Below are 107,945 nucleotides of genomic sequence, written 5' to 3' on the forward strand. Positions count from 1 at the left end.
GTCACGTGGTGTATTCAATTCAAAGCTGCCGGCGGTGCTTTTCATGGTTTTGGCAGAGCTGCCGTTCTTGCGATTAGGGGCTTCATCTTGCTCAAGGTGCTGCTCTAACTCGGCCTGCATCGCTGCTTCGGTCAGTTGTTTAATTAACGGCGTTAAGATACCGTCTTTACCAGACAAACCTTTGCCATCACGTAATGCCTGAATGGCTGCTTGTATATCGAAAGTTGGGTTGGTCATGTGTCATCTCGTTTTCGCTTAGTTTAATGAAATGACACAGAATTTTGAACACTACCTCGGATAACGGTAAAAAGTACCGCTATGATTGACATCAAACAGATGTGACTAAGCTAATGCAACCACTGCCATCATTAACATTCGTAACGAACATTATTAGACCAGCGGCTTTGCGTCCTGACCTTTCGGTACAGTTTGCCTTTTAATTGTCTTAGCTTGAAACGAGAACGCTACTGCATTAACGCAAGCTGAACGGACAGCAAGATATACAAATAATTACAAATTCACAAGTTGTTTTTTAGCCAATTTCGCAACAAGCTTTACAAATCAAGTATTAAGTAATGATAATTTTTGCGGGAGGAGGAAAAGCAGAGAAACGGGGGAGGAGTTGCTTTACAACAGAACAGTGGCGCAGCAAGTTGCACCACTGCAGGCAGTTACTTGATACAGCGAGCTACAGCATTATTGGGGAAATACTCATGATCCCTCTGACAACTCATGACCCGTCTTGTTATTTTTTAAAGTGAAATCAAGAGTTACTGTACTCATAGCATCTGAACCTGTGGGGCATATAGCTGCACGGCTAAACAATCTCTCTGCATTTCTGGAAAATACTCTTTCAGGAGTACTGACGATTTCAACAAACTCTTTATGAAAACCTGCACCATCAAATACTTGAGTAACTACCACCTTCCCCTCAATCCCATCACGGGCAGCCTGAACAGGATATCTTGACATCCTGGGGAGGTATAAGAATTTTTCTGGAGCAATTGCCAATTGCTGACACAAGTCCAGTGCCAAAGGCACATACAATCCCTTTTTATGTAACCATAGCGCACTGTCCAGCCAAAGAGCTGATGCTTTTAGCTCCAGAACAACTGCTTTGTGGAAACCTTCTTCATCCATTTCGGCTCTAAACTCACGCATACATACTTGGTACGCATCCTCTAATAATTCACTTCTTTTTGTCTGCCATGACAGCTCCGTTAAGCCAAACTTACAGTCGGCGATATAACTTTCATAATTTTTTCTTTCCTGCTCTTGTTGCATAGCACTGAGCTGCTTGTAGTATTTTTCTACAGTATTGCCATCTTTTTTATCGTGAACTTTCTGGGATTTATCCGCTGCACAAGCTGAAAGTCCTGCCAATAACACCACAAGACACAACCGCGATTTTAATTGATCCATAGAACTCATCCAAAACAAGGTGACATTAAAATATTTTATAAAAAATATCGGACTTCCGCGCCAATGACCACGGCAAGAAAATACTGACAAGTTCACTATGGCTAGTGGAAATTAGTCGGTTTTATATCTCGCTTATTTTAAGCCGGACTCTTTTCGGTATGTCACCAGAGAAAATGCCACTTTTAGTTTCTGTGATTATACATTCTAAGCGATATGTTTTTCCGGACTTAGCCTGCAGAGCTTGCTCGGAAATTGCTCTAACGCTATCAGTACCGCAACGGAACACAACAATATATTTTCCAGGCTCTAAATAAATATCTTTCATTATCGGTTTCAAACCGCCGGTAAGCTTTTTGTCACCAACAATAATATTCTTCTTCATGTCGGACACACTCAAAATGCTGGCAAATACAGGGCCTTCACCTGGTATGTTATGGCTCTCTATTTTAGCCAGCTTGCTATGCGCTATCTGGCTGGGGTTATAAGTGGTCACCAATGTGCTACATGCGTTCACTAAAGATAAAATAGCTACCAGGAAAATAATTTTCATATCAACGCCGCTCATCAAAAACCACCACACACCAAAAATTATATTCACTTGTTACTTTTTCACCATAAAAACAACTATTTATATTTTTTCATATCTGCCGAAATAACTTTAAATGTCATCTCCCACTCCCGTTTTGCAACTTCCGCCAACTTATCCCGGGTCTTAATAAAAGCATCGCAATCTTTCCCTGCCACCAAGCTCATCAGTTTTAAACCATGAGTCATACGCTCAGCATACAACTTGCTCAACTCAGGCCTCGACAGCAATCCGACACTATAGTTAAGCAACTGATCTTCAGTCATTTTTGCCGCTTTCTTTAGTTCAGCTAGCATTGGCTTAAGTTTATCCTGACCTTGTGCATCTAATGCCGTCATTTCGGCTAACTGCTCCATAACGTAACCTTCTCCTTTTTCTGCCTTACACAGTTCCAAACCATGAGCAGAAAATGCCAATAACGTTAAAAAAAAGCTCAATAATATCCGCATTCCTTCACCCTACCTACAAAGAACAAATAAAAGTTATTTTTTAATTTTCAATGGATTATATATAAAACTATTTATTTTTTTGCAAAATCATCATCTGAAAGACCTTCAGCATCATTCTCCTATAATCCTGTCTAATTTTTGTTCTTGCAACCTCATGACCAACAATTTTTTGAAGGAGTTTACCCAGCAGATCATTAACCTGACTATCATCCGAGTTCACCTTGGATAGCTCAGTGAGCAGAGTAACAAAATCAGAGTCAAACTCCGCTATTATTTCATCATATTCCGCTAACAGGTTTGCAGTATCTTTACCAGCCATAACATCTTTACTTTTCAGTATTTCAGGGTTTAGTACTCCGCTGGATAGCTGCAGCAAAAAATGCATGCCTACCATCGTATCAACTTCCTTTCTGGCCTTTGTCTTTAGATCTAAATAAGTCACTAAAGCAGCCTTATATTCTTTATTAGCGAGCTGAGCTGCATTGCCAAAATGGCTTTGCGAAATGGCCAATAATGTTTGATACAGATGCTGCATTAGTAAGCTGAAGTGATACTGCGCCGAAATTGTATTGTTATACTGCGAATACTCATTGACTTCGAAAGCATATGTCATCCCCAAAACATTTAATTGAGGATACATCATTTCTTTAAAACGGGAATAACGCTCATCATCTGACAAATAATTCCTGTCTCCAGGCATTAAAAAATCTTCAGAGGAAATATTATCAATAAACGATATTAAAGCATTACTGCATACAGCAATACCATTCTCCATTTCCAGCATAAAATCTTCAGAACTGTTTAACGCAACATCAGGTCTTTCCAATTTATGCGTTGTCAGCTTCTCTGCACGCTCTCTGATAGTTTGTAGTTGATCATGGATATTATTGCTGTTCTCTGACACTGCCAGCTTTATGTCGCCGGGCGCGTTTTTATTAAGCTTTAATAACTCTATGCCGGTGTAACTGAACAAGTACATACACTGTGTCCGTATCTTGACCGCATAATTTAAAATAGACGAAGCGGTAGCTACAGGCAGAAAGGCTTTTCCAGCTAAAGGCTGCGCTGCAGGTACTGCTGTATTTTGGTTATCCGGTGCACGGGTATCATTTGCCGCACAGCCTGCAATAGCGGAAATCAGCAGGGCAAAAATAAACTTGCCGGACATTGCCTTTACGCGATCAATAAGGTAACAAAGCATTACCATGCTCCTCAGAAACATATAGCAGACATAGGCGACAACCGCATAGCCGGCTGTCGCTGAATGTAATGCTTACAATTTGCGAACAAACTTACCAGCGAATTCCCGCACTTTGTAGGTGTATGCATTGTCGGCAAGGTCAGTTAGAACTGCTTTGTATTTAGCATTGCCGGAACTCCCCAGTACCCTGCAACTCCAGGCGTGGAAGTCAGAATAGCCGGCGTAGCGGTTACGTTGCACCTTGGCTTCACGTTGCAGAATGTCACTTAGTTCATCCAGCAATCGCTCATTATTGAGCTGTTGCTTATAAATAACTTTTACTGCGTCAAGCCGCAACGAACTGTCGCTGCTATTCAACATATTTAGCAGTTGGTTAGTTTGCCAATCCAGTTCAGGATACATGGTTGAAATATCATGGATTACGCTGGCCTGCTCTGAACGAACAGTCATAGTCTCAAGGTACTTTCTAACATAGTCTTGCAACTTTTTCGGTGCGTCGCCGGTTACTACCGTATCCAGCGTTGGGCGGTAGCGCTCTAAACCGGAATAGGCCAGTGCTTTGGTCGCCCAAGTCATTTCCTCTACATCCGTAGCGGCGGTGTTTTGGTAACCTGCCAATACTCTGGCATTAATAACGTCATATACAGCAGTACTGTTATTCCATTCAGAGATCAGTTGCTTATATAAATCAATACGCTTAGCCGCATTACCTTCTGTCAACGATAACAGATAACTTTGCACCAGTTCTTCGGGCAGATATTGCTCTGAGGCTAAACCCGCTGGTTTAGCTTTGGTTAATACCTCTTTTTTGGTATACAGCCGATTCTGCTTTATCTGTTCAGCGGACATGCCAGCAGTTATTGCAGCAAACGCATTCTTGTCGTATTGCATCGTGCTAATCAGCCGCTTGATCAAGCTGTTGGCAATGGCTTGCGCGGTTTTATGTTCAAGTTCTATATTGTGAGTGGTAAGGCCGTTAAATATGTCTGCAAGTGCCATACCGCCACTAACTTTACTGCGGATAACCACATCACCTAAGTAGCTGTTTTCATGCAAGGCTATTATCGGAGACACCATTTTCTCAACAGGAAACGGGGTGGCGTCACCGACAAAGCGACGGGAATAATCAACAAAGATATCCAAATCAACTACGTTGATATCATCCTCTGCTGCAAGCAGGTTTTGCTCTGCCAACTGGCTGATAAAATGCTTTCTGATTATTGTTTCAAGCTGCTCACGGCTAAGGTAGTTACCTTTAAACTTCGCTACTGACTGAACTAAATCAGCTTCAAAATGACGCACTGCATACTTAATTTCAATGTCACTGTGCGGATAGCTTTGTACCGGAGGCTTACTTTGTCCGGGAGATTTGCTCTGAGCGCATGCGCTAAGCAGTATTATGCTTGAGCAAACCAGCAAGATCTGTTTTATATATTGAGTCATATGTTTTACACCATTGCTAACCGCAATTCCTATATCCTGCAATAGCCGGACGGCAACAGTTATAGCTGCCGATAAGTAAGGAAAAACTACATAGAAAGTGCTGGCCGGGTGGCGTAAAAAGCTACACTGGTTACTTCGGCATATGCGACTAAGCTAATGCAACCACTGCCGTCATTAACATTCGTACGAACATTATTAGACCAGTAGCTTTGCGTCCTGCCCTTTCGGTGCAGTTTGCCCTTTAATTGTCTTAGCTTGTGAGTTGCGATTAAAAATGAACCCAAGCTGAACAGGTGCACGATATACAAATCTTTACAAATTCACAAGCTGTTTTTTAGCCAGTTTTGCAACAAGCTTTACAAATCAAACGTTAAGTAATGATGGCTTTTCCAACAGAGCAAGCAGTAAAAACGCAGAGCGCGGAAAACAAAAAACCGCAGCCTGTTACAGCTGCGGTTTTTGTGGTGTTTGGTGTGAGCCAGCCGTTAAGCCGGGTTCTGTGCTCTGTTGCCAGAGTGACAATCATTCCTCTAGGACTTAAGTCGCCTTAAGCCTCAAGCAATCTACCCGCCCCCAACGCGGGCCGCGCCAAAGGGGGCCTATTTGATCTTGCTCCGGGTGGAGTTTACCGTGCCACGAACTGTTGCCAGCCGCGCGGTGCGCTCTTACCGCACCCTTTCACCCTTACCTGATCCCACTTGCGTGGGCCATCGGCGGTTTGCTCTCTGTTGCACTGGTCGTAGGCTCACGCCCCCCAGGCGTTACCTGGCACCCTGCCCTGTGGAGCCCGGACTTTCCTCCCCCTGCTTGCGCAGGCAGCGATTGTCTTGGCCAACTCACGGCGCGATTATACCGGTTTTATCCGGTTTCACCAGACAATTGCAGTGCCACTTTATACAAAGCGTTTTTCTTACCGCCATGGATTTGTGCCGTTAACGCAGCGGCCTTTTTCAGTGGCAGCTCGGTTAGTAACAGTTTAAGGGTGCTTAGTTCAGCATCGCTTACTTCACTTTCGGCTTTGGGTGTGGGCGCTATCATCAGTACCATTTCGCCCTGGCAGCGCTGTGGATCGGCTTCGAGCCAGGCGGCGATCTGTGCCGCTGTGCCATATTCCAGATGCTCAAAGGTTTTGGTCAGCTCTTTGGCCAGTACTAACTCGCGCTCAGGTCCGAAGACCACAACCACATCCTGTAGCGTGTCTTTAATGCGCCGCGCGGTGTCATAACAAATAATAGTGCCGACACCGGCCGGAATATCTGCCAGCTGGTTTTGCCGCTGCTGGCTTTTCGGCATTAAAAAGCCGATAAAATGGAATTTGTCGGTCGGCAAGCCAGCTGCGCACAAGGCGGTAATTAGCGCACAGGGGCCGGGAATAGGGATTACCCGCACACCGGCGTCGCGGCACTGGCGCACTAAACTGTAGCCGGGGTCGCTTATCAGCGGCGTGCCGGCATCTGATACCAGCGCTACATGCTCACCGGCCAAACACTTTTGAATAATACCGGCGGCACGTTGTTTTTCGTTGTGATCATGCAATGCCAGAGTTTTGGCATTGATACCAAGATGTGACAGCAGGCGCCCGGTGTGGCGCGTATCTTCGGCGGCTATCCAGTCGGCCTGCTTTAAGGTATCAATAGCACGCTGGCTGATATCGTCCAGATTGCCTATCGGGGTCGCCACTACATATAAAAAACCGTTATCTTTTGCCATTTGATGATTAATGTACGCTATTTAATTGAGCTTAACCGGCAGTCTCAGTAAGATAAGACCATTGTTTCGCTATGGTACTGTGCATTGTGACTTCCAGCAAATTAAAGCCTTTGTTATTTCTCTGCGCCGCAGGCGTGATAAGCAGTTGCGCGCAAAGCCCGCAACAGCGCCAGACAGACACCCCGCTACGCAGTGAAACTGTGGCCGAAGGCGAGGTTAAAACCGGTGTTGCTGCCCGCCAGTTATACCAGTTAGCGGCGAATTATCAGGCCGAGCCGCAACATTATCATTTGCTTAAAGCGGCGCGTCAGGCGCTGATTGAGCAGGATTATCTGCTGGCGCTGGCCATCTGTGAAAACCTGAAACAAAGCCCTTTTGTGCAGATCCGTCAGCAAAACCTGCTGCCTCTGCTACAGGCTTATATTGCTACCGGTCAACATGCAAACCTGAGCAACTTGCTGGAAAAAACCGAGATAAAAGACGTTGCCCGTACTGATCAGGCCGACTTTCTCTGGTTAACTGCCAGCTATCACAGTGAGCAACGCCGCTATCTGGCCGCCAGCCGCAGCTTATTGCAACTGGAACAATACGGCGATGTCAGCACCCACTACCCGCAATACAATGATTTACTCTGGCGTAACCTTAGTGCACTTAGCGACAGCCAGTTGGAAAGCCTGCGCGTAAATGCCCGGCAAAATACCCTGGCCTGGCTTAGCCTGGCTCAGTTAAGCCGCCGCCATATTGGCAGCCCGGCGGCATTGCAACAGGCATTTGCCGACTGGCAGCGACGCTACAGTAGTATGCCGCCGTTACAGCAGCTACCTGAAGCCGTGCAGCAACTGTTTAGCCTGCAACCGTTTCAGCCGGCAAAAATTGCCGTGTTATTGCCATTGCAAGGTCAGTTCCGCCAGCATGCTCAGGCCATTCAGTACGGCATACTGGCCGCTGCCAGCGCCAATAAGGCTGAGTTAGTGTTTATCGACAGCCAGCAATCAGCCAGTGCCCTGCGTGAGCAAATCAGCGCACTGCAGGCCGAGTTTGTTATCGGGCCTTTGTTAAAAGAACAGGTCGACACCATCAGCAATGAAGCCGACTGGCCCTGGCCAACGCTGTTCTTAAATACGCACGACGCAGCGAAAACCAACGCCAAAGATAAATTTTATTTTGCCCTTAGCATGGAAGATGAGGCCACGCAGGTAGCCGAACTGTTCCAGCAAAAAAACTATCGCCGCCCGGTGGTGATCAGTGCTGCTAATAACGTCGCGGTGCGAATGCAGCAGCACTTTAGCCGCCAGTGGCAGCAACTGGGCCACCAACCGGCTGAAAGCTACCAGTTTAATAGCAAAGAGGATCTGGAAGCACTGATCGCCCGTTTACTGGAAACGGATCGCAGCCGCGAACGCTTAAAACAAATTAATAGCCTGGTGCCGCAAAAACTGGAAACCGAGCCACACAGCCGGTTAGATATCGATGCCATTTATCTGATTGCCGATCCGGTGCAAACCCAGTTGTTTAAACCCTTTGTTGATGTGTCTGTCAGCCCGACAGCACCACGGCTACCTATTTATGCCAGCTCACGCAGCCATAGCACCAGCCTTAGCAGCACAGATTTACGCGATTTAAACGGCCTGACCTTTACCGAAATGCCCTGGATGCTGGGCGAGCAAAGTTCAGTCGAGTTGCGAGCGCAATACCAGCAATTATTTAAAGAACAGGATGAAACACTGCAGCGTTTGTTTGCCATGGGGTATGATGCATTTAAGCTGGTGGGCAGCCTGCGCCAGCAACAACAATTACCGTCTGCCGTGTTTCCCGGCCTTACCGGACAATTGCGGCTTAATGCTGATGGCAGCATAGTACGCCAGTTAAGCTGGGCCAGTTATCGCAACAGCCGGTTATCTTCGGTTCAGGAACCCTGATTAGCTTATGAATAAACTGGGCCAGCTGTATGAGCAACTTGCTCTGGCATATCTGCAGCGCCAGGGATTACAGCTGGTACAGCAAAATTATCAGTGCAAAGCCGGTGAAATAGATTTAGTTATGCGCGATAGCACCACACTGGTATTTGTTGAAGTAAAATACCGCGCCAGCAGTGCTTTTGGCGGTGCCATCGCCGCCGTTACTGCAGCCAAACAGCAAAAACTGCTGCGCGCCAGCCGCTGGTATTTACAGCAACACAAATTAAGCGATACCGCATGCAGGCTTGATGTGTTGGCCATTGAAGGCCAGCCGCCATATCAGTATCAATGGATAAAAAATGCGATTACGCAGTAGTACAACAAGCAGGATAACCTGATGCAAGAGCATATTCGCCAGCTGTTTAGCGAAAATATTCAAACCATGATAGCCACTGGCGAAAGCCTGGCCGGCCCGCTGGAAAATGCCGCCTGTGTTATTGTTAATAACCTGATTAGCGGCGGCAAAGTCATTTGCTGTGGCGAAGGCGCCACCAGTGCGTTGGCAAACCACTTTGCCCAGCTATTGCTGGACCAGTTTGAAACCGAACGCCCGACACTACCCGCACTGGCGTTATTGCCACACAACCATAGCCTGCAGCATTGCCATCAGCAGGATTACCTGGCGCGGCAAATCAAGGCACTGGGGCAAAGTAACGATGTACTGCTGGTTATTTCGCTTACCGGTGCAGAACCAAGTTTAATAAAAGCCGTCGAAGCAGCATTAACCAACGACATGAAAGTGATAGCGCTGACGGTAGATACCAGTGGCGAACTGTCGGGTTTGCTGAATCAACAAGATGTTGAGCTGAAAGTACCGGTACACCGGCCAGCACGCATTTTTGAATGCTATACCTTTTTACTGCACAGTCTGTGCGAACTGATAGATATGACGTTGTTCCCACAACAAGGAGATTTATGAATACGCTAAAGTTAGTCTGTGCCTGTACCCTACTGGCGTTATTACAAGGTTGTGCCGCGGCTGTGGTTGCCGGCGGCGCCTCAGCAGTTACATCGGCCAACGACAGACGCACGCTGGGTGCGCAAATTGATGACAAAAACGTGGTGCTAAAAGCCAAGCGTGCGCTGTCTGATGACGCCACCACTGCTGAGGGCAGCAATATTAACGTAACCAGTTATAACGGTGTATTACTGCTTACCGGCCAAACCCGCAACGAAGCCATACGCCAGCAAGCACAGGCACTGGTTGGCAAAATTGATGGCGTGCGCGATGTGCAAAACCAGATCCGCCTGGGTAACAACACTGCCATGACCACCCGCACCCGCGACAGCTGGATTTCCACCAAAGTAAAAACCCAGTTGCTGGCAGATGAACAGGTAAGTGGCCTGAATATCAAAGTGGTAACAGAAAACGCAGAGGTGTTTTTAATGGGTTTAGTTACCGAGCAGGAAGCCGCCAAAGCGGTGGATATTGCCCGTCATGTTGAAGGCGTATCGCGCGTAGTGCGCGCTTTTGAAATCCGCCAGAACTAAACAGGTTAAGCAGAATAACCTGTTTGTTTAAATGCCCGAGCTTGCAACTGCAAGCTCGGGCATTTTATTTAGCATTCCTGCAGCGCTTTTAGCACCTTAGAATGGAACTCGCGGTGCTTCATAACCAGCATTACCACAACTGACGCCACCATAAACAGTATCGGGTCGATAAACCAGGTTAACGCCGATAATGAAAAATAGATCGAACGCAAACCGTAGTTAAACGAGTGGCCGGCCTGATCGATTAATTTAGCGGCCCGGTTGGCATATAACTGCTGATCTTCGACCGTCATCTCACGGCCATCAGGAGCCGCCCCTACCAACACACCACAAAAACCATACTGGCGTAATGACCAGGTAAACTGGAAAAAAGCAAACACAAAAATAAATGCCAGCAACAACAGTTTCAGTTGTACCGCGCTTTCGCTGTAGCTGGCCCAGGGCACCAGATTAGACAGCATCAGGCTCAGCTTTTCTGCTGACGCCATCGCCGTCAGCAAACCCGCCAGTATCAGTAAGGTGCTGGAAGCAAAAAAGGTGACATTACGCTCCAATGTGGAAATAAGCCCGACATCTGCCATTTTGTTGTCGCGCAGCAACATCTTTTGCATCCAGTCGTTGCGTTTGCGCCGCAGTTCAAACGACAGGCATGACACCACCTTAGCGCGGCGTTTGGCAAATAACGTATAGCCAACCCACAGGCAAAAAAACCAGACAACGGCAATTAAATCAATGCTACCGGCCATCAATGTACTCCTATTTCAGCTATCTCCAGCTTACGCTATTTTAGTTTTGCCTGCAGCCGGCGCTGGCGGTTAAATTGCCAGGCATCGGCGGTGTACAACAGTAAGGCCAACCAAATTAAACCAAAAGTTACAAAGCGCTCAGCCGCAAAAGGCTCGTGATACAGCCAGACACCAAACACAAACATAAAGCTTGGGCCTATGTACTGGAAAAAGCCCATAGTCGACAGCTGTAAACGCCGGGCAGCGGCGATAAAACACAGTAGCGGCACGGTGGTAACCAGGCCTGCCGCTATCAGATAACCATTTAGCTGCCAGCTGTTAGTTAATAAATTTGCCGCACTGCTGTCGGCAAACTGCCACCAGTACCATAGCGCCAACGGTAACAATAACAAAGACTCATAAAACAAGCCGGTAATCGCATCTACCGCCAGCTTTTTGCGCATCAAACCATAAATAGCAAAAGAGCCGGCCAGTGTCAGCGCTATCCACGGCAGTGAGCCAAAGGTGATCAGCTGGATCAGCACACCGCTGGTGGCAAGCGCTACCGCCGTCCATTGCATTTTTCGCAGCCGCTCGCCTAAAAACAACATTCCCAGCAACACATTAAGCAGCGGGTTAATGTAGTAACCCAGGCTGGCATCCAGCATATGATGATTATTTACCGACCAAATAAACAAGCCCCAGTTGCCGCCAAGCAACAAAGCCGACAGCAGCAACCAGCCAAGCATTTTAGGCTGACGCAAAATAGCCAGTACTTTGTCGCCCTGGCGCAACGCCAGCACGATCAATGACAGCAGCACAAAGGACCAGACAATACGGTGCAGCAGAATTTCTGTTGCCGGAATAAAATCAATCTGTTTGAAATACAGCGGGGCGACACCCCATAAACTGTAAGCACTGGCGGCGAAGATGCCCCCCAGTTTTTGTTCGCGACTTAACGACATGCAGGCAGGCTCCGGTAAATGAGGCGCTATTATACGCCCAAATAAGCCCGCCCAGCAGCTCACTTAACGGCAAAAATCAGTCAGCTAACTAAAGTACTGGCACCGATAAGCTGAATTTGTTGTTTCTGAGCACCGCTTTTGCCATTAGAATGGCGGCTTATTTTCGTTACCCGATGGTATTAAGTGATAGACGCTCTGCTGCCCCTGTTAAAACAAGCCTTTGGTTACAGTGAATTCCGTGATGGTCAGTTGGATGTGATCCAGGCTGCGCTGCAGGGACAGGACAGCTTTGTGCTGATGCCAACCGGCGGGGGTAAATCGTTGTGTTATCAGTTGCCGGCATTATTGCTGCCACAGATCACGTTAGTGGTATCCCCGCTGATGTCACTGATGAAAGATCAGGTTGACTCACTTCAAGCCAACGGTATTGCCGCTGAATTTATTAACAGCAGCCAAAGCCGTGAAGAAATACTGCAGGTATTTGCCCGGCTGCGCCGTGGCGAACTCAAGCTGCTGTACGTGGCCCCCGAGCGCCTGTTACAACCGCAATTTCTCGATCGGCTGCAGGATTTGGGTGTCAGCCTGTTTGCCATTGATGAAGCCCACTGTATTTCACAGTGGGGCCATGATTTCAGGCCAGACTATATGGCGCTGGCCCTGCTAAAGCAGCGTTTCCCGACGGTACCGGTAATGGCATTAACCGCCACTGCCGACGGCGCAACACGGCAGGATATTCTGCAACAGCTGAACCTGCAGCAACCCTTAGTGCATTTGGGCAGCTTCGACCGGCCCAACATCCGCTATACCGTACAGGAGAAATTTCGCCCGGTAGAGCAGCTGGTCAGCTACCTGCAACAGCAAGACGGTGCCAGCGGCATAGTGTATTGCGGCTCAAGACGTAAAGTAGATGAGCTTACCGAACAGCTAAAACAGCGCGGTTTTAACGCTGCAGCTTACCACGCCGGCCTTAGCAGCGACGAGCGCAATAACGTGCAGGATGCCTTTAAGCGTGACGACTATCAGCTTATTGTCGCCACTGTCGCTTTTGGCATGGGGGTAAATAAATCGAATATCCGTTACGTGGTGCACTTTGAGCTACCCCGCACCATTGAAGCCTATTACCAGGAAACCGGCCGGGCCGGGCGCGATGGTGTAGCGGCAGAAGCCATGTTGTTATTTGATCCGGCCGATATAGGCCGGATGAAACGCTGGCTGGACGCCGAAGAAAACGCGCAGCGCGCTGAAGTTAGCTGGCAACGTTTTTTAGCCATGGCCGCCTTTGCCGAAGCCCAAACCTGTCGCCGTCTGGTGTTGCTGAACTACTTTGGTGAAGCCCGGCAAACCCGCTGCGGCAACTGCGACATTTGCCTGCAGCCCCCCCAACAATTTAACGGCATTGAACTGGCACAAAAAGCCCTGTCATGTGTTTACCGTGTCGGCCAGAGTTTTGGTATGCATCATGTTATTGATGTACTGCGTGGTGGCCAGAGCCAAAAAGTGCTTGAACTGGGCCACGACAAGCTATCAACCTGGGGTATTGGCAAAGAGTTAAGCCATGATTACTGGCTGAGCATTTTGCGTCAGCTTATTCACTTTGGCTTGCTGCAGCAGGATATTACTGCTCATTCGGTGTTAAAACTACAACCGGCAGCCCGCCCGGTGCTGCGTGGCGAAACCGAACTGTCGCTGGCCGTGCCCAGGCTGCAAAGTGTAAAACGCGAACCAGAGCGCCTGAGCAAACAGCAATATGACCGGGCCTTATTTGCCCGGCTTAAAACACTGCGTAAAAATATTGCCCAGCGCGATGATGTACCACCTTTTGTAGTATTCAGTGATGCCAGCTTAATTGAGATGTGCCAGCAACTGCCAACAGACAACCGTAGCCTGCTGGCAATATCAGGCGTTGGCCAGACAAAGCTGGCCCGGTACGGTGCTGACTTTATTGATGAGATCAGTGATTATCTGGCAGCAGATAATCAGCCACCGCCCGGTAAGCTGGCAAAATAAGCGGCGATATTAGCCACATCAGCATCGGTTAAACCGGATGCCATGGGTGACATGATCGGGTTTTTCCGCTCACCATCGCGATAAGCCTTGATTGAGCTTTCCAGATATTTTACTTTTTGCCCGGCCAGGTTAGGGTAGTCAGGAATAATCGAAATGCCATTCGCGCCGTGGCAAGCCGCGCACACTGCGGCTTTGGCCTTACCGGCAGCAATGTCAGCCGCACTGGCAGAGCCTGCCAGCAACAAAAGCCCGCACATTAGTATCAGTGGTTTCATAATGTCTCCGTGTTGTTGTTTTCTTATCTAGTTATAACCTAAGTTGCTGTCTGCTCAAACCGGATAAAGCGCCCGTTGTCTGATCCGTATCAAAACAACAGCTAACAATGTTTTTTGCTGACACCATAGCACGCCATATGTTACTGTTCACAGCTCATTTCGTTAACATTTCAACCTGCTGCGGAGAAAGCTGTCAGTGAGAACAGGCACTTACTGCTTATTGCTATTGATCTGGCTGTTTACCCTGCCTGCCCATGCATTTCATGCTGAAGTTAACATGCTACACAGCCCGCTGCCAGAACAGCAGCGCCTGCAGCAGGTTTATTTTCAGGTTACACCGTCGCAACTGGGCCTGGACGATATTTTAGCAGACCCGGAAAAGCAGCATGCGTTTAGCTTACTTGCGCCCTCGCAGCAGGTTTTGTTTGCCGAACATCAGGTAGTATGGCTATTTGCCCGCCTGCAGAACAACAGCCACCTGAAACGACAAGTCGTGCTGGAATATGATTTTCCGATGGCTGATAAAATTGAAATCTACCAGCGCAACAGACAAACGCAAGACGTCCGCCTGCTTAGCCGCTCGGGTAATGATTACCCGTACACAGAGCGTGCTTTACCCTATCGTAGTTACGCTGTCAGCCTGAACCTTGCTGCACACGAGCAAACCGATATTTTTATACGCGTACAAGACGCCGCGTTAGTACCCAGTGACTTATTGTTATGGCGCTATAACAGCTTTATTGCTTACTCGCAAAAGGCAGCTATTCTGGATGGCCTGTTGCAAGGCGTGTTATTGCTACTGGCATTTTATAATCTGGTGCAATTTTTCCGTTTAAAAGCTAAAAACTATCTGTATTACAGCGCCTTTTTTGTCAGCTTCGCTCTGGTTATTGCCGTACTTAACGGTATGGCTTTTGCGATGCTATGGCCAGGCCACCCGGAAGTAAATCAGGCTATTTTATATATCAGCGTCGGTACCGCACTATTGTGCCTGAACTTATTTATTCACCACGCTTTACAGCATTTATATACCCCCTTGTGGCGCAGGCTTAGCCACGCCAGTAGTTTTGCCGCTATGTTGCTGTTGTTCAGCCCGCTATATGCTTCTGGCCAGTTGCGGCTGTTGCTGTTGTTTCTGGCACTGGGCTGGGTACTTGGCAGCAATATTATACTGGCCGTCCGCTTCACGCTGGCAGGCCAACCACAAGCCCGCGCTTTTGTCTGGGCCTGTGTCTTTACGCTGTGCAGTGCCTTGTTACTGACACTAAGCCAGGCCGGATATCTGAACACCGGTTTTGACTGGCTCTACCTGCTGCAATTATTAATGCTGTTCAGCCTGGCATTAACCAGCTTTGGTTTGCAAAAAATACCGCGCCAGAGTGACGCAAACAGCTTAAGTATTAGCCAGTTACAACAGTACCATGATATTTTTCATAATGCCGTTGAGGGTATGTTTACCACCACTTTGGATGGCAAACTGTTAAACGCCAACACCGCCTTGCTGAATATTCTGGGTTACAACACTCTGGATGAACTAAAACAAGCTGTGAGTGGCAGCGGCATGGCACGTTTTTATGCCGACCCGGCCGAGCGGCAAATGCTGGTGCGCCAGTTAGAGCTTGGCAACAACAAAAGCTTTGAAATTCAGGGGTTACGCGCCGACCACAGCCGGTTCTGGGCGTTGATGTCGGCCCGGCTGGCGCGCTCAGTAAATGATCGCGATGCTTTTGTACATGGCTCTGTTATTGATATTACCGAACAGAAACTGGCTCATGAACAACTGGCCTATCTGGCGAACCACGACAGCCTTACTGCACTGTATAACCGTTTTTACTTTGAACAGCAGTTGCAGGCACTGTGTCAGCAAGGCGGCGCTACGGCCGGCTGTATGCTGTATATTGATATTGATCAGTTTAAGCTTATCAATAACAACTGCAGCCATAGTGCCGGAAATGCTTTACTAAAACAGCTTAGCGAAGTGTTTAAACGTACACTTGGCCACAATGGCCCGCTGGCCCGGCTCGACAGCGACGAGTTTGGTGTCTTGCTAACCGGCAAAAATGCCAATGAAGCCTTTGCTCTGGCCTACCGTTTACTGGACGCCGTAAAAGAATTCCGTTTTATCTGGCAAGACAGCATTTACCCCATCAGTGTCAGTATTGGTATCGCTGAAATCAGCGGCAATAATATTGTCGCCGATGATGTTATTAAGCAGGCCGATGCCGCCTGCAGCATTGCCAAAGATAAAGGCCGCAACCGTATTCAGCTGTTTGACAGCAACGATCTGGAAACCCAGCGCCATCAGGCAGAGATGCAATGGGTTGCGCAACTGCGTGATGCCATCACACAAGACCGTTTTGTCCTGTATCAGCAGCCCATTCAGGCATTAAAACAGCAAAGCAGTGGCCTGCACTATGAAGTACTATTGCGCCTGCATGGTGAAGACAATACCCTGATTGGACCCGGCAGCTTCCTGAGCTCTGCAGAACGTTTTGGTTTGATGCCACAAATCGACCTGTGGGTTATTCGCCATTATTTCCGCTGGTTGCAGCAGAACCCGCAGCATCTGCAACAACTTGAGCTGTGCTGTATTAATTTGTCTGGCAGCTCGCTGGTCGACAGTGGTTTTAAAGAGCAGGTACAGCAACTATTTACTGACTATCAGATCCCCTATCAGCGTATCTGTTTTGAGATCACTGAAAGCGTGGCCATTGTGAACTTACAAAACACGCTGAGCTTTATTCAGTTCTTTCGTGGCCAGGGCTGCCTGTTTGCGCTGGACGATTTTGGCAGTGGCTTTTCATCTTACAGTTATCTGAAGCACTTTCCGGCCGATTTTATAAAAATTGACGGTCACTTTGTGCGTGACTTGCTGGACGATCAATACGATAAAGCCATAGTAAAATCTATCCACGAGGTTGCCAAAGCCGTGGGTATGCGAACTATTGCCGAATATGTTGAAACCGAAGCTGTGCGCGACGCCCTGCAACTGCTGGGGGTAGATTATGTGCAAGGCTACGCCATAGCGCGGCCAATGCCGTTACTGGCGTTATCTGTTTAAAGCTAACTATATTTTACCGCGCCTATTGCTGACAGATTGAACAACTCAGTACAATGGCGCTGCAACATTTCGTTGCTCCTTAACAGGCAAACCCAAATTAATAATTATTTCGTTCGGAGTCTTTATGCAACGGCTGCGTGAATTATCGCGTCGTGTTGAGGCTGTGTATGGCGAAATAGCGGAAACATTTTCAGCGTACCAACAACAGCGTGGCTTAAACTGTCGCTCTGGCTGTGGTGAATGCTGTTTGCAACCGACGATAGAAGCGACGGTGCTGGAAATGATACCGCTGGCATTACACTTGTTTGATCAAGGTAAAGCAGAACAAACACTGACACAACTCGAAGAGTTAACAGAGCCTCAGGGCTGTTTTTTTTATCAGAAGCAGTCATTTGATGGCAAACAGGGCCAGTGCAGCGTATACCAGCAGCGCCCGAGTATTTGCCGCTTGTTTGGCGCCGCAGGTTATCGCGATAAACAGGGTAAAACCTCTTTGTCGGTGTGCAAGGTCATTAAAACTGACCGGCCGGTTCCGTATCAGGACACACTGATAGCACTGGAATCTGATCCGCCACCAATGATGATCATGGCCAAAGAGCAGGTAAACGAGCTGGATTATGAATTGGGTAAGCAACATTTACCCATTAACGATGCCTTGCAACAGGCACTTGAAAGAGTGTTATTTAAAGCCTGGTATAGCGGCATGAACGACGATCAGCAAATTGCCTGATGCCGCGGTTTAACAGCAGCCAGATTTGGCTGCTGTCCCCTTTAAGCTGTTAACTCCAGCCTTCGAGCACGACTTTCCCAATAGCAGTACCGCTTTCCAGCAGTTGATGCGCACTACGCAAATTAGCCGCATTTATACTACCCAGGGTTTGCTTTAGCGTGGTTTTTATCTGACCTTGCTGAATAAGCCGCGCTAAATCGGTTAACAGCTGATGCTGCGCGTTCATATCCGGCGTGCCGAACATGGCACGGGTAAACATAAACTCCCAGTGCAGCGAAATACTTTTTTGCTTCAGCGGCATAATATCAAGGCCGCCAACCGGATCGTCTATCAGCGCCAGCTTGCCCTGCGGTGCCAGTAACTGCACCAGCTCAGCATAATGCTGGTCGGTGTGGGTTAAACTGGCAACATGGCTTACGCAGCTTAAATCCAGCGCTTTTAGCTGTGGCAGCAACGGCTGGCTGTGATCCAGCACATAATGGGCACCCAACTCCGTTACCCATTGTTTGGTTTCAGGCCTTGATGCCGTAGCAATAATTGTTGCTGTGGTTAACTGCCGGGCCAGTTGTACCAGCACTGAGCCTACGCCACCGGCTGCGCCCGTTATCAGCAACACCGGGCGTGGATGCTTTAAACTGGGCTGCTGAATTTCCAGCCGGTCAAACAACAGCTCCCAGGCGGTAATAGCGGTTAATGGCAAAGCCGCTGCTTCGGCGTAGCTTAAGTTCTCGGGCATTACTGCAGCCAGGCGTTCATCAACCAGTTGCAGCTCGCTGTTGCTGCCAGGGCGGGTAAGTGAACCGGCATAAAACACTTTGTCGCCCACTTTAAATAAACTGACGTCTTCACCTACTGCGACCACTTCTCCGGCTGCGTCCCAACCCAGCACTTTATATTGGCCGGCTTCAGGCTGAACCCGTTTTCTGATTTTAGTATCCACCGGGTTAACGGATATTGCGTGCACCCGCACCAGAATATCCTGCCCGCTGGCTACCGGATCTGCTAGCTCAATATCAACCAGGGCTTGTGGATCGGTTGCCGCTAGTGACTGCTGATAACCTACTGCTTTCATTTTTATTCTCCAAGTTTTGCTGCCTACCTTAATCTGCCAGTTGGTAGCGATCAATTTTTTTTAGTAACCCCTGCCGGGATAACCCCAGTTGGCGTGCGGCCTGGCTTTTGTTACCGTTACATTGCTCAAGCGCTTGTTTAATCATGCGTATTTCTAATTGTTGCACGGCCTGGTCTAACAATTGTAGACCCGCTTCTGTTACCGCTTGTGTAGTGCCCGCACTACCGGCTTCGGGGTGTAGTAAGCTGATATCGGCCATACTAATTACTCCGCCCTGAGCCACAGCAGCGACGCTTTCCAGCGTGTTTTTCAGCTCACGGATATTACCCGGCCAGTCGCGTTGTAAAAACCAGCTTAGGGCAGTACTGTCCAGCTTCAAACGCTGCCCCTGTTGCTGTGATAACTGTTCAAGAAAAAACTGCAGTAACAGCGGTATATCCTGGCTGCGGCTGCTAAGTGCTACCGTTTCCAGCGTAATGCCTTTAATACGGTAATATAAATCTTCACGAAACAGCCCTTTTTGTACCAGTTGTGGCAAATTAGCATTGGTGGCAGAAATAAGCCGCAAATCAATTTTCTGCTGCTCACGGCCGCCAACCGGGAAAAAGGTGCCTTCCTGCAATACCCGTAACAGCTTAACCTGCATCGGTAATGGCATTTCGCCAATTTCGTCGAGAAACAAGGTGCCACCATCGGCCAGTTTCAGCAACCCCGGCCGGTCTTTATCGGCCCCGGTAAAAGCGCCTTTAACATAGCCAAACAACTCGCTTTCGAGCAAATCAGCCGGAATAGCGCCGCAATGCACTGACACAAAGGCTTGCTCTGCGCGCCGGCTTAGCTCATGCAATGCGCGTGATACCACCTCTTTGCCGGTACCGGATGGCCCGGTTACCAGCACCCGTACATCGGTAGGGGCAATACGCTGGATCAGCGTGCGCATAGCTTCCATCGCCGGTGATACACCAATTAAGCGCTGCACTGCTGTGCTGGCCTGACGCTGCTGCTTTAGCTGGCTAAGCTCTTGCTCCAATTGATGCTTACCCAGCGCGCGTTTTATTACCACGGCCAGTAAATCCGGATCGACCGGCTTGGCAATAAAATCCCAGGCGCCTAACGCTATAGCATCCAGCGCCAGTTGCCGCTCGGCATGGCCGGTTAAAATAATTACCGGCCTTGAAATAAGCTCTGGCAGGGCCTGTAGCGTATGTTGCGGGTTAAATTCGGGCGGTAATGATAAATCCAGCAAAATCAGATCAGCATCAAATTGCTGCAGTTGCTGGCGAGCCACGGTTAAATCTGCCGCCGTCACCACCTGATAACCACTGTTTTGCAGCCAGCTTTGCGCCAGTTGGCGAAACGCCGGTTCATCGTCGATCAGTAAAATACGGCCTTTATTCATCTGCTGTGTCTTCTGTATTTAAGTTAAAGCGTAATTCAAAGCTAACCGGCCAGCCCAGATCGGTGCGGTGGTTAACCTCACCACCATGTGCCTGCATAATACGCCGCACTATGGCCAGCCCCAGGCCACTGCCACCAGCCCGTTTGCTGACAAACGGCTGAAACAGGCTGCTGTGTTGCTCACTGGCAATAGCCGGGCCGTTATTATGGACATACAGTAGCAATTGCGTGTCCTGTTGCTGCGCCTGCAGCTTAATAATGGCACCACTCTGATTACGGCAAAATGCCAGCGCATTATCCAGCAGGTTTACGATAACCTGCTGCAAGCGGTATACGTCAGCGGTGATCAACAGTTGTTCATCTACATCCAACTGGCAGCTTACCCCTTGCCAGTTATGTTGCTGTATCAGGCTTTGCAGCAGGGCATTAAGCGGTACAGTGGTTAATTGCAACTGCAACTGGCCGGAGTAACTCAGTAAATCGGCTATCAGGCGGTCGGCGCGTTTTAACTGTTGCTGAATATGCTGGCGGGTATCGTCAGCGGTACTTGCTGCTGCCATAGCAATAATATTCAACGGGTTTCGTAGTTCATGCGCCATTGCGGCCGACAATGCGCCAAGCTCAACCAGATGCTGTTGATCCAGCCGTTTACGCTCAGCTTCGGCCAGTTTTAAAGATTGCTCCAGAATACGGCAACTGCTTAGCAATAAGGCAGCAAACACCTCGCCTTGCAGCCGGTAGCCCGGCGTCACATCATCCCAGCCTTTAAGCTCATAATGCCAGCCCTCGGCCCCGCGCTGGCAGTGAATTTGCAGCTGTGCCGCCACTGCCTGAGTTTGTGGCAAATGCACGGCCACCCGCATACGTAACTGTTGCGATAACAATTTACTGCCAAGGGCTGCCAGCTCACTCCAGCTTTCAGTTTGCTGTAACTGTAAACGCCAGCGCTCCAGCAAGGCTTCATTTAAGGTAACGCCGGGGTATATTAACCGCCTGGCCAGCGCGGCTACCGGCTGATAACAGGCTGCAGACAATAACAGCAACAAAGCTGAATATAACCAAAGCTGTAATGCCGGAACCGCCGACAATGCCTGCATACCAAACTGCCCCAGCATGGCACTGACCAGTGCCATCAGTGCCAGCACCACCAACAACATGCAAAACCACAACAACGCTTTATTGGCAAAGGCATTAATGGCCAGCACCTGATACCGCACCACACCATACACCAGTAACAGCAGGTAGCTGGGTAGTAACAACATCGGATACGGATACCAGGTCAGGCCAAGTGACGGAAAAATAAAACTGGTAGCCAGCAACAAGCCCCAGCCGCCGGCAATAAACATGGCACCAATAGAACGCCTGCGGTTACCAGAATGATGCCGCCAGCCATACAGCAGCACGCCATGGGCGGCAATACCTAATAGCACGGTATAAACCAAATTTAGCCAGCCCAGCCCCTGAAAAGCAAAAAAGGCACTAAAGCCGGTAGTAACAATGATTTTGCCGCCATTAAACAGCCAGCTTAGGGCAATTAGCAGACAAGTGAAGCCATAGAGTAAAGGGATCTGCCGTTGTAGCACCTTTAGCCGTGACGACAATGGCCGGCCAGCCGCAACAAACTGCAACGCAAAGTGTAAAAAGCACATTGGCATCAGCGGGTTTGCCAGTACCAATGCAATACCCAGTTGTGGCCACTGATGCAAAATGGCGATATGCCCGGCGCACCACAGCGCCATCATAGCGGCAAAACCGGCTAATGCCGGCATACCTGGCTGGCGTTGCCCCTGCCAGAGTAACCAGCCAGCCAGCAACACCGCACAGATACTGGTTAACAGCATGCTTATTTCAAATACTAAATACAGTGGCACTGTAAACCTCGTTTACATTAACCTGGTTCGCAAAGCGTAAACCTTGTTTACACATCAAGCAAGAAAAATATAAAAATTGATATAAATCATAAACTAATAAGTATACCCACAAAGTGGTAAGCATCTTGCAAATCTGGCTATATCTAAACTGAACAGATTTCGCATTAAGAGAGTAAGTTATGAATAGTAGTTTATTAATCACTGAAGTTCTGGCTTTAAGCCTGATGGTGGCAGTAGCTTTAGCGCCTGCTTTATACCGCTATTTACAGCAACGGAGACGCTGATATGGAACTGGATGCTGCGCTGCTATCCCGTCTGCAGTTTGCTTTTACTGTTAGTTTTCATATTATTTTTCCGTCTATTACCATCGGCCTGGCAACACTGATTGCTATTTGGGAAGGCTTATGGCTGAAAACCGGCAACCCAGTCTATTTGCAACTGGCTAAATTCTGGATCAAACCCTTTGCCATTACCTTTGGTATGGGGGTGGTGTCGGGCATAGTGCTGTCATACGAATTTGGCACTAACTTTTCTGAGTTTTCCCGCATTACCGGTGCAGTACTGGGGCCATTAATGGCCTATGAAGTGCTGACGGCGTTTTTCCTTGAAGCCGGCTTTCTCGGCATTATGCTGTTTGGCTGGCAACGTGTCGGGCCTAAGCTGCATTTTATGGCTACTGTGGTAGTAGCGGTAGGTACCTGGATTTCAGCTTTCTGGATTATTGCCGCCAACTCCTGGATGCACACGCCGGCCGGGCACATTATTGTTGATGGTGTGTTTCAGGTAGAGAGCTGGTGGCAGGTGATCTTTAACCCGTCAATGCCATACCGCTTTACTCACATGTTACTGGCAGCCTTTATTACCGGCACTTTTGTGGTGTTAGCCACCAGCGCCTGGCAACTGCGGCACAGCGAGCATAAAAACATGGCGCGCAAAGGCTTGTCGATGACACTGTGGCTAGCACTGATTTTAACGCCACTGCAGGCTTATGTCGGCGACTTGCACGGCCTGAATGTAAAAGAACATCAGCCGGTTAAACTGGCCGCGATGGAAGGGATTTGGGCCGAACGCGAAGCCGGTGCGCCACTGCTGTTATTTGCCATTCCCGACAGAGCGGCCGAAAAAAATCATTTTGAAATTGGTATTCCCAAACTCGCCAGCCTGATTTTAACCCACGACCCTGACGGTGAACTGATGGGCTTAAAGGCCGTACCGGCCGACGAGCGGCCTAATGTTGCCGTAGTGTTTTTCTCGTTCCGCGTAATGGTGGGTATTGGCGTACTGATGATTTTAATCGCGCTTACCGGTGCTTTTTTACGCTGGCGCGGCAGCTTATACCAAAGCCGCTGGTTTTTAACCGCCTGCAGCTATCTGGCACCCAGCGGTATTATTGCCGTACTGGCAGGCTGGTATGTGGTAGAAGTAGGCCGCCAGCCCTGGCTGGTGCATGGCCTGGTTCGCACCATTGATGTGGTATCGCCCCTGCCGGCCGAACGGGTGCTGTTTTCACTCACCTTGTTTGTGCTGACATACAGCCTGCTGTTTGGCGTTTATCTGTACTTTATGCGCAAGCTTATCCGCAAAGGGCCGCCGCCAATGGAAAAACTGTCGCAGCAGCTGATTGGTGTTAAAGCGTCGGGCTATGCCGTAGCACTGGCCAAACAAATAAAACCGGAACAGGAGTAACACTAATGGAACTGCAAATAGGTCTACCGTTGTTTTACTTCTTGCTGCTGGGTTTTGCCATTTTAATGTACGTGCTGCTGGATGGCTTCGACTTGGGCATTGGCATTTTGTACCCCTGGTTTAACACTGATGCCGAACACGACCATTTAATGCGTTCTATTTCGCATGTTTGGGATGGCAACGAAACCTGGCTGGTGTTTGGTGGTGTGATCCTGTTTGGCGCTTTTCCGCTGGCGTATGCCAGTATTGCGTCGTTATTGTACCTGCCGATTATGCTGATGCTGATTGGCCTGATCTTTCGCGGAGTCGCGTTTGAATACCGCTTTAAATCCCATACCTCTAAAGTATGGTGGAACCGGGCTTTTGCTATAGGTTCCAGCCTGGCAGCGTTTTGTCAGGGCCTGATGCTGGGTGTGTTAGTGCAAGGTGTTGATGCCGACAGCATAGCCTCGTCCAGCCTGCAGTGGTTAACGCCGTTTAGCCTGTTTACCGGTTTAGCCGTTATGGCAGGCTATGCTTTGCTGGGCTGTACTTACCTGACGATGAAAAGCAGGGGTGAAATTCAGCAAAAAGCAGCCCGCTATGGCCAACGCTTGCTGCTATTCGTTATGCTGGCAATGTTGTTAGTGAGTTTATTTACGCTGTACCAGCAACCGGAAATCCGCGAGCGCTGGTTTGGCGGCGCCCACAGCCTGATACTGATGTTATTGCCGCTGCTGGCAATACTGGCAGCCCGGCTGTTATTCCGTGATTTGGGCCGGGTGCAGCGCCAGTTTGCTGCAGAGGCTGATATTAGCATCCGCCACGAAAGCCGCCCGTTCTGGCTGGCGGCCAGTTTGTTTTTGCTGGCGTTTGCCGGTTTGGTTGCCGGGTTATTCCCTTATTTACTGCCGCACCAAATCAGCTTTTATACCGCGGCGGCACCTGACAGCAGCCTGAGCTTTATGCTACCGGGCGTACTGATCTTTTTACCGCTGATCCTGGCATACACCCTGTGGGGTTATCATATCTTTCGCGGTAAGGTCGAAGACTACGAGGAGGGTTACTAATGGTAAAACTATCACTGCCAAACGGACGGCCATTGCCGAAAATAGTCTGGTTTATCCTGCTGTATCTGGTGGGTTTAGGTAGCCTGACCTTAGTTGCCCTGTTGCTGAAAAGCCTGCTATCCGGGCTGTAAACGCCACTGTGTCGTGCAAAAATAGTCGTTAATCGCAATTTGCGGCTATTTTTGCAGCGCCCCCTTGCGCCGGTTAACACAAGCGCTCATTATCAAATGACATCGTGTTACTTTAAAACGATGTATTAAGTGAATGAGGGTGTATGCGCTGGCTAAGTAGTTTTGCCTTACTGTTGTATCTAAGTTTATTGTGCACGCCGCAAGCCTTTGCTGTGCATGATCAGCGCTTGTCGCCGCTGGCAGATACGCAGTTTCATGCCCTTACGCCATCTGTTTCACATCACACGGTAACGACAGAACAAGACAGTACTGACGAACCACAACCCGTGCTGCCGCTGTCTGCCGGGGTTACCAGTTTAGCTTTTTCCAGCACAGTTTATGCTGTGCGCAGTGTATTTAATAAAGCACCTTTCTTAGTTTCACTGCAGGCCCGCGCCCCGCCGGTTTTCTCCTCACATTAAGTTTCAACCAGAACAGCAGCGCTGTTCATACTTAAAGTATTTTTTAGCCGGTATGGCCTCTGCGTGCCGGTATGTGAGGAACACCATGAAAACATTAGCATTATATTCTGTTGAAGCCATTGATCATTTAGTACAACCTACTGATTTCGATGGTATGACCTTAAACTCACCGGCACTGACGGTGGTAACCGATTTTAAACACAGCCAACCTAATGTTGTGGCGGCATCGACCACAGCACGTGAAGCGCTGGACATGATGCAGCAAGAGCAAACCAAACTTAAGCTGGTAGTAGATCACGACGCCGAACTGGTGGGGTTACTACACCTTGACCAGTTGTCAGATCAGTCAATTATGCGCCGCATTGCCTTTGGCGACAGCCGCGATGACATTACTGTAGCGGATTTAATGCGCCCGCGTGAGCGTATTAAAGCGCTGGCATATCAGCAATTGCAGCACTGCAGCATTGCTGATGTGGTTAATACGCTGCAATCGAGCGGTGAGCAACACTGTGTGGTCATTGACCGTGAATCACACCAGATCCGCGGTGTAATAAGCGCGCAGGATATTGCCCGGCGTTTGCGCATGCAGCTGCATATTCAGCAAGCACCCACCTTTTTGCACATCTTCGACAGCTTATCTGCATAAAACTATAACGGCTGGCCTTAGTGCCAGCCGTTGGCTTTTTCTTTGTTATATTCCCGCAGCATAATGGCTATGCCGCTTAAAACCCGCGCTTTGCCGCTGTGGGGTTTGTACTTCTGTATGGATCAGGTTAGGTTTAAACAAAAATAAACTTAAACTGCACTATCCGGGAGCATTATGCGTACATTTACCCGCTCAGCGTTGGTGATCACCACCAGCTTATTACTGAGCAGCCCTGCCTTACTGGCTGAAGAACCTGTTGCCGCCTCTGGCGCGACTAGCGCCAATACCACTGCCAGCAGCCGTTATTTTGAAGCCGAAGATATTTTTGCGCTGGAATATGCCGCCGATGTGCAAATATCGCCTGGTGGCAGCAAAATTGTCTATGTGCGTGCCAGCAACGATATTATGACCGACAGTACGCGCAACAGCCTGTGGTTGCTGGATGTTAAAACCGGCCAGCAATCGCCGCTGTTTGCCGACCAGTTTAATTACAGCCAGCCGCGCTGGTCTGCCGACGGTAAACAGCTGGCATTTATTTCTGATCTCAGCGGCTCGCGGCAAATTCACCTGCACTGGCTGGCAGAGAATAAAACCGCACAGTTATCTAAATTACTGCAAAGCCCGTCTAATCTGGTTTGGTCACCGGATGGCAAACAACTGGCTTTTACCATGAATGTGGACGCCCGTGAGGCCGCCGTAAAGCAAAGTGTAAAGCGGGTTAAAAAACCTAACGGTGCGAAATGGTCTGAACCTGCGGTAGTGCTGGACCGGGTACGTTACCAGGCCGATGGCCAGGGCTTTTTAAAGCCACAGTTCCGGCAAATATTTATTCTGCCGGCCAGTGGTGGCACTGAGCGTCAGCTAACTCAGGGCGACTTTAATTACGGCAGCGATTTAAGCTTTACGCCGGATAGCAAAGCACTGGTGTTTTCTGCCAACCTCGACCCGGAATGGGAATACCAGCCGCGCGACAGCAATTTATACCAGCTGGATTTAGCCACTGAGCAGTTAACTGCCCTTACTACGATGCCCGGCAGTGAATCATCACCGGTGTTTTCACCCGACGGTAAACAACTGGCATTTTTATGGCAAAACAACGCTCTGGTGCCTTATAGCAACAGCAAGCTGAAAATTTTAAACCTTAGCTCAAACAACATCAGCGACATTGCCGCAGACTTTGATCGCAGCATTGACCAACCAGCCTGGCTGAACAATTCCAGCTTTGTGGTGCAATACGATGATCGCGGTCAGCGCAAGCTGGCCACCCTGAGCAGCAGCGGTAAAATTACCGAGCTTACTGCCAGTTTAGGTGGTGTATCACAGCCGCAACCTTATTTAAGTGGCTCATACTCGGTGGCCAATAATGGCACCATCGCATATACCCATGGCACCAGCCAGCGCCCAAGTGAGGTTGCCGTACTACAAAAAGGCAAAACTACCGTACTTACTGCACTGAACGAAGATTTGCTCGGCCATAAGAAGCTGGCACAGGTACATGAAATTACTTATAAATCGTCTTTTGATGGTGAAGAAATACAAGGCTGGTATATGACACCACCGGATTTCGACCCGGCGAAAAAATACCCGCTGCTGCTTGAAATTCACGGCGGTCCGCACTTAGCCTACGGCGCCCAGTGGAGCGCAGAAATGCAGCGTTATGCCAAAGAAGGTTATGTGGTGTTTTATGACAACCACCGCGGTAGCTCATCTTACGGCGAACGTTTTGCCATGTTGCTGCACAATAAATACAGCTCACCGGAAGACTATGCCGACCACGACAGCGGCGTAAATGCGATGCTGGCACTGGGCTTTATTGATGAAAACAACCTGTTTATCGGCGGCGGCTCGGCCGGTGGTATAGCTACCGCTTATGCCATAGGCCTGACCGACCGCTACAAAGCGGCGGCAGTAGTAAAGCCGATTATTAACTGGTTAAGTAAAGTACTGACCGGCGACACTTATACCTATCAGACCTTTCACCAGTTCCCCGGCGTGCCATGGGAAAATGTCGAGCACTACTGGCAGCGCTCGCCGCTAAGCCTGGTGGGTAATGTAAAAACCCCGACTATTCTGATCACCGGCGAAGCAGACCGGCGCACGCCTATCTCGGAATCGGAGCAGTTTTATCAGGCGCTGAAACTACGCCGGGTTGATACCACGCTGGTGCGGGTACCGGGCTCACCACACGGTATTTCTAACCGCCCCAGCCGGATGATTGAAAAAGTAGAGTATATGCTGGCCTGGTTTGAAAAATACCGCACGCCGTCAAATTAACTGACCGGCTGCTGCAAATAACCTTAGCAGAACCGGCTTGCCTTAAACTAACCGTTGCAGGCCAGGATGCTGACAAATTCGCCGGGAGCGAATTTGAACAGCTTTGCTGGTCCAACGGATAAACTTCAAGGATGAAGTTTATAATCGAGCGCCCAGGGATGGGTTTACGGCGTGTTAGTGTGGGCAACCGGTTCAGGCTCAAGCCCCAAAGTGCTTTTATATTGTGAATTTGCGGCCTGCATGCTAGTTTGCCGCCTGTTGTATTTGCCGGAGTGTCTGTGATGGTGGCCAAGCTTGTTATTTTTAGTATCCGCTCGCTTATTTCCCTGCTGCTGGGCGTAGCGCATGTATATTTTGTGATTTTGTGCTTTGGTTTTATCGCCACTATAAACCCGTTACAACTGTGGATCATGGACTCCGATACCTTACGCGGCTCAGCCCTGTTATGGCTTTCCATTATGGATTTAGTGCTACACCTGCTGCTGGCTATTCCGGTTACCATCGCCCTGCTGTATCTGCAAACCCAGCTACGCCGTTACCATTTATGCCTGGTTGCCATACCCATGCTGGGTTTTGGTTTATATAGTTTGTGGCAGCTGTTTAGCCAGCGACACGAGCTTAGCCTGACCTACCTCAGCTATATCAATACCTTGCTGCCGGCTTTGGCTTTACTGCTGATTGGCTTTTTGGCGCTAAAACACTTTGGCCATATCAAACCTGCAGCCGCGTCCTTGCGGCTGTAACAGTTGCGGTTTTAACACTCTAAGACAGTAAAAAATAACGGTCTAATATCGCCAGCGTATCGCGGATATACCCCATGCGCTGGCCAATATCGGCGCTATGTGGCCGGATACCAATTTTTGCCCCCAGCACCGGCAAGCCTGCGGCATCGTTGCACGCTGCCAGACAACTGTGCATGGCCTGTTCTGTCATCCAGCTACCGGGTTCACCCTTTACTACCAGATCGCTGTTGCGCGGCGGTTGATGGCTATCGCGCCAGGCGCCGTATTCGCTATCCTGATCCGATACCCCAGAGAACATCAGCCCGCTTAGCACACCTGCAGCCTGTGCGGCCTGAATATGCTCAACAGCACCTGCAACCCTGCGCGTTTCAAATACCGAGCGGCCCCAGTTAATCACCATACCCAATTGCTGTTCTTTGCTTAAAGCTGCATTTAACTGCGTGATAACATCCAGCTCATCACTTAGTGCTAAAAAGCCTTTTGACGGTGTCTGGCTATCAATATAAGCATCGCAATGTTCAATCACAATACGGGCACCATGCCAGTTCCAGCTGAGCATAGTTTGCAACGATGCCAGCAGCGACGTTTTGGAAGACGCCGCTTTATGCCGTGCCGGTGCGGTTTGAATTTGAATTGCTGTTACCGCCTGGCGCCCCAAATGCGTGTTTAGTTTGCCAATCGCTGCACAGGCTTGTTGTATAAACGCCAGCGCTGCCTGGCGCCCGGCTTCATCATCAGAAGCAATACCAAACATTGGGTTTTGCCCCAGTGCATTCATAATGCCGGGAATACAGGTAAACACGTAATTCCACTTTGGATCGATATTGGCCAGAAACCAGTTGTCATCGTGCTGATGCAAAACGCCCCAAAACGGATGCTCCAGGCCTTTTATATTCGGCAGCGCTTTTAACTCGTTGTAATAAGCAGTTTCCAGTATTGGATCCCAACCACTATGGTTGGGGGAAGCGGCGTAAGCGCCCAGATAATATTTCATTGTGGTATGTATCCTTTTTTAACGCTTAATCATCAGGAGAATTAAGCGTAAACACCAGATGCTTGCGCATATCTTTTAGCACTATGCCCTTTTTCAGCAGCAAACCGCTTAAACGCCTCTGCCACGCCAGCAACTGCGGCTGCGCCGCCTCAAGCTGAGCTTGCTCAGTAAGCTGCAACCGCACCAGTAGCGATACCGGAAAAGCTTCATATTCCAGGCTAAACCAGCACTGCACCGCGCCGGGGAGTTCCACCAGCGCTTGCTGCTCTAACTTTGTCACCGCATCGAGCACCGCGGCCTGTTGTTTTTGTTGTACTACAGAGAGTTTTTTCATATTGATATTTACCTTAACAATACTGCCCTGCCACCCAACCAGACGCCCAGGCCCACTGAAAGTTATAGCCACCGAGCCAACCGGTTACGTCGACCACTTCGCCGATAAAATACAAACCTGGCTGATTTTTCGCTTCCATGGTTTTTGAGGATAAATAATCGGTATCGACACCGCCGATGGTGACTTCTGCGGTGCGGTAGCCTTCGGTGCCGTTGGGTTTAAACACATAAGCATGCAGGCTGTCGGCAAGTTGTTTAATACTTTTCGGGTTTAACGCTTTCAGCGGCTGGTTAGTAAAAACTTTTAGCTCCAGTAGTTTTTCTACCAGCCGTTTTGGTAGCAATTTAGCCAGTGCGGTTTTTACTTCCTGCTCCGGGTGCGCTTGCTGTTGCGCCGATAAAAACTCTGCCACATCAGTTTGCGGTGCCATATTCACTATTACTTCATCACCCGGTTGCCAGTAGCTGGAAATTTGCAGTATGGCTGGCCCGCTTAAACCGCGGTGGGTAAACAGCATATCTTCCGGGAATACGGTGCCATTCACTTCAGCCGTGACCGGCAAGGATACCCCGCTGATTTCTTCAAACACCGCTTTGTCGGCCGGTTGCCAGGTTAATGGCACTAAGGCGGCGCGCAGCGGCAGCACTTTTAAACCAAACTGCTCAGCCAGCTGAAAACCAAAAGCGGTAGCGCCTAAATTCGGCAGGCTTAAACCACCGCTGGCCACTACTAAACTGTGACACTGGCGGCTAAGCTCTGCTGTAGTGACAGTGTATTGGCCATCAGCAAAGCTGACGCCGGTAATAGTTTGCTGCAGGGCAATTTGCACATTGGCGGCTTTGGCCTCGCTTAGCAGCATATCAACAATATCTTTAGCGCTATCATCACAAAACAGCTGGCCAAGCGTTTTCTCATGGTAGGCAATAGCATGCTTTTGCACCAGGGCGATAAAATCCCACTGCGTATAGCGACTGAGAGCCGATTTACAGAAGTGTTTGTTTTGCGAAAGGAAGTTCTCCGGCCCGGCATACATATTAGTAAAATTACAGCGGCCGCCGCCCGACATCAGGATCTTACGGCCCACCCGTTTACCATTATCTAATAGCAGCACTCTGCGGCCGCGTTTACCGGCTTCAATGGCGCACATTAAGCCAGCTGCACCAGCCCCTATTATTATTACATCCCACTGCTGCATTAATTTTTACTCTGTATGACTAAAGGCGTGGCTGCCGCCAACTGCTGCTGATAGCCTTGTTGCAGGCTTTGCCAATCGGCCTCTTGCCAGTTAAATACCACCAGTTTGCCCTTTTCTTTATTAAAGGAGCGTAAAAGACGCGCTAAATTTTGCTCCGTCCACTCCCCTGGGCTGCGGCGACTGCATTTATCAAAATCAATCAGCCACACTTTACCGGCAGCATCGAGCATAATATTGCGGCAGTTAAGATCCGAGTGATACACCCCAAGTTGATGCATTTGCGCAATAGCCGCACCAATGGCTTGCCACTCGCTTGGGGTAATAGCGCGCTGCTGTAATATTGCCGCTAAATCTTTGCTGTCAGGAATAAGCTCAATCAGTAAATCGGCGCGATAAATCAGGCCACTACGCTGATAACTGGCAGCAACCGGGCGCGGTACGGCTAAACCTTGCGCGCGCATCCAGCTTAATAATTGGTATTCCTGCATCGCACGGCTTTGCGCCACTGGCTGTAGCCAAAATTGATCGTGCAGCACTTTGCCCACTAAACCGCCACGATAATAGTGCCTTAGCACCAGCTTATGCTCGCCATGCTGTACAAAATACGCGGTATTGCGGCCGGTAGAGCTACCGATAACCGCTTGTTGCTGTTGCCACCATGTGCTTTGAAAGTACTGGGGGCGAATGTCGCTGAAAAGCGCTGGATCAAACCAGTAATGTGTACCGTTTTGTTGGATTTGCTGATAATCGGTATGTTGCCGCTTTGCAGCAGCGGTTGAAATATCATCTGTAGACATGCGACTTCCTATTAAAAGTGAATCTATTGCAGCTAGAGTGCGTGCTGTAGCGCCCTGCTGCTGTAAGAAAAATTGCTGAGCGCGTTGCCCTTGCGCCGCGCGGGCACTCGCATCGGCCAATAACATTTGGCTATTGTTTAACAATGCCTGATTGTCGGCAACCAGCGCTACCGCATGCTGTAGCTGTAATTGCCGGTAGGCGTCTTTAAAATTAAAAATATGTGGCCCGCTTTGCACGGCTTTGGCAAAGCAAATCGCTTCCAGCGGATTATGGCCGCCCCGTTCAATTAAGCTGCCACCAATAAACACCAAATCAGCCAATTGATACCAGGCCAATAGCTCGCCCATCGAATCCCCAAGCGCAATATCGGCCGTAATAGGTGATACGGGTGCAGTAGGCATAGCCGATACGCTGCTGCGCCGCCACAGACTGAAACCGGCTTGCTGCACCAGCTCGGCTACTTTGGCAAAGCGCTCAGGATGGCGCGGTACCAACAAGAGTAATAATTGCGGAAACTGCTGTTTTAATTCTGGATACAGAGCCAGTAATTGTTCATCTTCACCGGCGTGTGTACTGGCAGCTACCCATAATAAGCGCGCGGCAAAGGCAGGGCGAAACTGGCTGAGTAAATCCTGGGTATTAGCCGGAATGGCCAGCTCGAACTTAAGGTTGCCACTTACCGCTAATTGCCCCTGATAACCCAATGCCTGAAAGCGCTGGCTGCTGGCCCGGTCTTGCGTTAATAACAAACTGATATTACGCAGTAACACTTTACTTAATACCGAAAAGCGTCGGTAACCTTTGGCAGAGCGTGCCGATAAACGGGCATTGACTACCGCAACTGGCACGCCTTGCTTGGCACAAGAATTAAGTAGGTTAGGCCACAATTCCGTTTCCAGGATCACTAACAATGCTGGCTGCAGTGTCTTTAAAAAGCGCCGTACCGCACCGGGGTAATCCAGCGGTAAATAACAATGTTGTACGCTGCTGCCAAAGCGACTGGCGATAGTGGCAGAGCCGGTTGGCGTAGTACATGTTACCGTTATCGTTTTTGCAGGGTACTGCTGCTGTAGTTGTTTAATCAGCGGGGTTGCGGCAATCACCTCGCCTACCGATACCGTATGTACCACTATGCCACCGGGTTTTAGCTGCTTCGCTATTAAGCCAAAAGCAAAACGCTCTGCCAAGCGCTGCCGGTAGGCCGGGTCTTTACGCGAGCGCCAGAGGAAGTAACTCAACACTAAAGGGCTGCTGAGGTAAAGTAGCAGCTGATATAAAAACAAAGTAAGGGCTGGCGCTAACATACGCCTTATCCGAATGAAGCCGGCTGAACTAATTGTAAAAACAGCTTCTCATAGTTCTGATTCATTCTCTCCCGGCTAAATTCAGTTAATGCCCGCTGCCGTCCCGCATCGGCTATAGGTTGCAATTCATGTATTTGCGCTAAGCTCTTTCTTATTACCGCAGCCAAGGCTGCCACATCATTTTCAGCCACCAAAAATCCATCCTGCCCGTCATTCAGCACTTCCTGGATACCGGGTACTTTAGTACCGATAGCTATACAGCCAGCAGCCATCCCCTCTAATAGTGCCAATGGCATACCTTCATAGTGTGAACTTAACACTGCCAACTGGTTTTGCTGCAGCAATTCCGGCACATTACGTACCACACCTAAAAAGTGCACCTGTCCTGTGATCCCTAATTGTTCAGCCAGCTTCTCCAGTGGTTTGCGATGCAAGGACTTGCCGCCACCAGCCAGGTACAGCTTAGGCAACAATCCTTCGGTTTTTAATAGTGCCAGCGCTTTAAATAAAGTGCCATGGTCTTTTTGCTTGGAGAAACGGGACACCATGACAATATCCGGTGCCCGCGTCAGCAAAGGCGGCACAGTACCAAGGAAAGGCATGGTATTAATACCATTTGATATAGCATAAGTACGCTGTGCAGGCATCCCCTGCGCCAGCAACACCGAGCGCACACCTTCGGAACAACCGACTATAGCTGCAGTTCTTTTACTTAACCAACGCGATTGTGCCAGCCGCCAGCTATTGTAGCGTTCACGGGTATTGTGCTCTACGTGTACCAACTTTGGCACCTTAGCCAGCAAACCGGCATAGCGTCCCCATAAGTGTTCACTAAAACCATGCGCTACCAATATATCTGGCTGATATTGCTTACACAGCTTAATTAACGCCCAAATAGTGGCGACTTTGCTCCAGCCAGGCACTACTGCCAACGGAATCCCCTGTTGCTGTAACTCTGCAATCCGCGCCGGATCGCCACGGCGTTTACGTCGTAGCACTAAAAGCGGACTAACATGCTCTGATGCCAGTGCAGCACGCACCAGAGAAATTGCCACTTGGGTTGCACCACCAGAAAAGCCACCGGTAACAAAGTGTAAAACTTTAATTTTAGCGTGCCCTTCCGGCATAAAACCTCCACTACAGAAAAAGCTTGCTGCTACAAATAAAAATCCCCGCCATCAGCAGCAGGGAATTCGCTTTACCAGCAGCCATATTATCGCTTTACACTCAGGCCGTTACTAACGCCATAATTCTTTGACCCACTGTACCGGCATAACCCGGCGATACCATTTACCACTGATACCTGCAATAGCATCCGGTGGGTTTGGTTTACCATGGAAAGCTACGATTTTAGCCCCTTGAGGAATTGTTGCCGGTTTAAACCAGCACATAATAGCACCTGGTAAACAATGCCGTTTAAAGCTGACACACCAGCCTTCAGGCCAGTATTGCAGTTTGCCTTGCTTTGCCAGGTTTTGCGTCACAAACTCCTGCTCGTTTCGTACCTTGGCCAGCTCACGCTCTTTATGGTTTTTCAACAGCTCAATCAGGTCGCTATGGGCGCCGATATCATAACGATAGACGGAAGTATTGCCGGTATCGTCCGATTTATCCCATTCTTTGATTACATAAAACTCACCTTGAGGCTCAAAGAAACAGTCGATATTATCAACAATTACCACATCCAGATCGATAAACAACGTAGGGCCGAACAAATCATATAACGGGTTTGCAAAACTGGTCACTTTCAGCCAGCCGTGACCGAATGACCACGGATGCCGTTCATCAAAATCTTTAAAACCTACGGCGGGAATATCCTTAACTTCAATATCTGCATTAATACCGCTGGCATCATCGGTTAAACAGACAAAACGAAACGGTAATGTCAGATTACGGCTAACCATCGAATGCAGCTTGTTGACATACTCAGGGCCATATTTCTTGCCCCATTTAATACATAACACATTTACTGTTGTCATAGAATCCTCTGTTTTGGCAACAAGCTCTAACACCGATTTACAACCACTTTCCTGCTCAAATGGCAATATATCGTAATAACCGGCAATAATACCTGTTCATGTTTCACTTCGCACAAAAAATTTCTGCGTTAGGTTTTGTTAAACAACCTTGTTATCTTCCGGTAGCGCCTGCAAATAGCGTCCAGCAATGCTTGCCTTACGATATATTCCCCATTTCAGATAACTTTCTAACTTTGTTCGCTCACCACCCCGCAGTTTGATCAAGGCAGGTCTGTCATCTTTTTCGGTAAACAGCAAGCGCATATAAAGCCTCTTACGCCGCCAGTTAGAAGTTACCTGCAATGCGTAGGCGCTATCTTCCGCTTTTAACAGCGCCAGACGATAGGTAGTGGCAGCGCGTTCTAATACGTCCTGTGCGGCAATATGGATAGTGTGATAATAAGGATCTGAGATAGCCTGGCGCAGCCCTTCAAAACGTCCTTGCACTGATAACGCCTGAATATAATCGGCGGTATCACCCTCGATAACTTCACACCTAAATAATGCCAGCCAATCCGCAACAAAGCGACTTTGTGCAGGAGCAGCTAAAAACCAGCTATCAACTACTGGCCTGTGGACATTTGTGGTATAACGTTCCAGATAATAACCAACAAACTCAGTATTTTGTTCAGCCCGGATTCGCTCAACCCAATCCAGTGAAGCAGTAAGAATAATAGACGCATCCAACCAAATGCCACCATAGCGGTTTAATAGCTCCAAACGGATCCAATCTGTTTGTTTGGCTACATTTAAGCGCGTTAACTTGTCAGGTACAGGCCGAATATAATCAGTTATATTATCGGCATTTAGCACGTGGATATGATAATCCGGATTTAAAGCCTGCCAACCCGCAATGCAACGCTTTACTACTTCAGGTTGCTCTGCACTGTGCCAGTACGTCCAGATGGTTTTAGGTATTGCTGCTGAGGTCTGCAGCGGTTCAGCCGCCATTGTCAGTAGCTGAAGATGCGGTTCTGGCAAGTGCAAACGTCGGCTTTGCTGATACACCCAGTACAATAACAGCGTGACCACAATCAGAACAACAGTAAACAATAAAGACCACACGCTGCGTTTTTTCCTTTAATCAGATTACGAAACAACATAAAGCAAGGCCAGCAACAGCATGCGTGACCTTGAATGGCAACTATTACAACGCCGCTAAAACCACTTCAGCTTTACTGACTTCAAAGGTTTTTGGTGCTTCTACATTTAGCAGTGTTACCACGCCGTTTTCAACGATCATGGCATAGCGCTGTGAGCGTACACCACCAAAGTCACCGGTTTCCATGGTCAGGCCAATAGCTTTATGAAAAGCGGCACCACCGTCGGCTAAAAACACAATTTCTTCGGCGTTCTGGCTTTTTGCCCAGGCACTCATTACAAAAGCATCGTTTACTGCGGTGCAAACAATAGTATCAACGCCTTTGGCTTTGATCTGGTCGGCCAGCGTAATATAACCCGGTAAGTGTGCTGCAGAGCAGGTAGGTGTAAAAGCACCTGGCACAGCAAACAGTACCACTTTTTTATTGGCAAAAATCTGGCTGGTGGTTGGGTTCATTACACCTTCTTTGGTCAGTTGCGAAAAACTCACCTCAGGTAACTTGTCGCCGGTTTTAATCATGTTAATTCCCCTGTTTAATTTATCTGTTGTCAAAAGTATCACTAAATTGCTGCATTAATATACACATCAAAACGGTTATTTTTACCGGTGACAGACATTGCAGGCGCCTTTTGCGCTAAAAAATCAGCATAACCGGGCCGTTTTACCACCACACGTTTTTGCGCCAGCTTAAGTGCTGGTGCCAGTAAGGCATCAGCATCGGTATCGCTACCCACTACATCATGAAAAGCGCGCATTTCTTTTTTAACCAGCGCGGTTTTATCCCGCGGTGGAAACATCGGGTCCAGATACACCACATCAACAGCACCATGCTGTTGCAGCGCCTCCAGCGCGCTGCTATGCAGTAGCTGCATACGCTCGCCCAACCAGTTAAGGTCAGCTGTAGCCGCAGCCCGGCGCAAACCATCAAACAGTAAAGCTGCCACGGCCGGGTTACGCTCAACCAGAGTGACCTTAGCGCCCAGGCTGGCCAGTACAAAGGCATCACGGCCCAGGCCAGCAGTAGCATCTAATACGGTGAGATCGCGCTTTTTATTCAGCCCGCAAGCTTTGGCAATCGCCTCACCTTTGCCACCGCCATGCAAGCGCCGGTAACTGGCAGCACCACTGGCAAAGTCGACCAGGATATCACCTTGTTTGGGTAACTCACTGTGGCGTAACACCAGCGCATTATCCTGCCAGGCCAGATGCCAGCCACTGGCTTTAGTGGCTAAGGTTAAACCAAACTGCTGACAGAGGCTGGCAGCATAGTCTGCATTAAGCTCAGGGCTGTGTAGTAAATTCAGCGGCATTATTGCTGCATTCCAACAATATTCTCGCCAACACTTAACGCAATAATCTGGCTGATGTGCGCCAGGCTACGGCCTGATTGCTTATGCCAAAGATTAAACTGCTGCTGGATCTGATTTAAACTGCGTTTGCTGTTTATACCGCCATCAAATATGTTGGTTGCCCGCAGGTAAGCTTCAACATCAGTGCTTAAAATAAAGGTATCTTTACCAATAGCCCGCAACGCATAAGGCCCGGTATTACCGCCAAGGCGGGCGCCATGCTGCTTAAGGTAAGCCCATAAACCGATAATATCGGATGTTGGCCAGTCAGCAATAAAACGGCCGAAGCTGCCATGTTTGCGGGCAATATCATCAATCATCATGGCATTGTGGCGGATGGTAAATACTTTGCCAGCGTTGCGGATAATACGTTCATCACGGGCTTTGGCTTCAAGCATTTCATCGCTCATCAGCAGCATTTTTTCGATATTAAAATCGAAAAACACTTCACAAAAGCCCGGCCACTTTTGCCGCACCACGCGCCAGACAAAACCAGACTGAAACACTTTTTTGGTTAGCTCGCCCAGCAGCAGGTTATCTGGTATAGCGGCAATATCAGCATTGCTGGCACTTTGCCCCAGCAATGCTTCAAGTGCTGCAGCGCCGCCTTTACGCTCGCAGGCGCGCTGATAGATACGGTCAAAAGGTTCTGCGGTCGTCAAAATTGTACTCATCTTCAGTGAAAAAATAAGGCAACACGGGAATGGTTGCCTTTATGCTTATATTGTAACCGTTACTGCTGGTTAATAGGCTGAGGTTTCGCCGCCCTCTTTTAGCGTACAAACGCCGTTTTGCAGCACTACAGCTGGTTTTGGCACGACAGCGCAGTCAGACATAAGGCCAATGCGCTCGTTCTCTGCTTTGGCAGCAGAGTTGTATCTGGCTATCAGAGCCATAATCTCCGTTTCATTGCCGCCTTTAGTAGACACTGCTATGTAGCTGGCCGGGCCGCCGCAAGGTTTGCTGCCAAAGCCTACTACCCGGCATTGTTCAACATTATCTGCTTTTGCATCGCCAACCCGTGCCATAATTTCAGCCCGCATGGCGCTGAGGTTTACTTCATCTGCCATTTGTTGCTTCCTCGCTTTTACCGCACTTACCGGATCTTTGCTTGGGTCTATCGGCTCTATCAATGGTTTGGGTGGCAACCGCTCTGCAGTGGTATCACTGCCTGCCTGGCCCTGCTGACACGCTGCCAGCGTTAAAGCCGTCATGATTACTATCAATACCTTAGTGCGCATATTTATTCCTCCGCGTTGTGCTTCAGCTTGGCAGAGCTGGTCTGAATTCGCAATGAATTGTTAAGTTTAAATTAACCACGCCGGTACTAACCGGCGATACCCATATGGCGCAACAACGCTTCGTTCGATGGCTCACGGCCACGGAAACCTTTAAATAACTCCATTGGCTCGGCACTGCCGCCACGCTCTAAAATCCAGCGCAAAAAGTCACGGCCGGTGTCGGCATTAAATATACCTTCCTCCTCAAAACGGCCAAAAGCGTCGGCTGATAACACTTCAGCCCACAGGTAGCTGTAATAACCGGCGCCATAACCACCGGCAAAAATATGGCTGAAACCATGCTGAAAGCGGTTAAAGCGTGGCGGTACAATAACCGACACTTCATTACGCACTTCGTCCAGCATCTGCTGGACACGGCCGCCCTGCGCCGGATCGTATTCGGCGTGCAAACGAAAATCGAATAAGGCAAATTCAAGCTGGCGCACCAAGAACATCGCCGACTGGAAGTTTTTCGCCGCCAGCATTTTATCCAGTAAGTCCTGCGGTAAAGGCTCGCCAATCTCATAGTGGCCGGAAATAATGGCCAGGGCCTCGCTTTGCCAGCACCAGTTTTCCAGAAATTGGCTGGGCAGCTCTACCGCGTCCCAGGCAACACCGTTAATGCCGGCTACCGCAGCAGCATCCACTTTGGTGAGCATATGATGAATGCCATGGCCAAATTCGTGGAATAACGTAACCACTTCATCATGAGTAAACAGTGCCGGCTTGCCACCCACCGGTTTATTAAAGTTACAGGTTAAATAAGCTACCGGCGTTTGTATGCTGCCATCAGGCAAAATACGCCGGCCCTGGCAGTCGTCCATCCAGGCACCGCCGCGCTTTTTCGCCCGGGCGTATAAATCCAGATAAAAACTACCGCGTAAAGTGCCGGTGGCATCAATAATGTCGTAAAACTTAACGTCGCTGTGCCATACATCCACCCCGTCGCGCTGCTTTACTTCTACACCAAACAGCTTGTTCAGTACGGTAAATAAACCGGCTACCACTTTGTGTTCAGGGAAATATGGCCGCAGTTGTTCATCAGAAATAGCGTATTTGGCCTGTTTTAGCTTTTCGGCATAGTAAGTAATATCCCAGGCTGCCAGTTCTTTCACAGCATATTCGCTTTGGGCAAAAGCCCTTAACTCCGCTAAATCCTGCTGCGCCTGAGGCTTGGCTCGGCGGGCTAAATCCTGCAGGAAATCCAGCACCTGCGCAGGGCTTTGTGCCATTTTGGTGGCCAGTGATTCTTCTGCCGCGTTGTTAAAGTCGAGCAATTGCGCCAGCTCATGCTTTAATGCCAGCGTTTCTTCAATAATGGCGCTGTTATCAAACTGGCCCGCAGTCGGGCCCTGATCCGATGCCCGGGTGCAGTAGGCGCTGTACAGCTCTTCGCGCAGCTCACGTTTGTCAGCATAGGTCATTACGGCAATGTAGCTGGGGAATTCCAGCGTAAACACCCAACCTTCCAACTCACGGCTTTGAGCTTCTTCGGCGGCGGCCAGTTTGGCGTCGTCGGGTAACCCCAACAAATCTGCTGCATCGGTAATATGTTTAAACCAGGCTTGGGTAGCGTCCAGCGTATTGTTGGAAAACTGCGAGCTTAAATCTGATAAGCGGCTTTGAATTTCGCCGTAGCGCTGTTTTTTCCCGGCCGATAAGCCAATGCCCGACAGCTTAAAATCACGCAGGGCATTTTGAATCACTTTTTGCTGCGCCGCCGTTAAGCCAGCATACTGCTCGCTTTGCGCCAGTTGCTGGTACTTCTGGTACAGGCCTTCATGCTGGCCAACCCAAGTGCTGTATTCAGACAGCAACGGCAGACAGCTCTCATAGGCTTCGCGCAGCTCGGGGGTATTTACTACCGAGTTCATATGCGACACCGGCGACCACAATTTACCTAAACGCTCACTGTCCTGATCCAGCTGTTCTATCAGCGTATGCCAGCTAACGTCCGGCAGTGCCACTGCAGCCTCTACCGCAGCCCGTGCCTGTGCAATAGCTTGTTCAACCGCAGGCTTAACCTGCTCTGGCGTAATCTGGGAAAACGGCGGTAAATCCGGGAACGACAACAGTATATTTTGGGTAGCAGACATAGCAAACCTTAAACAAAGTGACAAACATTAGCCATAATGTTGGGGCAAACACCGCCATTGTCAATGCTAAAACGGCCTTATTGGCAGTAACTAATGTCGTTGGCTATACTGTGCAAAATTTGTTAATCAAAGGAATGAAACCCAAATGAAAATACTGCAAAAAACCGCTGTCAGCTGCCTGTTACTTAGCTGCCTGAACCTGTCGGCTAGTGCCGGCGAAATAGATGAAGCCATAACCGCTGCCACTAAACACTATAAAGCCGGAGAATTGTCGCAGGCGATATCTCAGCTGGATTATGCCAGCACCTTAATCCGCCAGGAAAAAGGCGAGCAGGTAAAACTGGCCTTCCCCGCCGCACCCAGCGGCTGGCAGGCGCAGGATGCCAATGCTGAAGTGGCCGCAGCCGCGATGTTTGGCGGTGGTATCAGTGCCTCGCGCAATTACTACAACGACAGTGACAGCATTGATATTGAACTGATGATGGATTCTCCGATGCTGCAGGCGTTTTCAATGATGTTGAGTAACCCTTCAATGATAGCAATGTCGGGTGGCAAAATGACTAAAATTCAAGGGCTGCAGGCAGTACAGCGGCTTGATGGCGGCAGGCTGGAAATTCAGTTTGTTACCCAAAGCGGTGCCATGGTTACCGTACGGGGCGATAACGCTAACCAAAGTACTATGTTAGCGCTGGCCAACAGCATTGATTTAAAAAAGCTGTAACTACGGTCTTAGGCCCTACTGCCCTGTCGCCGGAACAGAACAGTCTGGCAACAGGGCTTGTAAAACACCACCCTAACCCCTATAACCGCAGTAATGTCTACTTTGCGGAATTGTCTGATGTCTCGTCATTTTAACTATCTGTCTATTGGTGGCGGCAGCGGCGGTATTGCCAGCGCCAACCGTGCGGCTATTCGTGGTGCTACTGCTGCAGTAATTGAAGCAAAAGCCGTAGGCGGCACCTGCGTGAATGTCGGTTGCGTGCCCAAAAAAGTGATGTGGTACGGCGCGCATATTGCCGAAGCACTAAAATACAGCCCGGCCTATGGCTTTGACATTACACAAAACAGCTTTAACTGGGCCACGCTGGTAAAAAACCGCGAAGCTTATATCCAGCGCATTCATGGCAGCTATCACAAGGGCTTTGATAATAATGGCGTGACCTATATTGAAGGTTTTGCCCGCTTTATTGACGAACGTACCGTTGAAGTTAACGGCGAGCGTATTACTGCCGATCATATTACTATCGCCACCGGCGGCCGCCCGGTACTGCCTGATATTCCTGGCGCAGAGCACGGTATAGATTCAGACGGTTTTTTTGCCTTAACAGAGCAGCCGAAAAAAGCGCTGGTAATAGGTGCCGGTTATATTGCGGTAGAAGTTGCCGGTGTATTACATGCACTTGGCACAGAAACACACTTACTAATACGCGGCGATAAGCCACTGCGCAGTTTCGACTCTGACATTACCGATATGCTGCTTGAGCGGATGACGCAGGACAAACTCAAACTGCATAAGCAAACCAACGTGATTAAAATAGAGAAAATCAGCGACGGCAACTTAACGGTGCATTGCGATAACGGCGTTGAGTTTACCGGCGTAGATTGTGTAATCTGGGCCATCGGCCGTGCCCCTGCCAGTGACAAACTCAACCTGGCGGCAGCCGGGGTGAAAACAGATAAAGACGGCAATATCACTACCGACAAATACCAGAATACTAACGTAAAAGGCATTTATGCTGTGGGTGACGTTACCGGTGAAGCCCAATTAACCCCGGTAGCAGTTAAAGCCGGCCGTTTATTAGCAGAGCGCTTATTTAATAAAAATATGCCCGATGCGCATATGGATTACTCATTGATCCCAACCGTAGTGTTCAGCCATCCGCCAATTGGCACCATTGGGCTAACCGAAGCTGAAGCCATTGAAAAGTATGGCGCAACCAATGTAAAAGTGTACCGCTCTGGCTTTGCTGCTATGTATAACGCCATAACCGAGCATCGCGCCCTTAGCCGCTTTAAGCTGGTATGCACAGGCAAAGACGAAAAAGTAGTGGGCCTGCATGGTATTGGCGAAGGTATGGATGAAGTGCTGCAAGGCTTTGCTGTAGCAATAAAAATGGGCGCCACCAAGGCTGATTTTGACGCCACTGTGGCACTGCACCCTACCAGTGCGGAAGAATTTGTTACCATGAGATAAAACCCAAGGGATCAACTCATAAGGGACCGCAGCCGGGTAAGCGCCGCTGTGGTTTCCTGCTCTGTGAAGGCCCCAAAACCAAACCGCACAGCGCAACTCTGCTTATCTACAAAAAAGTACGCCTCTGTTGCTAACTCTGCCAGATTAAACTGCTGCCGGGGACCAAACTGCAGCCAGAATGCCAGCCCTCCTGCAGGAATATGAAAACGCACTGTGTCAGCAAACAACCGTTTGAGCTCATTTACACAGTGATCCCGACGGGTTTTGTAGAGTTTTTTGCATTTGCGGATATGACGTTTCACTTCCCCCGACTCGAGTAATTCAGCTAAAGCCAGCTCAGTTAATGTATTGCCCTGGCGGTCGATCATTAAAATTTGTTGTACTGCTTTTTTGATAAAGGCCGCGCTGGCCACCAGATAACCGACCCGCAGGCCTGGAGCAAAGACCTTGGATAAAGAGCCTATATGCAGCACCCGTTCTGCACCTGGCAGGCTGGCAAGCGGCGGTATAGGCCTGCTGTCAAAATGAAACTCGTGATCATAATCGTCTTCCACTATATAAAAATCATGTTGGGCCGACAGTTGCAGCAACAGCAAACGCCGCTCCATCACCAGAGTAACAGTGGTTGGATAATGATGATGAGGAGTCGTGTAAATAGCCGCTACTTTCCGGCCTGCGATCAATTGTTGTAAATGCGTGATATCCAGCCCCTGCTGATCCGTTTTGCAGCGCAGTATGGTAAATCCTGCCTCCGCAAAAGCGGCCAGAGCGGGCGCATAAGTCAACTCTTCAAACACCATCACACCATCAGACGGCCTAAGCACGCGGGAGGCCAGATAAATCGCCATCTGGCTGCCCCGCACAATGCAAATCTGCGCGCAGCTCAGATGCAGATAGCGTTCCTGCCTCAGCATACGTTGTAAAGCCTGACGCAATTCGATAGTTCCCTGCGGATCGCCATAACCAAGGTACTGCTTGCGGCTGGCGGCAATTAATGCCCGGCGGTAAGCCCGCGCCATCAGTTCGTAGGGAATAAGACGTGCATCCGGGATCCCGTCATTGCCGGATTGGCTCTGTTTGCCCGCAACGGGCGCCACTTCTGCCTGTTCGCTGTCGGTTCTGGCTGCACCTGCAAGTAAGTGCTGGTATTGCTCAGACATACGTTGCTCGGGTAGCCGGTCTGATACGAACGTTCCGCGTTTTGCCTGGGTAACCAGCCATCCCTGTGCAATCAGTTCGTCATAGGCTATTTGCACCGTTTTACGATTCAGCCCCAACACCGTGGCTAAAGAGCGGGAACCCGGCAACAGAGCTCCGGCTTCCAGCCTGCCGGTTAAGATGTCTGCAATCAGCTTATTTACCAGCCTCGAGTGAATAGTGTCACCCGTACTGTGCTCCAGCGATAACTGCGTTTGCCACGGACGTAACATCTTTACCCTCCACTCTCAGCGGTAATCTGGCCACCGAACTGGACCATCACTGATTATAAAACTGGATGTTCTTACCGGTCCAGAATCATTTTAATCTTGGCGGCAGTGAATCAACGTCCAGATCCGGAGGCAGACCATGATGAAAACAGCACATCTAGATAAACAACAGTTAATGTCCATTGCGCAACAGCAAATGGATGCGTTACTGAATCAAGGCCAGTTTAACGACAGGCAAAAACTCGCTTTAACCTGCAGAATTTTGTATGACCACGGCCATGATGCAGGTTTGGCGGGTCAGATCACTGCCCGCACTGCAGCGGGCAATACCTTTATCACCCAGCGATTTGGCTTGGGTTTTGATGAAATCACCGCGGATAACCTGATAGAAGTCAATCAGGATCTGGAGCCTGTCGACCAACAGGCGATGCCAAATCCTGCCAACAGATTTCATACCTGGATTTACCAGCAACACCCTGAAGTCAATTGCATTATTCACACTCACCCCACTCATGTAGCGGCACTTTCTATGCTCAGAGTTCCGCTGCTGGTGGCCCAAATGGATACCTGCAGTTTATTTAATGACTGTGCCTTTTTAGGTGAGTGGCCAGGCGTTCCTGTGGGGAATGAAGAAGGCGTCATTATTTCCAATGCGCTGGGCAACAACAGAGCCATTTTGCTCGCCCATCACGGTCAGTTGGTCGTAGGCAAAACCATTGAAGAAGCTTGCAACCTTGCGCTGATGATTGAACGCGCCGCCCGTTTACAACTGCTGGCCATGGCCGCTGGTCAGGTGCAACCGCTGCCTGCCGCTTTGGCTCAGGAAGCCCATGACTGGCTATCGACGGAACGTCGCAGCAAAGTCAATTTTGCCTATTACGCCAGAAAAGCACTGAAGTCCCACCCTGAATCTATCTGAGGAGTTTAAGATGAAATTAACCGGCATTATTGCTTATCCAATCACCCCTTTTACGGCAGACGGCAGCCAACCGGATTTACAGAAACTGGCGCAAAGTATCGAGTTGTTGCTGCAAAACGGTTGCGATGCCATAGCACCGTTAGGCAGCACAGGTGAGAGTGCATATCTGAGTTTTGCCGAATGGCAGCAAGTAGCGCAGCACTCGGTGCAGGTTGTCGCCAAACGTATTCCTGTGATCATAGGTATTTCTGAACTGACGACAGAGCAGGCGATTAACAAAGCCCGTTTTGCTGCAGAAATTGGTGCCGATGCCATTATGGTGATCCCGGTTTCCTACTGGAAACTGACAGATGATGAGATTTTTGGCTACTACCAGGCTATCACCGCTGAAGTCTCTTTACCGGTAATGGTCTATAACAATCCGGCGACCAGTGGCGTGGATATGTCACCTGAGCTAATTGTAAAAATGTTCAGAGGCATACCTCAAATTACTATGGTGAAAGAAAGCACGGGTGATATTCAGCGGATGCACAAAATCTATCAGCTTTCATCCGGTGAACTGCCTTTTTACAATGGTAGTAATCCACTGGCTTTAGAAGCTTTATGTGCCGGCGCCAGTGGTTGGTGTACCGCAGCACCTAATTTACTGGGTAGCTTACCAAAAGAGTTGTTTAATCAGGTTCAGGCAGGCGATCTGCAGGCGGCTAAAGATAACTTTTACCGCCAGTTGCCATTGTTAAACTTTATTGTATCAGGTGGTCTGCCTAAAACAGTCAAAGCTGGTTTGGCATTAAAAGGTTTTGACGTCGGCCAGCCCCGTAAGCCTTTAACTGCAGCAAACGAACAGCAACTGGCAACGTTAACCCGTTTATTAAACCAATTCTAACCAGCCAGGCCGGGTCAGAGTAACATTAGCAACACGCTTGTATTCTGACCCGAATAATTCTGATAGCAAGCGCCGGCTATATAGCGGTAAAGCTACCACTGTTCTCAATATTCACACCGTTGTCGGTATGCAGTTGCAACCGGAACATCAACCCCGGCTGCATTTTATGTGCTGATATTGCCCAGCCATGAGCGCGGGCAATTTCGCGGCAAATGGTCAGGCCCAGCCCGGCTCCGGTATCGCGCTTGTGTGCGCCGCGCCAGAAGCGCTCAAACAACTTTGCTAAATGAGCGTCTGCAATACCCGGGCCCTGGTCGCGCACGGTAATATTGTCAGAGAACACGTCTACCGACACAGCGCTGCCTTCAGGTGCATGTTGTATGGCATTTTCCAGCAGGTTCTTTAGCAGCGTAAATAAAGCGCCCTTGTCAGCCTGTAACATAGTGCCGGGGGCATGCAGCTCCAAATTCAGCTTAACCTGTGTAGCGTCGGCCATCCGTTGTAAATAGGCTACTGTCTCTGCTACCTGTTCCGGCACATTAACCCGGATAAACTTGTAGTTCTGCCGTTCACTGGCTTCTGCCAGCAATAACAATTGCTGTACCTGACGCGACATATAGCTGACGTCATGCAGTAACCAGTTGCGTTGTTCTGTTTGCGGCATTAATTCAAGTTGGGCGCGGATTAATGCCAACGGGGTTTTTAGTTCATGCGCTGCGGTGGCCAGAAACTCCTGTTGTACACGATAACCATGTTCCAACCGCTCAAGTGCCTGATTAAAGCTGCTTACCAGCGGGGCAAGTTCGTTAGGCACGCCTTTAACCGGCAGACGCACATCCAGAGAATAAGGAGAGATAGTGGACGCAGACTGAGATATATCTTTAAGCGGCCTTAGGGTATAGCGCAAAGTGATGTAAGCAAACAAACCGAAAGCAAGCAGTAGCACCACACTAAACAGCGCAACACCGGCTCCCACCAGCGGCATTGCAATATGGCGATGCATAAGCTCCATAAACCTTGTGCTGGCGGTAAGCTGCAAATACCAGATTTTACCATTGTGCCTGATTGGCTCAGTTGCCCCATGCATGGTAAGGCCATTATGCTCAAAATCGAACCGGCCGCGCACCAGTCTGAGTACCTGTTTGCTCTTTGGCCAGACTGACTCGCCGGTACCTGATTGCAATACCACGTTACCGGCTTCGTCCAGTATCCGGTACGCCGTTTCACGCGGGATACTTTCAAATAACCATGTCACATCCTCTACCTTCGCAGCAAATCCAATCGGCGTGCCATCGTTGTCGTACCTGATATCATCTGCAATCCCAGCCGCCGCGTCAGCCAGATCCATTCTGGCAAGCGTATTGTCTTGCAACACCCAAAGCGCAGCCAACACCAGCAATATTACGCTTAAAATCATCCCGGCGAGATACGATAGCAGTACCTGCAGGCGTAAACTATTGAAGTGACGCATCGTTACGAAGCGCATAGCCTATACCTCTTATATTTACTATCCGCTGTTGCGAACCAATGGCCTGTAGTTTGCGCCGTAGCCGGTGCAACACCACATCCAGTGCTTTGGGTGTAACCGCCTCACTAAAGCCCCAACCGGCGGCTTCAAGCGCACTGTGGCGCACTGCTTCATTACATCTGCGCACCAGTAACAGCATAATTTGCAGCTCGGCCTGCGCCAGTATCTCGCTTTTACCATTGCAGCACATAAGGCTGTCAGCCGGGCGCAAGGTTAAATCGCCACATCGGGGCTCCAGTGAGCGTACTTCCGCCGGCCTGCGCAATAATGCTCGCACCCGCGCCACCATTTCTTCCATGGCAAAGGGTTTGGCCAGATAATCATCGGCGCCGGCATCGAGCCCTTCCACCCGATCATTTAGTGCCGTGCGCGCAGTCAGTACCAGGCAGGGAATAGTATTGCCGGCCTCACGTAAACGCCGCAACAGCGATAAGCCATCACCGTCTGGTACGCCACGATCTATCACCAGTGCCTGATAAGGCACTTGCTGTAAAGCCCCCCAGGCATGGTCAATGCGGCTAAATACATCGGCAGCAATACCAGCAGGCGCCAGCCCTTCGCCTATCAGCCGGGCTAAGCGCTCGTGATCTTCAAGTAACAGGATGCGGTTCATCAGAAGCGGTAAATATAACCGAGTATCACCCGGTTTTCTGTTGAACTATCTACCAAAGGGCTATCTTTTATTTCTGACGCCAGGCTGGTAACGCTAACATCAAGAAACACAAAATGCTTTTGTTTAAACATATAGCCTCCACGGGCGCCTACCTCAATATTTACTGCAGATTCACCCTGATAATAAGCCCTGTCAGCCGTTACTTCATTGGCGCGCACACCATAGTAATAATCAACATACTTTTTATCCAGTAAGCTCACTACCACCCGCGGGGTAAACATAAAATGTTGTTTAAAATGCCAAGTTCTCTCTAAACCAAAATTAAAGGCGCTACCTTCGCTGTCGCCAGCGACTTCAGTAATATATTCGGCACTAATATCAACCAGGCTGTTTTGCCATTCTGCTTTAAAGCCCGCCCAGAAACCACCGTCGCGATCTTCCATACCATTAAGAATTGGCGCATCGCTTTGTTTATAGTCGGTAAAGTCGTATTTGCCGATAACACTGAAATTAAGTTTATTTGATTCACTAAACTGATAACCCGGTAACTTTACTGCCAGCTCGGGCCCGGCCAGCCGGATATAGCGGTTTTCGTAGCTCAGTATCGGTAACACCTTGGTGTCACGGTCAATATCCGTGTATGCCTTTTGGCTGCTGCCTACTGCCACTCCCAGCCCCCAGGAAGAGGAACCGTCATCCGGCTGCTGTGCGGCAACGGCCAAAGGTAAACCTGCGCCAAGCAGCATAAACGAAGCCGTAACAGTACGGGCCAATACCGCTTTGGAATTAGGCACGGTGGAGATCAATAAGCGCATAGATAACTTCCTTTCAGGTGATGTATAGGTGGCGTTGTATGTAAAAACAGCCTCCATCATCCACCGCCTGACTTACCTAAAACTTACCAAAACTTTTTTTTGCTGTTTTTGCGTCAGTAAGTTTGCTGAAAGACAACTTAACGGAAAGTAGCTGCCATGCCCGATCTAATAAGGAAGCAGAACATGAAAAGGTCACATCAGGTTGTTTTAATAGCCACAGTGTTTGTGGTGGCCATTACAACGGTAATAGTCATCGCCGCTGATACGCCGGCTCCCCCTCCCGGCATTGCGGCCGCTAAGCCAACGTTGACAGTTAACCTGGCGACACCGCAACTTATAGTATTGCCGCTGACAATATCGGCCAATGGCAGTATCAGCGCCTGGCAGGAAGCCATTATCGGTAATGAAACCGACGGTTTAAGGCTGGCACAAGTGAATGTGAATGTTGGCGATATTGTACAGCGTGGCCAGCTGCTGGCGACTTTCGCTGCAGATACGGTTAAGGCAGAACTGGCACAAAGCCAGGCTGCGGTGGCAGAAGCCGAAGCGGTACTGGCTGAGGCTGCCGACAACGTAAAGCGTACTATTGAACTGCAAAGCAGCGGCGCGCTGTCTGCACAGCAAATTCAGCAATACCGCACCACAGAGAAAACCGCACAGGCCAGGCTTAAATCGGCACAAGCTCAGCTGGACACCCAGCAACTACGCCTGAAACAAACGCAGGTGCTGGCACCTGACAACGGCATAATTTCTGCCAGAACCGCCACTGTCGGCGCTGTGTTGCCGGTAGGCCAGGAGCTATTCCGGCTGATCCGCGGTAGCCGGCTGGAATGGAGGGCTGAAGTGTCCGCACAGGATTTGGCAAAACTGCAACCGGGACAAATGGTACAGGTTACCCCGGTCGGCGGTAACACCATCACAGGTTCGCTGCGTATGATAGCGCCGGTGGTAGATACCCAAACCCGCAATGCTTTGGTTTATGTTGATCTGCCTGTCGATAGCACCACCCGGGCTGGTAGCTTTGCCCGCGGTCAGTTTGACCTGGGTGCCGCTGAGGTACTAACACTGCCGCAAAGTGCCGTGCAACTGCGGGATGGTTTTAGCTATGTACTGCGTGTAGGCCCGGATGGCCGCGCCAGGCAAACCAAAGTCAGCACCGGGCGGCGCACTGCTGATTTGGTGGAAATTACCAGCGGCATTACCCCGGCTGATCAGGTTGTTGCCACAGGCGGTGCCTTTCTTGGCGATGGTGATTTGGTGCAGGTTGTCCCCCTCCCCACCGCCACGCGGCCAGCAGTAAAACCCAATACAACCCCAGCGGCTGTCACCGCTTCATCAGACGAAGCGATGTAGCCGGAGTACAAAATGAATTTAAATATCTCTACCTGGGCCATACGCAACCCTACGCCGGCTATTCTGCTATTTATTCTGCTGACCTTTGCCGGAATTATTAGTTTTCGGGCGATGAAAGTTCAGGATTTACCTGATCTTGATTTACCCACTGTTACCGTAACAGTGGCGTTGCCGGGGGCTTCTCCGTCGCAACTTGAAACCGATGTGGTACGTAAAATCGAAAGCTCTCTGGCTATCGTGCAGGGCGTTAAACATATATACAGCAACCTGACCGATGGTGAAGCCAGTATTTCGGTAGAGTTCCGGCTGGAGCGTTCGATACAGGAAGCCGTTGATGATGTACGCGATGCGGTATCGCGCATCCGGGCCGATTTGCCGTCAGACTTGCGCGATCCGGTAATAAAAAAGGAAGAATTGTCCGGCTCACCTATTCTGACTTACAGCCTGAGCTCAGCACAGATGGATAACGAAGCCTTATCCTGGTTTGTTGATAACGACATCAGCAAAGCTCTGCTGGCAGTTCGGGGCGTGGGTGCTGTTAGCCGGGTGGGTGGCGTTAACCGCGAAATACGCATTGATCTGGATTTTGCCGCCCTGCTGGCATTCAATACCACTGCCGCCGATATTTCACGCCAGTTACGGCTGGTGCAGCAGGAAGCTGCCGGGGGCCGCGCCCATTTTGGCGGTATGGAACAATCGGTAAGAACCATTGCTACCGTGCAGTCGGCTGCAGAGTTCGCCGCTATGGAACTTACTTTAACTGATGGCCGCAGGTTGCGGCTGGATCAAATAGCGACAGTGTCTGACACCGTGGCCGAGCAACGTTCTGCGGCCTTTCTTAACGGCGAAGCTGTGGTCGGTTTTGAGATCACTCGCGCCATCGGTTACGGCGAAATTGAAGTAGCAGAAGGGGTACGGGCGGCACTGCAGCAGCTACAAACTCAGCGGCCGGATATCAGCGTAACAGAAGTGTTTAACCTGATTGACCCGGTAGCGGAAAACTATGCCGGTTCCATGCAGCTACTATATGAAGGTGCCTTGCTGGCGGTACTGGTGGTATTTCTGTTCTTACGCGACTGGCGCGCCACCTTTATTTCTGCGCTGGCACTGCCTCTGTCTATTATCCCCACCTTTATGGTGATCCATATGATGGGCTTTTCGCTCAATACCGTCACTTTATTATCGTTATCTTTGGTGATCGGGGTGTTGGTTGACGATGCTATCGTTCAAATTGAAAACATCGAGCGCCACTTGCTAATGGGCAAAACGCCTTACCAGGCTGCTATGGAAGCTGCCGATGAAATAGGTCTGGCAGTGGTTGCCACCACCTTTACATTGATAGCGGTATTTTTACCCACCGCCTTTATGAGCGGCGTAATAGGCAAGTTCTTCGTACAGTTTGGCTGGACAGCCGCCATAGCAGTGCTGTTTTCCCTGCTGGTGGCCCGCATGCTTACGCCAATGATGGCCGCGTACCTGCTGCGCTCACCCCAGTTGCAAAATAAGCAGCAGGTTAAAGCAGAGCCGGGTTGGATCCGCCACTACCTTAATCTGGTGACCTGGTGTTTGCAGCACAAAAGTACAACCCTGGCTGCTGCGTCAGTATTTTTTGCTGGCGGTATTATGCTGGCCATGGTACTGCCCGGTGACTTTATGCCGGCAGATGACAATCAGCAAACCCAGGTTACGCTTACACTGCAGCCTGGCACTAAATTGCAGGACACCGTCGCCCTGGCTGAACAGGCGCGCCAGATACTGCAGCAAAATGAGCATGTAAAACAGGTTTACACTGCTATTGGCAGTAGCAGCTCGGGTGCATTTAATGACGCAGGCAGCACAGCAGCCAGTGTGCGCTCTGCGGTACTAACACTTAGCCTTACCCATCGGCATCAGCGGGCTGGCTTACATAAACAACAAATTGAACAGCAACTGCGCGACATGTTAAGTACATTGCCGGGTGCCAGGGTTAAAGTCGGTATGGGCGGAAGCGAAAACTATATGCTGGTGCTGGCCGGCGAAGATAGCCGTATTTTACAGCAACATGCACTGCAGGTAGAGCGCGAACTGCGCGCTATCCCAGGCATTGGTGCCGTTACCTCAACGGCCAGCCTGGTACGGCCGGAGCTGATTGTTACCCCTGATTTTGCCCGCGCAGCCGACCTTGGTGTAACCTCCTCGGCCATTGCCGATACGCTGCGGGTTGCCACCTCCGGCGACTATGATCAGGACTTACCCAAGCTTAACCTGAGTGAACGCCAGGTACCGGTAGTAGTGCGCCTGAACGATATCGCCCGCGAAGACTTTGACACCTTTAAACGCTTACCCATACCCGGTGCCCGCGGTCCGGTAGCACTGGAAAACGTCGCCCGGCTGGAAATAGGCAGTGGCCCGGCTGAAATTGCCCGTTTTGACCGGATGCGTAATATTAACTTTGAAGTAGAGCTAAACAACCTGCCGCTGGGTGTGGTTGAGCAGGCTGTACTGGCGCTGCCAAGCCTGCAAACCCTGCCGCCCGGTGTGTTCCAAACTACATTGGGCGATGCTGAAATGATGGGTGAACTCGCCAGCGGTTTCGCAGTGGCCATGTTAACCGGCGTGATCTGTATTTATATGGTGCTGGTGTTGTTACTAAAAGATTTTATTCAGCCGCTAACTATCCTTACCGCGCTGGTTCTTTCTGTACCGGGTGCCTTTCTGGCGCTGTTTTTAACCAATGCCGCACTGTCGTTACCGGCAATGATTGGCTTAATTATGTTAATGGGTATCGCCACCAAAAACTCTATTCTGCTGATTGATTACATCATCATTGCCAGACGCGAACACCAGCTGAACCGCTGGGATGCCGTGATCGACGCTTGCCGCAAACGGGCGCGGCCAATAGTGATGACAACCATTGCCATGGGCGCCGGCATGATGCCGATCGCCTTAGGTATGGGCGGCGATCCGGGCTTTCGCGCCCCGATGGCAATTGTCGTTATTGGTGGTCTTATCACCTCTACCTTTCTCAGCCTGCTGGTAATACCGGTGGTGTACAGCTGTGTAGATGATGTTTTACAGTGGCTAAAACCGCGGTTGCGCCGCTTTTCGCCGCTTAATCATTAAGCGTATCGCAGCTGAGCGGGCTGGTAGCGTTGTAACAGCCCTATCTCGTCTGCTAACAACCTTGTAGCGCTAACAGTTTCACTTGCTGTATCTTTGTTTCGGTTGTTACAACACCTTTGCCCAATGTTGACTAAGCTGATTTTTAGCTGTAACCGCAAACAGGACTAAAAATGAATTTTTTCAATGAATTACTAAACGGTGATTTTATGCCGCATGGCCATTGTTTGCTATGGCGCACCGATTTACTGCTGCTACATGTGGGGGGCGATACGCTGACATTTATCGCCTATATGCTGATCCCGATAGCCTTGATAAGGCTCGTAAGGGCAAGGGATGATCTGCGCTTTGACTGGATGTTTCTGCTATTTGCCGGTTTTATCTTTTTCTGCGGCGCCACCCATATTCTTGGCATTATCAATGTCTGGCATGGCTATTACTATATTCACGGCATTATAAAGTCGATGACCGGCATTATCTCCATCCTGACAGCGATATTACTCTGGTACTTGCTGCCGCAGGCGATAAGCTTACCCGGCAAACGTGCTATGGAGGCTAAAATTGTGGCACTGATGCGGGCTGAACATGAACTGGCCGCATCGAACCAGCGGCTGGAAGCTGAGGTAAAAAAACGTACGGCCCAGTTGGAGAAAATGGCCACCACGGATGAGCTGACAGAGCTGTTAAACCGGCGCGAAATTATGCGCCTGCTTGAGCTGGAGGTTGCCCGCGCTGATCGCCAGGGTGCTGCGCTGAGTATTATGATGCTGGACCTGGATCACTTTAAGGCGATAAACGACAGTTATGGCCATCAGGCCGGCGATCGGGCCTTAAAAAGTGCCGCTGAAACTTTTAAACAACAGCTGAGAAAAACCGACTTTATCGGCCGCATTGGCGGCGAAGAGTTTCTGGTTCTTTTACCCGACACCAATATCAGCAGTGCTTGCGTGCTTGCCAACCGCATTCGTCAGGCTTTGGAACAGCAAACCACCGACAACTCTGCAATACCAACCTGTACCGCCAGCATAGGGGTGACACAATATATCGCCTCTGACGATCTGCACAGTTTAATCCAGCGCGCCGATGAAACTCTGTATCAGGCAAAATCCAATGGCCGTAATTGTGTGTATCAGTCACCAGACTAACGCCGCCACAACCGTCGTTGCGTACTGCGCAGCAAAGCAGAATTATAGTTTGCCTGGTTGCAGCTTAATCCGCAGTAAATAACGGCTGGCGGTGATATACAGCCAACTGTTGTCACGGCTTAACGCCACATTGGCCGCAGCTACACCGGTTTGTATTGTGCCAAGGTGTTCACCCTGTGGCGATAACAGCCAAACGCCACCCGGCCCGGTGGCTAGCAATACGCCTGATGGCAGCACTTTTAAGCCATCGGGCAGGCCGCTGGCAGTTTTAGTTGCATCTGTGGCATCAAAAAACAGCTCGCCTTTCGCCAAACTGCCATCGGCGTTAACAGCATAACGCCACCACTGCGCTGCCGCAGGGTCAGAATTGGCAACATACAGCCATTGCTCGTCCGGTGAAAACGCCAGGCCATTCGGTCGTGTTAAATTATCAGCTAACAGCGTGATCTTGCCATCTGGTCCCAGCCGGTATACGCCATTTACGCTTTGCTGTTTTTGCGCTGAATCATCACCGCCTTTTAAGCCATAAGGCGGATCAGTAAAGTAGTAAGCACCGCTGCTATGCTGCACCAGATCATTCGGGCTGTTTAGCAGTTTGCCCTGATAATGGCTCACCAATGTCTGATAACGCGGTAATTTGCCGGAGGCATCCTGCAACAGCGCCAGGCGCCGATCGCCATGCTGCGCCAGCACCAGCTGATTGTCGGCATTAAAGATCAGGCCGTTGGCACCTTCCTGCAGATTATTCTCCGGGTACAGGCCACTATAGCCAGAAGGCTGCAGATATACCGTTAAACCGCGTGCTTCACTCCAGCGGAAAACTTTATTCTCCGGTACATCGGAGAACAGAATATCGCCGGTATCAGGCTCGGCTACCGGCCCTTCTGCCCAGCGAAAGCCTGTGGCCAGCTGCTCCAGCGTTGCATCTGCAGCCACTAACTGCTGCATTTGCGGCTTAAGTGTTAATACCGGCTGTGCCGGCCAGGGCGGGTTGGCAGCCAGTGCCGGGGCAATAAGTAAACACAGTGCAAAAGCTGAAAAACGCATAAAAATTCCGCTAAGTCAGAGCAAGTGCTTACAGGCTAGCATTAGTACCCGTTTGAAGAAATGCTCAAATTTGCTGTTTTGTTTATGTTTATTAACACAACCGGGCTTGTTCTTCCGCTCGCAGCGTTAACACCTCTACCCCGTCTTCGGTTACGGCAACGGTATGCTCCCACTGCGCCGATAACTTTTTGTCGCGGGTTACCACTGTCCAGCCATCTTTTTTGGTTTTTACTTTGGCGCTGCCCTGGTTCAGCATGGGCTCTATGGTAAATACCATGCCCGGCTTTAACAGCATACCGGTTCCCGCAGCACCATAATGCAGTACCTGTGGCTCTTCGTGCATTTCACGGCCAATGCCGTGGCCGCAATATTCGCGTACCACGCTATAACCTTTGCTGCGGGCAAACTGTTCAATGGCAAAGCCAATATCGCCTAAACGGGCACCGGGTTTTACCGCCTTAATACCAAGCCATAGCGCGCTGTAACAGTCGTCTATTAACTGGCGCGCCAGAAAGCTCAGCTCACCAATGCCGTACATCTTGCTGGAATCGGCAATAAAGCCATGTTTTTCCAGCGTAATATCGACATTAACAATATCACCGTCTTTCAGCACCTGCGTAGCTGAAGGCACGCCATGGCATACGACGTCGTTAACCGACGTATTCAGTACATAAGCAAAACCATACTGGCCTTTGCTGGCCGGGCGCGCCTGTAATTCATCAACAATATAGCGCTCTGCCAAATCATTGATCTGCAACGTAGACATGCCCGCTACGATGTTTTTATCCAGCATGGCAAATACCTGAGTCAGCAAGCGGCCGGCCTCACGCTGCAACGCCAGCTCGGCGGCAGTTTTAAGCTGAACGGCGCTCATCGCTGCCTCCGGCCAGTTTAAACTCGGCCTGCTGCAGCAGCATTTGCACCAACTGCTGATAATTATGTGTTGGGTGCAGTTCAGCCAGCATACCCATTTTCAACCAGAATTCGGCCTGCGCATTAATTGAGCGTGACATAGCGCCGCTGGCTTTACGAATTTCTTCATGCAGTTCATCTGCAATTTTAACAATACCCAAGGTGATACTCCGCTACTGGGGCCGCAATATACGAAGTATATATAAAACATATATACCGGTAAAGTCAGGCGTGTAATTCCGGTTGCCCTAGCATTTTCAGTTGTACTAATTTTAAGTTGCGCTAAGGCGGTTATTTTCGCAAAGTAAACACCTCTGTTAATAAGCGCGAGATCAATATACCAATGGCTTCAGAACTGCGTACTCTGCTGGTGGGTTATGGTTATGCCGGTAAAACTTTTCACGCACCGCTGCTACGGGCAACGCCGGGCATTAAGCTGACGCATGTCGCGTCATCGCAGGCAGCACAGGTTAAACAACAGCTGGGGATTGATGTCACTGTACTGGCCGATTACCCTGCCGCCGTGCAACTGGCGGATATTGATCTGGTGGTAATTGCCAGCCCGAACGACAGCCATGCACCTTTAGCCGAACTGGCACTGCGCGCCGGTAAGCATGTAGTGGTAGATAAACCCTTTGCCCTCACCTTTAAAGAAGCCACAGCGTTAACCGCACTGGCGACAGAACAAAAACTGCTGCTGTCGGTATTTCATAACCGCCGCTTTGATGCCGATTTTCTCAGCCTGCAGCAACTGCTAAATAGCGCTCAGCTGGGCCGGGTAGCACATTTAGAATCACGCTTTGACCGCTTCCGGCCGCAGGTGCGTGAGCGCTGGCGTGAACAGGCCGGGCCGGGCGCCGGTTTATGGTTCGATTTAGGCCCGCACCTGCTGGACCAAAGCCTGGTGTTATTTGGCCTGCCTCACAGCATTACGGCCAGCTTAAAAACGCTACGGCCAGATGCCACAGCCACCGACTGGTTCTCGGTGTTGCTGGATTACAGCCACTTTAGCGTAACCCTTGGCGCCTCTATGCTGGCCGCCGCCCCTTCGCCGCGCTTTACCTTGCAGGCTCAACTGGGTAACTGGCAAAAATTTGGTCTGGATATACAGGAAGATCAGCTAAAACAAGGCTTAACACCTGCTGATGCTGGCTGGGGCATAGAACCCCAACCCGGCTTATTGTATCAGGCAGACCACGTTACACCGTACAGCACAGCCGTGGGCTGTTATCAGCATTATTATGCAGCCATTGTTGCTGCCATAAACGGCAAGGGCCCAAACCCGGTACCGCCACTGCAAGCCTGCAGCGTAATGCAGCTGCTTGAACTGGCTGAGCAATCGGCAGCTGCCGGAAGAACATTGCCAGTTCAGCCGTTATAGCTAACACTACATCGCAGCGTTATTGAGTAACAGTGCAATTAGACAAGGAGATACTATGGCCCGCTTTGCCCTGAGTAAGCTGTATTTACTGCCATTGCTGTGCACACCGCTATTGGCATCAGCGCAATTTAACCAATGTGACATCGATGCCCCTGCGGCAGTTTACGGTGCCCAAACCTGGCTGGAAATGGGCCATCCGCTAAATATGACTATAGAGCGCCTTGGCCGCTTGCCGGACAGCGCCGGCGCTAAGCTTATTGCACTGGCGTATCAGGGCTGGCAGCAAGGCAAAGCCGAACAGCAAATCAATACCGAAGTTACCGCACTGTGTAAAACCTTTACTGCCGACGCCCTGCTGGCAGACGTAATAGAAAGCCCCTGGCCGGTGCTGCGCACAGTATGCGGCGATGCCAGTGAAAACCTGGTTACCGTGCTAAACGACGCCGGTGGCGTTAATGCCAGTGCAGCTACAGTGCTGTTTTATCTTAAAGGTGAAGAACCAGCACCAAATTTACTGCCACTGGCCGAACAGGCTGTAGCACTTAAACGGCAAAATCGCGCCGATATGCAGATCCTTGAGCAGTTGTATAGCAGCTGCGCCAGCAAAAGCGATGCCTACAAATTAGCATTGGGCAAAGAAATATATGTTGAATAGCCGGCACTGTATAAAGGGTTAATTAGCTACTGGCTTAGCTCGCTAATATTGCCGTTGGTTAAATCCAGCATAAAGTGCATATCGCTTTCACCATGGCGAAAGGCCTGTAGCAGCTGAAACACATCGCCAAACTGCCGGGCAAAGCTATTGCTGCCGGTTGCGGTTTCGGCTTTAGCCGCCAGTAAGCGCGTAAGCAACTGATACTGCGCCAGCCGCTGCGGGCTGATATCCTGCAGTGCCAGTTGGCCGGCATTACGCAGCCGGTAAAAATCTACTGCTAAATCAAAACCATTCCAGCTGGCAAACTGCTGCAGCGTAAAACCAGCCTCTGCTGCCAATGTATCGGCTACCGCTGTAGCCTGCTGCCAGTTTTGGCTTTGCTGCAAGGTTGGCAGCTCTGCCAATAGCGGTGCTACAACCAGCGGGTTTTGCAGTTGTGATAACACCAGCATTTGCCGGCCATTTAATACCAGCAGGCTATCGCGCAGCGGCGCTGGCCAGTCTTGCGGTAAAAAGCGTTGCCGGGTTAATTCGCTAAGATGCCAGTTGGTAAATTCGCGGTAGTTTTTTGCCGTTAAAATCGCTTTGTTCCACAACGGTGCGCCCTGCTGTGTCAGCCTGTTATGCTCTTGCTGATAATGCTCAAATAACTCGTTATAACGCGGGATATCATTTAGTACCACGGTTTGTACTTCAACTTTTTGCTGCGGCTTTATTGTTACCAGCTTATACGCCGGTACATAAGCGGCCAGCGACGGCGCCTGTACATTAACCAGCACTTTACCATCCGGGCTTTTGCTGATGCCGGTGTCGTTAATATGCATGTGGCCGCCAATATGCAGCTTTAAGCCGGTATCAGCCAGCAACTGGCTGACATTGTCGGCCGGGCGGCGTGCCAGCTGAAAACTGTCGGCACCAAACTGCGCGGCAATAGCAGCAGACTGGCCATTGTAAAACTCGGTCATCGGGTAATGGCTAAAGGCAATCAGCGTTTTGCCGGCTTGCTCAGCGCGCTGCACTACCTGGGTTATCCAGTCTGTTACCTGGGTTTTATGGCTAAACATTCTGTTATAACCGGCATTACCGGCCCCGGCATAACCGTTGCCATCGGCCTGCGGCAAATAAACATTGGCATCTATTGCCAGCAACCATAGCCCCTCTACCGGCTCTACCAGATAACTGCTGTCGGGTACCATGCTGCACTGGCTGTATCCGGGCTGCTTATAGCGCCCGCCGGTGCCTTGCAGGCATATTTCATACTGGCGTTGGCTGTAAGTAGCCTGCTCACTGGCAAGGTTAGCGCTGTAGTTATGTTCGGTATAATCGCTGTACGGCGTTTCCCAATAGATATACCACGGCTGAGGGTAAAAACCAAACGGCGCCAGCTGCGCCATAATCTCTTGATAGCCCAGCTCTTTTACCTCTTCGCTGCAAATGGTGCTAAGTTTGCTGTGGCTCTGTGCTGCTGGCAATGTACCAGCGCACGCAGCACTGCCGGGGCTATAGATCGGTTGTTCATAGCCATCAGCGCCTAAATAATCACTTTTACCGGCCGGGCGGCTAAAGGGCCGTACCGGATCATGGTTACCGGGGGCTGCAAAAAACTGCATGCCGTAAGTGTCGCTGTAATGCTGCAAAATAGCTGCCAGGCCGCGGATATGCAGCGGCTGGCCGTCATCGCTAAAATCACCGGGCAGCGCTATCAGTTTAACACCGCGGGAGGCGGCATCGTCCAATGCCGCCAGCAAAGCAAAGTAGTTTTCATTAAATAACCGGGTAGATTTAAGCTGGGCTGCCATGCTACGGATAGTGGCATTTTTACCGCTTTGGCTGTTAGGTAAACCGGCAAAGGCGCCATCGCTGAAATTAGCGTAAATATCGTGAAAATGAATGTCTGGCATAAAAGCGATTTGCAGCTCTTGCCCGGCAGCTAACTCAGCAGCGGGTGTTGCTGTTGATACTGATGTTAAAGCTTGTGTGGAGGCAGGTTGCTCCGAGCAAGCGCTGATACCCAGCGCGATGCCTGTTGCCGCCAGAACAAAACCGGGAAAATACTTAAACTGCATACTTTTGCCAACTACTACTACAAAATCAAAACAGTGTACCGCCAACGCTGTAACCAGCAAAGTTACAGCGCCGGGGTGCTTATTGCACTTAGAAATCCGCGCGGATGCCTAAGCTGATCCGCCGACCGGAGAACTCATTCATTACCGGGAACAACGGGCTTAACGTATAGCCGGTAGCTTCTTCGTCGGTAATATTAATACCTTTTAAGCTCAGCTTGATATTGTCGGTAAGGTTATAGCCAATAGCGATATCTACCTGGCCATAAGCATCACGGTATACCGGGTACATATTCAGGTGGATATACTCTACGTACTTGTCTTTGTAGTTATAAGAAATACGGGTATCGAAGCGGTCATTCTCATAGTACAACGTAAAGTTGTAGGTTTTATCGGCCAGGCCTTCCGGCGGGGTGGGAATGTCCAAATCAGAAGCGCCGGTTAACGAGTTATCCAGCATGGTGTAGTTGCTGTTAATACCAAAACCTTCCAGTGCCGGATGCAGCACATTCAGCGGCAGCTGGGCAATCAGCTCCAGCCCGGTTACTTTGTACGAGCCTGCAGCATTTACCGGCTGGAACACATCAAAATCGTAGTAACCATCTAAAGTACCGTTGGCATTGCGTTTTTCAACGTTTTCTACCACACCGGTCAGGGCTTCACGCACCACCCCGTCAATTTCTTTCCAGAAGTAAGACGCCGCCAGAATACCACCGCTTTCCAGATACCATTCCACACCGGCTTCCCACTGCTTGGCCGTGGTAGGTTTAAGATCCGGGTTGCCGTCTTTAAAGCGGAATTCACTCCAGCTAACCGAGCGCTTATAAGCAATATCGCCCAGCGCCGGGCGCATCAGGGTTTCTGAGGCTGCAGCGCGCAGTAATACGCCATCTGCCAGCTCCACCGTCATATTCAGGCTGGGTAACAGGTCGTTATAACTGCCTTTTTTCGAAATTGGTGTATCGGTGTAGCCGTTAGAGCCATCTTCGTTTTGCACCTGGTGGTAACCAAACGACAATACCGAGGTATCTACCGCCCGTACACCGGCGTTCAGGGTTACCGGCAGGCCGGCCAGATCAAAGTCCAGGTTTGCCATGGCATACAGGCTGATAACTTCTTCATCTACGCGGTAGTAGTTGCCCTCGGTAAACGGCGTGCTAAAACCGGCATAGCGAAAAGTGTTACGGGCGTAATCGTTAGCTACCTGCATCCAGTTCAGATCTTTAGCTTTATACGCACCGCCTGGCACTATATCAGTTACCCATTGCAGTTCGCTGTCAGCCAGAGTACGGCTATTTACCCAGGACGCATCACCTGCCGCCGGGCCCTGAATTTTAGCACTGCCAAACTGACGCTCTTTTGATTTATCGGTGTAACGCACACCAAATTGTACACTGCTCAGCGCTGGCATAAACGACAGCTCAAGCGCTTTTTTAAAATCAAGCTGGGCGGCATATTTATCGTCGGTAACCCGTTCCAGTTCAGTTTCGTACGCTTCAAACAGGTAACTTTGCGGCGAGTTGTACATATCAATACTGGCCGGGTTAGCGCTAACAATGGTTTCACCGCCGGTTGCTGTCCAGCGTGTGCGTGACGGCGCATAGGCCACGTGTTTCAGGTTAGCGTAATCCTGATCTTTCTTTGCCCCCGAGTAACCTACCAGGCCGTTGATATCCCAGCCGTTGGTTTGCCAGTCCAGTGCCAGGCTGTACTGCGAGTAATCGGTTTCGTTAATACGCTGTTTGCTTAAAAACTCGTGCTGTGTTGCGGTGTACGACACATCGGTCAGTACCACTATGCCGTATTGCGCCAACGTGGTGTCGTCGTAGTCGTGAATGGTTTCCAGCGTGCTGCGGCTGGACGCCGAATAAGCTGCAGCGTCATACTCATCTTCTGTTACATCGTAGCCGCCTTTCATCGCATCCAGCGTCAGGCTGAAATCATTGCTTGGTTTGTACTGCAGCGATGCGGTAGCGCCCCATTTATCCTGATCATTCAGGTATAACCGGTCGCCGACTTTATCCTGAAAAATAATCCGGCTGGTTTCGTTTTTATCTCTGCGGTCGCTCACCACTATACCGGCATCACGTTCCAGCACGGCAGCAGCCTGATCAGAGCGCGTGCCTGTAGCTTCCAAAAAGCGGCCCATTGGCCTGAAGTTAATACCGGAGTTGGCGTCGGTTCTGTTGGTACGGGTAGCTTTAGAAAACGATACCAAAGCGCCCCAGTCACCAAAGGTATCGCTGGCTAAAAAAGAGAACTTAGGGTCAATTTCTTCGGAAATAGAGTTGTGCGCGCCTTCAGCCGACACGATCAGCTTGCGCTCGCTGTAATCAAACGGCCGCGCGGTAGAGATCATTACCGAACCGGCAATACCGCCTTCTTCATCTGCTGCCGTTGGTGATTTTTGCACGGTAACGCTTTGAATAATTTCTGAGGCAAAAATATCAAATTCCACATCGCGGCCACCACTGCCTGATGCTGTCGCCAGGTTGTTTATCGACACATGGGTAAATTCACTTGGCAGGCTGCGCACGTTAATTTTACTGCCCAGGCCCTTATTGCGCTCTATGGTAACGCCCGGCATCCGCTGTAGTGCTTCAGCCAGGTTTTGCTCGGGGAAATCGGCTACGTCGGTAGCGACGATAGAATCAGAAAAACCGATATTGGTTTTTTTCAGATCTACCGCTTTTTCCAGGCTGCGGCTGTAACTGCCGGTAACTGAAATTACCTCAACAGCTTGTTCTGCGCTGTTGTCTGCAGTTTGCGCCAGCACTGGCGCAGCAGCAACCAGCGCAGCGCTGATTAAAATTTGCTGTACTGCACGGCTTAATGGTTTTTGTTGTAATTTGCTGATGTCGTTGTGTTTAAAAGAGGACTGCATCTGTGTACCCACTGCTAATAGCTATCGCCGACCCGGTCGCTATCACAGCAACCCGGCCTGGCGCGCACGGTTATTATCGGATTTGCTAGTAAGTGCTCCTGAGCCACAGCAACTCAGGTAAAAACCGTGGCACTGCATCCTGCCATCAGGAACGCCGCTACACTACAGCAGCTATATGATGGTTTTCTTACAGTAAAATTAATGATTTACGACAGCGAAGTGCAGAGGCAATCCGCAGGCGGCTGGCTACTCGGCCCAGCGTTGGCGGATAGCCAGAATGTCAGGCAGGTGTTGCTCCAGCAGATCGACCAGCCGGGGCTCAAAGTGCAGGCCTTTTTGTGCCCGCATATATTGCAGCGTCTCTTCGATGCTCCAGGCTGTTTTATATGGCCGCGCACTGGTTAGCGCGTCAAACACATCCGATACCGCCACAATACGGGCTTCAAGCGGAATAGCCTCGCCCACCAGGCCATGCGGATAACCACTGCCGTCCCATTTTTCGTGATGATACAGCGCCACCACTTTTGCCATGCGCAGCAGATCAGAATCGCAGTCGCCGATAATTTCTGCGCCTATCAGCGGGTGTTGTTGCATTTGCTGATACTCTTCTGCAGTAAGCTTACCGGGCTTAAGTAAAATACTGTCGGCAATGCCTATTTTGCCAATATCATGCATTGGCGCGGCATGCAGCAAATCTTCAGCCTGTTGCGCAGATAAGCCATAAGCCAGTGCCAGTACCTGGGCGTAGTGGCTCATACGCATTACATGTAAACCGGTTTCATTGTCTTTATATTCTGCCGCCCGGCCCAGGCGCTGAATAACCTGCAGCCGGGTTTGTTTCAGCTCGTCGGCGCGTACCAGCGACAAATGGGTTTTAACCCTGGCCCTTACCACAGCGGGTGATACCGGTTTGGTAATGTAATCTACCGCACCCACCGCAAAGCCTTTGGTTTCGTCTACCTCGTCTTTTAAGGCGGTAACAAAAATAACCGGCAGCCGCTGGGTAGCCGGGCTGGCTTTTAAGCGGGCGCACACATCGTAGCCGGTCATGCCCGGCATCATCACATCCAGCAAAATAAGATCCGGTTGCTGCTGTTGCACTAACTGCAGCGCCTCTTCACCACTTTTGGCAAACAACAGCCGATAGTCGTCCTGCAGTATAGTGCGCAGCACCCGCAAGTTGGTTGGCTCATCATCTACCAGCAACAATGTTTGCTTGTCGGCCATCAGTGTTGTCCTGTATTGATATGCTGTTGCAGCTGCTCCAGCACCGCTAAAGCATGGGCAAAGTCAAAATCATTTACAGCATCCAGCAGTGATAAGATCAGCGTCTCGTGTTTACCACTGTATATTTCCAGCTGTTTTAGTACATTGTCGTCCAGCTCATGGCGCTGCAGAGCATGGTGCAAGGATGTGAGCAACGCTGCCAGTGCCCTATCGTCAAACTGCTGCAGTGTTTTTGCTGTGCCGTTACCGGCCTGCTGTTGCAACTGCTGGCATGCCGCCTGGTATTGCGGCCAGTTTTGCATAATCTGTTGTAAGATTTTGTCTGCCCGCTGATGCTGTTGCTGCCGGGCAGCCTGTTCTAACTCACCACACAGTTTACTCAGTTGCTCTAATGCCAGGTTACCACTAACGCCTTTGATGGCGTGCGCCACTTTTTGCAGTTCGTCAAAACGCTGCACCTGCAGATACTCTGCCGCTTTTGTCAGCATGGGCTGTTGCTGCTGCAAAAACTGCTCAAGCTGCGGCTGGTAATGGGTTACCGAGCCCCACAATTGCAGCGCTTTTGTCATATTCAGCAGTTGCAGTGGCGCAGGCTCTGCCGCTACGACAACAGCCGTTGTGCCGGCATTAAGCTGCAGCACCCGCGCTATTTCGTTAGTTAGCGCAGCAAAATCAACCGGTTTGCTGGCAAAACCCTGCATACCAGCCTCTTTGGCGGCAACCTTATCTTCATCCAGTACACTGGCGGTTAGGGCAATAACCGCCAGCGGCTTTCGCTGCTGCGCCTGTTCCCACTGGCGGATCCGCCGGCAAGCCTCCAAGCCATCCATTACCGGCATCTGAATATCCATCAGTACCACATCAAAATACTGCTGTTGCACTGCGGCGACAGCTTGCTCGCCATCGGCCACGGCAACCACCGTATGCCCGGCGCGTTCCAGCATCAGTTGCAGCAGTTCCAGATTTTGCACTATGTCGTCGGTTATCAGCACAGATAACGCCGGTAGTGCCAGCGCGCGGTCGGTATTGTGCTGCACCAGGGCCACACCGGGTTGCAGTGGCACAGTAAAGCTAAAACAGCTGCCCACGCCTTCGGTGCTTTGCACACTGATCTGGCCGCCCATCAGCTCAACTAACTGTTTACTGATGGTGGTACCAAGCCCGGTACCACCAAAGCGGCGGCTCATTGAGGCATCGGCCTGGGTAAAAGCGTCAAAAATGTACGGCAAACGCTGTGGTGAAATACCAATGCCGGTATCACTAATGCTGAATGTCAGCTCTGACGGTGCGCTTAGCTGCACTTTTACCCTGACACTGCCGTGCTCAGTAAATTTAATCGCATTGCCCAGCAGGTTAGTCAGCACCTGGCGTAACCGGTCTGGCGCACCGTAGTAAAACTCGCCTGCTGCCGGATCCAGCTCCAGCGTCAGTTGCAGTTGCTTTTTGCGGGCCTGCAGCCACAGGGTTGACACCACCGTATCCAGCAGTGCCGGTAACGAAAAATCGGTATATTCAAGCTCCAGTTTGCCTTTTTCCAGTTTGGCGCTGTCAAGAATATCATTTAGCAGGTGTAGCAAAGAGCGCGCAGCACTGTGGATGGTTTGCAGGTGTTTATGTTGCTGTGGTGCTAAATCGTCGGACAGCATTAAATCGCTAAAACCAATAATGGCATTCATTGGTGTGCGGATCTCATGGCTCATATTGGCTAAAAAAGCAGCACGGGCTTCGGCGGCCTGCTCGGCGATATCCTTGGCCAGCACCAGCTCTTGTTCCATCTGTTTGCGGGTACTGATATCCATTAAAAAGCCGTCTAACCATATAATGTCGCCGCTGTCTGATTTTATCGCTTCACCGTGCTCTAAAATCCAGCGCCAGCTGCCGTCCTGATGGCGGATACGGTATTCCAGCTTAAAACCGCCCTGATACAAGTCCAACTGGGTGGTAGTGGCTTTGTCGGCCGGATGCACTAAATCAGACCAGCTGCGCCGTGGCGACGGCAGCATAAAATCGCTGGCCGGGTAACCCGATAACAATTCAACGGCATCGCTGATAAACAGCATGTCCCAGTTGTCATTGTGCAAACAACGATAAGCCGCACCGGGAATATTGCTAATTAACGAGCGATATTTTTCTTCATTCTCTCTGGCCAGAGTCTCTTTGGCGTTCACCTGCCAATTCAGCTCGCGGTATTTAAACAGCAAATTCACCGCCACCACCAGGCCGGTGATCATCAGCGTAATAAAGGCTACCGCCAGTGACAGCTGCCAGGAAATATCGTTGCTGTCATTTATCGCGGTAAAGCCCGGCGGCGGTACAAAACGGGCTGCTGCCATACCGGTATAATGCATACCGCTGATCGCCGCCCCCATCACCACACTGCTAAGCAACGTAAGCCAGTGCGGTGCCAGATTAAAACGGCGCAAGCCAAAGCGTACCCACAGCGCAATAATGGCCAGCACTACCGCCACCAGAATAGACAACAAAAACATCGGCAAGTCGTAACGCAGCGCCACCGACATTTGCATAGCTGCCATGCCCATATAATGCATGGTACCAATACCGGCTCCCACCAGTACGCCGCCGCTCAGCAGTTGTAAGCTGCGCAGCTGTTTTTTACTGATCAGATCAAGCGCTACCCAGGAGGCAGCAATACTGGGGATCAAAGATAAAAAGGTTAAACCGGGCTGATAACTGACACCAGTACACAAAGCAAACGCCAGCATACCGATAAAATGCATCGACCAGACACCGCCCCCCAGCGCAACGCTGCCGCTGCCCAGCATCAGCAGGCGCAGGCTTTTTTTCTTAACGCTGATGGCCTGGGCAGTAATATGAATGGCAATAGCAGAAGAAAATACCGCAATCAGAAAAGACAGCAGCACCAGGCTGGGGTCATAACTGCCGGCAAGCAGCAAAGGGTCGGCCGGATATTCAAACCACTGACGTAACCACTGCAACATCTCTACCCCTACTGCTTATGCTTTGAGCAAATGTTAACAGATTACAGCTAACCAAGGCTATGTTAGTGCGCTGGTATAGCCGTATCCCTCGTCAAATAACGGCCAAAATCGCTTCCAGCGCTGTTGGCGCGCCACAACCTTAGCAACTGGCACAGTTTCTGCTTTATTTCGGTACAGGCAAAATTCTACTCACAGCGGAGTGCAGCAAATGACAGTGTCAGGCCTTAGTATTAATAACTACCAACTGCAATATCAGTTACTAAAACCAGAAACCGACGTTGCCGATACCGGCACACAGCGGCAGGAAATTGCCGCCATCGCTACATCGGCGGCAACAAAACCGACAACACAGCATGCACCGCAGCAGCAGGATGAAACCAGCAAACAGCAAGAGGCATTTTTAAGCCAGCTAATGGACCAAATGCTGGCCAACCGCATCGGGCTGGATAAACAAAAGTACGATGAAATACAGCAGAAGATAGAAGAAGCCCAGGCCGAAAAAGATGCCCTGCAACAGCAACCACAAAGCCCGGAGCGCGACGGTAAAATAGCCGTACTGGATGCCAAACTGGAGAAGCTCGGCAAAGCGCTCGAAGGCTTAATGGAACAGGCTGAGCGTGTTCGTAAGCAACAAGAAAGGACTAAACTGGCGTATTAAATCTTGAATCAGACGGAGTCGTATGACTACCACCAAAAAAAAGCTAAGGTTCCGAATAACAACAATTAAGAGAAACTATCGCTATTCGAAACCTGCACGATAAAACACATCACACTCCGTATATAAACATGCCACATGTCTAAACAGCTACGTCGATGCCTTTACTATCCTGGATAGGTATATACTCTAATCCATGTAGCTTTTTAACTTGGTCTAAGCGGCCTGTCAAAAAATCAACGCTTTTATGGTCTCCAATACTCTTGCTAAATTCTATAGATTTCTCTATTTGACCTATGTAATCAACTTTTTTATTAGATAAATCAGACTGTTTACCATCTAAATGATACTGGCCATCAGGAAGTATCATTGGCACAGGAATATCAGCAATACCCGATCTCACTAATTCACTATATTCATCCGGAGATATATTACGCATATCAATATGCACTTTCTCTGGTTCGGTTACCGTGTTATCTGAAGAAATTCCAGATGACTTAAAATTAGAAATAGCATTCGTGTTGTACTGCGAATACTGACTTTTTTCTACGGCAATATTTTGCCGAATTCCTGAAATATCCATAGCAACCCTCCTCAGTTAAACAAAATCACCAATTCAGTTGCAAAATAAATACCAATTTTAAAATCCAAATAAATTGAAACATCAGGTTGTTAAGGTTATTGCATATTACCTGGCCAGTAATTCATTGCGCACAATCTCTGCCCCTGCCGCTAAGGCATTCAGCTTGCCGGTGGCAACGTCACGGGATAACGGCGCCATACCACAGTTAGTGCAGGGGTAAAGCTTGTCGGCATCGACATACTGCAGTGCTTTTCTCAGCGTAGCCGCCACTTCTTCTGGCGTTTCTATGGTGTCAGTTGCCACATCAATGGCGCCTACCATCACTTTTTTACCGCGGATAAGCTCCAGTAGCTCAAGCGGCACATGCGAGTTGTGGCACTCCAAGGATATAATATCGATATTGGATTGCTGCAGTTTGGGGAATACTGCTTCGTATTGCCGCCACTCAGAGCCCAAGGTTTTTTTCCAATCGGTATTGGCTTTAATGCCGTAGCCATAGCAAATATGTACGGCCGTTTCGCATTTAAGCCCTTCGATGGCGCGCTCTAAACACTTAATGCCCCACTCATTAACCTCATCAAAAAACACATTAAAGGCCGGCTCATCAAACTGAATAATATCCACACCGGCAGCTTCTAAGTCTTTTGCTTCCTGGTTCAGTATTTTGGCAAATTCCCACGCCAGTTGCTCGCGGCTTTTATAATGGTCATCGTACAGCGTGTCGATCATTGTCATCGGGCCCGGCAAGGCCCATTTTATCGGCTGGCTGGTTTGCGTTCGTAAAAACTTAGCATCTTCAACAAACACCGGCTTTGGCCGCGACACCGGGCCCACCACGGTTGGCACACTGGCATCATAGCGGTTACGGATTCTGACCGTTTTGCGCTGGTTAAAATCCACGCCGTTTAAGTGCTCTATAAAGGTGGTGACAAAGTGTTGCCGCGTTTGCTCGCCATCACTGACAATATCAATGCCGGCCAGTTGCTGCTGTTGCAATGACAGCCGCAGCGCATCCTGTTTGCCATCAGCCAGTTCGTCACCCTGCAGTTTCCAAGGTGACCACAGTGTCTCAGGCTGTGCCAGCCAGGATGGTTTAGGTAAACTGCCGGCAGTAGAGGTAGGTAATAATGTTTTCATCGTAAGTAATTTTCCTTAAGCGTAGTTAGCCGACCATTGTTCCAGCGTTGCACGGTGCGGTTTAATAAAATGCTCTTCAGCAAACCTGCCCTGAGCTATAGCTAACTTGCTGCGCTCTTCGCGGTCATACACAATTTGCGTAATGGAATGATCCTGATTTTTTAAATCCGGTTTATAGCTTTTGCCTGCAACCGCATTGGCGTTATAAATCTCCGGCCGGTAAATCTTCTGGAAGGTTTCCATCGTGCTGATGGTACTAATCAGCTCCAGGTTGGTGTAGTCGTTAAGCAAGTCACCAACAAAATGAAAGGCCAAGGGCGCCACACTGTTTGCCGGCATAAAATAACGCACCTGCAAGCCCATCTTGTTAAAATACTGCTCGGTTAACGACGACTCGTTTGGCAGGTATTCCACCCCCAATACCGGGTGCTGGTTTTCCGTGCGCTGATAGGTTTTGTTATCCGACACACTCAGGCATATAACCGGCGGCTTTTTAAAGTGTTGCTTGTAAGCATCTGAGTTAACAAAATATTTGAACAGCTTGCCATGCAGCTCGCCAAAATTCTCCGGGATGCTAAATTGCGCTTGCTGCTTATTATGCTCCAGCAGCAATACGCTAAAATCATAATCCCGCACATAAGAGGAAAAGTTATTACCCACTATGCCTTCGATGCGCTCGTTGGTTTTATGATCAACAATATTGGTTTTTAATACTTCAATCGACGGAAAGCCGGCGCCATTGCCGTCGATATCTACATCAACCGAAATAATATCCAGCTCGACAGAGTAACGATCGCCTTTGGGGTTATCCCATTGCGCCAACGCATTAAAACGGTTGTTAATCATCGTTAAAGCATTCCGCAAATTCTGCTGGCGGCACTCACCTCTTGCCAGGTTAGCGAAGTTGGTGGTGATACGGGTACTGTCTGCCGGCTGATAATGCTCATCAAACCGGATACGCTTAATGGTAAAACTGAAATCTTTGTTCATGCTCTGCTATCCCCTGTGCTAACCGCCGATAAAACATCTAGACGTCTAGACTTAAAGCCATGTGTAATTTATACACCCGGCGCTGCATGAATAAAAATGATATTATTTCATTAACCCATGAGTAAAAATCATAGTTAAGCCGTAACGAACGCTTAGCAGGAGGATGACGGGATATCAGATGCTGCGGTCAGCAGCATAAAAACTTTGCAGTAGCAACGCCCCCTGAGTAAAAGGGGCACCTGGTATGTAAATGCGTTGGCTAACTTATGCCATCGAGTGCAGGCCGATTAAATTGCCCTCAGAGTCGCGCACCACGGCGCAAAAACCATGTGCGCCTATAGACATTTTCTCCTGCTGTATACTGCCGCCATTGGCTTTAGCACGTTCAGCCTGCACTGCACAATCCTCGCAGCCAAAATACACCAGGGTGCCACCGCCGCCTGGAGTAAAACCGTCCATTTTTACCAGGCTACCGCCGGCACCGTAGTAACTCATGCCGTTCTCTTTATCCATCGGAAAGAACCACATCTCCATCTCAACCTCCGGCGTGGGTGACGGCATGTGTTCCAGCTTGATATCAAACAGCGCCTGATAAAACGCTTTGGCGCGCTGCATATTTTCTACGTAAATTTCAAAATGCACTACCGGGTTAAATTTCATCGTGTTGCTCCTATAAATTGGCAATATCCCGCCACAGCCAGCTGATGCTGCAGTAAAGGTAGCAGTGATTAACTCACGTTAGTTAGTCGGATGGGGAAACAGGAAATCGACAAGCATTTGGCAGAATTTTAGAAATACCGCTTAGGTTATTGTTTTATAATAATTAAAATGTTCTGTTCTGGTTATCTCAGCGTCAGCAGCACGAAGATGCGTCATGAAGACGAGGCTGAAAGCGAAAAGTAGCAAAGCAGGTGAGTTTTGTTCTAGCGCGAATAATGAGAGATGGTGGAGTTGTCAAAACATCTATCTGATAAGATCAACTGCTACGTCAATCGCCTCTTTATCTTATTCGCTCAAAGAGATCATCTATCTCATCGAAATGTCTATATTCGGCACTTGAACGCCCAGTATCAAGATCAGGCTCATGTGACCCAAAGTACTCATCATGCCTAGTATAAAGAGCATAACCATCGACTATTCTTTCAATTAAATCACTATCACTTTCGAAGCCGAAGTCACTAAGCTTATCTGTCACAAGACAACGTAAGTTTTTTTCCGCATCTGAATATTCCCCAGGATACACTTGATCAAACACGTTATCATCAGGGAACTCGTCATAAGCTGCGTCGATAAGATAGTCAGCGACTGCATCGCCGAATTTCGGCATTAAAATAGCTTTTTCTAACGAATCCAGTTTAGATATTATCAATGTCAGCGATGCAATTTCAGAGTAACTAGGGTGCTTTTCACATGCCCTCAAGAAAAAATCAACCACATCGGCAGAACTAAGCATATCACATGAAAACACCCATTCAATTAGCTCTGCAGCTGCTTCGAAAACTGATGGACAATCTACAGACAATATATATTTTGTTGCTTCGCTTATATGAGGGTGGCTAGGATGTAAACTTGGGTCTACCTTTCGACGTTGTTTGCAAAGCATCGCAACATACTCCGAATCACACCCAGAGTAATTACTATTGATAGCCTCAGCTAGTAGTTCCATCAACATGGAATTTACAGCCTTCGCATCTAATAATTTCTCCTCTGTTAAATACTCCAGTGTTCTTAGAGAGTTTGCCGTGCGTAAACTGGAGAATGCGGACTTTAGTGAGGGAATGTCTTTTGCGTATCGGTGCAATACATAGTCACCAATTGATGGATTAAACAAGTTAATAATTGCTTTCTGGTTCATGTTTTTCATAACTACTCGAGACAAAAGAGAGCCAGACAGATGCTTCATGGTAGTTAAGAAATCTCGACGTCCGTTCATTGTCAAATTTTCAGGGAAAGAGACAAATCTTTTATAGGCATCAGCCAAGGAATTTTGATCTATTGAACGTCTATTCAACGTTACCAGTAAGACTAATGCCCGACCAAAGTCATCATGTTGCGCTTCGAATGGATGCTCCCATACACGAACGGGATTATCCATCATTTCAGAAATATAACTCCAGTAATCATCCGGCTGATTATTAGAGACCCACTCAACGTTTGTTATATATTTTATTAGACGTGGATTAAAGTTTTTGTGAGCAATGATTTTCCTGTAGCGTTTATCTTGATATAGTTTATCTACATACTCATCTGGCAAATCTGAATGCCACATATGGTTATATAGCATTTGCGCTTTGTCAATATCTGCAAGCGAACCCAAAGTAATCTCAAACTCGTTTCTTTCTATATTGTAATGTTGGAATGCATTGCTCAATAGCTTTCCTTGATTAAGTATTGTTGAACGAGATGTCAAAAGGAAGCGCTTTGTTTTATCTCTCACTATACGCTTGATAAACTGAACTATATGAGTTCCTTCATGACCAGAAAGAGCTTCAAGATAGTTACTACCTAAAAAATCATCAAAAAGAAATACTTGAAGTTTATTGGATTCAAAAACAGCTTCGGCTTCACGAATTCCTTCTGCGAGGGAAAAGAATTGAAAACCCTTTGAAATATAATGAAGCGCTAAATGTTTAGCCAGAGTTGTCTTACCAATACCTGCATGTCCTGTGATTATGGCACAGCCTAGAGATTCTAATTTCTCAAGTGCTTCTTGGTGATTAATAGTGGGGACATAAAGGCGAGCGTTTTCAACAATTTCTTCAATTTCAAACTGACTACGATCCATTATGGGTTTATTAATTATACACTTTAGGACTGTTGTACTAGATATCCAGAGCTTGTAATGCCTCTGTTCGACTTCGGAATGGCGAGCAAGCAGGTCATTCAAATCTTCCCTTCCAAAAATATCGCTGTCTGTCAGAATAAATGGGTGAAGAGCAGCAGAAATTTTTGTCTTGTCGGATCTCGAAAGAGAATGAGAAATCATCAGTACGTATCTATCGGGGTTAAGTTTAGCTACTTTTGGAAACTCAACTGTTTCAAGATGCGAAATAAGATTTTTTAAAGGACTTGAAGCCCAGTGTTTGCATTGCAAAATTGTTTCATTACCAGTTGCTGAAAAAAACCTACCATCAACCCCGGCGTCTTTTCCGGGCTTAAAGCGTTCGTATCGAACTGACTCTTCGTATCCGAGCAAATCTGCACACATCACTTCGAATTCTTTGTCATTTAGTTGACTAAAGTCATAGTCGTTCATTTTTATGTGCACTTCCCGATTTATTAGCGTGATGCAGTATTAAGGAGTCAAATGACTCTAATGCGGCGGGTCGACTTTATCCCCAAAGTAACCCAATCCATCTTATAACTGAGAGTACTTCAGGAACTGCTCCCGAGGTGCTTACTCATTAATTTTGAAACGAACATTTTCAGCCATCCCATTGGCAGTAGCCCAGCCTAAAACCATCGCTAGAAGATTTTTCATGTATTCATCAGTATCAGTTTCACTCCCAAACATACAATGCTCTTCGGAATTCAGAAGAGAATCCATAAGTGTCTGAACGCTGCGAGCTAACCCTTCGTCCAGCTTAATCTGCAGATAAGCATTCAGCGGTTTATCCTTCTGTGCCTCGTCTTGGCCCAGAAAGCGTTCAAAATCTGGCACACTGACGTGATGACGAATGGCTAGCCCAGCACTTCTAGCTTGGCAGAGAGCTCGATGTATTTTTCTGTTTTCAGTCCACATTCCATTGTTACTTCCATCAGAGCGGTAAGGTGAATCCGAATCATGAATAAGACTGAAATGAATTCTAAAGTGAGTTAGAACTTTGATTAAAGGAACCAGAATTGCTTTCCCCCGAGCACGTATGATAGTAATCTGGTCCATCAATGCATTATTACGCTCAATGATCGAGGCCATAAAAGCAGCATGCTCTGTATCTCCCTCAACTAAGATTGGATAGGAACCGAAGAATACTTCTGAGAAACTTGGATCTATATGCTGCAAAGCCTGTAACCGTTGTTTTTCATCACCTATGAATGTAATGTGATCTGAACGGTAGGTTTTCGGTGTTATCTCAGAATATGCACCTACATTGCTGCGCTCAAGCCTTACAATTGTCGTATGATCCTCAAATGGATTGATGAAGCATGGCGAGTGAGTTGTCATTATGACCTGCCAATCAGGGTTTTTAGCAAGCTGATACAGGTGGCGTTGAGCTGCACGAGCAGCCATCGGGTGAAGTGCATTTTCTGGTTCATCAATCAGCAGTAAATATCCAGGAAACGCAGGATCATCAGGGCTATCAGGTATAGGCGCACCGCCATCATGAGATTCTAAACGCGCTTTCGCTTTTAACAATTCATCATTGAGTACATCCAACTCTGCCCCTTTGGGTGGCTTGCTTATTTTCTTCTCAATCTCAGCTAAATCCTTAGCTAGCCTTTTACGAAATTCTTCCCGCACTTCTTTGTCACGATTTAACTCATTATGGACCTGAAGCATTGACCAGAATAATGCACGACGAGCACCTGTGCCTTGCTGGCTAAGGCTAGTATTTGCATGGCCATCCCTAATTTTAAGGCTGGAGCCACTTTTAATAAGATCCCCAACTTTGGGCACCAGAGGAGCGGCACCAACACTCAAAGTAACATCAAGCCCTGGAAAAACCCCTTTAAAGCCTTCGGCAACCCTTCCTGCGATGCCGTTAAAATGCTCCTGATGTTGTTCGCTAAGTAAATTTATACTACCTGTAACACTATGAATAGCTATAGCCAATGGAGAGCTAGGGTCAAGCCTCGCCTTTTCAAGCTCTTTCTGTAATGGGGAGAGTGCGAAATTCAGAAGAACATCTTCAGTTTTTCCTGCATCATCTAACGAACCTATGCGCAACGGTCTTGGAAGACGCGAGCTGAACACTGGATCAGCTCCACCGGCTTTACCATCTTCCGCCCATCCCCCCTCACCATTGTCACCGGCTGTAGGATCCCAAGTAGTTCTTACCTTTTCGAAATTAGGGGCACTCCACTGCCAGCGGCTTTTAACGATAAGAAAGCCATCTTTCGCTTGTTTCCATTTTGCATCTACATTACCAATACCATCGGGTATGTGTACTTCAAGCAATATTTCAGAGGGTTGACCATCAGTTGCACTTTGGTGACGATCATTGCTAACATTGAAAGCCATAACACCTTTCGCAAGCTCATATGCTCGTAGAACAGTTGACTTCCCTGCGTTGTTTTTGCCTACTAGGCAAACGATGTTATCGAGTGCAATATCGATCCCGTCATTCCCTATACATCCGATATTCCGTATGGTCATACGAAGAAGTTTGGAGCGGTTTTCTGCTGGCATAAATCCCTCACGGTGTCTTACTTAATTTTTAAAATCCATTTATTGATAGCGATAAAAACACGGCACAAGGATACTGCTAAATATGGAGAATTTGATGTCGCTTTTTAACCTATAAAACTGCGTACCTGGGTCAAAGTAAAATTACCTAATAGCTCCGATACATGCCACAACATCAAAAAGACAAAGCGCCGATTGTGTCTAACTTAATGAATTATTATCAGGCTGTCACTAGATTAGTTAAAATTCACATTCTTGCAAATATTCAGAAGGTTACTGTGCCACATACGCCAACTCACAGCTCGCTATTTTGATAAGAGCAAAACAAAAAAGTATTGCGGCAACGGTGTATAGGTGTCGTGGGCAGGGAAAATTTTACTCTGGCTAGTTTTGAAAGAATACATATTACTTTTGGTCGGGCTCGCTTCGCCTTTAGCTGCAGCCCAATTACATAGCAACTCGTGCAAAGCACTTAACCAGAAAAATTTATATCACTGAAGAATCTATTAGGGATTTTTGTAAGCTATTGGTGCTCAGGGCCAGATTCGAACAGTCGCGGAGTTGCCCTAGAGATTTTACGTCCACTGCGTCTACCGATGTCGTTACTCAAGCAATCTGCCAAAATTACATCTGCACTATTAAGGCTTTTTGCTTAACAACACAAACCCAGCAAAGTACACGGCCAGTGCTATAAGCGGCAGGGTAAAGATCCAGTAGCCGCTGCTGTCTGCTTCATTTTGGTAGTTAATAATACCTAAAATTATACCCACTATGCCCGAGCCGGGTAACCATAGCCAGGCGCTGAGCATATAGGCGTGCAGTAAGCGGCTGCGGTGCTGTATACCCATCGACGAATAAAAGCCAATGGCAAACACGATATAAGCGGCAAAAAAGGTAGCGATACAGGCGAAGATGGTCCAGCCTAATGTCATATCCTGTCCTTGGTAGGTTAGGCCTTTAATAGTGCTATTAAAGGCCTTAAGTGGGTACAGCTGGTGTTATTTTGCGATACTTAGCGGCAGATGTAAAACACTGTAGCTTAGTTATACTCAGCTATTTTCCGGCCGCTGCCTGGGGCCAGGTTAACTTTGTGAAACGCTCTGGCCGTCCTGCAGGCGTTCAGCGCCGCGGGTTACAACCTTTTCACCGGCCTGCAGGCCTTCATCTACCGTAACCCAGTCGCCGTGGCCATCACTGATTTTCACGGCCTTACGCCTGGCAATGTTATTGTTATCCACGGTAACAACATAGGTGCCGTCACTGCGCAGCAGCACTGCATCGCGGTGTATTGTTATCGCGGCCTTGCTATTACGGGTGGCAACTTTTACGTTAACCAGCTCCCCTGCCAGCCACTGCGTAGATGCTGCCCCCAGTTTTAACCGCAGTTCAGCGCGCTGGCTTTGCGCATCGGCCGCCGGGATCACTGCGGTTACGGCTGCACTGCCCTGATATTGCAGGTTACTGATCTGCAATATATCGCCCAGTTTTACATAGCGCAGATATTGCAACGGCACATAAGCGCGTACTTCCAGCTGATAAATATCCTGTAACCGCAATAACGGCGTACTGCGGGAAACATCGCCGCCGGCTTCACGCAACCGCTGGGCTACCACACCGGCAAAGGGCGCGGTAACCTGGGTGCGGCTTAGCTGATCATCCAACTGGGCAATACGGGCAGCGATGATATCGGCATCGGCCTGAGCCAACTGATAATCTGAGCGGGCTTTATCCAGTTGCAACAGCGAAACACTCTGGCTTTGCTGTAAATTCTGTAACCGCTGATACTCGGCCTGAAAATAAGCAGTTTGCAATTTAGCGCGTTGCCACTGCGCCGTTAGTTCGGCTTTTTGCAACTGCAGCGGCACCGGGTCTAATTGCACCAGCAAGTCGCCGGCTTGCACCAAGGTACCCGCTTCGGCAACCCAACTTAGCCTGCCATCAATACCGGCGGTTATTTCAGTATTGTTGATACTGTATACGGTGCCGGCGGCATCTATTGTTGGCACTTCATAAGATAACCGGCTTTCACTTAATTGCACTGATGTGGCTGTTGGCGTGGGCACGGCAGTTTGCGCTAGCAGGCTAAAGCTGCAGCACAGTGTGATAACCAGCATAGACTTACGCATGATGAGATCCTTGAGCCGAAGCAGATAAAGTTGCAGGTTGCACCACCTTAGGCCGCTGCATTTGCAGCACCGCTGGTAGTAAAATCAGGGTAAATATTGCGCTGATAGCCATACCGCCCACTATCACCGTAGCCAGACCACGATAAATCTCAGCGCCAACGCCGGGTATTAACATCAGCGGCAGCATACCGAATAAACTGGTCAGCGTGCTCATATATACTGGCCGGGCGCGCAGTAATATTGCTTGTTGTACAGCATCTGTGCGGGTTAAGCCGTCACGCTCGCCACTGCGGGTTTGATCGACCAGTAAAATGGCATTGTTTACCACCAGGCCAAGCAAAATAATAAAACCAATCATCGTTAGCAGATCCAGCGACTGCGGCGTAAACAGGTTTACCAGTGCCAATGCCATCACACCGCCGGCAATGGCCAGCGGCATAACCAGTAACACCAGTAGTGCATCGCGCAATGATTTAAACAGTGCCGTCATTAATAACAGCAAAATCAGCAGCGCCAGCGCGAAGTTCAGCAACATCTCATCAATGGCCGAATTCATCTGGCTGGCGTTGCCACTTAGCTGCAGGCTGGCGCCATCAGGTAATACCCGCTGCATGGCTGGCATAACGTGTTGTTGTAGCAGCTCCATGGTTTCATCCAGTGACATCCCCTCCGGTGGCCGGACAATTAAACTGATAGTGCGTTTGCCGCCAATACGCCGCAACTGCGATGGCCCGACTGTCTGGCGGATCTGGGCCATATCGGCCAGTGTTTGCACGCCTGCGCGCGGTGTTACCAGCGGCATGGCCGCCAGTTGCTCTGGCGTGTGCCATTGCTGGGCGCGCAGAATAACGTCCATTCTGTCGTTACCGTCAAAATACTCTGACACGAATAAACCACTGGTAAAAGCGCGCACATAGTTAGCCACTTCAGCGCGGTTCAGGCCTGCCTGGCTGATGGCTCTGTCGTTGGGTAGCAATTGCAGTTCTGGCTCAGCCATGTCGAGCGCGGGTATCGGCTGGGCACTGCCGCCGGGCAGGTGGTGCTGCACCGCTGCCACACCAATACGCGCTACCTGCAGCAGTGCCGTTAAATCCGGCCCTTGCAGGTTTAGCTCGACACTGCGGCCATCGCCGCCGCCTGATACGTTAATCATTGAGCCGCGAAATAAAAATACCTGGGTATCTGGTATGCCGGCGAAGACGTCGTTGCGTACTACGTCCATTAACTGTTCTACCTGAGTCGGGTCGGCCGCGTACACAAAACCACCACTGGCATTGGGGCCAAAAGTATAAAAGTTATAGCTTTTAATGCCCGGTAACTTGCCGCCACTGTAATGAGGCTCCAGCCGCTGTACCACGCGGTTGGCCAGCTCCTGCTCGAGAAAATCAATATTACCGCCCGGCGGCAGGCTAAATGAATAAAAGAAGCCGTCTGTCGGCGCCCTTGGCATAAAGTCGGTACGCGGCATCAGCAGCAGGGTCAGCAGCACCGATCCCAGCGTCAGCCCTGTTAGCCAGCTTAAGCGCTTAACGCTGTTATTGGTCAGGCGCATAATCAGCTGACTTAAACGTTGCCAGTACTGCGCAAAAGGGTCGGTGCTGACGCTGCGGCCAAGCCAGTAGCGGCTGGCCAGCGGAATAACGGTAGTGGCGGCAATAAAGCTGCTGCATACCGCCACCGATAACGTTAGTGCCAGGTCAGAAAACAGCTGGCCTTCAATGCCGGCCATAAACAGAATGGGCAGAAAAATTGCTACTGTTGTTGCAGTAGAGGCTAGCAAAGCACCACTAACCTGGGCCGCGCCGCGCAAAGCGGCCTTTTTGTCGTCCAGCCCTTCGCTTTTTAACCGCAGAATATTTTCCTGCACTATGATGGCTGCATCCAGCACCAGGCCGACAGCAAATGCCAGCCCCGCCAGCGAGATCACATTCAGGCTGCGGCCAAGCAGTTGCAGCGCCAGCAGGGCAATAGCCAGCGACAGCGGAATACTCAGCGCAATAATGGCAGTGGCGCGCCAGCCGCGCATAAACAACCACAGTAAACTCAGCGCCAGCAGCACACCTAAGCCCAGGTTACTTTTTACCAGCGCCAGCGCATTACGTATGTGAACGGAGGCATCAAAGCTTAAATCCATTACCAGGCCGGCTTCCAGCAACGGCCCTTCGTTCAGCTCACGCAGTGCCAGGTTAATGTCATCAAGCAACGCCACTGTATTGGCATCGTTGTTACGCGCTATCGTAATGTAATAGGCATGGGCACCATTACGCAGCGTAAAGCCGGTACGGTCGCTAAAACCGGTTTTTACTGTAGCCACATCACGCAGGTAAATTGGCCGCTCGCCACTGTAGCTGATGATCATATCCAGCAGTGATGCCGGGTTAAACTGGCCGGCAAAACGCACGGTATACTGGCGCCGGCCAACATCGGCAAAGCCGCCTGAGGCATCGGTAGCGGCGCGAATTTGCGCTGCCATATTATTGATATTCAGCCCCAGCGCGGCAGCGCGTTGCGGATCAAAGGTAATGCGCAGCTCACGCGGCCGCTGACTGTTTAAATTAACCTGGCCTACCCCCTGAATACGGCTTAACCGCGGGTAAACCACGTCTTCAATCAGTTGCTGGTACTGCGCTACATCACGCACATTGTTACCCGGTAACGGCCGGATCAACAGCGATGCGGCATTCGGCGTATTCTGGCCACCGCCGGCGACAACGGTAGGCTCAAGCGCATCCAGCGGCAGTGCCGGTGCCTGGTTCAGGTTGTTTATCACATCCAGTGTTGCCTGCTGCATGTTCGCGCCAACATCAAATGTCAGTGTAATAGAACCAAAACCACGCTGAATATTGGTTTCTACCTTGATAACGCCGCGGGTATTTTTTATGGCGTTTTCAATCGGTTCAATAATAACGGCTTCGACTTCCTGCGGTGCTGCCGAGCGCCAACCGGTAAAAACAGAAATTTGTGGTTGTTCAATGTCGGGCGTGATCTGGATTGGCAGTTTTAGCAAGCTGATCACGCCAAACAATAAGATAAGCACAGCCAGCACTACAATACTGGCCGGATTTTTTAATGCCGCGCGGGTTAAATTCATATAGGGCAATTCCATGCACTGAAGTAGCAGAAATCTATCCTGAGGCAGGAAAAAAGCTATGCAGATAGGTTAAGCGGGGGCAATTTTGCGCCAGGCGGGGCGCTATTAATAAAGACTTACAGGCTGTAACAACCAGTTACAGCCTGTATGGTGGCGTTTAATTAGTGGCGTTTAATTACCGCCGCCGAGTTTATCCAGCAGCTTGTCTTTTAACTTATCTTTGGCCTGATCTTTTACATCCGCCATTTTAGCGCTAAGCATAGTTTCAATGCTGCCGCTGATGTCGGCCACTTCACCATCCTGCTGGGTTAACAGTGCCGCCCAGTCTTGCTGGCCAGCCAGGCCGGTTTGCAGTTGGCTGTTTAGCTTAGCCTGTAACTCAGCTTGGTACGCCGCCACTTTTTGTTTGGCCTCGCCCAGCAGCGCATCGCCGAGTATTTTGTCTAACGACGAGCGGATACTTACCTCTGGCGCACTGATAAGGCCGGTGGTGGCGATATTAAGCGGAATTTGCTGTTGCTGGTTAAGCAGGCTTGCCAGTTGCTGCAGGTACTTATTGCCGCTGCTGTTAAAATTAGCGGCGTTTAATACCACGCTGGCTTGCTGCTGAATGCGGTTATCGGTAAGGTTTAACTTACCGCTGGAGCTGATTAAACCGGCGGCTAAATCGAGCGCGGTATCACCTTTACCTAAGGTAAGCGGTTGCAGGTTTAAGCCGTCCAGTTGCCAGTTCAGGTTGGTGACCATTTGCTGCAGCACAGCAAATTCGCCGCTGAGGTTAAACGCGGCCAGTTGCGGCAGTTGCTTTACATCCAGTGAAAACTTAGTCGCGCTGTTAATCAGCGCATGCTGGGCGGTAATATCCTGCAGCGCTATGGTGGCCTCGCCGCCGCCAATCAGCCAGTTAACCCTGGCGGTTTTTACCCAGAAATCAGGATAAGGCTGGCCTGGTAATGGCAAAATACGGTTTGGTAAAACCACTTCCGGCTCGGCTGTTTCATTGCCCGGCCCTGATATGCCGCCTTCGGGTATATAAGGCTTAGCCAACTCGTACAGCGTTTGTAACTGTGCTACACGCTCGCCCCAGACATCACCGAGCAAAATCTGGCTGATGCCGGCCAGGCCGCCATCGCTCAGGTTAGCCAGTTGCTGCACTTTGGCGTAATCGGCTTTGCTGGCGGCTGTCAGGTCATCCACTGCGCGCTGCAGGCTGTTTTTACTCTGTGTTAATTGCTGCTTTACCTGCTCTACTTTGGCTTTTTCGCTGTTAAGTTTATCTTTTAGTTGTTGTAGCTGCTGCGCCTTAGCAGCTAAATCGGTAGCGTTGGCAACTTTACTGTCGGTTAAGGCTTTAATATCGGCCTGATACTGCGCCAGCGAGTCTTTAGTAGGCAGCTGGGTTTGCAGCGTTTTGAGTTGCTGCTGCTCAGTAGCCGCCAGTTGTTTTAGTGCTTCAGCTTTGGCTGGCGTTTGCAGGTTAGCACGGGCGATAAGCTCGTCGGCGTCGGGCAGGTCTACCTGCAGTAGCTGGGCAATATCAATTTTTTCACTGTCGCTGCCAGGCACGCGGTATACCTTGCCTTCACTGCTACGCTCGGCACCATACTGCAGGCCATCTACTGTTAGCTCGTCAATAACGTAATAGCCTAACAGCGCCGGCCATACTTCCAGTGCGGCGCGGGCATGGCCAAAACTGAGACTGTTGTGGGTAGGTTTTGCGGCATCGGTTATTTGCAGGTTATTAATACGCAGCGCCAGTGGCGCCAGTTCAAGCGAGACCTTGCTGATATTCACCTCAGCACCAACGGCTTTTTCCAGGCTGTATACCATACCCAGGCGTATGGCCGGGCCAGCTACCAGATAAACCAACGCCAGCAGAGCGGCAAAGAAAACAATAAACACTAACCAACCGGATTTACGGATCATGCTCAGCTCCTTAATTCAATTTTTCGTACAGCGCAAACAGCTTGCTGGCTTTTAACATTTGGGTGAGCTTCCATTTTTGTACGCTGCTCATCACACGGCTGCGGTATTGCATAACCAGCACTTTGCTAAGCCAGGCTACCGGCACTACTAACACTGCACCCAGCACAAAGGCGCCCAGGGTTAACGTATGGTGTAAATGCAGCAGCTGCAGGGTTTCGGTATTGGCCAACAGTTGCAGCAGCGTATCGTTTTGCGCGTATTGCCAGGTCAGGTTTTCCAGCGGTGTGGCAAACAGCAGCATTAAGCCTTCGGTTAACCCCCAGACCACAATAAAAGTAGACAGATTAACGGTTAGCAGACACACAATAAGCACGATAAGCAATGTCAGTAAACCCAGCGGCAGTATGCCGGCAAACAGGCCCAGCGCAATAGCCCAGCCAATTTGCCAGGGTGACGCTTGTGAGTTAAGTACTTTAAGAATTTTAGCCAGCATGGTAAGCATAAAAACTCCGGTAAACAGGCTGTATAAAGTTGTTATAGAGGGTTGTTATATAAGGTAACAGTGTCAGGGCATTTTGTCAGGCGTAAAAAAGTGACAAAGTGTTGAAGTAACAAACTGTTGAAGTGACAAAGTGTTTAAGCGGCACAAGTTTAATATAGCAGCGATAAAAAAGGCGCCGAGCCATTACAGCCAGCGCCTTGTATTAAACAGGCAGCTTAAACCGACGGTTACGCCAGTGCAATAAAGCCAAAGAACGCCAGCACTGCTGCCGTAAAGGCATAAGGAAACTGCGTGATAGCATGGCTCATCAGGTTACAGCCTGAACCCTGCGCTGCCAGTACGGTAGAATCACTGTAAAAACAGGCCTGGCTACCGAATGAGCTGGCCGATAACAGCGCACCAATTACCAGTGGGATATTGGCTTCAACGGCAAACGCCAATGGCATAACGATAGGAATAGACACGGCGAAAATACCCCAGGACGAACCGGTAGCAAACGCCAGCACCGCCATGGATAAAAACACCAGCGCCGGTAGCATTTGGGCACTCATATAAGGCGCCAGGTTATCAATAATAAACTGTGGCAGGCCTAACTGATCGCAGACATCTTTAAAAACAAAAGCAGCGATAACGGTACAAATGGCAGGCAACATGGTTTTAAAACCATGGATCATTACATCCATCATTTCCGAGATGTTCATCAGCCGCTGTACTAAATACAATGGCAATGTCAGCAGAAAGGTCATTAACAGGCCTTTCCAGACGTCAATTTCAAACCAGATGGTAAAACCAACCAGCATAATCATTGGCAGCAAAAAGTTATGTAACTTGCCGGTGTTGCGGTTGCTTTGCTCAAACTCTTCATCGAACGACTGCACGGCAAAATCATCAGCTGAGTGGGTATCCTGTGCGGTAGTGGCCGAATGAGGCGCATCTTCTGCCGCGATCAGGGATTGCTGTGCTGCCAGCTCGGCTTTTTTCATCGGGCCAAATACCGGCACTACACCAATAATAACCAGGATAACCATAATCATCGCCAGCCAGGCGTACAACATATAAGGAATGGCAGAAATATAGGTTTGAATACCGCTGGCGTCGCCGGCCGGTGTTACATCATTGGCTACCAGCAAACCACCGAAGAACACCGCCCAGGTGGAAATGGGAATAAGCACACAAATGGGGGCGGCGGTAGAGTCGACAATATAGGCCAGCATCTCGCGTGATACTTTATACTTGTCGGTAATGCGCTTCATGGTTTCACCCACTGTCAGCGCATTTAAGTAATCATCAACAAAAATAACGATACCCAAAAAACAGGTCATCAGCATGGAAGACTTACGCCCGGTAGCCACGCGCTGTGCGGCGCGGCCAAAAGCAAAAGCCCCGCCGGTGTGCACCAGTAAAGCGATAAGTGAGCCAAAACCACCACACACCAGAATTAACCAGCCAATGGTTTCGTCCTGCATTACCCGCAGTGAAGTGTCGGCCATATTGCCTAAAGCACCTGCAGGCGATAGCAGCAACATACCGGCAATTGCCCCCATGATCAGCGCTAATATCGGCCGTTTCAGCCAGATGGCAATAGCCAGCACTACAACAGGGGGTATTAAACTTATAATGGAAGGTTCGATAGTGATAACGTCGGCGGCCGCTTCGGCCGCCGCTGCAACAGGTTCGGCGAGGCTCTCGACCAGGGTATCTGCTGACATCATTTATTATTCTCAAAGTTAACTCCGGCAAGCCGGATAAAAGTTAAGTGAACCGTTGCAGCAGATAACCAAACTCAACGGAGCGTTTGCTTGCTATATCAGCCGTGCTGCGCTGAAAAAGTGAGCGCTAAACATCAGACTTTACTGCATAAATACGCAGTGCAAGTGTATTTGCAGCCAGCTGCCGAAATACCGCGCAATCATAGCAAAAAAATTTCTTCTGGCAATCGGATCTTTGTGCAGCCTTGCCCGCTGTGATTACTGTTTTTTCAAGCTATATTCAAAGCCCTGCTCTGCTTCTGAATCAGTAAAGGTCTGGATTTTTTGTTTGCGGTTAAACTGCTGGTTAACCAGCGAGTTTGGAAAGGTTTCAATACCGTTATTAAAATCTTCCACGTTTTGGTTAAAAATACGGATAGCCGCGCCGATATTTTCCTGCTGATTGCTGATTTCCCGCATGAGATTATTAAAGCTGTCGGATGCTTTCAGCTCAGGATAGTTTTCTACCGCTACCTGTAAGCCTTTAATAAGATTTGTGGTTTTCTGTTCAGCTTGTGCCAGGCCGGCAGTGTCTACGTTATCTGCCGACAGGCTGTGTAAGGCGCTGCGCAGCTCGGTGATCTGTGTCATTACCCCCGCTTCGTATAACTGATATTGCTCGGTCAGTTGTTCTAGTGCCGGGATAATTTTGTTTTTCTGCCGTTCCTGCGTAATCACATTGGCCCAGGCCCGCTCTACCGCGTTAAGGCGGGTAATAATGCCGTTGTAAATGGCAATAATAATAATCGCCAGTAAAGCAGCAATAACAGCAATAGTAATAAAAGTGGTCATAGTCTGGCATCCTGTAAAGAGATAGCGGCATGATTGGCAAGATGATGAATAAAATGCAACGCCTGATGCAATTTGTCCAGTGGTGTGTGGGCTGCAATTTCCTGGCGAAATAACTGTGGCTGCTGCAACGAGTATTGCCGCTTAGCCAGCAGCAGGTTGTTGTCATTAAATGACAGACATAAACCGGCATCGGGCTGCAGTTCAACATTAGGCCGTTGTAATATCGGATACAGATCTTCAAAAGCAATCACTACCGCAGGTTTCATCAGCCGGGCTGCCTGCATTTCATCTGTACTTTGCACCCGGTAGTGATTATTAAAACGGTTAGATGCCGGGCGATAAGCTGCCGGCAGTTTGTGCTCCGGTGCATGGCTGTATACCATTACAGCCGGGTTTTTGAACTCTGGAACACAGATACCATAGCGGTGGTAGTGGTCGTATACCGTTCTGGTACGGATACGGGTTCCGCCTTTACCGTCACTTTCGGTATAGGTTTCTCTGCGTTTATCCACATAATGAAAATGATAAAAATAGTAGCTGAAACTGCTGTTATCGCTTGCTGAATGCCCCTGATAAAGCTGCTCTATTTTCCGGCTGTAATTACCCCGTTTAAATTCTAAAAAGGCCGCAAGCAGCTGGTTAGCGACATCTTTTTCTGCCAGTGGTTTAAGCTGGTTATCGAACAAGACGTTTTTAGTAAAAATATCATTGGATAACCGGCTGATACTGCGGTTACGCGAAAGGGCAAACAGTAACAGTCCGGCCGCGGCTGTCATTAACAAGGTAAACCCCGTCCAGCCTGACGGCCGGATATACAGATAATACTGATGCTGAAAAAACAGTAACAAAGCACCGGCCAGCACAAATACAGCCGCCAGAACGTATTGCAGTTGGTTACGGTACACCAGTGGCGCATTAAAACGCGCGGCCAGTTCCGTTATCTCCAGCAAGTCCTGCACGGTGGTAGCAGTACGGCTGCGCCTGGTGAGCTCGGCCAGTAACTGTTTTAATTTGTTGTTATGTGTTGCCACCCCGGCCATCACTATTCCGCCCATCGGTTTTACGCTACAGGCAATATAACAGAAATAAAACCGGAACAATATCAAGGTATTGATTCAGCTTTAACTGTATAGCACTTTCAAAAACTGTCTTTTATTCTGCACAGCCTGAGAAACTAAAGGTCAACTAACTTTGTGGCAATCTGCTTCATGGCAGCTGCAGCTTTGTCGTCCACGCCTCTGTTCATCAGGATAATAAAGCCATCTTTGCTACTGCGGTCAAAATAAAGCGCGGTAAAGACACCTAAGTCTGAACCCATATGGCCTGTTAAGCCCATTTCATTGTCTCGCCAGAAAAAACGTTGATTAGCAGAAACTGACTCTGGCAGTTGTAAGCTAAACATTTCGTTATACATAGCGTCCGACAATAAAGGCCGACCAGCACTATCCTGATTATTCAACAGTGCAACCAGAAACTGACTCAGTTCGCTGATGCTACTGCGAACACCTCCGTCCGGGTATTGTGGATTACCGAAATGTGGGTAAGGTTTGAAGCTTTTATACTTTGCAGGCGGATCGATATAGCGGCCAATCAGGTAGTTTACGCTTGGCGATTCCGTATCTGCGCAAAGGAACAAATAAGGTACACATTGTTCTACTTCATAAGGTACTGCCACAGTTTCCAGAGCCACATCATGCAGCAACCAGCTGCTATGGGGCATCGCCAAAGCCGGAAACACTTTAGCTTTACTGTACTGTGCCAGCGACATGCCCGTCGTAGCTTCGACAAGATAGCCGGCAAGCCCTGCGGCTAAATTACTGTACTGGCGTTTTTCACCGGGTAACTGCGGCAAAAAGTGTTCACCTTGCCGGTAATTATCGCCATCAGCTAACAGCAGGCTGGTTAGATGTTGTCCTAAGGAGATATCTGGATCCTGATTTTCTGCATAGCTGTTGATGTCATAAAAATCGGCAATGCCAGATGAGTGGCTGGCCAGATGGCGCAAGGTTATTTTTTCCTCTGCAGTATGGGGATTATCAACCTTGAATGGCAAGTAGTTATTAATATCTTGCGCTAAATCGAGCTTACCCTGATCCACCAGTTGCAACAGCACAAGGCCCATGATGGGTTTGCTGATCGAGGCCAGATTAAATAAGGTGTCTTTGGTTACCGGTGCGCCGGTTTCAATATTGGCTTTGCCATAAGTTTGCAGCAATACCGTCTGACCATTTTTAATCCGCGCAATCGCAAGCCCGGGTATAGCAGCCTCTTCCATCAGGGCAGGTAAGTACAGTTCCAGCTCGGCTATACTTTGGCTGACGTTTTGCTGCTTCGGCAGCACAAACCATAGTGCGGCTATGGCAAAGAACAGCACTAAGACAAATCCACAGAATTTTTTCATTCCCATCAATCCTTTAGTTATAGAAATTAGGGATTTGCAAATGATGCGCCATAGTGGAAATCCACATAAGACATTGAAATTAAACTGATTCATATTTACATCTTGGTGAGATAAGCAGCGGCTTTCACTATCAGTTAGTGAAAATGCATACAATTGAGGCTGATTTCACCTGCTGGCAATACAATGCGGATAAAAAAGGCGGCCATCAGGCCGCCTTAGCACTACAAAAACTCGCTTGGTTTACAGCGCCGCGATTTCGGCTTGTTGGGCTTGCAGCTTAACCACGGCCTGCTCCAGCTCAGCTTGCTTGGCGCGCTCTTTTTCCAGCACTGCTTCCGGGGCTTTGGCAACAAAACCTTCGTTGCCCAGCTTGCCTGCCACACGGGCCAGTTCCTGCTGGGTTTTCTCCAGCTGTTTGGCAATACGGCTAAGCTCGGCGTCTTTATCAATTAAACCGGCCATTGGGATCAGTAAATCCATACTGCCGATTAACTGCGTGGCGCAGGTTGGCGCCGGCGCATCATCTGACAGCACAGTGATTTGCTCCAGCTTAGCCAGGTTCATCAGGAAGCTCTCGTTTTCGCTTAAGCGGCGCTGCTCTTCGCTGTTCAGATTGCGCAGCAGTATGCTCAGCGGTTTACCCGGCGCAATATTCATCTCGCCGCGCACGTTACGGATAGCGGTGATCACCGCTTTTAACCACTCCAGATCATTAGTTGCCGTAGCATCAACCAGGCTGTCATCCACTTGCGGGTAGGCTTGCAGCATAATACTGTCAGCATTGATGTTGGCTAAAGGTTTTACCGATTGCCAGATGGTTTCGGTAATAAACGGCATTATCGGGTGCATTAAACGCAGCAGGCTTTCCAGCACGGTAACCAACGTATGGCGGGTAGCGCGTTGCTGGGCTTCATTACCTTTGAACAGCACCGGCTTGGTCAGCTCCAGGTACCAGTCACAGAACTGGTTCCAGGTAAATTCATATAAGGCGGTGGCGGCTAAATCAAAGCGGTAGGTATCAAAGTGCTGCCGCACTTGTTTAACCGTTTGCTGGTACTGCGCCAATATCCATTTATCGGCCAGCGATAACTGCATATCACCGCCGTTAAAGCCGCAATCCTGACCTTCGGTGTTCATCAGCACGTAGCGGCTGGCGTTCCACAGTTTATTGCAGAAGTTACGGTAGCCCTCTAAACGCTTCATATCCCAGTTAATATCACGCCCGGTAGATGCCAGCGCCGCTAAGGTAAAGCGCAGCGCATCGGTACCACTGGCGCTGATACCGTCAGGGAATTGCTTGCGGGTACGCTCAGCAATTTTCTCGGCATCTTTGGGCTGCATCATATTGCTGGTGCGTTTGGCCAGTAACTCGTCCAGCGTAATGCCGTCGATCATATCCAGCGGGTCAACCACGTTGCCCTTGGATTTTGACATCTTATCGCCGTTTTCATCGCGGATAAGCCCGGTAACATAGACGGTTTTAAACGGCACCTGCGGCTTGCCGTCTTTATCTTTAATAAAGTGCATGGTCATCATGATCATTCTGGCTACCCAGAAGAAAATAATGTCAAAACCGGTAACCAGCACGTTGGTGGGGTGGAAAGTACGCAGTGCCTCGGTATCGTCCGGCCAGCCCAGGGTGGAGAAAGTCCACAGTGCCGAGCTGAACCAGGTGTCTAATACGTCATCATCCTGCTTTAACGTTACGCTGTCGGCTAACTGATGTTTAGCGCGCACTTCAGCTTCATTGCGGCCAACATAGACTTTACCGTTTTGGTCGTACCAGGCCGGAATACGGTGGCCCCACCATAACTGACGTGAGATACACCAATCCTGAATGTCGCGCATCCAGCTGTAGTACATGTTTTCGTATTGCTTGGGTACAAATTCAATCTGGCCACTTTCTACCGCTTCAGTTGCGGTTTTCGCCAGTGGCGCAACCCGCACATACCACTGATCAGTTAACAGCGGTTCAATTACCACGCCGCTACGGTCACCGTACGGCAGGGTGTTGTTGTGATCTTCTACTTTTTCCAGCAAGCCGGCAGCGTCAAAGGCGGCGACAATAGCTTTACGCGCGGCGTAGCGGTCCAGGCCCTGATACTCTTGTGGAATAACGCCAACCAGCGCCGGGTTTAATTCGCCATTGCTGTGGAAGCCTTCGCCTTCGCTACGGATAGTGGCATCCGGTGTCATTACGTTAATCATTGGCAGCTGATGGCGCTTGCCCACTTCATAGTCGTTAAAATCGTGTGCCGGGGTAATTTTGACGCAGCCGGTGCCTTTTTCCATATCGGCATGCTCATCGGCAACGATAGGAATGCGGCGGTTTACCAATGGCAGCAGGATTTCTTTGCCAATCAGTGCCTGATAACGCTCATCTTCCGGGTTAACCGCTACGCCGGTATCACCGAGCATGGTTTCCGGCCGTGTAGTTGCTACTACCAGATAATTTTTACCATCGGCAGTAACGGCACCATCAGCCAGCGGATAACGCAGGTGCCACATCTGGCCTTTTTGCTCTTTGTTTTCCACTTCCAGATCAGAGATGGCGGTGTGCAGTTTCGGATCCCAGTTTACCAGGCGCTTGCCGCGGTAAATCAGCTCGTCGTCATACAAACGAACAAACACTTCCTGCACTGCATTGGATAAGCCTTCATCCATGGTAAAGCGCTCGCGCTGCCAGTCTACCGAGTTGCCTAAACGGCGCATCTGCGAGGTAATAGTGCCGCCGGACTCTTCCTTCCACTGCCAGACTTTTTCAATAAACGCATCGCGGCCCAGTTGGTGACGGCCCGGTAAGCCTTCTGCCGCCAGCTTACGCTCTACCACCATTTGCGTAGCAATACCGGCGTGGTCGGTACCTACCTGCCACAGGGTGTTTTTACCCTGCATACGCTGGTAGCGGGTAAGGGCGTCCATAATGGTTTGCTGAAAGGCATGGCCCATATGCAGGCTGCCGGTAACATTTGGCGGCGGGATCATAATGCAGTAGTTGCCGTTACTTTCATCGCCGTGTGGCGCAAAGTAGCCTTTAGCCTGCCATGCGTTATACATCGCCTGTTCTATTTCACTGGGGTTAAACGTTTTTTCCATGATAGTACCTGTGCTCAGCCGGCGTTAACGGTTTGCGGGTTAACGCCCAGCTGACGATATTGCTTAAAACGCTCCCGCGCCTGCACTTTTAGTTGCTCGGCGGCGGGAACAAATTCGATGATTTGGCTAAAGCGGTTGGCAAAAGCCGGGATCTCAGTGGCTAAATTAATCAGCACCTGGCGGTTTTGCCGTGGCGCCTGCCAGCTTATTTCTACCGGTGCGCCGTATTTCGGGCCTTCACCGCTTAAGTTATGCGGTACAAAGCGCTGCGCATCAAACTGCCATAGCAGTTCGTCAAACGCTTCGGCCTGTTGCTGGTCGGCAGTATAAACGAAAACCCGCTGCTTGGCGCGGTACAAGTCGGCACAAAGCTGGCAGGCTAAAGTAAAATGAGCTGGCGTGGTGCTCAGCTCATTTTGTATCGCTTGATTTTCTGCCGGCGTGTCGCTTAGCAGATAAAAGCTAACTTGCATTAATGATCCTGCTGCTGGCCAACCCGGTTAATTAAAAACTGAGTTAGCAAAGGCACTGGCCGGCCGGTGCTGCCTTTATCTTTGCCGCCACTGCGCCAGGCTGTACCGGCAATATCCAGGTGCGCCCAGTTATATTTGCGGGTAAAGCGCGATAAAAAGCAGGCTGCAGTAATAGTACCGGCGGCGCGGCCACCTAAGTTACTAAAATCGGCAAAGGGGCTTTCCAGTTGGTCCTGATAATCATCCCACAGTGGCAGGCGCCAGGCGCGATCCCCACTTTGCTCAGAGGCATTTAAAATTTCATGCGCCAACGGGTTATGGTTACTCAGTAAGCCGGTAGCGTGTTTACCCAGCGCAATAACGCAGGCACCGGTTAATGTAGCCACGTCTATTACCAGCTCGGGGTCAAAACGCTCAACATAGGTTAACGCATCGCACAATACCAGCCGGCCTTCAGCGTCGGTGTTTAATACTTCCACCGTCTGGCCAGACATGGTAGTTAAAATATCACCCGGCCGGTAGGCGTTAGCGTCCGGCATGTTCTCCGCTGCCGCCAATACGGCCACAATGTTCACCGGCAGGTTAAGCTGCACTACGGCATGCATGGTACCCAGCACAGAGGCGGCGCCACACATATCATATTTCATTTCGTCCATGCCATCGCCCGGTTTTAAACTGATACCGCCGGAGTCGAAAGTTAAGCCTTTACCTACCAGTACCACCGGCGCGCTGTCGTTACCGGCGCCGTTGTACTTAATAACGGCCATGCGCGGGCCGTTGACTGAGCCACGGCCAACCGCCAGGTAAGAATTCATGCCATGCGCGGCCAGCTCTTCCGGGCCTAACACATCGACACTGATTTTGGCTGAGCTTTCGGCCAGCAACAGCGCCTGATCGGCCAGATATTGCGGCGTACAGATATTTGGCGGCATATTGCCGACGTCTTTACATTGTTTAATACCTGCAGCTATAGCTAAGCCATGCTCTACTGCTTTTTCGCCAATGGTCAGATCGCGCCGGGTGGGTACATTAAATACAATTTTGCGCAGCGGACGGCGGGTTTCATCTTTTTTGCTTTTTAAGCGATCAAATACGTACAGGCAGTCTTGTGTGGTTTCCACCGCGTGGCGCACTTTCCAGTAGGTGTCGCGGCCTTTTACGTGTAATTCAGATAAAAAGCATACTGCTTCCATTGAACCGGTTTCGTTTAAGGTACTGATGGTTTTGGCAATAATCTGCCGGTACTGGCGTTCGTCCAGCTCTCGTTCTTTGCCGCAGCCTACTAATAATACACGTTCGCTCAGTACGTTAGGCACATGGTGCAGTAACAACATCTGGCCGGGCTTGCCTTCCAAATCACCACGGCGCAGCAAGTTGCTGATATATCCTTCACTGATTTTATCCAGTTGTTCTGCTACGGCGGAAAGACGGCGTGGCTCGTACACGCCAACCACAATGCATGCACTGCGTTGTTTTTCCGGACTTCCGCTTTTTACGCTGAACTCCATACTAACTCCTGATTCTAATAGACTGTGCTAACATAACCTGCACATATATGGCCAAATTCTACCGTGAATTTATAAAAAAGCTCGGTTTTCTAAGCCGTTTGGTCGATAATAATTGCTATAAATATCAAGTTTACTGAAAAATCGCCAGGGTTCCAGCAAAAAGGCAGGTTTTTAGGGGGCGTTTTGATCATTTTTCGTTACCTGTTAGCTGAGGTATTTAAGTCACAGCTGGCGGTATTTGTCATTCTGATGACCATTATCATTAGCCAGCGCTTTGTCAAAATTCTGGCCGATGCATCTGAAGGTGAACTTCCTGGGCAACTGGTTATGAGCATAGTTGCGCTGAAATTACCGCAACTGGCCGTGATTATTCTGCCACTCAGTGCCTTTGTTGGCATATTGGTAGCCTATGGCCGCGTATATGCCGACAGTGAAATGACAGTACTGCACGCCACCGGCGTAAGCGAATGGTATGTTACCCGCCTTACGTTATTACTTTCGCTAGTGCTGGCTGTCGTAGCTGGCGCTGTGACTTTGTATCTCAGCCCCTGGGCCACCGAGCAGGAATACCGCCTGCTGGAAAAAGCCGATGCCAATGCCGGGTTAATCTCTCTGGTGCCGGGGCGGTTTCAGCATACGTCAAACGAAAATGCAGTGATCTTTGTCCAAAGCATTAGCCGTGACAATGGCGAGTTACAAAAAGTGTTTGTGGCACAAAATAATGCCCGCGATACCCTGGGTGACCATTCTATCGTGTATGCCATGTCAGGTAATGTTAAGGAAGACATCAGTGGCGCCCAGATGATGCAGCTTGAACAAGGCCGCCGTTATGCAGGTGATGTGAAATCACCGGCCTTTGAAATTACCGAATTTGGCCGTTACCAGATCCAGATCCGCGAACAGGAGGTAGAGCAACGCCGGCGTAAGCTTGGCAGCCTGCCAACCTCCGAGCTATATGGCATGGACAGCAATGAAGCTATTGCCGAATGGCACTGGCGTATTGCCATTCCGTTATCGATTCCGTTGCTGGCGTTAATCGCGGTACCGTTAAGCCGGGTTAATCCGCGTCAGGGTAAGTTTGGCCGCTTATTGCCCGCCTTGCTGCTGTATCTGGGTTATTACTCTTTACTGATTATCGCCCGCTCAGCACTGGAAGACGGCAAAATTCCGCCTGCGTTAGGTATGTGGTGGCTGCACTTGAGTGCCTTAGTGGTAGGGGTAGTGTTAATTATGCGCCATCGTTCCAGTGCACAACGTTTTCAAGCCTGGTTAGCGGGTAGAACTTAACATGCTGAAAATTATTGATATCTATATCGGCCGCACTATTTTAACCACCACAATGCTGGCATTAAGTGTGTTGCTGGTTATTTCGGCCATGTTTAAATTTATTGATCAGATGCGATCTGTGGGCCGGGGTTACTACGACATGGTACACGCCGCGCTGTTTACGCTTTACAGCGTACCCGGTGATTTGGTCACTTTTTTCCCTATGGCCGCATTAATCGGCGGTTTAATTGGCCTTGGTATGCTGGCCAGCAACAGTGAGCTGGTGGTTATGCAGGCCGCAGGTTTGTCGCGCTTTAACATTATCAGCTCAGTGATGAAAACCTCTGTCATCATGATGCTTATTGTTATGGCAGTGGCCGAATGGGGTGCGCCAATCAGCGATCGTGCCGCCCGTGAGCTGCGCACTAAAGCTATTTCAGACGGTAACCTGTTTGCTGCGCAACAAGGTATATGGGCCAAAGACGGCGATCAGTTTGTTAACATAGGCAAAGTAGATGACCTGGGCAACCTGACCGATGTGATTATTTATCAGTTTGATACCGATCTTAAACTGGTGTCTATCGTCAGCGCAGATAGCGCGGTATATCGCAACGATGCCTGGCAGTTACAGCAAGTGGTACGGCAGGACTTTACTGCCGACAGAATACTAAAACAGTTAGCACCACAGCAAAGCTGGCGTTCATCATTAACACCCGACAAACTGAGCGTGGTTACCATAAAGCCGGAAATGCTGTCACTAACCGGCCTGAATGATTATGTCGACTATCTGCAACAGAACGCTCAGGAATCCAGCCGCTATGAACTGGCATTCTGGCGTAAAGCCCTGCAACCACTAACTATAGCCGCCATGCTGTTAATGGCACTGTCGTTTATTTTCGGCCCGTTAAGAAGCGTAACCATGGCTGCAAGAGTGTTGATGGGTATTCTTACCGGCTTTGCGTTTTATATGAGCAACGAAGTATTCGGCCCGGTAGCTCTGGTGTATCAGCTCCCCCCACTGGCTGGCGCCATGGTGCCCAGCCTGCTGTTTATCGGGCTATCGGTGTATTTTATGCGAAAGAAAGTCTGATTGGTTTAACAAAACAGCCCTAACGGGCTGCTTTGTGCAGGTTTAACAGTTTACTTTGCTCTTTGGTCAGCACTACTACCTGGGTATTGCTTAGCTGATCCTGCAACGCCAGGCCTTTACCCCAGCGCAACCATAGCCAGAAATTACCCAGCCCCAACAACGCCGTAACAGCACGTACTAACGCCTGTTTAAAACTGATAGCTGCTCCATCCTGTTGTACCAGAAATAAGCGCCAGGCACGCATGCCCAGCGTTTGGCCACCTTTGTACCAAAAATACAGATAAAACCAGAAAAACCACAATACAGAATACAACTGAAACCAGATTTTATGCCGGGTAATAAAATCGGCATGATCGGTATAGTTAGCCAGCGAAATAACACCCACACTGTTTAACAGTGCCACTAGCAACAACGCCAACGCCATGGCCGCCATCCACAGTGCAGCCAGAATTAACCAGTCATACATAATAGCCGCCAGACGGCGAATTAAACCCGCACGGGGTGCATTAGCAAACATAACGTCGTCCGATAATAAAAACCGCGCAAGTGTAACATGCAGCAACGCTTTTTCGAAGCTGCTGCAATTTTGTGCAACTGAAAGCCCGGCGGATAAATTCGCTTGCGCATCGCCATTCGCATCGTATAATGCAGGCGTTTACCTCAAAATATCCCTCAGTGCCTGGGTGGCGAAATCGGTAGACGCAGCGGATTCAAAATGCAACGCGTCTTAGATTGAGGTAGACATAACTTATTGATTAGTCTACAATTAAAAAGTTATCAGCGCTAAAAGCAGCTTGTAAAGTTTTGTAAAGTCCTGTAACTAGCTTAGTTACAAGATAAAAAGTCCTCTCAAATGCCTGGGTGGCGAAATTGGTAGACGCAGTGGATTCAAAATCCACCGTTGGCGACAACGTGCCGGTTCGAGTCCGGCCCTAGGCACCATAAATTCTTATTTAGCCCGAATGTTTACTTCCCCATTGATCCAAATATCTAATATTCGAATCGACCGTCAGCTAAGAGCGAGAAGCGGTCATTAGTAGTTCGAGAAATTTTACATCGTATTGATATACTAATGTCATGAAGTAGGCTGATTTTGTGGTTATACGATGAAAACGATAGGTAAGTTGGCTAAAGAACTTGATTTAGGCTTAGAAACTATACGGTTTTATGAGCGAGAAGGCCTAATAAAGCAGCCCCAAAAACCTCAAAATGGTTATCGGGTGTATGACGACTCAATCACCAAGCAATTACAATTCATTTGTAAGGCTAAAGCACTTGGCTTTACTCTAAAGGAAGTAGCGTCTTTGATGTCAATGGATGGCGATTGTGCCAAAGTTGAATCTCTAGGTTTGCAGAAACTGAGCTTAATTCAAAGTAAGATAGCTGACCTTCAACGCTTAGAAGTCGTCATAAAAGAAATGACTAATTCATGCCGCAACAATAACGACCAATCTCACTGCCCAATAATCGATTCGCTAAAATAGCATTGACTCCGTACCTATCTACGGAGTTTACACTCAAGTCATTCAAATAATGTTAGACGTTAAAAATGATTAATAAGATTTTAGATAAAGTTGGCTCAGGTGGTGTTTGGCTTGCAGCCCTCAGTTGTACGGGGTGTTTCCCTGCTCTCGGTTCATTAGCATCAGCATTGGGATTAGGCTTTCTCTCTCACTTTGAGGGGATTGCTGTAAATACCTTGTTACCTATATTTGCAACTTTGGCGTTGTTGGTAAATTTGTATAACTGGTATAAAAACCAAAATCATACGAGAGGTACTCTTGGAGTTATTGGGCCTATAGCTGTTTTGTTAACCCTCTATCCACTATGGCAATATGACTGGAGCACTTATTTGTTCTATGTGGGTATTTGTTTGATGATTGTAATGTCCGTATTGGACATTGTTAAACCTTTGAAGGAGCAAACATGCGAGGTATAGAGTTAAATTCTACCATTACTTGCCCTGAGTGCGGTTTCAGTAAAACCGAAGAAATGTCAACCAACGCTTGCCAGTGGTATTATGAATGTGAATCTTGCAAAGTTCTCCTAAAGCCTTTGAAGGGCGATTGTTGTGTATACTGCTCTTATGGAACAGTGAAATGCCCACCAATTCAAGAAGGCCAAAGTTGTTGTAAGAGCTAAGTGAATGTCTCTTAATGGCACTTAGCTGCCAGGCAGCCGAGGTCTATCTGCTGGAATGAGCGAACAACGGTCGTTAAAGCCGTCAGCAGAGGCGCGACCTTGCGAGCGTCCTGCTGACTGGCTTTGTTATATTTCTCACTTTACGCAACTTCCAAAAGCATGCTCGAAAACACTACCTTTAAAGCTAGCCGCGCGGTGAGCAATCTCTCCCGCGTTTGGCTTCTCCCAATGCTTATGAATGGTCAGGTAACTGTGAAATAAAAGGAATTATTATGATAAGGGCTGGATATCAACGTTTTATGCAAACATTTCAGGGGCAAAATGCAACGGACTTTGTGCGTAAGATAGCCAATATAGTGTCAGCCCATTTTGACGAGTTACTTCCATGAACAACTTAATAATGGCAACTTATTCGAAAGATGGTGAATGCCGTGCTGTTACTGAGTTTCTATCTTATGGTAACTATACGATATTTTTCTTTTTTAATCTCGGATGTGACCAGCTAAAACTTTTTCGCGGGTCATAACTTGATTGGCTTCGATTGTAAAATGCTTCCTCAGCTTCTCGAAGTGAATAGTACTTCTTGTAAACTGGTTTTGAGTAGTGTTCAACATAGCGCCACACTTCATCCCATGATTCATAAATACCTGGGCATGCGCCGACAAAGATGACATAGTATTTCTTAAACTTCTTTTTGTGCTTTTTCATTTCTGGTTCCTGATTGCTTAGGTTGCAATCAGGATTTACAGATTCAAAAAACTTATCTTGAGTTGTTGGTTTACTTATTGCTGTAGTTGGTCTGGATCTTTGAGAAGCACAAGCAGTGAAAGCAAAGACTTTATTGGTGCGATATGAAGCCATCGGCATATATCGATAAATTCCAACAAATCGAGTCCACGTTGTGCTTGCTCAATTTTACCAAAGTAACTATGTGGCTTGCCGCTTACGGCGCTTAGGTCACGCATAGTCATACCTTTAGCTTCACGCTGTTCGCGAAGCCAGTTGCCAAGTGCTACTCGCTTAGCGCTACCGTTTAAGTCTGACTTACTTCGTTTAGTGATGTATTTAGTCATTAGCTTACCTCCACGTCAAACACGCCCATTTCAAGCCAGTAGGTTAAAAAGTTATCTTCCCATATCGGGTAGATTTCTCTGGCAACTTCAATAGGGTAGTAGCCGGTCATGTCCTGAAAGGTGCCAGCGATAAACTCGAAGTCCAAAGACTTCACCAGCTCAGCACAATCACCCATCCCGGCATAGCAAAAGTCGGTGATGTAGCAGATGTCATAACGGCCACTGGTGCCGGTAAGTAGTATTTCTACCGGATGGTAGCCGCCATCTTCTGCACTGTATTTCGGGTCCCGAAAGTTCACGCAGACAAATTCTGCCAGTGGCTCTCTGTGCGGCTCAATCGCTTTAATCAGTGCATCAATAAATCGCTTTGAAACAGGCAAAGCTAAGCCCTCGTACTGAATACGCATAATGTTTTACTCCTGAAGATATGGGGTGTTTACTTAAAAATATGAGCGTGGGTTTGTCGCATGCTGGTGTGTTGGTTAAGGCCGATAATCACATGGTCCAGCACGGCGATATTTAAGATGTTGCCAATCTCGATGACCCGCTCGGTAAAGCGCACATCGGCCTGGCTGGGTTCACTTAACCCTGATGGGTGGTTGTGAATTAAGATAACTGCCTTCAAATTTAAAATGACTGCGGAACGTAGCAGCTCAACCGGCCTTGTGCTGATTGCATCGGCCGTGCCTTTAGCCACCACTTCAAAGCAATTCACTTCGTGCTGTGCGGTGAGGTTTACCACAATAAACACTTCTTTGGTTTCATGCTTTAGGTAGTCAAAAAGCTTACCGATGACTTCAGGGCTGTTTGCCGTTTTACCGGTAATGTCACAGTCCACTTCTTTAAAACGGTAGGTCAGTTCTATTTCTCGCAGGGTTGCCAAAATGCACCTCCAAAACCTGCTATACGTTTTTTAACCTGATTGAATGAATTGGCCGGCTTAGTGACCGGCCATGTCATATCACTTTTTATCCGTGGTTTTGGCTTTGGGTGGTTTCGGTGGTTTTGCGGGTGACAGTTGCAATATCTGCGCATCTAACTCACCGCTTTCGACGGCCTTGATGATAGTACTGATAACAGTCGGTAAGTCTTCTTTCTTACCGACATCAATAGCCGCCTTGCCTTTTTCCAGCTCCAGCGTTTTAAGCCCGACTTTGATTTCAAAGTAGTAGTGCTCGTTGTCATCAAAGTACCAGGGGCGAACCGATTTGCGTGTACGCACGGTTTTGCGCTCACCGGTTTCGGGGTCTTTCACCTTTTTGTCTTTATAGGCTTCATAAGCCTGACCATCTAAAATGGCCTGCGCCATTGCCTGCTGCTCATCCAGCTTTTCAATCAGCTTCAGGCGTTTGCCTAAGATAGGTGGTTTAGGCTCAATTTTTGGGCGAGCGATAACCTTGAGCGAACTCAATATAGACATAGTGTGTTTTCCTTATGGTGTTGGCTTAGTGGCTATTGCACAAAGCCGATGGGGGTTTTAGGTTGCTTGCGGTTGTTTTCATCGGTCAGCACGGCAAGCGCTAACTGACGATGTTCGTGCGCTGCGCTAAAGCGCAAACGACGGGTTAAAAGTGCAAAATCGCCGGGCGTCAATCTGCTAAGCGAACTTAGCTGCTCAGTCTCTAACGTCGATAGCTGTGGAGCGCTCACAGTGCGCTTGTACAGCGTTAAAACTTGCGGCGCGCTCAAGTAGTCACACTGCAACTTGAAATCAAAGCGGCGCAATATGGCGCTATCCAAAGCCGTTTCGAAATTAGTTGCAGCAAAGAGCGGATAGCTAAAGCACTCAAGCTGCGCCAGCAGTTCGTTCACCACTTGCCGCTCGTGGTGCATGTTTAGCCGTTCCCGACTGGTCAGCAGGCTGTCTACTTCATCCAGTAGCAACATCTGGTTGTTGCGGTGCGCTTGCTGAAAGAGCCTTGCTATTTGCTTCTCTGAGCCACCGACATATTTACTCAGTACATCCGAGCTTAATACCCGCTTTAGCTCACGCTTATGCTGCTCGGCTAAATGATGGGCCAGCGCGGTTTTACCGGTGCCTGGCGGACCACTAATCAACACCCGTATCGGTGCGTTAGTGGCAACAGCGTGGTTTATCTGCTTTAGCACCGTGCTGGACTGTTTGATGTTCAGTAGCGACATATCAAACGCCAATTCTGCCTGATAGCGCATACTGTCATCCCACAAGTCGCAGGCGGTCAGGCTGTTCTCTATCACATCCTCGATAACGCCTTGTGCCAAACTACGTTTAACACCCAGCGTTCTGGCAACGTGGGAGGCGTTAGCTAGCAGTGCCGGTGTCAGGTTCGGTGTTTTACTGAGCCGTGTATGAAACTCACTGCTGATGCCTAAGCCTTTAAACTCCGCACGGCTCATTTTCTCCAGCACTTCGTCTTTCGGTGCATTAACCGGCATGACTAACTTAAAGCGGCGTATATAGCTGTGCTCCAACTGGTCAACGTAGTTAGTAATCCAAATAGTCGGCACCGCGTTTTGCTCTAATAACCGGTGCACCGACTCTTTCGAGTAGTGTGTGTCAGCGCTATAGAACAGGCTTTCACATTCATCGACCAGCAGCATCATGGCGCTTTGGCCCATTAAGCTTTGCAGCATAGTGATGTACTGAATGCGCTGGGTGTCAGAGCTTTTCGCGCCAAACTCGTTAGACAAAAAGCCTTCGTCCATACGCACGTTCTGGGCTTCATAAAGTGGCACGGACAGGCTTTTTGCCAGCACTTTCGCCAGTGCTGTTTTGCCGCTACCGGCTTCGCCATAGAGCAAAATGTTAACGCCGGTAAGCTGCTGGCTTATCGCCTCGGCCAGATAGCCTTGCAGCAGCGCGACATCGACATAGCTAAAATCATCAGTCTTTAACGGTGTTTCGATGCTTGGACAAAGCAGATGGCGCAGCAACTGCGCTTTGCTTTCTATTCGCTCACTGGTCAACACATACAGTATGCTTGCCGGTATCGTGATGTCCTGCAGTTCATTCAAATATTGGTCTACCAATATCACGCCGTTTTGCTGCAAAACCGATAAGCTGTGCGAGACATCGTTAGCGCTTAAACCGGATACCTCACAAAGCAACCTCTCCAGTGCTTTTTCTTCAAAGTGGCCACCCACAAAATCCACCAGCTGATTAAGCCCCTGATTAATGTTCATCAGTACTAAAAAGCCTAGAGCAGGACCAAAGTTTGGCGCGACATTAAACAAGGTGCAAAGTGTCGCTAAATTCTGCTCAACCCGTGCCGTCAGCTCAGGCGAAGCATCAGCAATTTTTAAGTGTTTAAGCGCAGTAGCCGTAGTCAGCTCAACTTGGCTATCAAGTACATGGCCGCTGATACGCTTTAAAATAGCGCGACTAACATTCGTCATCGCCAAGTCCACATCTATCAAGCTAATTACATGTCTGGCATAAAATGCCGCTAAATAGTGACAAGGCAGCGGTGTATTAGGCGGGGTTATCATGCTTGCCCCCGGCAATATCATAGTTAAGTGCCGTTGCCGCCTGCTGCATAAACTGCATATCGCGCTTGTCATAAATGGTTGTGGTAGTAATAGACGCATGACCGGCCATCTGGCGTACTGTATTAAGGTCGATATTCTGCTCTAGCAAGCGCGTAATAAAGGTGCGGCGTAAATCATGCGGTGACGCATTCTCAACACCGATATGCTGTAACTTATCTTTGATTAGCCTGTACACCAGCCAAACGCTTAAAGGTTTGGCCGGTTTGACGCTGCCGTTTATCAACATAGAGCAAAACAGATAGCCAGGCTGCATAGAGCGTAGTTTTAGCCAGATTTGCAGATAGTTCAGGCACCACTTGGGTAAGAATACAGTGCGGGACTTGCTGCCCTTACCGTTACGTACCAGAAGCGTTTGCTTGTTCAAATCGACATCTTTTAGCTCAAGTGCCACCAGCTCACTACGTCGAAGGCCAGTGCCAAGCAATACTGCAAATAGCGCTATATTGCGCTTACCCACTGCTGATGTTGACCGGTCCAGTAGTGTAAAGAGTGCTTGAACCTGCTGCTTTGTCAGCGCAGTGCCGGGGTATTCGGCATGTTTTAGCTTACTTAAGCTACTTAGCTGATTAAACTGCTCGCTATCGGCTAGCTTCATCATGACAGCAACTTTGACAATACTGCGAATAGCGACTTGCGCCCGGTTAATCGAGCGCGACGCCCAGCCTGCATGCTGCAACATAGCGCGTATTTGGAGCATGTCCTGATAGTTGATACGGTGAAAGCGTGATTCATCTTCAACCGGCCAGTCCATGATTTTAGCGATACTACGAAGCTGTGACGCAATAGACGTTTTGCTATTAGCCGACAGTCTGCTCAGGTAAAGCGAATACGGCGAAGCTGTACTCATAGAGCACCTCGTTAGATAGTGATAATCAGATTGAAAAAGAGTGAGAAAGGGAGCGCAAGAAAGAGCGCTACACCATGGTAGCGCTGGAGTTGGTGGAAATACAACCAGTATTTATGACACGGCTCATGTTGACTAAACTAAGAATATGCAGGAGTTACTACATCCATTTTCTATTAATTACAGTAGATGTGAAACCAAGATTCAGTTCGAGATATACACAGTTCGTTACGAACTCCTCTACATCTGGATTTACACAGTTTTTGTTGCAAATTTCAGTCATTGTAAGCACTCCAAAGCTCTCCAGCTTTTCAAGCATAGGAAGAAGGTTAAAACTATCCATGCGGATCTGGTTGTTTTGCAGCTTGATCACAAGGCTCGTAATCGGCATTGCTGAGAAGGTATGCTTAGAAGATTTTGGTTTTCCAATGTGTATTAATTCATTTTCACCTACTTTTTGAGTTCTGAAGTCTTCATCGGCAAGGCAATAAACGGGTTTAAAGTTCCGTTTCTCGTATGCCATTTCAAATAGAAAAAGCCCTAGCCTTAATTCATCGGGAGATAGTTCGGGTGTAGATAAAAGATTTATAACATGATGATAACTCTCATCATGTGGGTATTTATATCTGGAAAAATCTCCTGTGTGCAGGGCCTTTGCCATGTGTTTTTTAAGCCCCTGCCTTTCGTAGAGCTTTAGTTTGGGGACTATATAGTTTGTGCTACTTGCTATCCTTAGTTCCCTAGGCACTTCATACTTACTTCTATCAATTTTGTTTGTAGACATATCGCAGCACTCCAATATTTCAATCAATCTAGATTCAACCTGGCCTAGAGGTCAACTTTTTAAAAAGAATCTTCTAAGGCTTGCTCAGTTTATATAGAGCTACTAAAGGCTTTCCTTAAATTAAGCACTTGTTCTATATGGATTTTATTGTTTTCCAGCTTTTTGGTTGAACGATTTTTATATTATTAGTTTTTTTCTGAGAAATTTGAAATCTAGAAAAGTTATAGAAGCTGTAAAAATCAAGCCTTCTGAAGGCGTTTTAAGTTTTTCTCCATGTTTTTTTTCAATCCAAAAAATTTAATCTGATCAATTGTTCTCATGGAAAAGTTCCTCACCGATGCGAGTTGTATCATTCACCTACAGCGCTGCAATTATCATCAATTACAAACTTTTGAGGTGTACGACCATGACAATTAACCAAACTCGATGCACAGAAACATCAAACAGCCTTTTGTTAAACCTGCCTGCCCAAGCTTCAGGTTTCCCTATTGAGGTCATGAAGATAGTGAGTGGGCATCCTGCTAAAACCAACGTTCTACAAGTTTTGGATAGTGAGCGGCTTCCAGTTACTAAAAGCGTCAGAGCCAATGTATGTAAAGGCGATATGAATCGCACCGGTAAATTCGGAGGCGGATTTGTTTGAGTCATGCTGCCGTATCTTGTGTTAATTGTCGATAGTAGTTTTCCTCATATTCAGCTGGCGGGATATCACCAATTGAGCTCAGCAATCGTCTATTGTTAAACCAGTCAACCCAGTCCAGCGTTGCCAACTCAACCTGCTCCAGCCCTCTCCACGGGCCGTCTTTATAAATCACCTCAGCTTTGTACAAGCCGTTAATCGTTTCAGCCAAGGCATTGTCATACGAGTCGCCAACACTGCCAACAGACGCCGTAAAGCCGGCTTCTGATAACCGTTCAGAGTAACGTATCGAGACATACTGGCTTCCTCTGTCGCTGTGATGAATGACGCCTTTAGGTTTACCTCTGGCCCATAATGCTTGCTCTAGCGCGTCCAGAATCAACTGTGTCTGCATCGTCTTCATCACACGCCAGCCCACGATTTTCCGGGAGAACACATCGATTACGAAGGCGACATAAATGAAGCCTGACCACGTAGCAACATAAGTGATATCTGCAACCCACAATTGGTTTGGCCGGTTGGCACTGAACTCCCGTTTCACCAGATCCAATGGTTTAGCAGCGGCATCATCAGGGATCGTCGTGATACAACGACGGCCACGCCGCACGCCTTGGATCCCAAGCGTACTCATCAGTCTGGCAACCGTGCAGCGAGCCACCGAGAAGTCTTCACGCTTCAGTTGCTTCCAGACTTTCCTGATGCCATAGCATTGCCGGTTATCCTGCCATACACGCAGGATCTCCGGCTTCAGAGCCTCATCCTGATGGTAACGCTGACAGCGCCGTTGAGGCTGCGCTTCAAGTGACTTGCACCGGTAATACGTTGATGGCGCGATCTGCAATACGCGGCAAATCGGCTCGACACCATGCAACGCTCGGTGCGAATCAATGAACTGGATTATTTCTTCGGTTTGCGGTCGAGCTCCGCTTGAGCAAAAAACGCAGCAGCTTTCTTCAGGATTTCGTTAGCCTGCTTAAGCTCTTTATTTTCTCGCTCAAGTTGTTTGATCTTGGCTGCGGCATCGGTGGTAACTCCAGGCCTTTTGCCTGAATCCACCTCAATTCGATTAACCCAAGCCCTTAATGTCTCAGGTGTACAGCCAATTTTTGATGAAATAGACACCAGTGCCGCCCACCGGGATGGGTGATCATGCTCTGAGGTCAAAACCATGCGAACTGCACGCTCGCGGACTTCTGCTGAATATGTTGTTCTCTTGTTCATAAGCTAATTCTCTCAAGAAAATTAGCCTCCGACAAACCCGGTATGATTCA

Annotated in this window: 94 protein-coding genes, 1 tRNA gene, 1 other RNA gene, 2 riboswitches and 1 other annotated feature; of the genes, 31 read left to right on the plus strand and 65 right to left on the minus strand. The window is 49.1% G+C overall.

Annotated elements, in window-relative coordinates; translation table 11 throughout:
- The 8 genes from BLW68_RS16710 to rsmI form a co-directional block, all read right to left on the minus strand.
- On the minus strand, positions 1-237 hold a 237-nt coding region (locus tag BLW68_RS16710), incomplete at its 3' end, for a transposase (protein WP_177172271.1).
- 111 nt (positions 238-348) lie between these two features.
- A riboswitch (cyclic di-GMP riboswitch) is annotated at positions 349-444 on the minus strand.
- Positions 445-711: 267 nt separating this feature from the next.
- Positions 712-1,422, minus strand: coding sequence for a hypothetical protein (locus BLW68_RS16715; protein ID WP_092795812.1), 711 nt, complete (start codon positions 1,420-1,422; stop codon positions 712-714).
- 121 nt (positions 1,423-1,543) lie between these two features.
- Positions 1,544-1,987: a hypothetical protein gene (locus tag BLW68_RS16720; protein WP_092795814.1), complete on the minus strand. Its 444-nt coding sequence runs from the start codon at positions 1,985-1,987 to the stop codon at positions 1,544-1,546.
- 59 nt (positions 1,988-2,046) lie between these two features.
- Entirely contained in the window at positions 2,047-2,457 is a 411-nt protein-coding gene (locus BLW68_RS16725; RefSeq protein ID WP_092795816.1) for a hypothetical protein, read from the minus strand.
- A 67-nt stretch (positions 2,458-2,524) separates the two neighbouring features.
- Entirely contained in the window at positions 2,525-3,658 is a 1,134-nt protein-coding gene (locus BLW68_RS16730; RefSeq protein ID WP_092795818.1) for a hypothetical protein, read from the minus strand.
- A gap of 72 nt (positions 3,659-3,730) precedes the next feature.
- Positions 3,731-5,101, minus strand: a complete 1,371-nt coding sequence (locus BLW68_RS16735; RefSeq protein WP_092795820.1) for a hypothetical protein — start codon at positions 5,099-5,101, stop codon at positions 3,731-3,733.
- A 154-nt stretch (positions 5,102-5,255) separates the two neighbouring features.
- A riboswitch (cyclic di-GMP riboswitch) is annotated at positions 5,256-5,350 on the minus strand.
- A 221-nt stretch (positions 5,351-5,571) separates the two neighbouring features.
- An RNA gene (rnpB, locus tag BLW68_RS16740) (RNase P RNA component class A) lies at positions 5,572-5,940 on the minus strand.
- A gap of 19 nt (positions 5,941-5,959) precedes the next feature.
- Positions 5,960-6,811 (minus strand): 16S rRNA (cytidine(1402)-2'-O)-methyltransferase, encoded by an 852-nt coding sequence (gene rsmI / locus BLW68_RS16745; RefSeq protein WP_092795822.1) that lies wholly within the window; start codon positions 6,809-6,811, stop codon positions 5,960-5,962.
- 86 nt (positions 6,812-6,897) lie between these two features.
- On the opposite strand from rsmI, the gene BLW68_RS16750 reads away from it, so the two are divergent.
- The 4 genes from BLW68_RS16750 to dolP are packed head-to-tail and all read left to right on the plus strand — an operon-like array spanning position 6,898 to position 10,260.
- Positions 6,898-8,730, plus strand: a complete 1,833-nt coding sequence (locus BLW68_RS16750; RefSeq protein ID WP_245728382.1) for a penicillin-binding protein activator — start codon at positions 6,898-6,900, stop codon at positions 8,728-8,730.
- A gap of 7 nt (positions 8,731-8,737) precedes the next feature.
- The gene (locus BLW68_RS16755) at positions 8,738-9,085 is read left to right on the plus strand and encodes a YraN family protein (RefSeq protein WP_092795826.1); all 348 of its coding nucleotides are present in this window, start codon (positions 8,738-8,740) and stop codon (positions 9,083-9,085) included.
- A 21-nt stretch (positions 9,086-9,106) separates the two neighbouring features.
- Positions 9,107-9,688, plus strand: a complete 582-nt coding sequence (locus BLW68_RS16760; RefSeq protein ID WP_092795828.1) for an SIS domain-containing protein — start codon at positions 9,107-9,109, stop codon at positions 9,686-9,688.
- Positions 9,685-10,260, plus strand: coding sequence for a division/outer membrane stress-associated lipid-binding lipoprotein (dolP, locus tag BLW68_RS16765; RefSeq protein WP_092795830.1), 576 nt, complete (start codon positions 9,685-9,687; stop codon positions 10,258-10,260). The genes BLW68_RS16760 and dolP overlap by 4 nt, the downstream gene beginning before the upstream one ends.
- A gap of 68 nt (positions 10,261-10,328) precedes the next feature.
- Here dolP and BLW68_RS16770 read toward each other — a convergent pair whose 3' ends face one another.
- Both BLW68_RS16770 and rarD read right to left on the minus strand, forming a co-directional pair.
- The gene (locus tag BLW68_RS16770) at positions 10,329-11,006 is read right to left on the minus strand and encodes a DUF599 domain-containing protein (RefSeq protein ID WP_092795832.1); all 678 of its coding nucleotides are present in this window, start codon (positions 11,004-11,006) and stop codon (positions 10,329-10,331) included.
- Between the two features lie 35 nt (positions 11,007-11,041).
- Positions 11,042-11,950, minus strand: a complete 909-nt coding sequence (gene rarD, locus BLW68_RS16775) for an EamA family transporter RarD (RefSeq protein ID WP_092795834.1) — start codon at positions 11,948-11,950, stop codon at positions 11,042-11,044.
- Positions 11,951-12,133: 183 nt separating this feature from the next.
- Between rarD and recQ the strand changes: the two genes are divergently transcribed.
- Positions 12,134-13,957, plus strand: coding sequence for a DNA helicase RecQ (recQ, locus tag BLW68_RS16780; RefSeq protein WP_092795836.1), 1,824 nt, complete (start codon positions 12,134-12,136; stop codon positions 13,955-13,957).
- Here the strand turns inward: recQ and BLW68_RS16785 are convergent.
- Positions 13,927-14,232: a c-type cytochrome gene (locus tag BLW68_RS16785; protein ID WP_092795838.1), complete on the minus strand. Its 306-nt coding sequence runs from the start codon at positions 14,230-14,232 to the stop codon at positions 13,927-13,929. The two genes, recQ and BLW68_RS16785, sit on opposite strands and share 31 nt — an antisense overlap.
- Positions 14,233-14,428: 196 nt before the next feature.
- Here BLW68_RS16785 and BLW68_RS16790 point away from each other — a divergent pair, with 196 nt between their 5' ends.
- Both BLW68_RS16790 and BLW68_RS16795 read left to right on the plus strand, forming a co-directional pair.
- Positions 14,429-17,293 (plus strand): EAL domain-containing protein, encoded by a 2,865-nt coding sequence (locus tag BLW68_RS16790; RefSeq protein ID WP_092795840.1) that lies wholly within the window; start codon positions 14,429-14,431, stop codon positions 17,291-17,293.
- Between the two features lie 124 nt (positions 17,294-17,417).
- On the plus strand, positions 17,418-18,023 hold the full coding sequence (locus BLW68_RS16795) for a YkgJ family cysteine cluster protein (protein ID WP_092795842.1): 606 nt from the start codon (positions 17,418-17,420) through the stop codon (positions 18,021-18,023).
- Positions 18,024-18,072: 49 nt separating this feature from the next.
- Here BLW68_RS16795 and BLW68_RS16800 read toward each other — a convergent pair whose 3' ends face one another.
- Genes BLW68_RS16800 through BLW68_RS16810 form a run of 3 tightly spaced genes read right to left on the minus strand, consistent with a single transcriptional unit; the run spans position 18,073 to position 22,364 of the window.
- Positions 18,073-19,095 (minus strand): zinc-binding alcohol dehydrogenase family protein, encoded by a 1,023-nt coding sequence (locus tag BLW68_RS16800; RefSeq protein ID WP_092795844.1) that lies wholly within the window; start codon positions 19,093-19,095, stop codon positions 18,073-18,075.
- A 28-nt stretch (positions 19,096-19,123) separates the two neighbouring features.
- Positions 19,124-20,494: a sigma-54-dependent transcriptional regulator gene (locus BLW68_RS16805; protein WP_092795846.1), complete on the minus strand. Its 1,371-nt coding sequence runs from the start codon at positions 20,492-20,494 to the stop codon at positions 19,124-19,126.
- Positions 20,487-22,364, minus strand: coding sequence for a sensor histidine kinase (locus BLW68_RS16810; protein WP_245728383.1), 1,878 nt, complete (start codon positions 22,362-22,364; stop codon positions 20,487-20,489). The genes BLW68_RS16805 and BLW68_RS16810 overlap by 8 nt, the downstream gene beginning before the upstream one ends.
- A 285-nt stretch (positions 22,365-22,649) precedes the next feature.
- Here BLW68_RS16810 and BLW68_RS16815 point away from each other — a divergent pair, with 285 nt between their 5' ends.
- The 7 genes from BLW68_RS16815 (at position 22,650) to BLW68_RS16840 (ending at position 29,354) form a co-directional block, all read left to right on the plus strand.
- A complete protein-coding gene (locus BLW68_RS16815; protein ID WP_092795848.1) occupies positions 22,650-24,050 on the plus strand; it encodes a cytochrome ubiquinol oxidase subunit I in 1,401 nt (466 codons plus the stop codon).
- 5 nt (positions 24,051-24,055) lie between these two features.
- The gene (gene cydB, locus BLW68_RS16820; protein ID WP_177172272.1) at positions 24,056-25,099 is read left to right on the plus strand and encodes a cytochrome d ubiquinol oxidase subunit II; all 1,044 of its coding nucleotides are present in this window, start codon (positions 24,056-24,058) and stop codon (positions 25,097-25,099) included.
- Positions 25,099-25,230, plus strand: coding sequence for a hypothetical protein (locus BLW68_RS21605; RefSeq protein ID WP_259238050.1), 132 nt, complete (start codon positions 25,099-25,101; stop codon positions 25,228-25,230). The genes cydB and BLW68_RS21605 overlap by 1 nt, the downstream gene beginning before the upstream one ends.
- Positions 25,231-25,373: 143 nt before the next feature.
- Entirely contained in the window at positions 25,374-25,691 is a 318-nt protein-coding gene (locus tag BLW68_RS16825) for a hypothetical protein (RefSeq protein ID WP_092795851.1), read from the plus strand.
- A gap of 85 nt (positions 25,692-25,776) precedes the next feature.
- Positions 25,777-26,337 carry a CBS domain-containing protein gene (locus BLW68_RS16830; RefSeq protein ID WP_092795853.1) on the plus strand — a complete coding sequence of 187 codons (561 nt, stop codon included), beginning with the start codon at positions 25,777-25,779 and terminating at the stop codon, positions 26,335-26,337.
- A 174-nt stretch (positions 26,338-26,511) separates the two neighbouring features.
- Complete coding sequence (locus BLW68_RS16835; RefSeq protein WP_092795855.1) at positions 26,512-28,611, plus strand: S9 family peptidase; 2,100 nt, start codon at positions 26,512-26,514, stop codon at positions 28,609-28,611.
- A gap of 278 nt (positions 28,612-28,889) precedes the next feature.
- A complete protein-coding gene (locus BLW68_RS16840) occupies positions 28,890-29,354 on the plus strand; it encodes a hypothetical protein (RefSeq protein ID WP_143039980.1) in 465 nt (154 codons plus the stop codon).
- 19 nt (positions 29,355-29,373) lie between these two features.
- Here the strand turns inward: BLW68_RS16840 and BLW68_RS16845 are convergent, their stop codons facing one another.
- The 12 genes from BLW68_RS16845 to prlC all read right to left on the minus strand — a co-directional run bounded on the left by BLW68_RS16845 (position 29,374) and on the right by prlC (position 41,824).
- Entirely contained in the window at positions 29,374-30,348 is a 975-nt protein-coding gene (locus BLW68_RS16845) for a DUF4862 family protein (protein WP_092795859.1), read from the minus strand.
- 25 nt (positions 30,349-30,373) lie between these two features.
- Positions 30,374-30,682, minus strand: a complete 309-nt coding sequence (locus BLW68_RS16850; protein WP_092795862.1) for a hypothetical protein — start codon at positions 30,680-30,682, stop codon at positions 30,374-30,376.
- Positions 30,683-30,695: 13 nt separating this feature from the next.
- Entirely contained in the window at positions 30,696-31,877 is a 1,182-nt protein-coding gene (locus tag BLW68_RS16855) for a BaiN/RdsA family NAD(P)/FAD-dependent oxidoreductase (protein ID WP_092795864.1), read from the minus strand.
- Positions 31,877-33,979 (minus strand): lipid IV(A) 3-deoxy-D-manno-octulosonic acid transferase, encoded by a 2,103-nt coding sequence (gene waaA, locus BLW68_RS16860; protein WP_092795866.1) that lies wholly within the window; start codon positions 33,977-33,979, stop codon positions 31,877-31,879. Before waaA ends, BLW68_RS16855 begins: the two co-directional genes overlap by 1 nt.
- A gap of 5 nt (positions 33,980-33,984) precedes the next feature.
- Entirely contained in the window at positions 33,985-35,106 is a 1,122-nt protein-coding gene (locus BLW68_RS16865) for a glycosyltransferase (protein WP_092795868.1), read from the minus strand.
- Positions 35,107-35,217: 111 nt separating this feature from the next.
- Positions 35,218-35,958: a glycosyltransferase gene (locus BLW68_RS16870; protein ID WP_092795976.1), complete on the minus strand. Its 741-nt coding sequence runs from the start codon at positions 35,956-35,958 to the stop codon at positions 35,218-35,220.
- 138 nt (positions 35,959-36,096) lie between these two features.
- Complete coding sequence (locus BLW68_RS16875; RefSeq protein ID WP_092795870.1) at positions 36,097-37,062, minus strand: glycosyltransferase family 32 protein; 966 nt, start codon at positions 37,060-37,062, stop codon at positions 36,097-36,099.
- A gap of 82 nt (positions 37,063-37,144) precedes the next feature.
- Complete coding sequence (locus BLW68_RS16880; protein ID WP_068233478.1) at positions 37,145-37,618, minus strand: peroxiredoxin; 474 nt, start codon at positions 37,616-37,618, stop codon at positions 37,145-37,147.
- Positions 37,619-37,659: 41 nt separating this feature from the next.
- A complete protein-coding gene (locus BLW68_RS16885; protein ID WP_177172273.1) occupies positions 37,660-38,409 on the minus strand; it encodes a class I SAM-dependent methyltransferase in 750 nt (249 codons plus the stop codon).
- Positions 38,409-39,110 carry a DNA-3-methyladenine glycosylase I gene (locus BLW68_RS16890; RefSeq protein ID WP_092795979.1) on the minus strand — a complete coding sequence of 234 codons (702 nt, stop codon included), beginning with the start codon at positions 39,108-39,110 and terminating at the stop codon, positions 38,409-38,411. Before BLW68_RS16890 ends, BLW68_RS16885 begins: the two co-directional genes overlap by 1 nt.
- A gap of 81 nt (positions 39,111-39,191) precedes the next feature.
- Entirely contained in the window at positions 39,192-39,689 is a 498-nt protein-coding gene (locus tag BLW68_RS16895; protein WP_092795872.1) for a hypothetical protein, read from the minus strand.
- An 86-nt stretch (positions 39,690-39,775) separates the two neighbouring features.
- Complete coding sequence (prlC, locus tag BLW68_RS16900) at positions 39,776-41,824, minus strand: oligopeptidase A (RefSeq protein ID WP_092795874.1); 2,049 nt, start codon at positions 41,822-41,824, stop codon at positions 39,776-39,778.
- 145 nt (positions 41,825-41,969) lie between these two features.
- Here prlC and BLW68_RS16905 point away from each other — a divergent pair, with 145 nt between their 5' ends.
- Together BLW68_RS16905 and gorA are read left to right on the plus strand one after the other, a co-directional pair.
- Positions 41,970-42,545, plus strand: coding sequence for a hypothetical protein (locus tag BLW68_RS16905; protein ID WP_092795876.1), 576 nt, complete (start codon positions 41,970-41,972; stop codon positions 42,543-42,545).
- A gap of 117 nt (positions 42,546-42,662) precedes the next feature.
- On the plus strand, positions 42,663-44,018 hold the full coding sequence (gene gorA, locus BLW68_RS16910; protein WP_092795878.1) for a glutathione-disulfide reductase: 1,356 nt from the start codon (positions 42,663-42,665) through the stop codon (positions 44,016-44,018).
- 11 nt (positions 44,019-44,029) lie between these two features.
- Here the strand turns inward: gorA and BLW68_RS16915 are convergent, their stop codons facing one another.
- On the minus strand, positions 44,030-45,448 hold the full coding sequence (locus BLW68_RS16915; RefSeq protein WP_092795880.1) for an aminotransferase-like domain-containing protein: 1,419 nt from the start codon (positions 45,446-45,448) through the stop codon (positions 44,030-44,032).
- Positions 45,449-45,584: 136 nt separating this feature from the next.
- Here BLW68_RS16915 and BLW68_RS16920 point away from each other — a divergent pair, with 136 nt between their 5' ends.
- Together BLW68_RS16920 and BLW68_RS16925 are read left to right on the plus strand one after the other, a co-directional pair.
- Positions 45,585-46,364 carry an aldolase gene (locus tag BLW68_RS16920; RefSeq protein WP_245728384.1) on the plus strand — a complete coding sequence of 260 codons (780 nt, stop codon included), beginning with the start codon at positions 45,585-45,587 and terminating at the stop codon, positions 46,362-46,364.
- A 10-nt stretch (positions 46,365-46,374) separates the two neighbouring features.
- Positions 46,375-47,250: a dihydrodipicolinate synthase family protein gene (locus tag BLW68_RS16925; RefSeq protein ID WP_092795882.1), complete on the plus strand. Its 876-nt coding sequence runs from the start codon at positions 46,375-46,377 to the stop codon at positions 47,248-47,250.
- Positions 47,251-47,326: 76 nt separating this feature from the next.
- On the opposite strand, the gene BLW68_RS16930 is transcribed toward BLW68_RS16925, so the two are convergent.
- From BLW68_RS16930 to BLW68_RS16940, 3 genes are read right to left on the minus strand one after another with little or no spacing between them, the layout of a single operon-like run.
- The gene (locus tag BLW68_RS16930; protein WP_092795884.1) at positions 47,327-48,736 is read right to left on the minus strand and encodes a sensor histidine kinase; all 1,410 of its coding nucleotides are present in this window, start codon (positions 48,734-48,736) and stop codon (positions 47,327-47,329) included.
- Positions 48,705-49,391 carry a response regulator transcription factor gene (locus BLW68_RS16935; RefSeq protein WP_092795887.1) on the minus strand — a complete coding sequence of 229 codons (687 nt, stop codon included), beginning with the start codon at positions 49,389-49,391 and terminating at the stop codon, positions 48,705-48,707. Before BLW68_RS16935 ends, BLW68_RS16930 begins: the two co-directional genes overlap by 32 nt.
- A complete protein-coding gene (locus tag BLW68_RS16940) occupies positions 49,391-50,206 on the minus strand; it encodes a MipA/OmpV family protein (protein WP_092795889.1) in 816 nt (271 codons plus the stop codon). Before BLW68_RS16940 ends, BLW68_RS16935 begins: the two co-directional genes overlap by 1 nt.
- 183 nt (positions 50,207-50,389) lie before the next feature.
- On the opposite strand from BLW68_RS16940, the gene BLW68_RS16945 reads away from it, so the two are divergent.
- The 3 genes from BLW68_RS16945 (at position 50,390) to BLW68_RS16955 (ending at position 55,803) form a co-directional block, all read left to right on the plus strand.
- Positions 50,390-51,559 carry an efflux RND transporter periplasmic adaptor subunit gene (locus BLW68_RS16945; RefSeq protein ID WP_092795892.1) on the plus strand — a complete coding sequence of 390 codons (1,170 nt, stop codon included), beginning with the start codon at positions 50,390-50,392 and terminating at the stop codon, positions 51,557-51,559.
- 12 nt (positions 51,560-51,571) lie between these two features.
- Positions 51,572-54,661, plus strand: coding sequence for an efflux RND transporter permease subunit (locus tag BLW68_RS16950; RefSeq protein WP_092795894.1), 3,090 nt, complete (start codon positions 51,572-51,574; stop codon positions 54,659-54,661).
- Between the two features lie 170 nt (positions 54,662-54,831).
- Positions 54,832-55,803: a GGDEF domain-containing protein gene (locus tag BLW68_RS16955; RefSeq protein ID WP_092795896.1), complete on the plus strand. Its 972-nt coding sequence runs from the start codon at positions 54,832-54,834 to the stop codon at positions 55,801-55,803.
- A gap of 42 nt (positions 55,804-55,845) precedes the next feature.
- Here the strand turns inward: BLW68_RS16955 and BLW68_RS16960 are convergent, their stop codons facing one another.
- From BLW68_RS16960 to BLW68_RS16970, 3 genes are all read right to left on the minus strand, one after another.
- Positions 55,846-56,850, minus strand: coding sequence for an SMP-30/gluconolactonase/LRE family protein (locus BLW68_RS16960; RefSeq protein WP_092795898.1), 1,005 nt, complete (start codon positions 56,848-56,850; stop codon positions 55,846-55,848).
- Positions 56,851-56,941: 91 nt separating this feature from the next.
- Positions 56,942-57,724 (minus strand): type I methionyl aminopeptidase, encoded by a 783-nt coding sequence (map, locus tag BLW68_RS16965; protein WP_092795900.1) that lies wholly within the window; start codon positions 57,722-57,724, stop codon positions 56,942-56,944.
- Entirely contained in the window at positions 57,705-57,923 is a 219-nt protein-coding gene (locus tag BLW68_RS16970) for a ParD-like family protein (RefSeq protein ID WP_068233510.1), read from the minus strand. Before BLW68_RS16970 ends, map begins: the two co-directional genes overlap by 20 nt.
- A gap of 182 nt (positions 57,924-58,105) precedes the next feature.
- Between BLW68_RS16970 and BLW68_RS16975 the strand changes: the two genes are divergently transcribed.
- Both BLW68_RS16975 and BLW68_RS16980 read left to right on the plus strand, forming a co-directional pair.
- Positions 58,106-59,143 carry an oxidoreductase gene (locus BLW68_RS16975; RefSeq protein WP_092795902.1) on the plus strand — a complete coding sequence of 346 codons (1,038 nt, stop codon included), beginning with the start codon at positions 58,106-58,108 and terminating at the stop codon, positions 59,141-59,143.
- Positions 59,144-59,198: 55 nt separating this feature from the next.
- Positions 59,199-59,798 carry a hypothetical protein gene (locus BLW68_RS16980; protein ID WP_092795904.1) on the plus strand — a complete coding sequence of 200 codons (600 nt, stop codon included), beginning with the start codon at positions 59,199-59,201 and terminating at the stop codon, positions 59,796-59,798.
- 26 nt (positions 59,799-59,824) lie between these two features.
- Here the strand turns inward: BLW68_RS16980 and BLW68_RS16985 are convergent, their stop codons facing one another.
- From BLW68_RS16985 to BLW68_RS17000, 4 genes are all read right to left on the minus strand, one after another.
- Positions 59,825-61,864, minus strand: coding sequence for a metallophosphoesterase family protein (locus BLW68_RS16985; RefSeq protein WP_092795983.1), 2,040 nt, complete (start codon positions 61,862-61,864; stop codon positions 59,825-59,827).
- A gap of 88 nt (positions 61,865-61,952) precedes the next feature.
- The gene (locus BLW68_RS16990; protein WP_092795906.1) at positions 61,953-64,745 is read right to left on the minus strand and encodes a TonB-dependent receptor; all 2,793 of its coding nucleotides are present in this window, start codon (positions 64,743-64,745) and stop codon (positions 61,953-61,955) included.
- 246 nt (positions 64,746-64,991) lie between these two features.
- Positions 64,992-65,972 (minus strand): response regulator, encoded by a 981-nt coding sequence (locus BLW68_RS16995; protein ID WP_177172275.1) that lies wholly within the window; start codon positions 65,970-65,972, stop codon positions 64,992-64,994.
- Positions 65,972-68,932 (minus strand): MHYT domain-containing protein, encoded by a 2,961-nt coding sequence (locus tag BLW68_RS17000; RefSeq protein WP_177172276.1) that lies wholly within the window; start codon positions 68,930-68,932, stop codon positions 65,972-65,974. Before BLW68_RS17000 ends, BLW68_RS16995 begins: the two co-directional genes overlap by 1 nt.
- A gap of 208 nt (positions 68,933-69,140) precedes the next feature.
- On the opposite strand from BLW68_RS17000, the gene BLW68_RS17005 reads away from it, so the two are divergent.
- Positions 69,141-69,590: a hypothetical protein gene (locus BLW68_RS17005; RefSeq protein WP_092795909.1), complete on the plus strand. Its 450-nt coding sequence runs from the start codon at positions 69,141-69,143 to the stop codon at positions 69,588-69,590.
- 139 nt (positions 69,591-69,729) lie between these two features.
- Here the strand turns inward: BLW68_RS17005 and BLW68_RS17010 are convergent, their stop codons facing one another.
- From BLW68_RS17010 to pepA, 18 genes are all read right to left on the minus strand, one after another.
- Entirely contained in the window at positions 69,730-70,170 is a 441-nt protein-coding gene (locus BLW68_RS17010; RefSeq protein WP_092795911.1) for a hypothetical protein, read from the minus strand.
- A 105-nt stretch (positions 70,171-70,275) separates the two neighbouring features.
- Complete coding sequence (locus BLW68_RS17015; protein WP_092795912.1) at positions 70,276-71,307, minus strand: methionine synthase; 1,032 nt, start codon at positions 71,305-71,307, stop codon at positions 70,276-70,278.
- A gap of 15 nt (positions 71,308-71,322) precedes the next feature.
- Positions 71,323-72,297: a DUF1852 domain-containing protein gene (locus BLW68_RS17020; RefSeq protein WP_092795914.1), complete on the minus strand. Its 975-nt coding sequence runs from the start codon at positions 72,295-72,297 to the stop codon at positions 71,323-71,325.
- Positions 72,298-72,561: 264 nt separating this feature from the next.
- Positions 72,562-72,957: a VOC family protein gene (locus BLW68_RS17025; protein ID WP_092795917.1), complete on the minus strand. Its 396-nt coding sequence runs from the start codon at positions 72,955-72,957 to the stop codon at positions 72,562-72,564.
- A 340-nt stretch (positions 72,958-73,297) separates the two neighbouring features.
- The gene (locus BLW68_RS17030; RefSeq protein WP_092795919.1) at positions 73,298-75,553 is read right to left on the minus strand and encodes an nSTAND3 domain-containing NTPase; all 2,256 of its coding nucleotides are present in this window, start codon (positions 75,551-75,553) and stop codon (positions 73,298-73,300) included.
- Positions 75,554-75,694: 141 nt separating this feature from the next.
- Positions 75,695-77,647, minus strand: coding sequence for an ATP-dependent nuclease (locus tag BLW68_RS17035; RefSeq protein ID WP_092795922.1), 1,953 nt, complete (start codon positions 77,645-77,647; stop codon positions 75,695-75,697).
- Positions 77,648-78,282: 635 nt separating this feature from the next.
- Complete coding sequence (locus BLW68_RS17040; RefSeq protein ID WP_092795925.1) at positions 78,283-78,576, minus strand: hypothetical protein; 294 nt, start codon at positions 78,574-78,576, stop codon at positions 78,283-78,285.
- Positions 78,577-78,726: 150 nt separating this feature from the next.
- Positions 78,727-79,770 (minus strand): efflux RND transporter periplasmic adaptor subunit, encoded by a 1,044-nt coding sequence (locus BLW68_RS17045; protein WP_092795927.1) that lies wholly within the window; start codon positions 79,768-79,770, stop codon positions 78,727-78,729.
- A complete protein-coding gene (locus BLW68_RS17050) occupies positions 79,763-82,861 on the minus strand; it encodes an efflux RND transporter permease subunit (protein ID WP_092795989.1) in 3,099 nt (1,032 codons plus the stop codon). The genes BLW68_RS17045 and BLW68_RS17050 overlap by 8 nt, the downstream gene beginning before the upstream one ends.
- A 171-nt stretch (positions 82,862-83,032) precedes the next feature.
- Positions 83,033-84,787: a TIGR03545 family protein gene (locus BLW68_RS17055; protein WP_092795929.1), complete on the minus strand. Its 1,755-nt coding sequence runs from the start codon at positions 84,785-84,787 to the stop codon at positions 83,033-83,035.
- A gap of 10 nt (positions 84,788-84,797) precedes the next feature.
- A complete protein-coding gene (locus tag BLW68_RS17060) occupies positions 84,798-85,289 on the minus strand; it encodes a TIGR03546 family protein (RefSeq protein WP_092795931.1) in 492 nt (163 codons plus the stop codon).
- A 227-nt stretch (positions 85,290-85,516) separates the two neighbouring features.
- On the minus strand, positions 85,517-87,001 hold the full coding sequence (locus BLW68_RS17065; RefSeq protein WP_218141400.1) for a Na+/H+ antiporter NhaC family protein: 1,485 nt from the start codon (positions 86,999-87,001) through the stop codon (positions 85,517-85,519).
- A gap of 255 nt (positions 87,002-87,256) precedes the next feature.
- Positions 87,257-87,829, minus strand: coding sequence for a LemA family protein (locus BLW68_RS17070; RefSeq protein ID WP_092795933.1), 573 nt, complete (start codon positions 87,827-87,829; stop codon positions 87,257-87,259).
- A complete protein-coding gene (locus BLW68_RS17075; RefSeq protein WP_143039981.1) occupies positions 87,826-88,884 on the minus strand; it encodes a hypothetical protein in 1,059 nt (352 codons plus the stop codon). The genes BLW68_RS17070 and BLW68_RS17075 overlap by 4 nt, the downstream gene beginning before the upstream one ends.
- A gap of 119 nt (positions 88,885-89,003) precedes the next feature.
- Complete coding sequence (locus BLW68_RS17080; RefSeq protein ID WP_177172277.1) at positions 89,004-90,230, minus strand: serine hydrolase domain-containing protein; 1,227 nt, start codon at positions 90,228-90,230, stop codon at positions 89,004-89,006.
- A 240-nt stretch (positions 90,231-90,470) separates the two neighbouring features.
- Positions 90,471-93,326, minus strand: a complete 2,856-nt coding sequence (locus BLW68_RS17085) for a valine--tRNA ligase (RefSeq protein ID WP_092795939.1) — start codon at positions 93,324-93,326, stop codon at positions 90,471-90,473.
- 14 nt (positions 93,327-93,340) lie between these two features.
- The gene (locus BLW68_RS17090) at positions 93,341-93,799 is read right to left on the minus strand and encodes a DNA polymerase III subunit chi (protein WP_092795941.1); all 459 of its coding nucleotides are present in this window, start codon (positions 93,797-93,799) and stop codon (positions 93,341-93,343) included.
- Entirely contained in the window at positions 93,799-95,307 is a 1,509-nt protein-coding gene (pepA, locus tag BLW68_RS17095) for a leucyl aminopeptidase (protein ID WP_092795943.1), read from the minus strand. The genes BLW68_RS17090 and pepA overlap by 1 nt, the downstream gene beginning before the upstream one ends.
- Positions 95,308-95,490: 183 nt before the next feature.
- Here pepA and lptF point away from each other — a divergent pair, with 183 nt between their 5' ends.
- Complete coding sequence (gene lptF / locus BLW68_RS17100; RefSeq protein ID WP_092795945.1) at positions 95,491-96,594, plus strand: LPS export ABC transporter permease LptF; 1,104 nt, start codon at positions 95,491-95,493, stop codon at positions 96,592-96,594.
- Position 96,595: 1 nt separating this feature from the next.
- Positions 96,596-97,663, plus strand: a complete 1,068-nt coding sequence (gene lptG, locus BLW68_RS17105; RefSeq protein WP_092795948.1) for an LPS export ABC transporter permease LptG — start codon at positions 96,596-96,598, stop codon at positions 97,661-97,663.
- A gap of 19 nt (positions 97,664-97,682) precedes the next feature.
- Here lptG and BLW68_RS17110 read toward each other — a convergent pair whose 3' ends face one another.
- Positions 97,683-98,180: an RDD family protein gene (locus BLW68_RS17110; RefSeq protein WP_092795995.1), complete on the minus strand. Its 498-nt coding sequence runs from the start codon at positions 98,178-98,180 to the stop codon at positions 97,683-97,685.
- A 338-nt stretch (positions 98,181-98,518) separates the two neighbouring features.
- Between BLW68_RS17110 and BLW68_RS17115 the strand changes: the two genes are divergently transcribed.
- From BLW68_RS17115 to BLW68_RS21475, 4 genes are all read left to right on the plus strand, one after another.
- Positions 98,519-98,605: transfer RNA gene (locus tag BLW68_RS17115), tRNA-Leu, on the plus strand.
- 164 nt (positions 98,606-98,769) lie between these two features.
- On the plus strand, positions 98,770-99,147 hold the full coding sequence (locus BLW68_RS17120; protein ID WP_092795950.1) for a MerR family transcriptional regulator: 378 nt from the start codon (positions 98,770-98,772) through the stop codon (positions 99,145-99,147).
- Positions 99,148-99,212: 65 nt separating this feature from the next.
- Positions 99,213-99,602: an organomercurial transporter MerC gene (merC, locus tag BLW68_RS17125; RefSeq protein ID WP_034823179.1), complete on the plus strand. Its 390-nt coding sequence runs from the start codon at positions 99,213-99,215 to the stop codon at positions 99,600-99,602.
- Positions 99,590-99,805 (plus strand): GDCCVxC domain-containing (seleno)protein, encoded by a 216-nt coding sequence (locus BLW68_RS21475; RefSeq protein ID WP_072243337.1) that lies wholly within the window; start codon positions 99,590-99,592, stop codon positions 99,803-99,805. Before merC ends, BLW68_RS21475 begins: the two co-directional genes overlap by 13 nt.
- 462 nt (positions 99,806-100,267) lie before the next feature.
- On the opposite strand, the gene BLW68_RS21165 is transcribed toward BLW68_RS21475, so the two are convergent.
- From BLW68_RS21165 to BLW68_RS17170, 8 genes are all read right to left on the minus strand, one after another.
- On the minus strand, positions 100,268-100,513 hold the full coding sequence (locus tag BLW68_RS21165) for an RNase H1/viroplasmin domain-containing protein (RefSeq protein ID WP_177172278.1): 246 nt from the start codon (positions 100,511-100,513) through the stop codon (positions 100,268-100,270).
- 74 nt (positions 100,514-100,587) lie between these two features.
- Positions 100,588-100,878, minus strand: coding sequence for a helix-turn-helix domain-containing protein (locus BLW68_RS17140; RefSeq protein WP_092795956.1), 291 nt, complete (start codon positions 100,876-100,878; stop codon positions 100,588-100,590).
- Positions 100,878-101,285: a DUF2787 family protein gene (locus tag BLW68_RS17145; protein ID WP_092795958.1), complete on the minus strand. Its 408-nt coding sequence runs from the start codon at positions 101,283-101,285 to the stop codon at positions 100,878-100,880. Before BLW68_RS17145 ends, BLW68_RS17140 begins: the two co-directional genes overlap by 1 nt.
- A 29-nt stretch (positions 101,286-101,314) precedes the next feature.
- The gene (locus BLW68_RS17150) at positions 101,315-101,761 is read right to left on the minus strand and encodes a JAB domain-containing protein (RefSeq protein WP_092795961.1); all 447 of its coding nucleotides are present in this window, start codon (positions 101,759-101,761) and stop codon (positions 101,315-101,317) included.
- Positions 101,762-101,839: 78 nt separating this feature from the next.
- Positions 101,840-102,298 (minus strand): DUF6641 family protein, encoded by a 459-nt coding sequence (locus tag BLW68_RS17155; RefSeq protein ID WP_092795964.1) that lies wholly within the window; start codon positions 102,296-102,298, stop codon positions 101,840-101,842.
- Between the two features lie 32 nt (positions 102,299-102,330).
- Positions 102,331-104,253: an AAA family ATPase gene (locus BLW68_RS17160; protein ID WP_177172279.1), complete on the minus strand. Its 1,923-nt coding sequence runs from the start codon at positions 104,251-104,253 to the stop codon at positions 102,331-102,333.
- Positions 104,254-104,329: 76 nt separating this feature from the next.
- On the minus strand, positions 104,330-105,253 hold the full coding sequence (locus tag BLW68_RS17165) for a tyrosine-type recombinase/integrase (RefSeq protein ID WP_245728385.1): 924 nt from the start codon (positions 105,251-105,253) through the stop codon (positions 104,330-104,332).
- Positions 105,254-105,410: 157 nt separating this feature from the next.
- The gene (locus tag BLW68_RS17170) at positions 105,411-106,034 is read right to left on the minus strand and encodes a hypothetical protein (protein ID WP_092795968.1); all 624 of its coding nucleotides are present in this window, start codon (positions 106,032-106,034) and stop codon (positions 105,411-105,413) included.
- A 406-nt stretch (positions 106,035-106,440) separates the two neighbouring features.
- Here BLW68_RS17170 and BLW68_RS17175 point away from each other — a divergent pair, with 406 nt between their 5' ends.
- Positions 106,441-106,677, plus strand: coding sequence for a hypothetical protein (locus BLW68_RS17175; RefSeq protein ID WP_092795970.1), 237 nt, complete (start codon positions 106,441-106,443; stop codon positions 106,675-106,677).
- 1 nt (position 106,678) lies between these two features.
- Here the strand turns inward: BLW68_RS17175 and BLW68_RS17180 are convergent.
- Positions 106,679-107,895, minus strand: a protein-coding gene (locus tag BLW68_RS17180) for an IS3 family transposase (RefSeq protein ID WP_092794354.1) whose coding sequence is annotated in 2 segments (ribosomal slippage) — positions 106,679-107,613 and positions 107,613-107,895 — 1,218 coding nt in all. Because the reading frame shifts where the segments join, the coding sequence is not laid out codon by codon here.
- Positions 107,501-107,617 (minus strand) — a sequence feature (AL1L pseudoknot). (Overlaps the previous gene by 117 nt.)
- Positions 107,896-107,945 lie beyond the last annotated feature (50 nt).

Origin of the sequence: Rheinheimera pacifica (assembly GCF_900108485.1) — a bacterium.
In the GTDB taxonomy this organism is placed as follows: Bacteria; Pseudomonadota; Gammaproteobacteria; order Enterobacterales; family Alteromonadaceae; genus Alishewanella; species Alishewanella pacifica.

Bases quoted from the DNA above. Each gene is read 5' to 3' on its own strand.
- BLW68_RS16715 (WP_092795812.1), bottom strand. From the start codon at position 1,422: ATGGATCAATTAAAATCGCGGTTGTGTCTTGTGGTGTTATTGGCAGGA.
- BLW68_RS16720 (WP_092795814.1), bottom strand. From the start codon at position 1,987: ATGAGCGGCGTTGATATGAAAATTATTTTCCTGGTAGCTATTTTATCT.
- BLW68_RS16725 (WP_092795816.1), bottom strand. From the start codon at position 2,457: ATGCGGATATTATTGAGCTTTTTTTTAACGTTATTGGCATTTTCTGCT.
- BLW68_RS16730 (WP_092795818.1), bottom strand. From the start codon at position 3,658: ATGCTTTGTTACCTTATTGATCGCGTAAAGGCAATGTCCGGCAAGTTT.
- BLW68_RS16735 (WP_092795820.1), bottom strand. From the start codon at position 5,101: ATGACTCAATATATAAAACAGATCTTGCTGGTTTGCTCAAGCATAATA.
- rsmI (WP_092795822.1), bottom strand. From the start codon at position 6,811: ATGGCAAAAGATAACGGTTTTTTATATGTAGTGGCGACCCCGATAGGC.
- BLW68_RS16755 (WP_092795826.1), top strand. From the start codon at position 8,738: ATGAATAAACTGGGCCAGCTGTATGAGCAACTTGCTCTGGCATATCTG.
- BLW68_RS16760 (WP_092795828.1), top strand. From the start codon at position 9,107: ATGCAAGAGCATATTCGCCAGCTGTTTAGCGAAAATATTCAAACCATG.
- dolP (WP_092795830.1), top strand. From the start codon at position 9,685: ATGAATACGCTAAAGTTAGTCTGTGCCTGTACCCTACTGGCGTTATTA.
- BLW68_RS16770 (WP_092795832.1), bottom strand. From the start codon at position 11,006: ATGGCCGGTAGCATTGATTTAATTGCCGTTGTCTGGTTTTTTTGCCTG.
- rarD (WP_092795834.1), bottom strand. From the start codon at position 11,950: ATGTCGTTAAGTCGCGAACAAAAACTGGGGGGCATCTTCGCCGCCAGT.
- BLW68_RS16785 (WP_092795838.1), bottom strand. From the start codon at position 14,232: ATGAAACCACTGATACTAATGTGCGGGCTTTTGTTGCTGGCAGGCTCT.
- BLW68_RS16795 (WP_092795842.1), top strand. From the start codon at position 17,418: ATGCAACGGCTGCGTGAATTATCGCGTCGTGTTGAGGCTGTGTATGGC.
- BLW68_RS16800 (WP_092795844.1), bottom strand. From the start codon at position 19,095: ATGAAAGCAGTAGGTTATCAGCAGTCACTAGCGGCAACCGATCCACAA.
- BLW68_RS16805 (WP_092795846.1), bottom strand. From the start codon at position 20,494: ATGAATAAAGGCCGTATTTTACTGATCGACGATGAACCGGCGTTTCGC.
- BLW68_RS16815 (WP_092795848.1), top strand. From the start codon at position 22,650: ATGGAACTGGATGCTGCGCTGCTATCCCGTCTGCAGTTTGCTTTTACT.
- cydB (WP_177172272.1), top strand. From the start codon at position 24,056: ATGGAACTGCAAATAGGTCTACCGTTGTTTTACTTCTTGCTGCTGGGT.
- BLW68_RS21605 (WP_259238050.1), top strand. From the start codon at position 25,099: ATGGTAAAACTATCACTGCCAAACGGACGGCCATTGCCGAAAATAGTC.
- BLW68_RS16825 (WP_092795851.1), top strand. From the start codon at position 25,374: ATGCGCTGGCTAAGTAGTTTTGCCTTACTGTTGTATCTAAGTTTATTG.
- BLW68_RS16830 (WP_092795853.1), top strand. From the start codon at position 25,777: ATGAAAACATTAGCATTATATTCTGTTGAAGCCATTGATCATTTAGTA.
- BLW68_RS16835 (WP_092795855.1), top strand. From the start codon at position 26,512: ATGCGTACATTTACCCGCTCAGCGTTGGTGATCACCACCAGCTTATTA.
- BLW68_RS16845 (WP_092795859.1), bottom strand. From the start codon at position 30,348: ATGAAATATTATCTGGGCGCTTACGCCGCTTCCCCCAACCATAGTGGT.
- BLW68_RS16850 (WP_092795862.1), bottom strand. From the start codon at position 30,682: ATGAAAAAACTCTCTGTAGTACAACAAAAACAACAGGCCGCGGTGCTC.
- BLW68_RS16855 (WP_092795864.1), bottom strand. From the start codon at position 31,877: ATGCAGCAGTGGGATGTAATAATAATAGGGGCTGGTGCAGCTGGCTTA.
- waaA (WP_092795866.1), bottom strand. From the start codon at position 33,979: ATGTTAGCGCCAGCCCTTACTTTGTTTTTATATCAGCTGCTACTTTAC.
- BLW68_RS16865 (WP_092795868.1), bottom strand. From the start codon at position 35,106: ATGCCGGAAGGGCACGCTAAAATTAAAGTTTTACACTTTGTTACCGGT.
- BLW68_RS16870 (WP_092795976.1), bottom strand. From the start codon at position 35,958: ATGACAACAGTAAATGTGTTATGTATTAAATGGGGCAAGAAATATGGC.
- BLW68_RS16880 (WP_068233478.1), bottom strand. From the start codon at position 37,618: ATGATTAAAACCGGCGACAAGTTACCTGAGGTGAGTTTTTCGCAACTG.
- BLW68_RS16885 (WP_177172273.1), bottom strand. From the start codon at position 38,409: ATGCCGCTGAATTTACTACACAGCCCTGAGCTTAATGCAGACTATGCT.
- BLW68_RS16895 (WP_092795872.1), bottom strand. From the start codon at position 39,689: ATGCGCACTAAGGTATTGATAGTAATCATGACGGCTTTAACGCTGGCA.
- prlC (WP_092795874.1), bottom strand. From the start codon at position 41,824: ATGTCTGCTACCCAAAATATACTGTTGTCGTTCCCGGATTTACCGCCG.
- BLW68_RS16905 (WP_092795876.1), top strand. From the start codon at position 41,970: ATGAAAATACTGCAAAAAACCGCTGTCAGCTGCCTGTTACTTAGCTGC.
- gorA (WP_092795878.1), top strand. From the start codon at position 42,663: ATGTCTCGTCATTTTAACTATCTGTCTATTGGTGGCGGCAGCGGCGGT.
- BLW68_RS16915 (WP_092795880.1), bottom strand. From the start codon at position 45,448: ATGTTACGTCCGTGGCAAACGCAGTTATCGCTGGAGCACAGTACGGGT.
- BLW68_RS16920 (WP_245728384.1), top strand. From the start codon at position 45,585: ATGATGAAAACAGCACATCTAGATAAACAACAGTTAATGTCCATTGCG.
- BLW68_RS16925 (WP_092795882.1), top strand. From the start codon at position 46,375: ATGAAATTAACCGGCATTATTGCTTATCCAATCACCCCTTTTACGGCA.
- BLW68_RS16930 (WP_092795884.1), bottom strand. From the start codon at position 48,736: ATGCGCTTCGTAACGATGCGTCACTTCAATAGTTTACGCCTGCAGGTA.
- BLW68_RS16935 (WP_092795887.1), bottom strand. From the start codon at position 49,391: ATGAACCGCATCCTGTTACTTGAAGATCACGAGCGCTTAGCCCGGCTG.
- BLW68_RS16940 (WP_092795889.1), bottom strand. From the start codon at position 50,206: ATGCGCTTATTGATCTCCACCGTGCCTAATTCCAAAGCGGTATTGGCC.
- BLW68_RS16945 (WP_092795892.1), top strand. From the start codon at position 50,390: ATGAAAAGGTCACATCAGGTTGTTTTAATAGCCACAGTGTTTGTGGTG.
- BLW68_RS16950 (WP_092795894.1), top strand. From the start codon at position 51,572: ATGAATTTAAATATCTCTACCTGGGCCATACGCAACCCTACGCCGGCT.
- BLW68_RS16955 (WP_092795896.1), top strand. From the start codon at position 54,832: ATGAATTTTTTCAATGAATTACTAAACGGTGATTTTATGCCGCATGGC.
- BLW68_RS16960 (WP_092795898.1), bottom strand. From the start codon at position 56,850: ATGCGTTTTTCAGCTTTTGCACTGTGTTTACTTATTGCCCCGGCACTG.
- map (WP_092795900.1), bottom strand. From the start codon at position 57,724: ATGAGCGCCGTTCAGCTTAAAACTGCCGCCGAGCTGGCGTTGCAGCGT.
- BLW68_RS16975 (WP_092795902.1), top strand. From the start codon at position 58,106: ATGGCTTCAGAACTGCGTACTCTGCTGGTGGGTTATGGTTATGCCGGT.
- BLW68_RS16980 (WP_092795904.1), top strand. From the start codon at position 59,199: ATGGCCCGCTTTGCCCTGAGTAAGCTGTATTTACTGCCATTGCTGTGC.
- BLW68_RS16985 (WP_092795983.1), bottom strand. From the start codon at position 61,864: ATGCAGTTTAAGTATTTTCCCGGTTTTGTTCTGGCGGCAACAGGCATC.
- BLW68_RS16990 (WP_092795906.1), bottom strand. From the start codon at position 64,745: ATGCAGTCCTCTTTTAAACACAACGACATCAGCAAATTACAACAAAAA.
- BLW68_RS16995 (WP_177172275.1), bottom strand. From the start codon at position 65,972: ATGGCCGACAAGCAAACATTGTTGCTGGTAGATGATGAGCCAACCAAC.
- BLW68_RS17000 (WP_177172276.1), bottom strand. From the start codon at position 68,932: ATGTTGCAGTGGTTACGTCAGTGGTTTGAATATCCGGCCGACCCTTTG.
- BLW68_RS17005 (WP_092795909.1), top strand. From the start codon at position 69,141: ATGACAGTGTCAGGCCTTAGTATTAATAACTACCAACTGCAATATCAG.
- BLW68_RS17010 (WP_092795911.1), bottom strand. From the start codon at position 70,170: ATGGATATTTCAGGAATTCGGCAAAATATTGCCGTAGAAAAAAGTCAG.
- BLW68_RS17015 (WP_092795912.1), bottom strand. From the start codon at position 71,307: ATGAAAACATTATTACCTACCTCTACTGCCGGCAGTTTACCTAAACCA.
- BLW68_RS17020 (WP_092795914.1), bottom strand. From the start codon at position 72,297: ATGAACAAAGATTTCAGTTTTACCATTAAGCGTATCCGGTTTGATGAG.
- BLW68_RS17025 (WP_092795917.1), bottom strand. From the start codon at position 72,957: ATGAAATTTAACCCGGTAGTGCATTTTGAAATTTACGTAGAAAATATG.
- BLW68_RS17030 (WP_092795919.1), bottom strand. From the start codon at position 75,553: ATGAACGACTATGACTTTAGTCAACTAAATGACAAAGAATTCGAAGTG.
- BLW68_RS17035 (WP_092795922.1), bottom strand. From the start codon at position 77,647: ATGCCAGCAGAAAACCGCTCCAAACTTCTTCGTATGACCATACGGAAT.
- BLW68_RS17040 (WP_092795925.1), bottom strand. From the start codon at position 78,576: ATGACATTAGGCTGGACCATCTTCGCCTGTATCGCTACCTTTTTTGCC.
- BLW68_RS17045 (WP_092795927.1), bottom strand. From the start codon at position 79,770: ATGCGTAAGTCTATGCTGGTTATCACACTGTGCTGCAGCTTTAGCCTG.
- BLW68_RS17050 (WP_092795989.1), bottom strand. From the start codon at position 82,861: ATGAATTTAACCCGCGCGGCATTAAAAAATCCGGCCAGTATTGTAGTG.
- BLW68_RS17055 (WP_092795929.1), bottom strand. From the start codon at position 84,787: ATGATCCGTAAATCCGGTTGGTTAGTGTTTATTGTTTTCTTTGCCGCT.
- BLW68_RS17060 (WP_092795931.1), bottom strand. From the start codon at position 85,289: ATGCTTACCATGCTGGCTAAAATTCTTAAAGTACTTAACTCACAAGCG.
- BLW68_RS17065 (WP_218141400.1), bottom strand. From the start codon at position 87,001: ATGATGTCAGCAGATACCCTGGTCGAGAGCCTCGCCGAACCTGTTGCA.
- BLW68_RS17070 (WP_092795933.1), bottom strand. From the start codon at position 87,829: ATGACCACTTTTATTACTATTGCTGTTATTGCTGCTTTACTGGCGATT.
- BLW68_RS17075 (WP_143039981.1), bottom strand. From the start codon at position 88,884: ATGGGCGGAATAGTGATGGCCGGGGTGGCAACACATAACAACAAATTA.
- BLW68_RS17080 (WP_177172277.1), bottom strand. From the start codon at position 90,230: ATGAAAAAATTCTGTGGATTTGTCTTAGTGCTGTTCTTTGCCATAGCC.
- BLW68_RS17085 (WP_092795939.1), bottom strand. From the start codon at position 93,326: ATGGAAAAAACGTTTAACCCCAGTGAAATAGAACAGGCGATGTATAAC.
- BLW68_RS17090 (WP_092795941.1), bottom strand. From the start codon at position 93,799: ATGCAAGTTAGCTTTTATCTGCTAAGCGACACGCCGGCAGAAAATCAA.
- pepA (WP_092795943.1), bottom strand. From the start codon at position 95,307: ATGGAGTTCAGCGTAAAAAGCGGAAGTCCGGAAAAACAACGCAGTGCA.
- lptG (WP_092795948.1), top strand. From the start codon at position 96,596: ATGCTGAAAATTATTGATATCTATATCGGCCGCACTATTTTAACCACC.
- BLW68_RS17110 (WP_092795995.1), bottom strand. From the start codon at position 98,180: ATGTTTGCTAATGCACCCCGTGCGGGTTTAATTCGCCGTCTGGCGGCT.
- BLW68_RS17120 (WP_092795950.1), top strand. From the start codon at position 98,770: ATGAAAACGATAGGTAAGTTGGCTAAAGAACTTGATTTAGGCTTAGAA.
- merC (WP_034823179.1), top strand. From the start codon at position 99,213: ATGATTAATAAGATTTTAGATAAAGTTGGCTCAGGTGGTGTTTGGCTT.
- BLW68_RS21475 (WP_072243337.1), top strand. From the start codon at position 99,590: ATGCGAGGTATAGAGTTAAATTCTACCATTACTTGCCCTGAGTGCGGT.
- BLW68_RS21165 (WP_177172278.1), bottom strand. From the start codon at position 100,513: ATGAAAAAGCACAAAAAGAAGTTTAAGAAATACTATGTCATCTTTGTC.
- BLW68_RS17140 (WP_092795956.1), bottom strand. From the start codon at position 100,878: ATGACTAAATACATCACTAAACGAAGTAAGTCAGACTTAAACGGTAGC.
- BLW68_RS17145 (WP_092795958.1), bottom strand. From the start codon at position 101,285: ATGCGTATTCAGTACGAGGGCTTAGCTTTGCCTGTTTCAAAGCGATTT.
- BLW68_RS17155 (WP_092795964.1), bottom strand. From the start codon at position 102,298: ATGTCTATATTGAGTTCGCTCAAGGTTATCGCTCGCCCAAAAATTGAG.
- BLW68_RS17160 (WP_177172279.1), bottom strand. From the start codon at position 104,253: ATGACGAATGTTAGTCGCGCTATTTTAAAGCGTATCAGCGGCCATGTA.
- BLW68_RS17165 (WP_245728385.1), bottom strand. From the start codon at position 105,253: ATGAGTACAGCTTCGCCGTATTCGCTTTACCTGAGCAGACTGTCGGCT.
- BLW68_RS17170 (WP_092795968.1), bottom strand. From the start codon at position 106,034: ATGTCTACAAACAAAATTGATAGAAGTAAGTATGAAGTGCCTAGGGAA.
- BLW68_RS17175 (WP_092795970.1), top strand. From the start codon at position 106,441: ATGACAATTAACCAAACTCGATGCACAGAAACATCAAACAGCCTTTTG.